This is a genomic window from Streptomyces sp. MUSC 14, from assembly GCF_001866675.1.
Taxonomy (GTDB): Bacteria; Actinomycetota; Actinomycetes; order Streptomycetales; family Streptomycetaceae; genus Streptomyces.
In genome coordinates, this window is record NZ_MLYN01000028.1 from 112,763 (window position 1) to 228,105 (window position 115,343).

96 protein-coding genes and 4 pseudogenes (2 of these 100 running past the window's edge) are annotated in these 115,343 nt (G+C 72.5%); 56 read left to right on the forward strand and 44 right to left on the reverse strand.

What is annotated here, in order from left to right; genetic code table 11:
- The 6 genes from BIV25_RS19160 to BIV25_RS19185 form a co-directional block, all read right to left on the reverse strand.
- Positions 1-394, reverse strand: the 5' end (the start) of a protein-coding gene (locus BIV25_RS19160; protein WP_071373562.1) for a carbohydrate ABC transporter permease. Its footprint begins 482 nt before the window's first position; only the first 394 of its 876 coding nucleotides appear in the window; its start codon is at positions 392-394; the stop codon falls past the left edge of the window.
- Positions 391-1,359, reverse strand: coding sequence for a carbohydrate ABC transporter permease (locus BIV25_RS19165; protein ID WP_071373563.1), 969 nt, complete (start codon positions 1,357-1,359; stop codon positions 391-393). The genes BIV25_RS19160 and BIV25_RS19165 overlap by 4 nt, the downstream gene beginning before the upstream one ends.
- Before the next feature lie 20 nt (positions 1,360-1,379).
- Positions 1,380-2,642: an ABC transporter substrate-binding protein gene (locus tag BIV25_RS19170; RefSeq protein WP_071373564.1), complete on the reverse strand. Its 1,263-nt coding sequence runs from the start codon at positions 2,640-2,642 to the stop codon at positions 1,380-1,382.
- Positions 2,643-2,858: 216 nt separating this feature from the next.
- Positions 2,859-4,712 (reverse strand): glycoside hydrolase, encoded by a 1,854-nt coding sequence (locus tag BIV25_RS19175; RefSeq protein WP_071373565.1) that lies wholly within the window; start codon positions 4,710-4,712, stop codon positions 2,859-2,861.
- Between the two features lie 11 nt (positions 4,713-4,723).
- Positions 4,724-5,998, reverse strand: coding sequence for an ROK family transcriptional regulator (locus BIV25_RS19180; protein WP_071373566.1), 1,275 nt, complete (start codon positions 5,996-5,998; stop codon positions 4,724-4,726).
- Positions 5,999-6,139: 141 nt separating this feature from the next.
- The gene (locus tag BIV25_RS19185; RefSeq protein WP_071373567.1) at positions 6,140-7,402 is read right to left on the reverse strand and encodes a D-arabinono-1,4-lactone oxidase; all 1,263 of its coding nucleotides are present in this window, start codon (positions 7,400-7,402) and stop codon (positions 6,140-6,142) included.
- A 158-nt stretch (positions 7,403-7,560) separates the two neighbouring features.
- Here BIV25_RS19185 and BIV25_RS19190 point away from each other — a divergent pair, with 158 nt between their 5' ends.
- From BIV25_RS19190 to BIV25_RS49315, 7 genes and pseudogenes are all read left to right on the forward strand, one after another.
- Entirely contained in the window at positions 7,561-8,235 is a 675-nt protein-coding gene (locus tag BIV25_RS19190) for a pyridoxamine 5'-phosphate oxidase family protein (protein WP_071373667.1), read from the forward strand.
- 58 nt (positions 8,236-8,293) lie between these two features.
- Positions 8,294-9,628: a radical SAM protein gene (locus BIV25_RS19195; protein WP_071373568.1), complete on the forward strand. Its 1,335-nt coding sequence runs from the start codon at positions 8,294-8,296 to the stop codon at positions 9,626-9,628.
- Between the two features lie 227 nt (positions 9,629-9,855).
- Positions 9,856-11,355 carry a cellulose-binding domain-containing protein gene (locus BIV25_RS19200; protein ID WP_071373569.1) on the forward strand — a complete coding sequence of 500 codons (1,500 nt, stop codon included), beginning with the start codon at positions 9,856-9,858 and terminating at the stop codon, positions 11,353-11,355.
- A 202-nt stretch (positions 11,356-11,557) separates the two neighbouring features.
- Entirely contained in the window at positions 11,558-11,722 is a 165-nt protein-coding gene (locus tag BIV25_RS51095) for a hypothetical protein (protein WP_177235331.1), read from the forward strand.
- Positions 11,723-11,927: 205 nt separating this feature from the next.
- A complete protein-coding gene (locus BIV25_RS19205; RefSeq protein ID WP_256255921.1) occupies positions 11,928-13,556 on the forward strand; it encodes a DUF262 domain-containing protein in 1,629 nt (542 codons plus the stop codon).
- A 186-nt stretch (positions 13,557-13,742) separates the two neighbouring features.
- Positions 13,743-13,994, forward strand: a complete 252-nt coding sequence (locus BIV25_RS51100) for a hypothetical protein (protein WP_177235332.1) — start codon at positions 13,743-13,745, stop codon at positions 13,992-13,994.
- A 141-nt stretch (positions 13,995-14,135) separates the two neighbouring features.
- Positions 14,136-14,345 (forward strand): annotated as a pseudogene (locus BIV25_RS49315) (SWIM zinc finger domain-containing protein); the annotation flags it as partial.
- Between the two features lie 146 nt (positions 14,346-14,491).
- Here the strand turns inward: BIV25_RS49315 and BIV25_RS19215 are convergent.
- Complete coding sequence (locus BIV25_RS19215) at positions 14,492-16,630, reverse strand: SpoIIE family protein phosphatase (protein ID WP_177235333.1); 2,139 nt, start codon at positions 16,628-16,630, stop codon at positions 14,492-14,494.
- Positions 16,631-17,126: 496 nt separating this feature from the next.
- Here BIV25_RS19215 and rsgA point away from each other — a divergent pair, with 496 nt between their 5' ends.
- The 4 genes and pseudogenes from rsgA to BIV25_RS19230 all read left to right on the forward strand — a co-directional run bounded on the left by rsgA (position 17,127) and on the right by BIV25_RS19230 (position 21,450).
- Entirely contained in the window at positions 17,127-18,290 is a 1,164-nt protein-coding gene (gene rsgA, locus BIV25_RS19220) for a ribosome small subunit-dependent GTPase A (protein ID WP_371273039.1), read from the forward strand.
- Positions 18,291-18,360: 70 nt separating this feature from the next.
- A complete protein-coding gene (locus BIV25_RS19225) occupies positions 18,361-19,746 on the forward strand; it encodes a bifunctional transcriptional activator/DNA repair enzyme AdaA (RefSeq protein ID WP_177235335.1) in 1,386 nt (461 codons plus the stop codon).
- 191 nt (positions 19,747-19,937) lie between these two features.
- Positions 19,938-20,045 (forward strand): annotated as a pseudogene (locus BIV25_RS54400) (cysteine methyltransferase); the annotation flags it as partial.
- 214 nt (positions 20,046-20,259) lie between these two features.
- Positions 20,260-21,450 carry a GDSL-type esterase/lipase family protein gene (locus BIV25_RS19230; RefSeq protein ID WP_071373574.1) on the forward strand — a complete coding sequence of 397 codons (1,191 nt, stop codon included), beginning with the start codon at positions 20,260-20,262 and terminating at the stop codon, positions 21,448-21,450.
- 19 nt (positions 21,451-21,469) lie between these two features.
- Here BIV25_RS19230 and BIV25_RS19235 read toward each other — a convergent pair whose 3' ends face one another.
- Together BIV25_RS19235 and BIV25_RS19240 are read right to left on the reverse strand one after the other, a co-directional pair.
- Positions 21,470-21,952, reverse strand: a complete 483-nt coding sequence (locus tag BIV25_RS19235; protein ID WP_071373575.1) for a DUF456 domain-containing protein — start codon at positions 21,950-21,952, stop codon at positions 21,470-21,472.
- 57 nt (positions 21,953-22,009) lie between these two features.
- On the reverse strand, positions 22,010-22,990 hold the full coding sequence (locus tag BIV25_RS19240) for a LuxR family transcriptional regulator (RefSeq protein ID WP_071373576.1): 981 nt from the start codon (positions 22,988-22,990) through the stop codon (positions 22,010-22,012).
- Between the two features lie 479 nt (positions 22,991-23,469).
- Here BIV25_RS19240 and BIV25_RS19245 point away from each other — a divergent pair, with 479 nt between their 5' ends.
- The 3 genes from BIV25_RS19245 to BIV25_RS19255 all read left to right on the forward strand — a co-directional run bounded on the left by BIV25_RS19245 (position 23,470) and on the right by BIV25_RS19255 (position 27,509).
- Positions 23,470-24,945, forward strand: coding sequence for a protein phosphatase 2C domain-containing protein (locus tag BIV25_RS19245; RefSeq protein ID WP_071373577.1), 1,476 nt, complete (start codon positions 23,470-23,472; stop codon positions 24,943-24,945).
- 27 nt (positions 24,946-24,972) lie between these two features.
- A complete protein-coding gene (locus BIV25_RS19250) occupies positions 24,973-26,715 on the forward strand; it encodes a pyruvate dehydrogenase (protein WP_071373578.1) in 1,743 nt (580 codons plus the stop codon).
- 350 nt (positions 26,716-27,065) lie between these two features.
- Complete coding sequence (locus tag BIV25_RS19255) at positions 27,066-27,509, forward strand: ATP-binding protein (protein ID WP_071373579.1); 444 nt, start codon at positions 27,066-27,068, stop codon at positions 27,507-27,509.
- Between the two features lie 78 nt (positions 27,510-27,587).
- Here BIV25_RS19255 and BIV25_RS19260 read toward each other — a convergent pair whose 3' ends face one another.
- The gene (locus BIV25_RS19260; RefSeq protein ID WP_071373580.1) at positions 27,588-28,628 is read right to left on the reverse strand and encodes a DUF2637 domain-containing protein; all 1,041 of its coding nucleotides are present in this window, start codon (positions 28,626-28,628) and stop codon (positions 27,588-27,590) included.
- Between the two features lie 435 nt (positions 28,629-29,063).
- Here BIV25_RS19260 and BIV25_RS19265 point away from each other — a divergent pair, with 435 nt between their 5' ends.
- Positions 29,064-29,834, forward strand: a complete 771-nt coding sequence (locus BIV25_RS19265; protein ID WP_071373668.1) for a GntR family transcriptional regulator — start codon at positions 29,064-29,066, stop codon at positions 29,832-29,834.
- 149 nt (positions 29,835-29,983) lie between these two features.
- Here the strand turns inward: BIV25_RS19265 and BIV25_RS19270 are convergent, their stop codons facing one another.
- Entirely contained in the window at positions 29,984-30,766 is a 783-nt protein-coding gene (locus tag BIV25_RS19270; protein WP_071373669.1) for a hypothetical protein, read from the reverse strand.
- A gap of 160 nt (positions 30,767-30,926) precedes the next feature.
- Positions 30,927-32,600 carry a PucR family transcriptional regulator ligand-binding domain-containing protein gene (locus BIV25_RS19275; RefSeq protein ID WP_071373581.1) on the reverse strand — a complete coding sequence of 558 codons (1,674 nt, stop codon included), beginning with the start codon at positions 32,598-32,600 and terminating at the stop codon, positions 30,927-30,929.
- A gap of 344 nt (positions 32,601-32,944) precedes the next feature.
- Between BIV25_RS19275 and BIV25_RS19280 the strand changes: the two genes are divergently transcribed.
- The 6 genes from BIV25_RS19280 (at position 32,945) to BIV25_RS19305 (ending at position 40,302) form a co-directional block, all read left to right on the forward strand.
- Positions 32,945-33,838 carry a xanthine dehydrogenase family protein subunit M gene (locus BIV25_RS19280; RefSeq protein ID WP_071373582.1) on the forward strand — a complete coding sequence of 298 codons (894 nt, stop codon included), beginning with the start codon at positions 32,945-32,947 and terminating at the stop codon, positions 33,836-33,838.
- Positions 33,838-34,410 (forward strand): (2Fe-2S)-binding protein, encoded by a 573-nt coding sequence (locus tag BIV25_RS19285; RefSeq protein WP_071373583.1) that lies wholly within the window; start codon positions 33,838-33,840, stop codon positions 34,408-34,410. The genes BIV25_RS19280 and BIV25_RS19285 overlap by 1 nt, the downstream gene beginning before the upstream one ends.
- Before the next feature lies 1 nt (position 34,411).
- Entirely contained in the window at positions 34,412-36,793 is a 2,382-nt protein-coding gene (locus tag BIV25_RS19290; protein ID WP_071373584.1) for a xanthine dehydrogenase family protein molybdopterin-binding subunit, read from the forward strand.
- 153 nt (positions 36,794-36,946) lie between these two features.
- Positions 36,947-38,404, forward strand: a complete 1,458-nt coding sequence (locus BIV25_RS19295; protein WP_071373585.1) for an NCS2 family permease — start codon at positions 36,947-36,949, stop codon at positions 38,402-38,404.
- A 45-nt stretch (positions 38,405-38,449) separates the two neighbouring features.
- The gene (locus BIV25_RS19300; protein ID WP_071373586.1) at positions 38,450-39,601 is read left to right on the forward strand and encodes an XdhC family protein; all 1,152 of its coding nucleotides are present in this window, start codon (positions 38,450-38,452) and stop codon (positions 39,599-39,601) included.
- Positions 39,602-39,657: 56 nt separating this feature from the next.
- Positions 39,658-40,302 carry a LysE family translocator gene (locus tag BIV25_RS19305; protein WP_071373587.1) on the forward strand — a complete coding sequence of 215 codons (645 nt, stop codon included), beginning with the start codon at positions 39,658-39,660 and terminating at the stop codon, positions 40,300-40,302.
- A gap of 29 nt (positions 40,303-40,331) precedes the next feature.
- Here BIV25_RS19305 and BIV25_RS19310 read toward each other — a convergent pair whose 3' ends face one another.
- Together BIV25_RS19310 and BIV25_RS19315 are read right to left on the reverse strand one after the other, a co-directional pair.
- Positions 40,332-40,772 (reverse strand): SRPBCC family protein, encoded by a 441-nt coding sequence (locus BIV25_RS19310; RefSeq protein WP_071373588.1) that lies wholly within the window; start codon positions 40,770-40,772, stop codon positions 40,332-40,334.
- 30 nt (positions 40,773-40,802) lie between these two features.
- Entirely contained in the window at positions 40,803-41,570 is a 768-nt protein-coding gene (locus BIV25_RS19315; RefSeq protein ID WP_071373589.1) for a polysaccharide deacetylase family protein, read from the reverse strand.
- A 155-nt stretch (positions 41,571-41,725) separates the two neighbouring features.
- On the opposite strand from BIV25_RS19315, the gene BIV25_RS19320 reads away from it, so the two are divergent.
- From BIV25_RS19320 to BIV25_RS19345, 6 genes are all read left to right on the forward strand, one after another.
- A complete protein-coding gene (locus BIV25_RS19320; protein ID WP_071373590.1) occupies positions 41,726-42,367 on the forward strand; it encodes a phosphoribosyltransferase in 642 nt (213 codons plus the stop codon).
- Positions 42,368-42,459: 92 nt separating this feature from the next.
- Positions 42,460-44,490, forward strand: a complete 2,031-nt coding sequence (locus BIV25_RS19325; RefSeq protein ID WP_107486183.1) for a serine protease — start codon at positions 42,460-42,462, stop codon at positions 44,488-44,490.
- Positions 44,487-46,817 (forward strand): serine/threonine-protein kinase, encoded by a 2,331-nt coding sequence (locus BIV25_RS19330; protein WP_107486184.1) that lies wholly within the window; start codon positions 44,487-44,489, stop codon positions 46,815-46,817. Before BIV25_RS19325 ends, BIV25_RS19330 begins: the two co-directional genes overlap by 4 nt.
- A 20-nt stretch (positions 46,818-46,837) precedes the next feature.
- A complete protein-coding gene (locus tag BIV25_RS19335) occupies positions 46,838-48,361 on the forward strand; it encodes a VWA domain-containing protein (protein WP_071373591.1) in 1,524 nt (507 codons plus the stop codon).
- A complete protein-coding gene (locus tag BIV25_RS19340; RefSeq protein ID WP_071373592.1) occupies positions 48,358-49,323 on the forward strand; it encodes a hypothetical protein in 966 nt (321 codons plus the stop codon). The genes BIV25_RS19335 and BIV25_RS19340 overlap by 4 nt, the downstream gene beginning before the upstream one ends.
- Positions 49,320-50,675, forward strand: coding sequence for an extracellular solute-binding protein (locus tag BIV25_RS19345; protein WP_079176728.1), 1,356 nt, complete (start codon positions 49,320-49,322; stop codon positions 50,673-50,675). The genes BIV25_RS19340 and BIV25_RS19345 overlap by 4 nt, the downstream gene beginning before the upstream one ends.
- A 192-nt stretch (positions 50,676-50,867) precedes the next feature.
- On the opposite strand, the gene BIV25_RS19350 is transcribed toward BIV25_RS19345, so the two are convergent.
- The 3 genes from BIV25_RS19350 to BIV25_RS19360 all read right to left on the reverse strand — a co-directional run bounded on the left by BIV25_RS19350 (position 50,868) and on the right by BIV25_RS19360 (position 55,802).
- On the reverse strand, positions 50,868-51,659 hold the full coding sequence (locus BIV25_RS19350) for a trypsin-like serine protease (RefSeq protein ID WP_071373593.1): 792 nt from the start codon (positions 51,657-51,659) through the stop codon (positions 50,868-50,870).
- A gap of 201 nt (positions 51,660-51,860) precedes the next feature.
- On the reverse strand, positions 51,861-54,803 hold the full coding sequence (locus BIV25_RS19355) for a helix-turn-helix transcriptional regulator (RefSeq protein ID WP_071373594.1): 2,943 nt from the start codon (positions 54,801-54,803) through the stop codon (positions 51,861-51,863).
- Positions 54,804-54,971: 168 nt separating this feature from the next.
- The gene (locus BIV25_RS19360; RefSeq protein WP_071373595.1) at positions 54,972-55,802 is read right to left on the reverse strand and encodes a helix-turn-helix transcriptional regulator; all 831 of its coding nucleotides are present in this window, start codon (positions 55,800-55,802) and stop codon (positions 54,972-54,974) included.
- Positions 55,803-55,919: 117 nt separating this feature from the next.
- Here BIV25_RS19360 and BIV25_RS19365 point away from each other — a divergent pair, with 117 nt between their 5' ends.
- A complete protein-coding gene (locus BIV25_RS19365; protein WP_071373596.1) occupies positions 55,920-57,605 on the forward strand; it encodes an AMP-binding protein in 1,686 nt (561 codons plus the stop codon).
- Entirely contained in the window at positions 57,602-59,221 is a 1,620-nt protein-coding gene (locus BIV25_RS19370; protein WP_071373597.1) for an AMP-binding protein, read from the forward strand. Before BIV25_RS19365 ends, BIV25_RS19370 begins: the two co-directional genes overlap by 4 nt.
- A 25-nt stretch (positions 59,222-59,246) precedes the next feature.
- On the opposite strand, the gene BIV25_RS54405 is transcribed toward BIV25_RS19370, so the two are convergent.
- Complete coding sequence (locus BIV25_RS54405) at positions 59,247-59,897, reverse strand: hypothetical protein (RefSeq protein ID WP_371273041.1); 651 nt, start codon at positions 59,895-59,897, stop codon at positions 59,247-59,249.
- A 1,541-nt stretch (positions 59,898-61,438) separates the two neighbouring features.
- On the opposite strand from BIV25_RS54405, the gene gcl reads away from it, so the two are divergent.
- Positions 61,439-63,226, forward strand: a complete 1,788-nt coding sequence (gene gcl, locus BIV25_RS19385; protein ID WP_079176729.1) for a glyoxylate carboligase — start codon at positions 61,439-61,441, stop codon at positions 63,224-63,226.
- Positions 63,227-63,342: 116 nt separating this feature from the next.
- Here the strand turns inward: gcl and BIV25_RS19390 are convergent, their stop codons facing one another.
- On the reverse strand, positions 63,343-63,576 hold the full coding sequence (locus BIV25_RS19390; protein WP_071373600.1) for a hypothetical protein: 234 nt from the start codon (positions 63,574-63,576) through the stop codon (positions 63,343-63,345).
- Positions 63,577-63,646: 70 nt separating this feature from the next.
- On the opposite strand from BIV25_RS19390, the gene BIV25_RS19395 reads away from it, so the two are divergent.
- Complete coding sequence (locus BIV25_RS19395; RefSeq protein ID WP_143076660.1) at positions 63,647-64,144, forward strand: DUF3592 domain-containing protein; 498 nt, start codon at positions 63,647-63,649, stop codon at positions 64,142-64,144.
- 393 nt (positions 64,145-64,537) lie between these two features.
- Here BIV25_RS19395 and BIV25_RS19400 read toward each other — a convergent pair whose 3' ends face one another.
- The 6 genes from BIV25_RS19400 to BIV25_RS19425 form a co-directional block, all read right to left on the reverse strand.
- The gene (locus BIV25_RS19400; protein WP_071373602.1) at positions 64,538-66,016 is read right to left on the reverse strand and encodes a catalase; all 1,479 of its coding nucleotides are present in this window, start codon (positions 66,014-66,016) and stop codon (positions 64,538-64,540) included.
- 184 nt (positions 66,017-66,200) lie between these two features.
- Positions 66,201-67,115 carry a 2-hydroxy-3-oxopropionate reductase gene (locus tag BIV25_RS19405; protein WP_071373603.1) on the reverse strand — a complete coding sequence of 305 codons (915 nt, stop codon included), beginning with the start codon at positions 67,113-67,115 and terminating at the stop codon, positions 66,201-66,203.
- A 43-nt stretch (positions 67,116-67,158) separates the two neighbouring features.
- Positions 67,159-67,998, reverse strand: a complete 840-nt coding sequence (locus tag BIV25_RS19410) for a TIM barrel protein (RefSeq protein ID WP_071373604.1) — start codon at positions 67,996-67,998, stop codon at positions 67,159-67,161.
- Positions 67,999-68,512: 514 nt separating this feature from the next.
- Entirely contained in the window at positions 68,513-69,898 is a 1,386-nt protein-coding gene (locus BIV25_RS19415; RefSeq protein ID WP_071373605.1) for a DHA2 family efflux MFS transporter permease subunit, read from the reverse strand.
- Between the two features lie 12 nt (positions 69,899-69,910).
- Positions 69,911-70,729, reverse strand: a complete 819-nt coding sequence (locus BIV25_RS19420; RefSeq protein WP_071373606.1) for an alpha/beta fold hydrolase — start codon at positions 70,727-70,729, stop codon at positions 69,911-69,913.
- Between the two features lie 50 nt (positions 70,730-70,779).
- Positions 70,780-71,238, reverse strand: coding sequence for a cupin domain-containing protein (locus tag BIV25_RS19425; protein ID WP_071373607.1), 459 nt, complete (start codon positions 71,236-71,238; stop codon positions 70,780-70,782).
- 157 nt (positions 71,239-71,395) lie between these two features.
- Between BIV25_RS19425 and BIV25_RS19430 the strand changes: the two genes are divergently transcribed.
- From BIV25_RS19430 to BIV25_RS19470, 9 genes are all read left to right on the forward strand, one after another.
- Positions 71,396-72,007, forward strand: a complete 612-nt coding sequence (locus tag BIV25_RS19430; protein ID WP_071373608.1) for a TetR/AcrR family transcriptional regulator — start codon at positions 71,396-71,398, stop codon at positions 72,005-72,007.
- Between the two features lie 229 nt (positions 72,008-72,236).
- Entirely contained in the window at positions 72,237-72,500 is a 264-nt protein-coding gene (locus tag BIV25_RS19435; RefSeq protein WP_071373609.1) for a hypothetical protein, read from the forward strand.
- Positions 72,497-72,859, forward strand: a complete 363-nt coding sequence (locus BIV25_RS19440; RefSeq protein WP_071373610.1) for a helix-turn-helix domain-containing protein — start codon at positions 72,497-72,499, stop codon at positions 72,857-72,859. The genes BIV25_RS19435 and BIV25_RS19440 overlap by 4 nt, the downstream gene beginning before the upstream one ends.
- A gap of 123 nt (positions 72,860-72,982) precedes the next feature.
- Positions 72,983-73,495, forward strand: coding sequence for a 2-oxo-4-hydroxy-4-carboxy-5-ureidoimidazoline decarboxylase (gene uraD, locus BIV25_RS19445; protein ID WP_071373611.1), 513 nt, complete (start codon positions 72,983-72,985; stop codon positions 73,493-73,495).
- Between the two features lie 4 nt (positions 73,496-73,499).
- On the forward strand, positions 73,500-73,907 hold the full coding sequence (uraH, locus tag BIV25_RS19450; RefSeq protein WP_071373612.1) for a hydroxyisourate hydrolase: 408 nt from the start codon (positions 73,500-73,502) through the stop codon (positions 73,905-73,907).
- Positions 73,908-73,910: 3 nt separating this feature from the next.
- The gene (pucL, locus tag BIV25_RS19455) at positions 73,911-74,843 is read left to right on the forward strand and encodes a factor-independent urate hydroxylase (protein ID WP_071373613.1); all 933 of its coding nucleotides are present in this window, start codon (positions 73,911-73,913) and stop codon (positions 74,841-74,843) included.
- Positions 74,844-74,909: 66 nt separating this feature from the next.
- Positions 74,910-76,322, forward strand: a complete 1,413-nt coding sequence (locus tag BIV25_RS19460; protein ID WP_071373614.1) for a nucleobase:cation symporter-2 family protein — start codon at positions 74,910-74,912, stop codon at positions 76,320-76,322.
- A gap of 82 nt (positions 76,323-76,404) precedes the next feature.
- A complete protein-coding gene (locus BIV25_RS19465; RefSeq protein ID WP_071373615.1) occupies positions 76,405-77,790 on the forward strand; it encodes an 8-oxoguanine deaminase in 1,386 nt (461 codons plus the stop codon).
- Between the two features lie 219 nt (positions 77,791-78,009).
- Positions 78,010-79,389 carry a nucleobase:cation symporter-2 family protein gene (locus BIV25_RS19470; RefSeq protein ID WP_071373616.1) on the forward strand — a complete coding sequence of 460 codons (1,380 nt, stop codon included), beginning with the start codon at positions 78,010-78,012 and terminating at the stop codon, positions 79,387-79,389.
- Positions 79,390-79,681: 292 nt separating this feature from the next.
- On the opposite strand, the gene BIV25_RS19475 is transcribed toward BIV25_RS19470, so the two are convergent.
- The 5 genes from BIV25_RS19475 to BIV25_RS19495 form a co-directional block, all read right to left on the reverse strand.
- Entirely contained in the window at positions 79,682-80,104 is a 423-nt protein-coding gene (locus tag BIV25_RS19475; RefSeq protein ID WP_071373617.1) for a thioesterase family protein, read from the reverse strand.
- 52 nt (positions 80,105-80,156) lie between these two features.
- On the reverse strand, positions 80,157-80,792 hold the full coding sequence (locus BIV25_RS19480) for a hypothetical protein (protein WP_071373618.1): 636 nt from the start codon (positions 80,790-80,792) through the stop codon (positions 80,157-80,159).
- A gap of 69 nt (positions 80,793-80,861) precedes the next feature.
- Positions 80,862-81,461 (reverse strand): histidine phosphatase family protein, encoded by a 600-nt coding sequence (locus tag BIV25_RS19485; RefSeq protein WP_071373619.1) that lies wholly within the window; start codon positions 81,459-81,461, stop codon positions 80,862-80,864.
- An 89-nt stretch (positions 81,462-81,550) separates the two neighbouring features.
- On the reverse strand, positions 81,551-83,365 hold the full coding sequence (locus BIV25_RS19490) for a VCBS repeat-containing protein (RefSeq protein ID WP_256255922.1): 1,815 nt from the start codon (positions 83,363-83,365) through the stop codon (positions 81,551-81,553).
- A 159-nt stretch (positions 83,366-83,524) separates the two neighbouring features.
- Positions 83,525-84,733: a pyridoxal phosphate-dependent aminotransferase gene (locus BIV25_RS19495; RefSeq protein WP_071373620.1), complete on the reverse strand. Its 1,209-nt coding sequence runs from the start codon at positions 84,731-84,733 to the stop codon at positions 83,525-83,527.
- Between the two features lie 81 nt (positions 84,734-84,814).
- Between BIV25_RS19495 and BIV25_RS19500 the strand changes: the two genes are divergently transcribed.
- Positions 84,815-85,453 (forward strand): winged helix-turn-helix transcriptional regulator, encoded by a 639-nt coding sequence (locus BIV25_RS19500; RefSeq protein WP_071373621.1) that lies wholly within the window; start codon positions 84,815-84,817, stop codon positions 85,451-85,453.
- A 60-nt stretch (positions 85,454-85,513) separates the two neighbouring features.
- Here the strand turns inward: BIV25_RS19500 and BIV25_RS19505 are convergent, their stop codons facing one another.
- Genes BIV25_RS19505 through BIV25_RS19515 form a run of 3 tightly spaced genes read right to left on the reverse strand, consistent with a single transcriptional unit; the run spans position 85,514 to position 89,109 of the window.
- A complete protein-coding gene (locus BIV25_RS19505; protein ID WP_071373673.1) occupies positions 85,514-86,320 on the reverse strand; it encodes a hypothetical protein in 807 nt (268 codons plus the stop codon).
- Positions 86,320-87,582: a VWA domain-containing protein gene (locus BIV25_RS19510; protein ID WP_071373622.1), complete on the reverse strand. Its 1,263-nt coding sequence runs from the start codon at positions 87,580-87,582 to the stop codon at positions 86,320-86,322. The genes BIV25_RS19505 and BIV25_RS19510 overlap by 1 nt, the downstream gene beginning before the upstream one ends.
- Positions 87,583-87,591: 9 nt before the next feature.
- The gene (locus BIV25_RS19515) at positions 87,592-89,109 is read right to left on the reverse strand and encodes an IucA/IucC family protein (protein ID WP_071373623.1); all 1,518 of its coding nucleotides are present in this window, start codon (positions 89,107-89,109) and stop codon (positions 87,592-87,594) included.
- A gap of 274 nt (positions 89,110-89,383) precedes the next feature.
- Here BIV25_RS19515 and BIV25_RS19520 point away from each other — a divergent pair, with 274 nt between their 5' ends.
- The 3 genes from BIV25_RS19520 (at position 89,384) to BIV25_RS19530 (ending at position 93,224) form a co-directional block, all read left to right on the forward strand.
- The gene (locus BIV25_RS19520) at positions 89,384-90,889 is read left to right on the forward strand and encodes an IucA/IucC family siderophore biosynthesis protein (protein ID WP_071373624.1); all 1,506 of its coding nucleotides are present in this window, start codon (positions 89,384-89,386) and stop codon (positions 90,887-90,889) included.
- Positions 90,890-91,129: 240 nt separating this feature from the next.
- Complete coding sequence (gene trpS / locus BIV25_RS19525; protein ID WP_071373625.1) at positions 91,130-92,239, forward strand: tryptophan--tRNA ligase; 1,110 nt, start codon at positions 91,130-91,132, stop codon at positions 92,237-92,239.
- A gap of 70 nt (positions 92,240-92,309) precedes the next feature.
- A complete protein-coding gene (locus BIV25_RS19530; RefSeq protein WP_071373626.1) occupies positions 92,310-93,224 on the forward strand; it encodes a HipA family kinase in 915 nt (304 codons plus the stop codon).
- A gap of 55 nt (positions 93,225-93,279) precedes the next feature.
- On the opposite strand, the gene aceB is transcribed toward BIV25_RS19530, so the two are convergent.
- Both aceB and BIV25_RS19540 read right to left on the reverse strand, forming a co-directional pair.
- Complete coding sequence (gene aceB, locus BIV25_RS19535) at positions 93,280-94,905, reverse strand: malate synthase A (protein WP_071373627.1); 1,626 nt, start codon at positions 94,903-94,905, stop codon at positions 93,280-93,282.
- Positions 94,906-95,089: 184 nt separating this feature from the next.
- Positions 95,090-95,701 carry an NTP transferase domain-containing protein gene (locus BIV25_RS19540; protein ID WP_071373628.1) on the reverse strand — a complete coding sequence of 204 codons (612 nt, stop codon included), beginning with the start codon at positions 95,699-95,701 and terminating at the stop codon, positions 95,090-95,092.
- A gap of 129 nt (positions 95,702-95,830) precedes the next feature.
- On the opposite strand from BIV25_RS19540, the gene BIV25_RS19545 reads away from it, so the two are divergent.
- On the forward strand, positions 95,831-96,148 hold the full coding sequence (locus tag BIV25_RS19545) for a DUF5955 family protein (protein WP_071373629.1): 318 nt from the start codon (positions 95,831-95,833) through the stop codon (positions 96,146-96,148).
- Positions 96,149-96,173: 25 nt separating this feature from the next.
- Here BIV25_RS19545 and BIV25_RS19550 read toward each other — a convergent pair whose 3' ends face one another.
- On the reverse strand, positions 96,174-96,968 hold the full coding sequence (locus BIV25_RS19550) for an IclR family transcriptional regulator (RefSeq protein WP_071373630.1): 795 nt from the start codon (positions 96,966-96,968) through the stop codon (positions 96,174-96,176).
- A gap of 274 nt (positions 96,969-97,242) precedes the next feature.
- Between BIV25_RS19550 and allB the strand changes: the two genes are divergently transcribed.
- The 6 genes from allB to BIV25_RS19580 all read left to right on the forward strand — a co-directional run bounded on the left by allB (position 97,243) and on the right by BIV25_RS19580 (position 102,910).
- A complete protein-coding gene (gene allB / locus BIV25_RS19555; protein ID WP_071373631.1) occupies positions 97,243-98,580 on the forward strand; it encodes an allantoinase AllB in 1,338 nt (445 codons plus the stop codon).
- Between the two features lie 45 nt (positions 98,581-98,625).
- Positions 98,626-99,741, forward strand: a complete 1,116-nt coding sequence (gene alc, locus BIV25_RS19560) for an allantoicase (protein ID WP_071373632.1) — start codon at positions 98,626-98,628, stop codon at positions 99,739-99,741.
- A 121-nt stretch (positions 99,742-99,862) separates the two neighbouring features.
- A complete protein-coding gene (locus tag BIV25_RS19565) occupies positions 99,863-100,690 on the forward strand; it encodes an AIM24 family protein (protein WP_079176730.1) in 828 nt (275 codons plus the stop codon).
- 74 nt (positions 100,691-100,764) lie between these two features.
- Complete coding sequence (locus BIV25_RS19570; RefSeq protein ID WP_071373633.1) at positions 100,765-101,391, forward strand: dihydrofolate reductase family protein; 627 nt, start codon at positions 100,765-100,767, stop codon at positions 101,389-101,391.
- Positions 101,392-101,517: 126 nt separating this feature from the next.
- Positions 101,518-102,429, forward strand: coding sequence for a DMT family transporter (locus tag BIV25_RS19575; protein WP_071373634.1), 912 nt, complete (start codon positions 101,518-101,520; stop codon positions 102,427-102,429).
- Positions 102,430-102,514: 85 nt separating this feature from the next.
- Positions 102,515-102,910: a ribonuclease gene (locus BIV25_RS19580; RefSeq protein WP_071373635.1), complete on the forward strand. Its 396-nt coding sequence runs from the start codon at positions 102,515-102,517 to the stop codon at positions 102,908-102,910.
- A 350-nt stretch (positions 102,911-103,260) separates the two neighbouring features.
- Here BIV25_RS19580 and ligD read toward each other — a convergent pair whose 3' ends face one another.
- The 5 genes from ligD to BIV25_RS19605 form a co-directional block, all read right to left on the reverse strand.
- Positions 103,261-104,370 carry a non-homologous end-joining DNA ligase gene (ligD, locus tag BIV25_RS19585; protein WP_079176738.1) on the reverse strand — a complete coding sequence of 370 codons (1,110 nt, stop codon included), beginning with the start codon at positions 104,368-104,370 and terminating at the stop codon, positions 103,261-103,263.
- A gap of 83 nt (positions 104,371-104,453) precedes the next feature.
- Positions 104,454-105,065, reverse strand: coding sequence for a DNA polymerase ligase N-terminal domain-containing protein (locus tag BIV25_RS19590; RefSeq protein ID WP_071373637.1), 612 nt, complete (start codon positions 105,063-105,065; stop codon positions 104,454-104,456).
- 493 nt (positions 105,066-105,558) lie between these two features.
- Positions 105,559-106,581 (reverse strand): zinc-dependent alcohol dehydrogenase family protein, encoded by a 1,023-nt coding sequence (locus tag BIV25_RS19595; RefSeq protein WP_071373638.1) that lies wholly within the window; start codon positions 106,579-106,581, stop codon positions 105,559-105,561.
- 45 nt (positions 106,582-106,626) lie between these two features.
- The gene (locus BIV25_RS19600; RefSeq protein WP_071373639.1) at positions 106,627-107,034 is read right to left on the reverse strand and encodes a cupin domain-containing protein; all 408 of its coding nucleotides are present in this window, start codon (positions 107,032-107,034) and stop codon (positions 106,627-106,629) included.
- Positions 107,035-107,109: 75 nt separating this feature from the next.
- Positions 107,110-107,442, reverse strand: a complete 333-nt coding sequence (locus tag BIV25_RS19605; RefSeq protein WP_071373675.1) for a carboxymuconolactone decarboxylase family protein — start codon at positions 107,440-107,442, stop codon at positions 107,110-107,112.
- Between the two features lie 223 nt (positions 107,443-107,665).
- Here BIV25_RS19605 and BIV25_RS19610 point away from each other — a divergent pair, with 223 nt between their 5' ends.
- Together BIV25_RS19610 and BIV25_RS47135 are read left to right on the forward strand one after the other, a co-directional pair.
- A complete protein-coding gene (locus tag BIV25_RS19610; RefSeq protein WP_071373640.1) occupies positions 107,666-108,577 on the forward strand; it encodes a helix-turn-helix transcriptional regulator in 912 nt (303 codons plus the stop codon).
- A gap of 82 nt (positions 108,578-108,659) precedes the next feature.
- Positions 108,660-112,111, forward strand: a pseudogene (locus BIV25_RS47135) (cation-translocating P-type ATPase); the annotation flags it as partial.
- A 15-nt stretch (positions 112,112-112,126) separates the two neighbouring features.
- Here the strand turns inward: BIV25_RS47135 and BIV25_RS19625 are convergent.
- A pseudogene (locus tag BIV25_RS19625) lies at positions 112,127-112,430 on the reverse strand (MarR family transcriptional regulator).
- A gap of 176 nt (positions 112,431-112,606) precedes the next feature.
- Between BIV25_RS19625 and BIV25_RS19630 the strand changes: the two are divergent.
- Complete coding sequence (locus BIV25_RS19630; protein ID WP_071373643.1) at positions 112,607-113,350, forward strand: ANTAR domain-containing protein; 744 nt, start codon at positions 112,607-112,609, stop codon at positions 113,348-113,350.
- Between the two features lie 82 nt (positions 113,351-113,432).
- Here the strand turns inward: BIV25_RS19630 and BIV25_RS19635 are convergent, their stop codons facing one another.
- Both BIV25_RS19635 and BIV25_RS19640 read right to left on the reverse strand, forming a co-directional pair.
- A complete protein-coding gene (locus BIV25_RS19635; protein ID WP_079176739.1) occupies positions 113,433-114,206 on the reverse strand; it encodes a GAF and ANTAR domain-containing protein in 774 nt (257 codons plus the stop codon).
- A 72-nt stretch (positions 114,207-114,278) separates the two neighbouring features.
- Complete coding sequence (locus BIV25_RS19640) at positions 114,279-114,608, reverse strand: plasmid stabilization protein (protein ID WP_071373644.1); 330 nt, start codon at positions 114,606-114,608, stop codon at positions 114,279-114,281.
- A gap of 230 nt (positions 114,609-114,838) precedes the next feature.
- Between BIV25_RS19640 and BIV25_RS19645 the strand changes: the two genes are divergently transcribed.
- Together BIV25_RS19645 and BIV25_RS19650 are read left to right on the forward strand one after the other, a co-directional pair.
- Positions 114,839-115,237 carry an ANTAR domain-containing protein gene (locus BIV25_RS19645; RefSeq protein ID WP_079176731.1) on the forward strand — a complete coding sequence of 133 codons (399 nt, stop codon included), beginning with the start codon at positions 114,839-114,841 and terminating at the stop codon, positions 115,235-115,237.
- A 31-nt stretch (positions 115,238-115,268) separates the two neighbouring features.
- Positions 115,269-115,343, forward strand: the start of a protein-coding gene (locus BIV25_RS19650; RefSeq protein ID WP_071373645.1) for a Ku protein. The gene runs 915 nt beyond the window's last position; the window shows 75 of its 990 coding nt (coding positions 1-75); the start codon lies at positions 115,269-115,271; its stop codon lies beyond the right edge, outside the window.

A 115,343-nucleotide genomic window follows, 5' to 3' on the forward strand; every position in this document is an offset into this window, starting at 1 on the left:
TCAGGGTGGCGAGGACGGCGTAGAAGACCTTGTCGGCGTGCTTGTAGGGGATGCGGGCCAGGCCGTAGCCGGCGAGCGAGCAGATCAGCAGGATGCCGGCGGTCATGAGGACGGCGACGGCCATCGAGTTCCACAGGGACCGGGCGAAGTCGACCGTCGTGTCGTCGAACAGCTCGGAGATGTTGCCCCACCGCAGACGGGTGGGGAAGAACTTCCAGTTCTCGCCCGTGATCTCCGCGTCCGTCGACAGGGCGTTGCGGACGATCAGATAGAAGGGGACGAGGAAGAACGCCGCGGCGACGCTCACGGCGAGGTAGAGGCCGGTGTTGCCGAGGACGCCGGCGCGCCGCGCACGGCGGCTCTTCGCGCCGGCCTCGGGGACGGACGTGGTCACTTGGCTTCCTCCCCCCGTCCGAAGCCCATGATCCTGCCCTGGAACAGGGTGACGGCACAGATCAGCAGGGTCAGGATGACGGCGCCGGCGCTGCCGGAGCCGTAGTCCTGGCTGGCGCCGAGGGCGGTCTTGTAGAGGACCATCAGGGGCGTCTGACCCCAGGTCGCGCGGGTGGTGATGAGGTTGTAGAACTCGTCGAAGGCCTGGTACGCGGCGATGAGCAGCAGCAGGATCACCGCGGTGGAGGTGGCGCGCAGCTGGGGCAGCGTGATGTACCGGAAGGTCTGCCAGCCGCGCCTGGCGCCGTCGATGGCCGCGGCCTCGTACAGCTCGCCGGGGATGTTCTGCAGGGCCGCGAGGAAGAGAATCATGTAGAAACCGGATTGCAGCCACAGGCGTACGGTCACGACGACCAGCCAGTACCAGGGCGGGCTCGGGTTGGACACCCAGGCGATGTTGTCGACGCCGAACCAGCCGACGACCGTGTTCGCCAGGCCGAAGCGGACGCCGTTGAACAGCGACATCTTCCAGATCAGCGCGGCGGCGACGTAGCTGCACGCGGTCGGCAGGAAGAACACCGAGCGGAAGAAGGCGCGCAGGCGGTGCAGCCGGTGCACCAGCAGGGCGAGGCCGAGGGAGAGCGCCCAGGTGGTCGGCACGATGAACGCGGCGAACACGGTGAACGTCACCAGGGACCCGGTGAAGTCGCTGTTCGACAGCATGTGCCGGTAGTTGTCGAGGCCGGCGAAGTGGCTCGGGGTGACGGTGAAGCGGGCGTCGTAGAAGCTGAGCCAGACGCTCCAGGCGATGGGGACGAAGACGAAGATCACCAGGCCGATGAGGAACGGGCCGGTGAAGAGCCAGAAGTTGAGGGTCCGGTTCGCGCCGAGACCCTGGCGCGGCCGGGCCTTGGAGGTCCTGGCCGGGGTGGGGCGGGCGATCCCGCGCGTGGTGGTGGTCGACATGGCGCAGTCCGTCCGCCGGTCTATCCGAAGAGCTTCTTCAGCTCGCGGTCGACCGTCCGGTCGGCCTTGTCGAGGGCGGCCTCCGGGTCACCGCCCTTGCGTACGCAGTCGGCGATGACCGAGTCCCAGGCGCTCCACATGGCCTGCGTCCAGCCGATGTTGTCGAAGTGGCCGTAGGTGTGGAACAGCTTCACGCCCTCTGCGGCCAGGCCCGACCTGAGTTTGCCGGCCCGGGCGGCGATCGACGTGCGCGGCGGGATGTGGAAGCCGTAGGAGGTGGCGAAGTCCTCCTGGTACTGGTTCTGGTCGATCCACAGCCACTTCACGTACTCCTTGGCCGCGTCCACGTCGCCGCCCTTGGCGTTGACGAACATCGACCAGCCGCCGTTGTAGACCGACGGCCTGCCCTTGCCGCCGACCTTCGGGAAGGGCAGGACGCCGAGGTCGTCGCCGAGCGCCTGCTGCATCACGGGCATCGCCCACATGCCGCAGAACTGGATCGCGCACAACCCCTGGCTGATCGCGGACGGGTCCCAGAAGTCGGCCGGGGCGTCCAGCAGCAGGCTGCCGCTGGTGAACAGCTTGCGCAGCTGGCGCAGGCCCTGGACGACCCCGTCGGTGTGGTAGCCGATCTCGTTCTTCGCGGTGAGGGTCTCGGCGCCGGCCGACCAGATCAGGGGTGCCTCGACGGCGTGCAGGTCGTTGCCGAGGAAGAGGCCCTTGACCTTGGCGGTGGTGAGCTTGGCGGCGGCCTCGGTCAGCTCCTCCAGGGTGGTCGGCACCGCGACGTTCGCCTTCTGCAGCATCGACTTGCGGTAGAAGAGGAACTGCGGGTCGTCGATCATGCGGACGCCGTAGATCTTGCCGTCGTAGCTGTGCGAGGCGATGTCGGCCGGGTTGAAGTCGTCCTTGACCGGCTCGATGATGTCCGTCAGGTCCGCCACCTGGCCGCTCTTGACCAGCTGGATCTGCGGGTGGAACTCGAAGACGTCGGGCGCCTGCCCGGTGAGCAGGGCGGCGAAGAGCTTGGTCTCGTAGTCGGCGCCGGTGATCCACTGGGTGGACACGTCCGCCTTCGAGTAGGCCTTCGCGTACCGCCTGACGGCCTGCTCCACGCCGGCCTCGCCGTAGGCGTGGAAGTACTGCTGCAGCTGCTTGCCCGAACCGCCGCCCCCACGCCCGTTGTTGCTGCCGCACGCGGCGAGCGGGGCGGCGACGGCCAGGCCGGCGGCGGCCCGGAGTAGCGAACGGCGGTCCCAGCGGCTGTTGCTCTGTGCCGACATGCTGACGTCCTTGTCCTTCGAGTACGGCGGGCGGCTCGGTGCGGGACGCTAATCTTCGGCTAATGCTTCGGCAAGGGGTTGGACGAAGTCCGTTCGAAGAGTTGCATTCAGTTCGGAATCACGAACGGGGCGCCGGCGCAAGGGAGATGAGGGCCGCCGGGTCAGGGGTGTGGCCGGCGGCCCTCGGTCAGGTCAAGGGCGGACCGGAGGAGGGGATCACCGCCGGGACCAGGCCTCGTCGGCGCCGCCGTCGCAGCTGTGGAGGATGACTCCGCTGCCGTCCGCGGTGGCCTGCCCGCTGACATCGAGACACCGGCCCGACGCCTCGTTCACGATCTGCCCGTCGCTGTTCAACAGCCAGCGCTGAGTGCCGTCACGCGTGGCCGTGGCACTCGCCGCCAGACCCGAACCGCCGGCCGTCAGACAGCCGTTGGCGCCCTTCAGCGTGCCCTCGGCGTCGTACGACCAGGTCTGGTCCGCGGTGCCCGTGCACGTGGTGATCGCGGCCCCCGAGGCGTCGGCGGTCAGGCACTTGCCGGACTGCCGGCCGGCCAGGGCGCCGGTGACGGCCGAACTGCCGTGGCCGCCCCCTGCCTTCCGGTCGAGGACGTACGTGGTGATCGAACGGGCCGCCGGCGTCGTGGACATGGTCCCGCCGCGCACCGAGGGCTTCGTGACCCTCGCCCAGTCCTCGCTCGCGGAGGTCCGCACCGCCTGCGTCGCACGTACCGGGAACGCGCTGTTGAAGTGCAGGTTCAGCGCGGTGCCGGTCGTGTTGTGGTTGTTCACCACGACCACCCACTGCCCGCCCCGGTCGTACGACGACACCTCCACGCCGTCCGGCGCCCCGGTCACGTCGTGCGTGACCGCGCCCGGCCGGACAAACCTGCTGTACTGGCCGAGCGCGTAGTACCGCTTGGTGAAGTACAGCTGCTGGTTGCCGTTCGTCGCGTAGTCGGGGTCGTAGTAGACCAGGCCGTCGTTCCAGCCCTCGTCGTTCTTCGCGGTCGGGCTGGTGCCGTACCCGCTCGCCAGCGCCACCCACCACTGGAACGCCGAGTCGTGGGAGGTCGCGAAGTCCTTGTAGATGATCCGCGACATCAGCAGGGCGTTGTCGATCGTCGGGTCGTACTCCTGGGTCCAGCCCGTCGTGCCCTTGCCGAAGCAGCAGATCTCGGTGGCCCAGGAGGTCTTGCCGACCGACCTCGACGTCTCGTAGACATTGCCGAGCCGGCCGTCGTCCGGGTCGTCGTACGTGTGATGGGCCAGCCTGGCGACGTACGGGGCGGTGCCCGGCCGGGTGATCCACTGCGGCACTTCGCTCGTGAACTGCGTCGTCCTGCTGGACTCGTCCGCGATGACCGACGTCTTCTGGTGCCGGGCCCGCTGCTCGGCGCCGAGCGCGCGCACGATGTCGTCGCGCTGGTCCACCGGGACCGGCATGCCCTCCTGGCCGCAGTCCGCGAAGCTGTTGTCCGGCTCGTTGAACGGGCTGATGTAGTCCAGTCGTACGCCCTGGCGCGCGAAGTGACCGGTCACGTCGGCGACGTACTTCGCGAAGTCGGTCTCGTTCCCGGCCTTCAACTGCCCGCCGCAGCTTCTGCCGTTGGTCGTCCACCGTGCGGGCGCGCTGTTGACGAAGCCGATCAGGTCCCTGACCCCGTACGCCGCGGCGTACGCCAAAAACGTCCGGCCGCCCTTGTCCCTGCTCCAGTCGTAGGAGCCGTCGGCCTTGAGGAAGTCCTCGGCGGCGCGGGCCGGGGTGGTGACCGCGGTGCCGCCGCCACCGATGTTGTAGCGGTACGCGCTGAGGTCCAACCCCTGTGGGGAGAAGAGGAGTCGGGCGACCCTGGCCTGCACCTTCGGGTCGAAGTGCGTGAGCTCGTCGACCCACCAGGCGCCCGAGGCGCCGATGTCGTCGATGGTCTGGGCGGCGTGCGGGGAGACCTCGGCGGCGGCCGGGGCGGTGGTGGCGCTCGCGGGCGGGGAGGTGAGGAGGGCGGCGCCCAAGGCCAGCGCGGCCGGGACCGCGAGCAGCGGGGATCTCTTGCGGGGGTGAGACACGTGCATCCCTTCCGTCGTCACGAAGGCGGTGCGGTACGGCTCCTTGCGAGGGTGGTGCGCGGGACGGTGCTCCTGGCGGTGTTCTTGGCGGTGCCCTGCCGCTGCCCGGCCGACTGCAGGGCCCCCTCCAGCGCGAACGTGGCCGCGCCGAGGGAGACCGGGTCGGTGGGGATCGGGGACAGGACGATCTCGGTGGCGGCCAGCGGCCGGCGCAGCGCGTGCCGGGCCACGGCCCGGCGGACCTCGTCGAGCAGCGGCGCGCCCAGCCGGGCGGCGACCCAGCTGCTGAGCACGACCACCTCGGGGTTGAGCAGATTGATCAGATCGGAGATGCCGGCCCCGAGGTATCGGGCCGTGTCCCGGACCACCTCGAGCGCCACCGGATCGCCCGCCGCGACCGCGAGGGCCAGCGCGTCGATCGTGGCCGTCTGGTCCTCGGGGTGCAACAACGTGGAGCGCGGGCTCAGTTCGCGCAGATTCTGCATGATGCCGGGCGCACCGACGTAGGTCTCGACACAGCCGTGGTTGCCGCAGTGGCACAGCCGGCCGTCCAGCACGAGCGTGGTGTGACCCCACTCGCCGGCGCTGTTGCTCACCCCCCGGTGCAGCCCGCCGCCGAGGGCCAGACCGGCGCCGACGCCCGTGCCCAGATTGACCACCACCGTGTCGCCGCGCCCGCGCGCGGCCCCGAACCACAGCTCCGCCACCGCACAGGCGCGCAGCGGGTTGTCCAAGTACAGCGGGTACGCGATGTGTTCGGCGAGCAGATCGAGCAAGGGCACGTCGTGCCAGTCCCAGTTGGGCGCGTACTCGGCGACACCGCTGTCCCGGTCCACCTGGCCCGGCACGCTCACCCCGACCCCGAGCACCCGGGCCGCCTCGACCCCGGCCTGCGCCATCACCGCGCCGACGGCGGCGGCGACATGGCCCACCACCTGCTCCGGACGGCTGTCGCCGGGCCGCATGTCCTCGTCGGCGCGGGCCAGTACGCCGAGCGCCAGGTCGAACAGCTCGACATGGACGTACGTCTCCGCGACGTCCACCCCGATCAGCGCGCCGCCCGAGGCGTTGACGGCCACCAGCCCGCGGGGCCGGCCGCCCGCCGAGTCCTCGAAACCCACCTCGGTGATCATGCGCAGGTCCAGCAACTCGCCGACCAGTGTGGCGACGGTGGCCAGGCTCAGCCCGGTGGCGGCCGCCAACTCCTGTCGGGACGTGGGAGACTCGGCGATGATCTGGCGCAGCACCTCGTAGCGGTTCGCGGTGCGGATGTCACGCGATGTGCGCTTCACGCGGCGGCCCCTCCCGTCCCGTCCAGACCTCGGCCCAGGCCGGGGCGGCAGCGGCACCGGCACGGGCGTCAGGCTATGGGCTGTGGATGCCGTTCGACAAGGGGTTAGGAAAGGGGGTGGAGGAAGTGTTCGTGCGGCAGGTCATTCGTCGAGCAGCTCCCGGACGAACGCGTTGGTGAACGTGCCGGCCGGATCCAGGGAGCGGGCCAGGGCGCGGAAGTCGGGGAGTCGTGCATACAGTCGGCGAACGACCGTCGACGGCATCTCGTACACCTTCCCCCAGTGCGGCCGCGGACCGAACGGCTCCAACGCCTCCTCCAGTCGGCGCACGACGGGCAGGACGGCCGCCTCGTCCCGCACCCACGTGAAGTGCAGCGCGACCGAATCCCGCCCGTGGGCCGGGCTCAGCCACTGGGTGTCGGCGGCGACCGTCCGCACCTCGCAGGTCTGCAATACACCGGATACGGTCGACCGGATATCGTCTATTGCATACAGCGCGTCCATCGCCGCCGACCGCGGCAGCAGGTACTCCGACTGGATCTCCTCCCCGCTGCTCGGCGTGAACTCCGCCCGGAAGTGCGGCAGCCGCTCGTGCCACGGCCCCGGCACCCCCAGCTGCTCGGTGCAGTTCCGCGCGGGCATGCCCGGCACCGGGTGCAGCGGCACCCGTGCGGGCGCCGCCCACGGGAAGTCCACCGCCGGCCGGTCCGTGCGCCGCTTGACCCACACCTGCCTGAAGCCCGGCTCCCGCCAGTCCGTGAACAGGCTCACGCTGTACCCCGAGGCCGCCACGGCATCGAAGTCCAGTCCCTCCAGCGGGAGTTCCGTGTAGACCCGCTGCTCCACCTCGTACGCCGGCTCCAGGTCGAGTGTCAGCGCGGTGACGACGCCCAGCGCGCCGAGGGAGGTCACGGCGCCGTCGAACCGCCCGTTGTCCCGGCCCATGGTCCTGGTGTCGCCGCTCGCGACGATCACCTCCAGCTCCCGGACCGCCGCCGCCAGTGGTGCGTTGCCCACACCCGAACCGTGCGTACCGGTCGCCACCGAGCCGGCCACCGAGATGTGCGGCAGGGAGGCCATGTTGGGCAGGGCGAGGCCGTGCGCGTGGACCGTGCGGGCCAGTTCGGCGTAGCGGGCCCAGCCCGGCACCCGGACCGTGCGCGCCGCCGTGTCGACGTCGATCTCCCGCGGCAGACCGGAGGTGGACAGCAGCACGCCGTCCGGACCCGGGTCGGCGATCCGGTTGAAGGAGTGCCCGCTGCCGAGCACCCGCACCCGCGCACTCCTGCCCACCAGCGCCGCGAGCGCGTCGACGGTGCGCGGACGGTGGAGCTGCCGCGGGGTGTAGCTGATGGTCCGCGCCCAGTTGGTGACCGTCCTGGCGCTCTTGCCCGTCCCTGCCACTGTTGCGTCCCTCTCGGAGAGTGCCGGTGTGCCGAGCCTCTCATCCGGTGCGGCCCGACGGGGAGGCTGGTTGCGGATTTCGTTGCCAAGCCGGGCATGAATTGATGTATATGAAATACTGCTGGCTCCTCTACCACGATATCGGTATGTTCTCCTGCATGAGTCAGGAACCGCTTCCCGCCCGCCTGCCCGTCACCGACCGCACCCGCCAGCGCCGCCTGCGCGAGCAGGGCAGCCTGGAGCGGTCGGAGCTGGAGGCGGTTCTCGACGCCGGGTTCGTCTGTCACCTCGGCGTGGTGGTGGACGGACGGCCGGTCGTCGTGCCGACCGTGTACGGGCGCGACGCGCGGTGGCTGTATCTCCACGGGTCCGTGGCCAGTCGCAGTCTCGCCGGCGACACCCCGGTCTGCGTCACCGTCACGCACGTCGACGGGCTCGTGCTCGCGCGGTCCGTCTTCGAGCACGGCGTCAACTACCGCAGCGCCATGATCCACGGCATCGCACGCAAGATCACCGACCCCGACCGGAAGCTGGAGGGGCTGCGCCTGCTCACCGAGCACTCCGCGCCGGGGCAGTGGTCGTACGCCCGGCTCCCCAGCCGCAAGGAACTCGCGGCCACCACCCTCCTCGCGCTCTCCCTCGAAGAGGCCTCCGTCAAGATCCGCACCGGCGCCCCGGAGGACGGCGACGGACCCGACGCGGCCCTCGGTCTGTGGGCCGGCGTCCTGCCGCTGACCCCGCGCTGGGGCACCCCGCAGCCCGACCCGGCACTGCCGCCCGGCATCGCCGTACCGGACCACATCGCACGCCGTGCGGGGACCCGGCACGGCTGAGCCCGGAGCGGGGGCATACGGTGTGAGACATACGCCTGAACCGGGAGGAGACAGACGGATGGGCAGTCGTACCGCGCTGGTCGAGGATCTGATGGAGCGGTTCCCGCAGGTGCCGCGGGAAGCCGTTTTCAAAGAGGACCTGCTCCGCGGCGGCGTCGCCTTCGACCCGTCCGCCCTCAGTGACAACGAGAGCGGCGAGGTCAAGCCGAAGTCGTACTTCATCTTCTCCTTCGACCACGGCACCCTGCCCGAGCTGGGCGAGGCCGCGCTGCGCCGGCCCCCGGAGGAGATCATCCTCACCGGCGGCCCGTACGACCTGCGCCGCACCGTCGTCTCCGTACGGGTGAACCCCGCCTCGCCCTACCGGGTCGCCGCCGACGAGGACGGGCTGCTCGGGCTCTACCTCGACGGCAGGCGGATCGCGGACGTCGGCGTGCCGCCCATGCCGGAGTACTACCGGCACACCCTCTCCAACGGGAAGTCCGTGATGGAGGTCGCCCCGACCATCCAGTGGGGCTACCTGATCTACCTCACGGTCTTCCGGGTCTGCCAGTACTTCGGTGCCAAGGAGGAGTGCCAGTACTGCGACATCAACCACAACTGGCGCCAGCACAAGGCGGCCGGGCGGCCGTACACCGGCGTCAAGGACGTGGAGGAGGTCCTGGAGGCGCTGGAGATCATCGACCGGTACGACACCCAGAAGGCGTCCACCGCGTACACGCTCACCGGCGGTGCGATCACCAAGACGGTCGCCGGGCGCGACGAGGCCGACTTCTACGGCCACTACGCCAAGGCCATCGAGGAGCGCTTCCCGGGCCGCTGGATCGGCAAGGTCGTCGCGCAGGCGCTGCCGCGTGACGACGTGCAGCGGTTCAAGGACTACGGAGTGCAGATCTACCACCCCAACTTCGAGGTGTGGGACCGCCGGCTGTTCGAGCTGTACTGCCCCGGCAAGGAGCGCTACGTCGGCCGCGACGAGTGGCACCGGCGGATCCTCGACTCCGCGGAGGTCTTCGGCGCGCGCAACGTGATCCCCAACTTCGTGGCGGGCGTGGAGATGGCCGAGCCGTTCGGCTTCACGACGGTGGACGAGGCGATCGCGTCGACCACCGAGGGGCTGCGCTTCTTCATGTCGCACGGCATCACGCCCCGCTTCACCACCTGGTGCCCGGAGCCGACCACCCCGCTCGGCAAGGCGAACCCGCACGGCGCGCCGCTGGAGTACCACATCCGGCTGCTCCAGGCCTACCGGCAGACGATGGACGACTTCGGCCTGTCCTCGCCTCCCGGCTACGGCCCGCCCGGACCCGGCCGCGCGGTCTTCTCGGTCAGCTCCTTCATGGACAGCCTGCCCGCCGCCGACGAGCCCGCGAGCGAGCCGACGGGACGGTGAGGGGCCCGGCGGGACGGTGAGTGATACGGCCTCCGCGTCCGTACCAGAGGCGGGAGTCGGGGTTCGTCGCGACGCGCATCCGTCCCGCCACCATGCGTCACCGGATGTGAACAGGCCGCTTGTCAGTTGTGTCGGGGTCGTGAAAGGCTCGGTGCTCTGCCGCGAGGTTCCCTGCAACTCCCTTTCGCCTATGGAGAGTTGACCTCGCTCGTGGATGCAGGAGTCCCATGCCCGACCTGCCGACCCCCCAGGACGCCACCGAGGCCGCGCTGTTCTCGGAGGGCTGGGACGCGGTGCTCAGTTACGCGGACCTGTGCACCTCTGGGTCCGTGACGGCCCATCAACTGGCCACCGAGGCCTTCGCGCTCGGCGTGCGTGAGGTCCGCGCGGCCGAGCGCACCCATGTGCGCGGCGCCGGCCGCCGCGGCGCCCGGCTGCCGACGATCCCGGCCCTGCTCACCGCCGTACGCGACACCGCCGCCGGCTGGGAGGCCGACGGCGACGGACACAAGCTCGACCCCGAACTGCGGCTGTGGCTCAACTCCGGGCAGGCAGCCCGCTGTTCGGGACCGCCGTTGGAGCGGCCGATCGCCCTGCGGGGCCTGCGGGACATGCAGGAAGCCGATGCCTCGCTGCTCTGGCTGGCCGAGGTGGAGGCGCTGCCCCTGCCCGTCGTCGCCCGCAGGCTGGGCCTCGACCCGGCCACCGTCGGCGACGAACTCGACCAGGTCCGCACCCTGTTCCGCGACCGCTGCCACCGCGCCCACCTGGACACCCCGCTGGACGCGCAGTGCCGCTCGTACGCGCGGCTGCTCGACGCGGTCACCCGCTCGCAGGCCGCCGACACCCCCGGCGACCTCTCCCGGCACCTCGCCACCTGCGTGCGCTGTGCCGAGGCCGCCGCCTGTCTGCGACTGCACGGCGGCGGACTGCCCGCCGCGCTGGCCGGCGGGGTCGTCGGCTGGGGCGGCCTCGCCTACCTGGAGCGCCGCCGGCGCGCCGCCGAGGTCCGCCTCGGCGCCGGCCGCCCCGGTGCCGAGGCGGACCCCGGTGACACCGAGGAGGGCGGCGGCCGCAACCGGGCGCTGCGCGGCGGGCTGCTCGCCGCCGCCGTCCTGCTGTCGGCGCTCGCGCTCGGTGTGTCGATGATGCCGTTCGGCGGCTCCGGCGACGACACGGCCGCCGGTGGCCGCGACGACCGTCAGCCGGTCGCCGACCCCAGCGTCTCCCGCTCCGCGGGCCGCTCCGCCGGCCGCCCCGCCACGCCGTCGTCGTCCACCGCGGGCAGGTCGTCCGCGACACCCTCCCCGAGCGGTACGGCGACGCACCCCGGCCGTACGCAGCCGGATCCCGAACCGCAGGGCAGCACCTCCACGGCCGAGCAGCAGTCGGGCACCGCCGGACCGGCCGGCGCGTCCTGCCGGGTCGCCTACGACGTCGTCAGCCAGTGGACCGCCGGTTTCCAGGCCGCCGTCACCGTCACCACCGACCGGCCGCTCGCCGACTGGCAGGTCTCCTGGAGCTACCACGACGGCCAACAGGTCGGCCAGATGTGGGACGCCACCGTCCACCAGGACGGCGCGCACGTCACTGCCGCCGCCGCCGACTACAACAGGACCGTCGCCGCGCACGGCACCCTGTCCTTCGGCTTCCTCGCCACCTGGCAGGGCGCGAACCGGGCACCGCACGGCTTCACGCTCAACGGGGCGTCCTGCGCGGTCGGCTGAACACACGCGCCGACACCGGGTCGTCGCCGTCGGCGGTCAGGAAGGTGTCGTCGGCGTGGCTTGAGACGGGCGTCGGCATGTGTGGAGTCACCGACCGCATCAGCCGTTCGACACCCGGTGCCCACGGACTGGATGGCTCCTACCTGCACTATGTGGCGTTCGTCAACTCGGGCGCGGCGGGAACCTTGTCTGGTGGGCGCTCGTGCAGGAGGTGTACGCCGCCGAGACCGGAGCCCCGAGCGGTGTCCCGCTCGACAACGAGGAGCTCTGCGACCGTATGTTCAGCCTGCTGACCGAGTACGCGGCCGACGACGCCACCTGGGCGCCGGCCGCTCGTTCCGGGGCGGCATACCGGCACGGCCTGTGACCCCGCCGGAAAACCGGTGGTGCCGGAGTGCGGCTGCCTCTACGGTGGGATCCGCTGCACGCAGTGGCTGCCGGCCGCTGTCGTCGGCCGGGTGAGAAACGGGAGGTGTGACCGATGGCTGTCTCTGTGACGGGCGTTGCCCGCGACCAGAAGTTCGTCCATTCCACCTCCGTGGTCTCCGGCTGACCTCTCTCACCGCACACGCGTGCGCGGAGCCGGGGCCGCCCCGGCCGGTGAGCCCGAGCCCGACACGCTCGTACTCGACGGGCAGCAGCGGCTGACGTCGCTGTTCCAGTCCCTGAAGCTGAACGGTCCAGTGGTCACCCAGGACCTGCGCAAGCATCAGGTGTCGGGCTGGTTCTACGTCGACATGGTTCAGGCTCTCGACGAGAACAGCGACCGGGAGGACGCCATCCGGTTTCTGCCGGAAACGCGCAAGGTCCTCAACTTCCGGGGGCAGGTCGTCGAGGACTACTCGACTCCCGAGCGCGAGTACGAGGCACATCTCTTCCCGCTTCACGCCGTCTTCGACGGCGGCGACTGGGGTTACGAGTTCACCGACTACTGGGACGGTGACAAGGACAAGCGCAGACTGTGGCGCGACTTCAACGAGGCGTTCGTCCGCTCCTTCGTCCGCTACCACGTGCCAGTCATCGAACTCGGACAGGCGACCCCACGCCAAGCCGTGTGCCAGGTGTTCGAGAAGGTCAACACCGGCGGCGTCACCCTGACCGTCTTCGAGCTGCTGACCGCCACCTACGCGGCAGACGAGTTCGATCTACGCAACCACTGGGAGCGGGAGTGTCGGGCTGCTTGGAACGCGCCCGAGTACCGCATCCTTCGCGAGGTCTCCAACACGGACTTCCTCCAGGCGGTCACCCTGCCGGCCACGGCCGAACGGCGCAGGCGCGAGGCCGAACGCGGGACGGAAGAGGAGCGACTGCCGCGCATCGGGTGCAAGCCCAAGGACATGCTCGCCCTCGCCTTGGAGGACTACGTACGCTTCTCGCCGTCCGTCATCGACGGGTTCAAGGCGGCGGCCAAGTTCCTGCACCAGCAGTTTCTCTTCGACACGAAGTTCCTGCCTTACGGGACACAGCTGATACCGCTTGCCGCGATCCTGGCCCTGGCCGGAGATGCCGCGCAGAGCGCCGGCGCCCAGCACAAGCTCGCCCGCTGGTACTGGTGCGGTGTGTTCGGGGAGCTGTACGGCGGCTCGACCGAGACGCGCTTCAGCCAGGACTTGCCGGATGTCGTCGACTGGATCCGCGAGGATGCGGCAGAGCCCCGGACCGTCACCGCTGCGCAGTTCGCTCCCGGACGCCTGCTGACTCTCCGTACGCGCAACAGCGCCGCGTACAAGGGGATTTACGCACTCCTGCTCAAGGCGGGGGCCCTGGACTGGCGCACCGGAGAGAAGGTCGAGGTCACCGGGTATTTCGACGAGGCCATTGACATCCACCACATCTTCCCCAAGACGTGGTGCGAAAAAGCCGGATACGCTCCCGCCGACTACAACTCGATCATCAACAAGACACCGCTGACCGCCCGCACCAACCGAGTCATCGGAGGGGCAGCTCCCTCCGACTACCTGGGCCGTCTGGTCAGGACCGCGCAGACCCCTCACGAAAGCGTCGCCGAACGCATTCGCTCTCACCTGGCCCAACCGGAACTCATGGCCACCGATGACTTTGACGGATTCTTCGCCGCCCGTAGAGCAGCGCTGCTCCGCAGTGTCTCGGACGTGATGGGCAAGCCGATCCTGGACGACGAGTCGAGCGCCGAGGAACTGGGGATCAGCCTCGACACGGCGGATGACACCGACGACCTGTGATCAACGAGGTCGCCGTATGTACAGTGATCAACCCGGGGATCTATATGTCGTGACTCAGGCATGTAGGAGAGCGAATCAGCCGAATGCGGCCGCAAGTAGAGTGTTGAGCTCCTCCGTGCGGTGAGGTGGGTTCGAGATGCGCCACCTTCGACCGGACAAGGGAGGACGAATGGGCAGGCAGGTCAAGTGCGGGTCGACCAAAACCAAGACTGGCAAACGATGCCAGAACCCGGCGATGATCGGCTACTCCCGCTGCCGGTTGCACCGAGGCGACTGGACCCCGCCGCAAAAGAAGAAGACCAAGAAGCGCTGACCTGCGAGCCGCCGAGCGGCGGGGAAGGCATAGTCGGCCTTGTCGGGCAGCTTCCGGTATTCGGGCAGGTGCGCGCGGCCGGCAGCCGGCGGCTCGCCGCAGAGCAGTTGCAGGACTGGTCGTGAATGGCCAGGCTGGACCTCGTCGCGGTCGTGAGCCGCGGCTGTCGGGCGGGTGTGGGTGTGCGCGCCCACCAACACAGCGATGCGGGTTCTGCAGAGGCCGGCGCCCCGCTCCTCCGGTTGAATGCGTCTGTGGCACAGGACTTGGACTTCGACGAGGACGACCTGCAGGCGCCGGCCGGGCCACGCACTTTCGACCGGAGGCGAGGGCGCGACGGCTGGACCACGGCCACCGTCCACGGGACGGACGCCTACCAGGCGGAGCTGATCCTGGACGGGCCCAACGGCCTTGCAGGGGAGTGCGACTGCCCGTACGGCATGGAGGGCAACTTCTGCAAGCACCTGGTCGCCTTGGACCGATACGGCTCCTTGACCAGCACGGCCTGAGACGGGCGCTGCCCGTATCCGGAAGTTCATCCACTCCACCTGCGGTCTCCGGCTGAACTTTCTGCCTGCTGCGCGCTGTGAGCGCAGCAAGGGCTGCTGCGCCATCGTGACCATCAGGTGGCGGTGACAACCAGCGCGGCCCGGTCGTCGAGGGCGGCATTGCCTGCGAACGTGGTGACTGCGGCGGTGATGGACTCGATGAGGGTGGCGGCGGTGGGCGCCGTGGCCCGGTCGGCGACGAGCGCGTCGGCCAAGCGGTCCTCGCCGAAGAGTTCGCCGTCGGCAGAGCGGGCCTCGGTGATGCCGTCGGTGACCAGGACCAGGCTGTCGCCGGGGCGCAGGTCGATGTCGAACGGGCAGAAGGCGGGGTCGGGACGGATGCCCAACAGCAGGCCTGGTTGCGTGAGTTCTTCGACCGTGCCGTCGGCTCTGCGCACGAGGGGCGGTACGTGGCCTGCTCGAATCAGGCTGAGCGCGAGGTGAGACGGGGAGTGCCGCAGCTCGCCGTAGACGAGTGAGACGAACTGGTCCTCATCGGCGGTGCCTGCCGTCAACGCGTCGTTGATGGCGGCGACCACCGCGGTCGGGTCGTTCAGGAGGCGGGCGGCGGCGCGTGCGGTGTGGCGGACCATTCCGGTGGTGGTGGCCGCCAGTGCGCCGCGCCCCGACACATCGCCGATCATGAGCGCCCAGCGGTCGCCGGACAGCGGGAAGACGTCGAAGAAGTCGCCGCCGACGTCGAGTCCTTCACCGGCCGGATGGTACGAGGCGGCCAAGGTTACGCCGGGAATCCTGGGCAACTCGGGAGGCAGCAGGCCTGCCTGCAGATCGTGGGCCAGCCGGACGCGGTCGGTGAACTGGTGGGCGTTGTCGGCACTCGAAGCGGCCCGTCGGGCGAGTTCCTGGGCCAGGGCGATCGTGTGGCCGTCCAGGGGCAGGGCGGTGGCCAGGAGAGTCAGCGTGCCGAAGGTGCGGCCCCGGGTGGCCAGCGGCACGCACACGTAACCCGTGACGCCGAGCTGCGCGCAGGGGTTGCCCGTGTGGGTCGTCTCGAGGGCGCCGGAGGCCAGCACACGGGCGACGGCGGCGTCCACGTCGTCGCACAGCGCGGGGGAGGAGAGGAGCTGTTCCCCCTCCCGGGTCGAGGCGGCGACGGCGACGCGGCGGGTCCGTCCGCGCTCGACCACGTGGACGGCACACAGCGGCGCCAGGGCCGGAACAGTCAGCCTGGCCATGCACTGGAGGCTCTCCGAATAGTGTGTCTCGCCCGTGATGGCGGTGCTCGCTTCCAGCAGGAAGGCCAGATCCTCACGGACTGCCTTCTCGCGCTCCTGGGCGGCGCGCCGCGCCTCCACCGCACAGTGGCGCTCGATGGCCAGCGCGGCTATGCGTGCGAACGCGACGCTGAGCTTCACATCCCTGTCCGCAGGAGCCTTGGGGGTGCTGTGGTACATCGCGAACGTGCCCAGCAGCCGGCCGTCCGCGTCCTGGATCGGCGTGGACCAGCACGCCGCGACCCCGGCCCGCAGCGCCAGGTCGCGGTAGTCCTTCCACAGGGGGTCGGTGGCGATGTCCGTGACGATCACGGGTTCGCGCCGGAAGGCGGCCGTGCCGCACGAGCCGGCACCATCGGCGATGGGTGTCCCGTCGATCGCCTCGTTGTAGAAGGCGGGCAGGTGCGGGGCGGTGCCGTGCCGCAGGTGCTGTCCGTCGGGATCGACGAGCAGTACCGAGACGATCATGTCCGGGGAGAACTCTTCGATTGCCGTGACCATGCCGTCGAGGATCTCGGCGAGAGGGGCGTCGCGTGCGATCTGCTCCAGCAACACGCGCTGCTCCGAGGCCAGGAGATGCGCGTCGTGGTACGCGGTGGTCTCGACCGCGATCACCACGACCCCGTCGATCCGGCCGGCCCCGTCCCAACGGGGCTCGTAGGTGAAGTCGAAGAACCCCTCCCGCTGCCGGCCCGGCTCTCCCAGCATCAGCCGCCCGTCCCGGGCCCGGTACGCGACACCGGTGCGGTAGACCTCGTCGAGCCGGTCGAGGACGCCCTGCGGAACCAATTCCGGAATCACCTCTCCGACCGACTCGCCGACACGCCCGCGGTCGCACCCCATGGCCTCGAAGAATGCCGAGTTCGCCACTTCCAGCAGGTGTCTCGGGCCACTGAGCGCAGCGAAGATCACCGGGGCCTGCCCAAAGAGGTCCGCGTACTCCTCGCTCCGCCGGTCGATGGGGACAGAGCGGGCCATGGCCGAATTGTGGGGATCGAAATATATGGACATGACAGGACGCCCCCTCCTGTCTCCTCCGTCCGCGGACGTCGTCGTCTCGCCTCTCCACTCTGACACATGTCTCCGCTGTTGCCGGGCCGCAGCCGGGCCGGTCACGGCGGCGCTTCACGACCGGGGGGCTGACGGCGCGACTCCAGGAGGCCGGCGGCGCATGGGGTGCCGAGCCCGTCGTCCACCGGAGGCGGCCTGGCCGTCCCCTCGAGGAACGACGGGCGAAATTCTGTGGTGCCGCAGAGCGAGCCCCCCTAGAGTGGAGCCTGCTCCTCGCGGTGGCCGTTGGCTGCCGCGGTCAGTCGTGCGGAGAACGGGAGGTGTGACCGATGGCTGTCGTTGAGACGGGCGTTGCCCGCATTCGGAAGTTCATTCAGTCCACCTCCGTGGTCCCCGGCTGACCTCACTCTTCTCCCGCGCCCGTGAGCGCGGCGCCGAGGCCACCCTTGTGAAGGGTCCTCCCTTGTCTTTCTCTTCTCTCGTGGGTTCGTCCTCGTCTTCCTTGCATCCTCTCGCCCTGTACGGCTGGGACGAGGGCTGGGAAGCCGAGTTCGCTCCCTATGCCGGGCAGGGCTTTCTGCCCGGCCGTGTCGTGCGGGTCGACCGGGGCCAGTGCGACGTCGTCACCCCTGGCGGTACCGTCCGTGCCGACACCGAGTTCGTCGTCCCCCGCGACCCGATGAAGGTGGTGTGCACGGGGGACTGGGTCGCGGTCGACCCTGAGGGCAGCGATCCGCGGTACGTGCGGACGCTGCTGCCTCGCCGAACCGCCTTCGTGCGCTCGACCTCGTCCAAGCGTTCCGACGGCCAGGTGCTGGCCACTAACATCGATCACGTCGTCATCTGTGTGTCGCTCGCGGGCGAACTGGACCTCGGGCGGATCGAGCGGTTCCTGGCCTTGGCCATGTCCTGCTCGAGTGGTGAGGCGCTGCTGCATAAGTCGGCGCTCTCCTGCGAGTCGGGCGCCCAGCCCGTCGTCGTCCTCGGCAAGGCCGACCTCGTGCCGGACCCGGTCACCCTCGCCCACCTCGTGCACGACGTCGGGACCAGCGCGCCCGGCGTACCCGTGCTCGGCGTCAGCGCCCTGCACGGCGACGGGCTCGACGCCCTCGTCGCGCTCGTCGGCTCCGGTACGTCCGTGCTGCTCGGCCAGTCCGGCGCCGGCAAGTCCACGCTGGCCAACGCCCTCGTCGGTGCGGACGTCATGGACGTACGGGCCGCGCGGGACGTCGACGGCAAGGGGCGGCACACCACCACCACCCGCAATCTGCTCGTCCTGCCCTCGGGCGGGGTGCTGATCGACACCCCCGGGCTGCGCGGGGTCGGCCTGTTCGACGCCGCGAGCGGGGTCGGGCAGGTGTTCTCCGAGATCGAGGAGCTGGCCGCGCGGTGCCGCTTCCCCGACTGCGCGCACGAGGCGGAGCCGGACTGCGCGGTCCGCTCCGCCGTGGACGGCGGGGAACTGCCCGCGCGGCGACTGGAGAGCTACCGCAAGCTGACGCGCGAGAACCAGTGGATCGTCGCCAAGACCGACGCACGCGTGCGTGCGGAGCGCGGGCGGCACTGGCGGCGGAAGGAGGCCGAGGGCAAGGCGGCGAGGGAGCTCAAGCGGGCGCGGTATCGGTAGGCGCGTCCCCGGCGTCGCGTCCGATTTCCGCCAGCCTCGTCCCTCTCCCCGGCCCACACTGGAAGGCGTGATGGACGAGGACAGCAGGTACGAGGCGGTGCGCAGCCGGGACGGGCGGTTCGACGGGGCGTTCTTCTTCGCCGTCGAGACCACCGGGATCTACTGCCGGCCCAGCTGCCCGGCGGTGACGCCCAAGCGGCACAACGTGCGCTTCTTCGCCACGGCCGCCGCCGCGCAGGGATCCGGGTTCCGGGCCTGCCGGCGGTGCCGGCCGGACGCGGTGCCGGGGTCGGCGGAGTGGAACGTACGGGCGGACGTGGTCGGCCGGGCCGTGCGGCTGATCTCCGACGGCGTCGTGGACCGCGAGGGCGTCTCCGGGCTCGCCTCCCGGCTCGGCTACAGCGCCCGGCAGGTGCAGCGCCAGCTCACCGCCGAACTCGGCGCCGGACCGGTGGCGCTCGCCCGGGCCCAGCGGGCGCACACCGCGCGGGTGCTGCTCCAGACCACGGGGCTGCCCGTCACCGAGATCGCGTTCGCCGCCGGGTTCGCCAGCGTGCGGCAGTTCAACGACACCGTCCGGGAGGTGTACGCCTCGACACCGACCGAGGTGCGCGCCGCCGCCCCGCGCGCCCGCGACGGCCGCCGCCCGGCCCCCGGCGCCGGCATACCGCTGCGGCTCGCCCACCGGGGCCCGTACCAGACCGCCGCGGTCTTCGACCAGCTGGCGGCCGAGGCGGTCGCCGGGATCGAGGAGGTCTGCGGTCCGCCGGGCGGCCGTACCTACCGGCGCACGCTGCGGCTGCCGTACGGCACCGGGATCGTCGCCGTCGAGGAGCGGACCCGGGCGCCGCGCACCGGCACCCGGCCGGGCGGCTGGCTCGACGCGCGGCTGCACCTCACCGACCCGAGGGACCTGACGACCGCGGTGCAGCGGCTGCGGCGGCTGTTCGACCTCGACGCCGACCCGTACGCCGTGGACGAGCGGCTCGGCGCCGACCCGCGGCTCGCCCCGCTGGTCGCCGCCCGGCCCGGACTGCGCTCGCCCGGCGCCGTCGACCCGCTGGAGCCCGCCGTGCGCGCACTGGTGGGCAGCGCGGGCGCCGAGCCGCTGGTGCGCCGCTGCGGCAAGGCGCTCGACGCGCCCAGCGGCAGCCTGACCCATCTCTTCCCGGAGCCCGCCGTGCTCGCCGAGGCCGAGCCCGGCGGCCCGCTGGGCGCGCTCGCCGCGGCCCTCGCCGACGGCACCCTGCGGCTGGACGCGGGCGCCGACCGGGACGACGCCGCGGCCGCCCTGCGCGCGCTGCCCGGCATGGACCCGGCCGTCGCCGCCGCCGTCCGCGTCCGCGCCCTCGGCGATCCGGACGTCGCCCCGCCCGGCACCGAGGCCCCCGAAAGCTGGCGCCCCTGGCGGTCGTACGCCGTCCAACACCTTCGCGTGGCAGGGGAGTTGGGCTGAGGCCGACAGGTACCGGACACGGCTGGACTTCCCGGCCGGCCCGCTGCTGCTCACGAGGCGGGGGCGGCAGCGCTACCCGGGGCCGTTGCGCGCCGCCGCGGACCAGCCCGGCGCCTGCTTCACCGGTGAACTCGCCGCGTTCCGGCCTCCGTCGGCCGCTCGGGGCACCGCGTTCAGGTGGGGGTCCCCCCGTGCTGCCGTACGGCAGCACGGTCACCTACGGCGAGATCCCCGCGCGGCTCGGCGCCAACCCCCCGCTGATCGTGCGCCCTTGCCACCGGGTGACCGGCGCGGACGGCTCGCAGACCGGGTACGCGGGCGGCCTCGACCGCAAGGTGCCGCCGCTGGGCCTGGAGGGCGCGCTGGAAGGCCAGGGGGTGTCCTTCGGGTCATCCCGCCTTCGTGGGGCCGGTGTTACGCCGAGCGGGTGGACCACCGTGCACGCTGCGGGGGTACGGGCCGGGCGTGTGGGACGGTCGCCTCCGACGAGCCACGGCGAAGGCGGGCGGAGACATGGCCAAGGTCGGACGGATCCTCGCGGTGCTGCTGCTGGCGGTGCTGCCCGGCCTGGCGGCGCCGGCCCTCGCCCACCCGCAGCCGGCGGCGCTGCCCCTGTGGACCGGCAGCTGGGAGACCGCCCCCTCCGGGACCGCCGCCGCCCGGCCCGGCGCCGCCATCCGCAACGTCGTCCACCTCAGCGTCGGCGGCGACGCGGTGCGCGTACGGCTCAGCAACCGGTTCGGCACCGCGCCCCTGAACCTCGGCGCGGTCACCGTCGCGCTGCGCGCGGCGGCCGGCCCGGACGCCCTGCCCGGCACGCTGCGCACCGCCACCTTCCAGGGTGCCCCCGCCGTCACGGTCGCGCCGGGCCAGGACACGGTCACCGACCCGGTGCCGCTGCGCGTCCCGGCCGCCGCCGACCTCCTCGTCACCGTGTACACACCCGGCGACAGCGGCCCCGCGACCACCCACCAGACCGCCCTGCAGACCAGCTACGTGGCCGCCGGCGGCGCGGGCCGCGCCGCCGACACGGACGGCGCCGACTACACGGCCACCGTCACCCGCTGGTACTACGTCACCGGCGTCGACGTCCTCGGCGACTCCGCCGGCAGCGTCGTCGCGTTCGGCGACTCCCTCACCGACGGAAACGGTTCCACCCCCGACACCAACCACCGCTGGCCCGACCGGCTCGCCGCCACGCTGCGCGCCGGCCGGTACGGCGTCCTCAACGCCGGTATCTCAGGGAACCGGCTGCTGCACGACGGCGTCGGGCCGAGCGCCCTCACCCGGCTCGACCCCGACGCCCTGGACCGCGCGGGCGTACGGGCCCTGGTGGTCCTGGAGGGCATCAACGACATCAAGGGCAGCCCCGCGGCCGACGACGTCACCGCCTATGCCGACGCCTACCGCACGCTCGTCGCCCGCGCCCACGCCCGGGGCATCCGGGTCATCGGCGTCACCCTCACCCCGTTCCGCGGCTTCGCCGCCTACACCGACGCCCGCGAGGCGGTACGGCAGCAGGTGAACGGCTTCATCCGCACCGGCGGTGCCTTCGACGCGGTCGCCGACGCCGACGCCGCCGTCCGCGACCCGGACGACCGGGCCCGCATCCTGCCCGCCTACGACCCCGGCGACCACCTGCACTTCAACGACACCGGCATGGCCGCCGTCGCCGACACCGTGCTCAAGGCCCTGACCGCCTGAGCCACGCCGTCGCACGTGGTCAGCCCCACAGCACCGCCCCCAGCCACGCCCCCGCGATCAGGAGACAGGCGAACAGTTCGGTCAGCACGCTGGAGCCGCCCGAGCGCATCGCCGTACGCAGCGCGGCCATCGCCTCGCCGTGCCGGCCCAGGCGCAGCCGCTCGTGCAGGTAGATCCCGGCCATGAAGCCCGGCATCGCGCCCACCACCGGAAGCAGGACGAAGCCGAGGAACGCCCCGCCGCCCGCGTACACCGCCATCCGCGGTGTGGCACCGCTCTGCCGCAGTCGGCGCGGCGGCAGTGCCCAGCGCACGGCCAGGGACAGCAGCAGTACGGCGGTCGCGCCCACCAGGACGGACCAGGCCAGCGGCTGCGGATCCGTCAGCGCCCACCACAGCACCGCGGCCCACACCAGCCACGACCCCGGCACCCCGGGCACCAGCACTCCGCACAGGCCCAGCATGATCACCACGCCGACCAGCAGGAGTTGCGACACTCCCATCTGCCCAGAGTGCCGGAGAAGTCACGGAACGGCAGGACCGCGCAGCGGGGGTGCTGCTCAGGAGCGGGTGACCCAGCCCCGTTCGCAGGCGTGCCAGCCCAGTTGCAGTCGCGTCGTCACACCGGCGAGCTCCATCAGCCGCCGCACCCGGCGCTGCACCGTGCGCAGACCCAGATCGAGCTGTTTCGCCACGCTCGCGTCGGTCAGCCCGGCCAGCAGCAGCGACAGCACCTCCAGATCGGTGCCGTCCGGGCCGTCCGGCTCCGCCTCGGCCACCCCGGACGCGCCGAGGCACAGCGGCAGCGCCTCCCGCCACACCGACTCGAACAGCCCGGCGAGCAGCTCCAGCAGCCCGCTGGCGTGCACCACCAGCGCGGCCGGTTCCGCCGTCGTCGAGGTGAGCGGCACCATCGCCAGCGAGCGGTCGGCCACGACCAGCTTCGTCGGCACCCGGTCCACCACCCGCACCCGCTCGTCGCGGCCGAGCGCGGCCGTCAGCTCCGTCACCGCGTGCGGCAGGTCCAGCGCCGCACGCTCCACGACCACCCGGTAGCGCACCCCGCGCACGGCCGCCTGCTCCTCCGCCTCGTTCTCCAGGCCCGACACGACCAGGGGCCGGGCGGTGACCAGCGCGCACACCTCCTGCGCCGCACCCAGCTGGAGCTGGAGGAAGCGCTGGGCGACCGCCGACGCGCCGGTCACCACCTCCACCAGGTCGTGCACCTCCGGCTCGGCCGCCGCCGCCCGGTACTCCTGCGCGAGCATGGCCGCCGCCAGCTCCGCCTTCTCCAGCTCGTGCCGCTGCTGGGTGAGCAGGGCGCCGAGCGCCACCCCCGGCGGCGCCGCCACCCAGCGGCCCGGCCGGGCCGGGGACTGCGCGGCGAGCCCCTGCCGCTCCAGCCGGCGCAGCGCCCGCTCGGTGTCCGGCTCGGCCAGCGTCAGACGGCGCGCCAGATCGCCCACCTCGGCCGCGCCGACGGAGACCAGCGCCCGGTACGCCGCCTCGTGCGTGTCGTCCAGCCCTATCGCTGCCAGCATCGGCCTTCACCCCTCCCACGAGCCACAACAAGCCACGGACACATCGCCGCGGCGGGTCCTGCCTGGCGGAAACCGGCCACGGCGCAAACCCGCCGCGGAACATCATCGCCGCTGTGCGGGTGACTCTGCCAAGGTGGCAGCACGTGGGGCGGGGGGGTCGCGATCGCGATGCACAGCTGCGTCTCAGGAAACCAAGCCACAATCCGGCCATCCGATCGGCGCCGTGCACCCGGCCCGGTCGCGCGGAACGTGGTCCGGGCCCGTACGTGTGCGCGGCACGCGAAGGGGATACGGGGCCGGGCCACCGCGGACGTCGCCGGGCGGTCCTCCCGTGGGGGGTGGGGCCGCCCGGCGGCCATCAGCCTTTTCTCGTACGGCAGTTCAACCCTTCACCCGACCCGCCGTCAGGTGTGGCCGGGAGCGGCGGATTTTCCCGATGCCCCGTTTCCATCCGGCCCCCGCGGTGGACAATTACCGGCATGAGCCAGCAGGGGGGAAGGCCCGCCCGTCCCGAGGACGACTGGTGGGGGCAGCTGTACGACGACTCCACCGCGGACACGGGCCCCACGGCGGCGCCCGATTCCCTGGACGACCGCTTCGCCTCCGCGAAGAACACGGTGACGGAACCGTCGCCCGGCACCGCGGACGGCGCAGCGAGCACGCGAAGTGCAGGGCGTACAGGGGGCACGGGGGTCACAGGGGGCACAGGGAGCGCGAACGGCACGGCACCCCGGGAGCCCGCGCTGCCGGCACAGCGCACGACCGAGCCCCCGGCCATCGAACCGCCCGCCGGCCCCGCGGGGGCGCCTGCGGCTCCGGGCGACAGCGATGCGGCGCAGGCCGCCCCCGCACCCGGCGACGCCCTTCCCCCGTGGCCGCCTTCGGACGCGGCCCCGCCCGATGCCGGAGCCGCCCCGCCGGCCGGGCGGCGTTCCCCCTGGGACCCGGAACCGGCGCCTGCCCCCGTGCCGGACTCCCCCTCACCGGCGGTCTGGCCCCCGCCGCCCTCCGCGCTCGACTACGTGGGCTCCGGGCCGCCCACCTATGATCCCGAGCCGACCGCGCTGCCCGTCGCCGAGCCCGACGCGTTGGGCGAACTGGTCGCGGACACCGTGCTGGACGGGGCCCGGTACGGGGCGTGCACGGTGCGGGCCGTGTCGCTGCGGGGGGACTCGGCGCGGTTCCGGGGCGAGCCGCGGCGGGACGCGTTGCTCACCGCGCGGTTCGGGACGGGGGAGCGGGCGCTGGTGCTCGTCGCGGTGGCGACCGGGGCGCGGGCCACACCGGGGGCGCACCTGGCCGCGGCCGAGGCGTGCCGGTGGATCGGGCGGGCCGTGGGGCGCAGCCATGCCGGGCTGGTGGAGGACATCCGGGCGGCCCGGCGCGGCGAGCTGAAGTCGGGGCTGCACCGGCTGGCCGACCGCTCTCTGGGCAGGCTCCGGGCGAGCGCGGCCGAGCAGGGCGTCGACCCCGGGGAGTACACGGCGAGCCTGCGCTGTCTGCTGCTGCCGGGCGATCCGGACTGCCGTACGCGCGTGTTCTTCGGCGTCGGCGACGGAGGGCTGTTCCGGCTGCGGGACGGCGCCTGGCAGGACATCGAGCCGCGGCTCGCGCCGGAGGACGACACCGCCGCCGCGCCCCTGACGTCCGAGGGCGACCGGTTCACCCTGGACCTCGGCATCCCCACCCCGCCGAGCCCGTACGAGCCGGCCCCGGAGCCGCCGCGCGAGCCGTTCCGCTTCCGCGCCGCTCTCGCCCGGCCGGGTGACGCCCTGGTGATGTGCAGCGCCGGCCTGGCCGAACCGCTGCGCGGCGAGCCCGCGCTCGGCGCCTACCTGGCCCGCCGCTGGTCCGGTCGCACCCCGCCGGGACTCGCCGCGTTCCTCGCGGACACCCAGGTGCGGGTGAAGGGTTACGCCGACGACCGTACGGCGGCGGCCGTGTGGGAGGCGTGAGCGCCGGCCGTGTGACTGGATGGACGCATGGCCAAACAGAACGTCGCCGAGCAGTTCGTCGACATCCTCGTCCGCGCCGGCGTACGCCGTCTGTACGGGGTGGTCGGCGACAGCCTCAACCCCGTCGTGGACGCCGTGCGCCGCAACTCCGCCATCGACTGGATCCATGTCCGCCACGAGGAGACCGCCGCGTTCGCGGCGGGGGCCGAGGCGCAGATCACCGGCAGGCTGGCCGCCTGCGCCGGCTCCTGCGGCCCGGGCAACCTGCACCTGATCAACGGCCTGTACGACGCCCACCGCTCGATGGCCCCGGTGCTCGCCCTCGCCTCGCAGATCCCCTCCGGCGAGATCGGCCTCGGCTACTTCCAGGAGACCCACCCCGACCGGCTCTTCCAGGAGTGCAGCCATTACAGCGAGCTGATCTCCAACGCCCGGCAGATGCCCCGGCTGCTGCAGAGCGCCATCCAGCACGCGGTCGGCCGCAGCGGCGTGAGCGTCGTCTCGCTGCCCGGTGACATCGCCGCCGAGCCGGCCCCGGAGAAGGCAGCGCAGAGCGCCCTCGTCACGTCCCGGCCCACCGTCCGCCCCGGCGACGCCGAGGTCGACGCGCTCGCGGAGATGATCGACAGGGCCGGCCGGGTCACCCTGTTCTGCGGCAGCGGCACCGCCGGCGCGCATGCCGAGGTCATGGAGTTCGCCGGGCGGATCAAGGCGCCGGTGGGGCACGCCCTGCGCGGCAAGGAGTGGATCCAGTACGACAACCCGTACGACGTCGGCATGAGCGGTCTGCTCGGCTACGGCGCCGCCTACGAGGCCACCCACGAGTGCGACCTGCTGATCCTGCTCGGCACCGACTTCCCGTACAACGCCTTCCTGCCCGACGACGTCCAGATCGCGCAGATCGACGTACGGCCCGAGGTGCTCGGCCGCCGCTCCCGGCTCGACCTCGCCGTGTGGGGCGACGTACGCGAGACGCTGCGCTGCCTGATCCCGCGGGTGCGGGAGAAGACCGACCGGCGTTTCCTCGACCGGATGCTGAAGAAGCACACCGACGCGCTGGAGGGGGTGGTCAAGGCGTACACCCGCAAGGTCGACAAGCACGTCCCGATCCATCCCGAGTACGTGGCCGCCGTCCTCGACGAAGTCGCCGACGACGACGCCGTGTTCACCGTCGACACCGGCATGTGCAACGTGTGGGCGGCGCGGTACGTCTCGCCCAACGGGCGCCGCCGGATCATCGGTTCGTTCTCGCACGGCTCGATGGCGAACGCGCTGCCCATGGCGATCGGCGCCCAGTTCACCGACCGGGGCCGGCAGGTGGTGTCGATGTCGGGCGACGGCGGCTTCTCGATGCTGATGGGCGACTTCCTGACCCTCGTCCAGCACGACCTTCCGGTCAAGGTGGTGCTGTTCGACAACTCCTCGCTCGGCATGGTCGAGCTGGAGATGCTGGTCGCCGGACTGCCCTCGTACGGCACCACCAACGTCAACCCCGACTTCGCGGCCGTCGCGCGGGCCTGCGGTGCGTACGGGGTGCGGGTGGAGAAGCCCAAGCAGCTCGCCGGGGCGCTCAAGGACGCCTTCAGGCACAAGGGACCGGCGCTGGTGGACGTCGTCACCGACCCCAACGCGCTGTCCATTCCGCCGAAGATCAGCGCGGAGATGGTCACCGGGTTCGCGCTCTCCGCGTCCAGGATCGTGCTGGACGGCGGCGTCGGCCGGATGCTCCAGATGGCCCGCTCCAATCTGCGCAACGTGCCACGTCCTTGACGTGCCAGGTCCGTGACGCCTGCGCAGCGACCGGAGGGGCGGATTTCGGCCAGTTTCACGGGGTGTGACGGCGTGCCGACGGCCGGTGCCGGGCGCATCTGCCCGGCCGTCCCGGGGCGTCCGTGGCGGCCTGCGCCCTGCCGGGAGGCGGGTACGCGGGTGCGGGAGGGCCCGCCGGGCGGCCCGCACGCCCGGCGCCCGTGGCCGACAAGCGGTCCTCGGGCGGGGGCCAGGACTGCCCCGGTTTCTGCTGGGCAAGCATCCCCCGTGAACGTGTTCGACCAGGAGGGGCAGGGGAAGACAGCGTGCGGGCGGGGGTCATGAAGAGGCAGGCACGAGGGGGCGGGCCCATGGTCGTGGGGGCCGCCACGGACACGACGGGGGAAGCGGCCGGCACCACCACGGATCACGCGCACCGGTTCCGGCGCAGGCTGGGGCGGGCGGATCTGCGGGCGGTGCCCGAGGCCCGGCGGGAACTGCGCGAACTGCTGCGGCACTGGGGCAAGCCCGGCCGCTCGGAGATCGCCGAACTGCTCACCAGCGAACTGGTCACCAACGCGCTCGTCCACACCGACGACGACGCGGTCCTCACGGCTGTCGTGGCGCCGGGCGGACTGCGCGTGGAGGTACGGGACTTCGTGGCCGGCAGACCCGAGCCGCGGGGGCCGGAGACGGACGACGACACCCACGGCCGGGGCCTGGTGCTGGTGCAGTCCCTCGCGGACGCCTGGGGCGTACGGCCGCACGGCGTGGGCAAGTCGGTGTGGTTCGAACTGGGCGCCGAGGCGGCCTGAGCGCGCGGACGGTGCGGGGCGGGCCGGGGGTGTGACCCGTGCGGTCACACCCCCGGCCCGGAGCAGGCGTGCGTCGTCCTAGCCGAACTGCTGCTCCAGGTCCTTCAGCTTGCGCTCCAGGGAGTCCAGGCGCGGCAGTGCCATGGTGTCGTCCTCCGCGGTGAGGTCGACGGTCAGCGACTCAGATCCGCTGCGGACCGGCTGCAGGGAGGGACGGGCGCGTACGGGCAGTTGCTCCGCGCCGGATATGGCAGGCTCCGCGGCGACTTCGGCGGGGGCGCGCTCGACGGCGCCCACCTCGACCTCGACCTGGCGGCCGGCGCGTCCGACGAAGCCGCGGTGGCCGCGGCTGATGGCCTTCAGCTGGGCGCGCTCGATGCGCTGCTGGTCGCGCCGGCGCTGCCGCGTCTCGTCCTTCTGCCGCTTGTCGTCGCGGACCTCCTCGACCGCCTCGTCGAGGCTGCGCACGCCCTCCAGGAGCATCAGCGACCAGGCCTTGTAGGTCTCGCGGGGGGCGCGCAGCCAGCGCACGATGCGGATCTGCGGCAGCGGACGCGGCACCAGGCCCTGCTCGCGCAGCGCGGCCCGGCGGGTCTGCTTCAGCGCGCGGTCGAACAGGACGGCCGCCGACAGCGACATGCCGGAGAAGAACTGGGGGGCTCCGGCGTGGCCGGCGCCCCGGGGCGCGTGCACCCAGTTGAACCAGGCCGCCGCGGCGGCGAACATCCAGACGAGGATCCGGGAGCCGAGCGCGGCGTCACCGTGGCTGGCCTCGCGCACGGCGAGCACCGAGCAGAACATCGCCGCGCCGTCCAGGCCGAACGGCACCAGGTACTGCCAGCCGTCGGTCAGCCCCAGGTTCTGCTCGCCGAAGCCGACGAGGCCGTGGAAGGACAGGGCGGCCGCGACCGCCGCACAGCAGAACAGCAGCACGTAGGAGGCGGTGCCGTATATGGCCTCCTTGCGCCGCCGGCGCTCCTCGCTGCGCTCCCACGAGTCGTCCGCGCTCGCGTTCTCCCCGGCGGAGCGCTTGCCGCGCGCGAGCACCGCCACCGCCGCCAGCATGCCCAGGAGCAGTACGGCGCCCGGAAGCAGCCAGTTCAGCGATATCAGCTTCATCAGGGGTCCCTTGCATTGGGATAGGGCGTAACGCCCGCCATAGTGGCCCACTCCCGACGGCCCTCAGAGGGTTTCGGGGCAAGAGGCCGCCAAGAAGGTGCAAGGGGATGCCCAGGACGGCGTTCTGCTCGAACTGCCGCATGAGGGGCGGGAGTTGAGTTCGAATAAGAATACCCGGACGGGTGGTGCCGCGGAAAGTTCCCGTGACACGTGAGGAGGTTGTGAAGTGCGGGTGAGCCACCGTGGACGATCTTAGTGGACGGGCGGCGCCGTCTTGATCACACTTAGGCAAGCCTGACTTTATCGATTCAGCGGCGGCGGCGCCGGTGAGTTTGAACCTCCGGGTTCTGCGCCTAAGGTGCTTGACGGACAGGTGACAACCCGCCGTTAATGGCCCAAGTGCCGACAAGCCGCCAGGAGGATCCCGTGGACCCCGTGAAGCAGGGCACCCAGGGCTGCGCCCGGGTGCCCGCGCAGGCACGCGTGGCGCAGGCCTCCTGCCCCTCCGGCGGCCCCTGGGAGCGGGAGGCCGCGCAGCCCGGCGCCCGCGGCGAGCACCCGCACGCCGAGCCGCCGATACCCGGGCCCCGGGCCGCGGTGCAGCGCTCCTCGGTGCGCGGCCAGATCCTGGACGCGCTGCGCACCGCCCTGGTCACCGGCGAGCTGGAGCCGGGCGAGGTGTACTCGGCGCCGGTGCTCGGCGAGCGCTTCGGGGTCTCGGCGACGCCCGTGCGGGAGGCCATGCAGCAGCTCGCCCAGGAGGGCGCCGTCGAGGTCGTGCCCAACCGGGGCTTCCGGGTCGTCCGGCGCGGTGCGCGCGAGCTGTCCGAGCTGGCGGAGGTGCGCGGGCTCATCGAGGTGCCGGTGATGCTGCGGCTCGCCCGTACGGTGCCGGCCGAGCGGTGGGCCGAGCTGCGGCCGCTGGCGGAGGACACGGTCCGCGCGGCGGCCGCCGGCTGTCCCGCCACGTACGCCGAGTCCGACCGGGCCTTCCACGCCGCGCTCCTCGCCCTGTCCGGCAACGAACAGCTGGTCCGCATCGCCTCCGACCTGCACCGCCGCTCCCAGTGGCCGCCGGTGCGCCAGGGCCGCGGGTATCTGGTCGCCGACGCGGCGGAGCACATGGCGCTGCTGGAGGCGCTGGTCGCGGGGGACGTGGACGTGGTGCGGGGACTGGTCTCCGAGCATTTCGCCGGCGCGGGCTGAGCGGGGCGGGGGAGCGCCGGGGAAGGGGGTCCGCTGTCTCCCGGGTGCGGTTCGGCGGGGGCCGTTCGCGCCCACGCGGCGGAGCCGCGTATCGACACAGCCCCGCGCCCCTGGGGAGGTGCCCTCACCCGGCAACGTGACAGTACCCCCTACGCCGTCGCCACCCCCGGTGCCGGTGGTGCCAACTGCCGTGCCAGCCAGGTCGGTACGCCGCCCAGCAGGCGGAACAGGCGGCGGGCCTCCTCCCGCAGCCGGGACGCCTCCGGCTCGGTCTCCGCGTCGGCCAGGGAGGCGAGGGCCGGGGCCGTGCCGACCAGGTAGCCCAACTCCTCCCTGATCCGCAGGGATTCGGCGAAGCCGTGCCGCGCCTCGGCCAACTCGCCGTCGCGCAGGGCGAGTCCGGCCAGGTGGCGCCAGGTGAAGGACAGCAGGAGCGGGTCGGCGTGGGCCGTGGCGCCCGCGTGGGCGCGGCGGTAGGCCGCGCGGGCCGCCTGCGGGGAGCCGGTGAGGTTCTCGGCCAGCAGGCCCCGCCGGAAGTCCAGCAGCGCCCGGCCCGCCGCGCCCGGCGGGATCAGCGCCGCCGCCCGGCCCAGTGCCGCCCGCGCCTCGTCCGCGCGGTCCCGCACCGTGTGCAGCGTTGCCGCGTAGGCCAGTTGACCGCGCTCGCAGGCCGCGGCGCCGCGCTCCTCGTCGGTGTGCGCGAGCGCCTCCGCCGTACGCAGCGCGTCCTCCGCCTCCGCCCAGCCCCGCTCGGTGTACAGACACCGTTCGACCAGCAGCGCGGCCCGCTGGAGGGCCGGCGCGGGGACGTCGGGCGGCAGCAGGGCCGCCGCGTCCGCCCAGCAGGCCCGCGAGCGCAGCCGCCACACCGCGGTCTGGAGCGGATCGTCACCGGTGGTCGTTCCGTCGCCAGACATGGCGGAGTGCGCCACGTTGCCCTCCCCGAGCACGCCATCGAGCTGTTGAGTGGTGGCGGCATTCCAGCACCATTCGCCGGGCCGGGCCAAGGGGGTGGGTGAAAGTTTTCACAAAGTAGAGGGGTGCGGGCGTGACCGCGTTTGCGCGTGTTGCCCCTGCGCGCCCCCGCTGACCTCAGCTCATCCGCAGGGCCAGGAAGAAGTCCAGCTTGTCCTCCAGGCGCGAGAGGTCCCGTCCCGTCAACTGCTCGATCCGGCCGACCCGGTAGCGCAGCGTGTTGACATGCAGGTGGAGCCGGGTGGCGCAGCGGGTCCAGGAGCCGTCGCAGTCGAGGAACGCCTCCAGGGTCGGGATCAGCTCGGCGCGGTGGCGGCGGTCGTAGTCCGTCAGCGGGTCCAGCAGCCGGGCCGTGAAGGCGCGGCGGACGTCGTCCGGGACGAAGGGCAGCAGCAGGACGTGCGAGGCCAGCTCCTGGTGGCCGGCCGCGCAGACCCGGCCGGGGCGGGCGGCGGCCACCCGGCGGGCGTGCCGGGCCTCCTCCAGGGCGCCGCGCAGGCCCTCCGCCGAGTGCACGGCCGCGCTGACGCCGAGGGTGAGCCGCCCGTCGCCGTCCAGGCCCGCCGACAGCGGCTCGCGTACGGCCTTCAGCAGGGCGTCGGCCAGCAGCCCGGTCTCGGAGCCGTCGTGCTCGGTGGAGACCGCCGGGAGGGGGACCAGGGCGATCGCCTCGTCGCCGGTGTGCGCGACCGCGATCCGGTCCGACGGCTCCGGGCCCGTGGCCTGCGGGTCGACCAGCACCTCCTCCAGCAGCGACTGGGCGACCGGGCCGCCCTCGACCTGCTCGCCGTCCCACTCCACGCGGGCCACCACGACCTGCCAGTGCGGGGCCGTGCCGAGCCCCGGCAGCAGCACCGGGGCGGCCACCCTGAGGCGGGCCGCGATCTCGGCGGGCGCGGCACCCGTCTGGACCAGCTCCAGGACCTCCTGGGCCAGCCGGCGCCGTACCGTGCGCGCCGCGTCCCGGCGGTCCCGCTCGACGGCGATCAGCTGGGTCACGCCCTGGAGCAGGTCCATCCGCTCCTCGGGCCAGTCGCCCGCGTCCGCCTCGACGGCCAGCAGCCAGTCCGACAGGACGGTCTCGCGCACGTCGCGGGCGGCCTGCGGGGTGCGGCCCGAGGAGCGGATCGGGAAGAGGGAGTACGTGGCGCCGCCCAGCAGGATCCGGTGCGGGCCGCGCCGGCCGGTGCGGGTGGCGGACAGGTGCTCGGCGGCCAGCTTCGCGCAGGTCTCGGCGGGCAGGTCGGGGCCCGCCTCCTTGGAGCCGGCGATCAGCCGGCCGGTGGGGGAGAGCACCCAGGCGCGCAGGTCCAGGTCGGTGCCGAGCAGGTCCAGGACGACGTCCGGGCCGCCGCCCGCCGGGCCCGAGGTCATCATCCGCCGGTGCCGGTCCACCACGGCCGCCAGGTCCCCGGCGCGCTCGCTGGAGACCTGTCGTACGACGTGCTCGGTGATCGTCGCGAAGGCCACCGACTCGTGCACCGCGAACAGCGGCAGCCGGTGCCGGGCGCAGGCCAGCACCAGGTCCTCGGGCACGTCGCCCAGCTCCGCCTCGCCGGCCGCGAGGGCCGCCACCCCGGCCTGCACCAGGATGCGGACGAACGGTTCGGAGTCGTCGGCGTCCCGGCGCCAGGCGAGGCCCGTCAGCACCAGCTCGCCGCCGGAGAGGTACCGGCTCGGGTCGCGCAGGTCGGTCGTCATGACCCCGCGCACCGAGCGGTCCAGCTCGTCCTCGCCGCCGAGCAGCCGCAGCCCCAGCACATCGGTGTCCAGAAGTGCGCGCAGCCGCATCTCGTCGCCGCCGTTCTTGTGTCTCGAAACCTACGATGGATCTTGGAGGGTGACGCGGGAAGGGCCCGGCACGGGGCCGTACAGGGCGCAGTCCGGAGTCTCCGCAGTGTTTCCCGCGTTTCCCCGGGGAATCGGAGAGGTTACCGATGACCTCCGTTCATACGAATCTACAAGATGCCCGTGGTGGCCAGCCAACTCCTTCATGGTTTCGGTGACTGACCCCGCCGGAGTACGGGGCGGTGTACTGAGTCCACTCCGCGTTAACAGGACATGAACGAGCCGCGCCCGCCGCACACGGATTGGCTCAATCTGCACGACTCACGAGACGAAGAAGAGAGCCGGTCATGGACTTCCTTCGCCCCGCCAGCTGGGAGGAGGCGCTCGCCGCGAAGGCCGAGCACCCCACCGCTGTGCCGATTGCGGGTGGCACCGATGTGATGGTCGAGATCAACTTCGACCACCGCCGGCCCGAGTACCTGCTGGACCTCAACCGCATCGGTGAGCTCACCGAGTGGGAGATCGGCGAGGAGAGCGTACGGCTGGGTGCCTCCGTCCCGTACACGAAGATCATGGAGAACCTCCGTGCCGAGCTGCCGGGCCTCGCGCTCGCCTCGCACACGGTCGCCTCCCCGCAGATCCGCAACCGCGGCGGCGTCGGCGGCAACCTCGGCACGGCCTCGCCCGCCGGTGACGCGCACCCCGCCCTCCTCGCCGCCGGCGCCGAGGTCGAGGCGGAGTCCGCGGCCCGCGGCACCCGCCTCATCCCGATCGACGAGTTCTACACCGGCGTCAAGCGCAACGCGCTCCAGCCCGACGAGCTGATCCGCGCCGTACACGTCAAGAAGGCGGACGGCCCGCAGCAGTACTCGAAGGTCGGCACCCGCAACGCCATGGTCATCGCCGTGTGCGCCTTCGGCCTCGCGCTGCACCCCGAGACCCGCACCGTGCGCACCGGCATCGGCTCGGCCGCGCCCACCCCCGTGCGGGCCAAGGCCGCCGAGGAGTTCCTGAACGCCGCGCTGGAGGAGGGCGGCTTCTGGGACAACGGCAAGATCATCACCCCGTCGGTCGCCAAGCAGTTCGCGGAGCTGTGCTCCGGTTCCTGCAACCCGATCGACGACGTCCGCGGCACCGCGAGCTACCGCCGCCACGCGGTCGGTGTCATGGCCCGCCGGACGCTGACCTGGACCTGGGAGTCGTACCGCGGCGCCCGCCGCGCATCCGAGGGAGCTGCGTAATGCGCGTCAACTTCACCGTCAACGGACGCCCGCAGGAAGCCGACGACGTCTGGGAGGGCGAGTCCCTGCTGTACGTCCTGCGCGAGCGCATGGGCCTGCCCGGCTCCAAGAACGCCTGTGAGCAGGGCGAGTGCGGTTCCTGCACCGTCCGCCTGGACGGCGTGCCGGTCTGTTCCTGCCTGGTCGCGGCCGGCCAGGTCGAGGGCCGTGACGTCGTGACCGTCGAGGGCCTCGCGGACTTCGCCAAGGAGCGGTCCTGCGGTACGGGTGCCTGCGGTACGACGCTGCAGGACGCCCAGCAGTGGAAGGCCAAGGGCACCGACTCGCAGACCGGCGAGGGCACCGAACTCAGCCCGATCCAGCAGGCGTTCATCGACGCCGGCGCCGTCCAGTGCGGTTTCTGCACCCCGGGTCTGCTCGTCGCCTCCGACGAACTCCTGGAGCGCAACCCGAACCCGACCGACGCGGACATCCGCGAGGCGCTGTCGGGCAACCTGTGCCGCTGCACGGGCTACGAGAAGATCATGGACGCGGTCCGCCTCGCGGCCGCCCGCCAGTCCGAGGGAGTCTGACATGCCGACCACCGGCGCTCCTACGAAGATCACCCAGGGCTCCCAGACCAAGGGCGGCGTCGGTGAGTCCACGCTCCGCCCGGACGGCACGCTCAAGGTCACCGGCGAGTTCGCGTACTCGTCCGACATGTGGCACGAGGACATGCTGTGGGGCCAGATCCTGCGCTCCACCGTCGCCCACGCCGAGATCGTCTCGATCGACACCTCCGAGGCGCTCGCCATGCCGGGCGTGTACGCGATCATGACGTACGACGACCTGCCCACCGAGGTGAAGAACTACGGCCTGGAGATCCAGGACACCCCGGTCCTCGCGCACGGCAAGGTACGCCATCACGGCGAGCCGGTCGCGATCGTCGCCGCAGACCACCCGGAGACGGCCCGCCGCGCCGCCGCCAAGATCAAGGTCGACTACAAGGAACTCCCGGTCATCACCGACGAGGCCTCCGCGACCGCGCCGGACGCGATCCTCGTCCACGAGGGCCGCGACGACCACCACAGCGGACACGTCCCGCACCCCAACATCGTCCACCGCCAGCCGATCGTGCGCGGAAACGCCGACGAGGCCGCGAGGCGCGCGGACGTCATCGTCACGGGCGAGTACACCTTCGGCATGCAGGACCAGGCCTTCCTCGGCCCCGAGTCCGGCCTCGCCGTGCCCGAGGAGGACGGCGGCGTCCACCTCTACATCGCCACCCAGTGGCTCCACTCCGACCTGCGCCAGATCGCGCCCGTCCTCGGCCTGCCCGAGGAGAAGGTGCGGATGACGCTGGCCGGCGTCGGCGGCGCGTTCGGCGGCCGCGAGGACCTGTCGATGCAGATCCACGCCTGTCTGCTCGCCCTGCGCACCGGCAAGCCGGTGAAGATCGTCTACAACCGGTTCGAGTCCTTCTTCGGACACGTCCACCGCCACCCGGCCAAGCTGTACTACGAGCACGGGGCCACGCGCGACGGCAAGCTGACGCACATGAAGTGCAAGATCGTTCTGGACGGCGGCGCCTACGCCTCCGCCTCCCCGGCGGTCGTCGGCAACGCCTCCTCCCTCTCCGTCGGCCCGTACGTCATCGACGACGTCGACATCGAGGCCATCGCGCTCTACACCAACAACCCGCCCTGCGGCGCCATGCGCGGCTTCGGCGCGGTCCAGGCGTGCTTCGCCTACGAGGCGCAGATGGACAAGCTGGCGAAGCGGCTCGGCATGGACCCGGTGGAGTTCCGGCAGCTCAACGCCATGGAGCAGGGCACCATCATGCCGACGGGCCAGCCCGTCGACTCGCCCGCTCCGGTCGCCGAACTCCTGCGCCGCATCAAGGCGATGCCGCTGCCGCCCGAGCGCCAGTGGGAGTCCAGCGAGGGCGCCGACGTACGGCAGCTGCCCGGCGGTCTGTCCAACACCACGCACGGCGAGGGCGTCGTACGCGGCATCGGCTACGCGGTCGGCATCAAGAACGTCGGCTTCTCCGAGGGATTCGACGACTACTCCACCGCCAAGGTCCGCATGGAGGTCATCGGCGGCGAGCCGGTCGCCACCGTGCACACCGCGATGGCGGAGGTCGGCCAGGGCGGTGTCACCGTTCACGCGCAGATCGCCCGCACCGAGCTCGGCGTCACCCAGGTGACCATCCACCCGGCCGACACCCAGGTGGGCAGCGCCGGTTCGACCTCGGCCTCCCGGCAGACGTACGTCACCGGCGGCGCCGTGAAGCACACCTGCGAACTCGTCCGCGAGAAGGTCCTGGAGCTCGGCCGGCGCAAGTTCGGCTCCTACCACCCGGCCTGGGCGACCGCCGAACTCCTGCTGGAGGGCGGCAAGGTCGTCACCGACGGCGGCGAGGTCCTCGGCGACGTGGCCGACGTCCTCGAAGGCGAGACCGTGGAGATCGAGGCGGAGTGGCGGCACCGGCCGACCGAGGCCTTCGACCTGCACACCGGGCAGGGCAACGGCCATGTCCAGTACTCCTTCGCCGCGCACCGCGCCGTCGTCGAGGTCGACACCGAGCTCGGCCTGGTCAAGGTCATCGAACTGGCCTGCGCCCAGGACGTCGGCAAGGCGCTCAACCCGCTCTCCGTCGTCGGCCAGATCCAGGGCGGTACGACGCAGGGCCTGGGCGTCGCGGTGATGGAGGAGATCATCGTCGACCCGAAGACTGCGAAGGTCAGGAACCCCTCCTTCACCGACTACCTGATCCCGACCATCCTCGACACGCCGACCATCCCGGTCGACGTCCTCGAACTCGCCGACGACCACGCCCCGTACGGGCTGCGCGGCATCGGCGAGGCCCCCACCCTGTCGTCCACCCCGGCCGTCCTCGCGGCGATCCGCAACGCGACCGGGCTGGAGCTCAACCGCACTCCGGTACGGCCCGAGCACCTCACGGGGAGCTGACCCTCCGGGGATTCAACCCCTGTTCTCCCGGGGGGACTTCGTCCCCCCGGACCCCCACTGTTCGTCTCGGGCCGTCCCCCGGGTCGTCCAATCCCAAATCTCGTGCCGACAAGGAATGGCACGGGTGCCCCTGTGAACCTTGGGAGTTGGCCCATGACCCAGCAGTCAGTGGAGCCCAGGACCGCAGCCGACGACGCCGGCGACGGCAGTCGCGTCCCGGCCGGACGGTCCTGGCTCGACCGGTACTTCCACATATCCGGAAGAGGATCCTCGGTCGCGCGTGAGGTGCGCGGCGGCATCACCACCTTCATGGCGATGGCCTACATCCTCCTGCTCAACCCGCTCATCCTGTCCGGCAAGGACGTCCACGGCGACACGCTCGGCCAGAAGGCGCTGATCACCGCGACCGCGCTGGCCGCCGCGTTCACGACGCTGCTGATGGGCTTCGCCGGCAAGGTGCCGCTCGCGCTCGCCGCCGGCCTGTCCGTCTCGGGCGTGCTGTCCTCGCAGGTCGCCCCCAACATGACCTGGCCGCAGGCCATGGGCATGTGCGTGATGTACGGCGCGGTCATCATGCTGCTGGTCGTCACCGGCCTGCGCGAGATGATCATGAACGCGATCCCGCTCGCGCTCAAGCACGGCATCACCATGGGCATCGGCCTGTTCATCGCGCTCATCGGTCTCTACAAGTCCGGCTTCGTGCACCAGGGCAAGGAGACCCCGCTCAGCCTCGGTCCGGCGGGCCAGCTCACCGGCTGGCCGGTGCTGCTGTTCGCCGGCACCCTGCTGCTGATCTTCATGCTCCAGGCCCGCAACGTCCCCGGCGCCATCCTCATCGGCATCGTCTCCGGCACGATCGTCGCCTCGGTCCTCAACGGCCTCGGCGTCATCGACCCCAAGCAGTGGGCCAACGGCGCCCCCGAACTGCACGGCAGCGCCGTGTCGATGCCCGACTTCTCGCTCCTCGGGCACGTCGAGTTCGGCGGCTGGGGCAAGGTCGGCGCGATGACGATCGCCATGATCGTCTTCACCCTCGTGCTGGCCGGCTTCTTCGACGCGATGGCCACCATCATCGGCGTCGGCACCGAGGCGAACCTTGCCGACGAGAAGGGCCGGATGCCCGGCCTGTCCAAGGCGCTGTTCATCGACGGCATGGGCGGCGCGATCGGCGGCGTGGCGGGCGGCTCCGGCCAGACGGTCTTCATCGAGTCCGCGACCGGCGTCGGCGAGGGCGCCCGTACCGGCCTCGCCTCCGTCGTCACCGGTCTGTTCTTCGCGGCCTGCCTCTTCTTCACCCCGGTCACCGCGATCGTCCCGCAGGAGGTCGCCTCCGCGGCCCTGGTGGTCATCGGCGCCATGATGCTGATGAACGCCCGGCACGTGGACTGGGCCGACCGCGCCACCGCGATCCCGGTCTTCCTGACCGTCGTCCTGATGCCGTTCACGTACACCATCACCACCGGTGTCGCCGCGGGCGTCATCTCCTACACCGCCATCAAGGCCGCCCAGGGCAAGGCCCGCGAGATCGGTGCCTTCATGTGGGGTCTGACGGTCGTCTTCCTGGTCTACTTCGCCCTTCATCCCATCGAGGCCTGGCTCGGCGTGCACTAGCCGGGCCGACGCCCTGGGAAAACAACCCCGTTAGGAGATCGAGAGATGCTGGACATCGCCGAGGAGCTGAACCGGTGGGTCGAGCAGGGCCGTGACTTCGCCGTGGCCACCGTCGTGGCCGTCGGCGGCAGCGCCCCGCGCCAGGTGGGCGCCGCCCTCGCGGTGGACGCCGACGGCACCGCGATCGGCTCGGTTTCCGGCGGGTGCGTGGAGGGCGCCGTGTACGAGCTGTGCCGGCAGGCGTTGGAGGACGGCGAGACCGTGCTCGAACGCTTCGGCTACAGCGACGAGGACGCCTTCGCCGTCGGCCTGACCTGCGGCGGAATCATCGACATCCTCGTCACACCGGTCCGGGCGGACGGTCCCGCCCGGCCGGTGCTCGCAGCCGCGCTGGCCGCCGCCGCCCGTGGGGAGGCGGCGGCGGTCGCGCGGATCGTGGACGGCCCGGCCGAGCTGCGGGGCCGGGCCCTCCTCGTCCGCCCCGACGGCTCGTACGACGGTGGCTACGGCGCCCACCCCGAGCTGGACCGCACCGTCGCCGCCGAGGCCGGCGCCTTCCTGGACGCGGGCCGCACCGGCACCCTGGAGATCGGCGAACAGGGCTCGCGCTGCGGCGCCCCGCTCACGGTCCTGGTGGAGTCCTCCGTCCCCGCCCCCCGCATGATCGTCTTCGGTGCCATCGACTTCGCCTCCGCGCTGGTCCGCGTCGGCAAGTTCCTCGGCTACCACGTCACCGTGTGCGACGCCCGCCCGGTGTTCGCGACCCGCACCCGCTTCCCGGACGCCGACGAGATCGTCGTCGAGTGGCCGCACCGCTACCTGGAGCGCACCGACACCGACGCCCGCACCGTGCTGTGCGTCCTCACCCACGACGCCAAGTTCGACGTGCCGCTGCTGCGGCTCGCCCTGCGCCTCCCGGTCGCCTACGTCGGCGCGATGGGCTCGCGCCGCACCCACCTCGACCGCAACCAGCGGCTGCGCGACGTCGGCGTCACCGAACTCGAACTGGCCCGCCTGCGCTCGCCCATCGGCCTCGACCTCGGCGCCCGTACGCCCGAGGAGACGGCCCTGTCCATCGGCGCGGAGATCGTCGCCGGCCGGCGCGGCGGCAGCGGGGTCGCGCTGACCGGCGCACACACCCCGATCCACCACGACCCGGCGTCCCGGCCGGCGGTGCGGATCGGGTCGGTGGCCTGAGCGGCCCGGAACAAAAGGGTTTGCGGGCAGGCACCGGGCCCGGCTTGCATGGGGGCATGGTGTCCACCGACCGGCTGGCCGCCTTCGCGGCGCTGTCCCTCCTGCTCATCGTGGTTCCAGGCCCCAGCGTGCTGTTCGTGGTCGGCCGCGCCCTCGCGCACGGCCGCCGGGCCGCGCTGACCACCGTCGCCGGCAACACCCTCGGCGCGTACGTGCTCGTCGTGGCCGTCGCGCTCGGCATCGGCTCGGTCGTGGAGCGCTCGGTGCTCGTCTTCACCGCCCTGAAGCTCGCGGGCGCCGCGTATCTCGTGTACCTCGGCGTCAGGGCCTGGCGCGGACGGGGCTCGCTGCGGGCCGCGTTCGCGCAGCCGGACGGTGGCCCCCGGCGCGGGTCCCTGCGGACCTTGGGGGAAGGCTTCGCGGTCGGCGTGGCCAACCCCAAGACGACGGTGTTCTTCGCCGCGGTGCTGCCGCAGTTCGTGGATCCCGGGCAGGGGCACGCCACCGGCCAGATGCTGCTGCTCGGGCTGGTCTTCAACGGCATCGCGCTCGCCTCGGACAGCGTGTGGGGGCTGGTCGCCTCCGGCGCGCGGCAGTGGTTCGCGCGCTCGCCCCGGCGGCTGTCCGCCGTCGGCGGGATCGGCGGGCTGACCATGATCGGACTCGGTGTGACGGTGGCGGTGACGGGGCGGACGGACTGAACGCCCCGAAGGCGCGCGGTGCGGTGCCGTCACGCCCGTCGGAGCAACTGGTTGACGGCTCGTCCGAACACCACGGTCGCCGTACGTTCCAGTACGACGTCCAGGAGCCGAGGAGCGCACCGCACCCGCAGCTCCTCCCGCCACACCACCCTGCTCCGGCCCCCCGGCCCCGGCGCGACCTCGATCTCCGCCCAGCCCAGCACCACCCGCCCCCGCTTCTCCAGACGGCACAGGCCGGGGCGGCCGTCGGCGGGCGGGCGCCAGACCGTGATCTCCATGACGTCGTCGAAGGCGAGCGGGCCGACGCCGGAGCGGGCGGCGAAACGCGTGCCCACCCCGGTCGGCGGCGGTGTGAGCACGCTGATCCGGGTCAGCGGGACCGCGTCGGCGTGGCGGGGCCAGTCGGTGAGCCGGCGCCACGCCTCGTCGAGGGGGAGCGGGGCCGTGCGGGTGAAGGAGAAGGTCGGCACGGCAAGATCGTAGAGGTCCCGTGACGGGCGTCAGGGGCGGTACACCTTGCCGGGCTCCACCGTGCCGGGCGCCAGCAGCTGAGGCACCGTCACGAAGACGTAGCCGCGCTCCTTCAGGGCGTCGATGACGCCGGGCACGGCGGGCACGGTGCCGGGGTAGATGTCGTGCAGCAGGATGATCCCGTCCCGCGACGCCTGTTCGAGCACGCGCTTCCTGATCAGCGCCGAGTCGTTGGTCGTGTAGTCCTTGGCGGTCACGCTCCACAGCACCTCCGCCATGCCCATCTCCTTCGCGATCTCGTGCACGTCGGAGTCGGTACGGCCCTGCGGCGGGCGCATCAGCGTGGGCCGGTGCCCGACGAGCCGCTCGATCGCGTCGTTCGGGCGCTTCAGTTCGTCGCGTATCTGCGCGTCCGGCATCTCGGTGAGGATCTTGTGGTCCCAGGTGTGGCTCGCCACCTCGTGGCCCTCGGCGGCCATCCGCTTGACCAGCTGCGGGTACTTCTCGATGTGGTTCTTGCCGAGCAGGAAGAAGGTGGCCGGGACCTTCTTCTCCTTGAGGATGTCGAGCAGCCGCGCCGAGTTCTCGCTGGGGCCCGCGTCGAAGGTGAGCGCGATGCACTTGGCCTCACGGCAGTCGACGGTCCCGAGCTTCGCCGGTGCCCCCTTCGCCGCGGCGGCCCGCGCGGTGCTGGGCGAGGTCGTGTCGACCTGGGCGCAGCCGGAGAGCGCGAGGGTCAGTGCGGCGGCCGCCGAGGCGAGCACGACGGGACGCAACCTTCGGGCGGTCTCGCGCATCTTCCCGGGGGCATGCTCGGTCGTCGGGGTCTTGTCGGTCCAAAGAGCCATACGAGGACTGTACACGCAGTGTATAACCAAATCTTTACCGAGGCGCCTCGGCCCGCACCGTCGTAGCACCATGGAGACAGGGGCCGCGCGGAGGAGGACCAGCCATGCGCTTCAGGGACCGTGCCGAGGCCGGGCGGGAACTGGCCGGACTGCTGGTGGACCTGTGCGCGCGAGAAGCCCTCGCCGACCCCCTCGTGCTCGCGCTGCCCCGGGGCGGCATCGCCGTCGCCGAGCCGGTCGCCCGCGCCCTCGGCGCCCCGCTCGACGTGCTCGTCGTCCGCAAGATCGGCGCGCCGCACCACCAGGAGTTCGCCGTCGGCGCGCTCGCCGCGGACGACCCGCCGCTCTTCGACGCCGGCACCCTCGACATGCTCGGTCTGACCGAGGAGTACATGGCCCCGGCCGTCGAACGCGAGCGGCGGGAACTGCGCCGCCGCGAGGAGCGCTACCGCGCGGGCCGCCCGCCCCCCGACCCGGCCGGGCGCACGGTGATCGTGGTCGACGACGGGCTGGCCACCGGCGCCACCGCCCGCGCGGCCCTGCGCCACGTCCGCCGCCGGGGCCCCGCCCACCTCGTCCTCGCCGTACCGGTCGGCGCGCCCGACTCGGTCGAGTCGCTCACCGGCGAGGCCGACACGGTCCTCTGCCCGCACCGGCCGGCCGGCTTCGCCGCGGTGGGGCAGTGGTACGAGGACTTCGAGCAGCTCACCGACGCGCAGGTGCTGGCCGCGCTGCACGCGCACTGAACAGCCCCTCGCCCGCCGCGGCCCCCGCCTCTCGGCAACGCCCCCGTGCACACCAGTAGTTGTGGATCGGTACGCGGAGTAACTTGGAGGCCATGACGCGCACGGGGGAGCGAGCCGTCACGACGCGGTTACGGATGCCGTCCTGGATCGCCCGGATCGAGGCGCCGGACGGGCAGGTGCTCGGTGCGGGGGTGCTGCTCGCCCCGGACCGCGTGCTCACCGCCGCGCACGTCGTCGTGCCCGGCCGGCGCTACGCCGTCCGCCTGGTCGCCGTGCCCGGCCTGGACGCCGTACCCGCCGGCGTCCGCGAGGACGAACACGTGCCGCAGCGCGAGGACGGTCTCGGCGACCGCAGCGGGGACCTCGCCCTGCTGCGCCTGGACCGGTGCCTGCCCGACGGCCACGCCACCCGGCTCCACCGGCTCGCCGTGCCGTACGGAGCGGTCAGCATGTACGGCTTCCCGGACGGCGACGACGGCGGCCGCTGGCACGGCGCCACGCTGGAGGCGGCCCGGGGCCGCGACAGCCAGGTGCAGCTGCGCCCGCGGACCCCCGGCGAGCTGGCCGCGCCCGGCTTCAGCGGCGGCCCGGTGGTCGACCACGCGACCGGCCGGGTCATCGGCATCGTCCTCAGCGTGGACGAGGGAACCCCCTCCGCCTTCAGCTACATGAGCCCCACCGAGACCATCCTCAGCCATCTGCCGCAGGTCGCCGCCTGGACCGACGGCGCCGAGGCCGTCGACCCCCGGCTGCGCACCGGCGCCCAGGACACGTCCGGTGCGCTCGACGTGCCGTTCGCCACCGAACTCGCCGCCTGGTTCCGGGGCGAGGGCTGGCCGGTGCGCGTCACCGTCGTCCCCGAGCGCGGCGACCGCGACTGGACGCTGGGCCGGGCCGTCACGCTCGCCGACCGGGAGCTGCGCACCGACCGGAACACCAGCGTCGTCAGCCACGACCCGCCCGAGACGGTGCCCCCGGCCGGCGCCCACGATCTCGCCCTGGACGCGGGCGGGCTCACGGCCGCCGAGGTCATGGACCGGGTCGCCGCCCGGCTCGGCATCCGCGACGACCCCCGGCCCGAACGGCTCGGCGCACTGCCCGTCCCGCTCGCCGCGGTCCTGGTCGGCGTCGACCGGGCCGCCGAACCCGCCGCCCTGCTCGGCCTGCTGGACAGGCTCGCCCGCCAGGGCGCCCGGCTGCTGCTGGTCTTCCGCCGCGAAGGGGAACGCGCCGAACACGCCACCGAGCTGCTCGTGAACCGCCCGCTGCGCGAACGCTGGGCCCGGCTGCACGGCGAACTCGACCGGATCGTGGAGGAGTTGGGGCCGGCCCTCGACCGGCTCCGGGACCGGGTGCTGCCCGGCCCCGGCGACCGCCGGCTGGTCGAGCAGGCCGAGGGCGGCCTGCGGCGCACCCGGATGCTGCGCGCCTGGGTCGCCCACACCCCGGACCACGAGCACGAACCCGCCCGCGCCGGGCTGCTGTTCGCGTTCGAGGACGCCGCCGAGCGCCGCCGCCGGCGCCTGGAACAGGCCATCGGCCACCTCGACACCCGCCTCCACCGCCGCGAGGAACTCCTCGGCCGGGTCAGCGCCGAGTGGCCCCTGTGCCGCCGCCGCGCCGCCGAGGCGGCACAGGGCGTCCCGCTGGGGCGGGCCGCCTCCGGCACGGCGGGCACGTCGGGTGCGCCGGGAACGCGCGGCGACCCGGCGGTGTCCGGCGACCCCGTCATGGAGGCGTACCTGCTCTACGAGCACGCGCTCTCCGTGCTGCGGCACACGCCGTGCGACGTCGAGCGCGCCGAGGCGGCCGTCGAGCGCTTCATCGCCTTCTGCTCGGCGCCCACGTCCGGGAGCCCCGCCGGGACAGGGGACACCCCGCTCCCGCCGCCGGACGGCTCCCGCCCCGCGGACCCGGTCCCCGCAAGCCCGGCGGCGGCCCGGGGCGGCCCGGCCGCGGCGCAGGGCGATTCCGGTGCGGGCACTCCGGTGCGGGCGCCCGGTGACCCCGTTCCGGGAAAGCCGGCGGTGGCACCGGCCGAAGCGGTCACCGCGCAGGGTGATTCCGGGCCCGGGGCTCCGGCGCACCGGGTTCCCCGCTCCGGAGAGGGGAGAGCGTCGTGATCCCGTGCGTCCGGCCCGGCTGCGCGGGGCACATCATGGGGACCGGCTACTGCGACACCTGCGGGCACCGGCACATCGAGGCGCACAGCGAGCCGCCCGCGCGGGCCGCGCGACCGGTCCCGTCCGCCGCCGAGGAGAGCGCCGGGCCGCCCGTCGTGCACGCGGTCGCCGGGGTCGGGGAGCTCGACCCGCACGGCCTGGTCGTCCTGCCGGAGGTCCCCGTACCGGACGACGTCCTCGTGGCCGACCCCCGCCCGCCCACCGGCGGCCGCCGCTGCGGAGCGGACGGCTGCACCATGACCGTCGGCCTCGGCTACGGCGGCCAGAGCGCCCGCGCCACCGGCCGCTGCCCGCGCTGCGGCACGCCGTACTCCTTCCTGCCCCAGCTGGACAAGAGCGACGTGGTCGCCGGCCACTACCGGGTCCTCGGCTGTCTCGCCCGCGGCGGCCTCGGCTGGATCCATCTCGCCGAGGACACCCGCGCCGACGGCCACCGGGTCGTCCTCAAGGGCCGGATCGACGTCCACGACACCCGCGCCCGCCTCGGCGCCGTCGAGGAGCGCCGCTCCCTGACCGCCCTGCACCACCCCGACATCGTCCGCATCATCACCTACGCCGACCACCGCGCCCCCGGCCGCCCGCCCACCGGCTACCTGGTCATGGACTACATCGGCGGCCGCTCCCTCCAGCAGCTCTTCGACGCCGACGACGCCGAGCGGATCTTCCACGGCCGGCCCCGCCTCGACCACGTCCTCACCTACGGCTGCAAGATCCTCGGCGCCCTGCAGTACATGCACGAACGCGGGCTGCTGTACTGCGACATGAAGCCGGCCAACGTCATCCACTTCGGCCGGGCGGTCAAGGTCATCGACCTCGGCGCGGTCCGCGCGATCGGCGACCGCACCTCCGCGTACGTCTACACGGCCGGCTTCGCCCCGCCCAAGGAGGAGATCGACCGGCGCGGCTGGCACGTCGACAGCGACCTCTACACCGTCGGCATGACCCTCCAGGCCCTGCACCGCGCAGCCGAACCGGCCCGCGGGCTCGCCCCCGCCTCCTTCCGCCGGATCGTCGACCGCGCCACCCATGCCGAACCCGCCGCCCGGTTCCGTTCGGCCGCCGAGATGTCCCGCCAACTCTGGGAAGTGTTACGGGAGTTCCGCTCGCTCCAGTTCGGCGAGCAGCTGCCGGAGAGCTCCACCCGGTTCCGCGCCGCCGGCGCCGGCCTCGACGCCGGGCTCGGCGCGATCCCGGCCCTGGACCACTGGACCGCACGCCCCGGCGCACGGCCCGTACCGCTGGACGTCGCCCCGCCCGCCGCCGCCGAGGTCGCGGGCGCCCTCCCGGAGCCGGTGCCCGACCCCGCCGACGGCGCCGCCCTGCTGCTGGACACGTTCTCGCCCGACGCCGCCGACGAGGTCGCCCTGGACTGGTCCCGCGAAGCCCGGCTCGGCACCCCCGAGACCGCGCTGTGGCTGTGCCGCGCCTACCTCAGACGCGGTGAGCGGCGCCAGGCCGAGAGCTGGCTCGCCGAGGCCGAGACCCAGCTCGGCGAGCGCGCCGCCGCCCACGACTGGCGCCTCGCCTGGCACCGCGGCGTCCTGTGCCTCAGCCGGGGCGAGGTCGCCGAGGCCGGGGACCACTTCGGCGCCGTGTACGGCGCACTGCCCGGCGAGTACGTCCCCAAACTGGCCCTCGGCTACTGCGCGGAGCACACGGCCGGGCAGGCCGAGGCCGAAGCAGGCGCACACGGGGAAGGGGAAGCCGGAGCCGAGTCCGAGGCCGCGCGGGTCCGCCGGCAGTGCATCGCCCGCGCCGCACTGTGCTACGAGGCCGTGTGGAAACGGGACTTCGCGCACACCGCCGCCGCGTTCGGGCTGGCCCGCTGCCATCTGGCCGACGGCGGCCGGGACGCGGCCGTCCATGTCCTCGACGACGTCCCGGCCACCTCCCGCCACCACGACGCCGCCCGGATCGCGGCGGTACGCGTCCGCGCCGGCCTCCTGCGCATCGGCCCGCCCTCGCCGGCCGATCTGGCCGACGCCGCCCGGCGGCTGCCCGAACTGCGCCTGGACGGCGGCGCCGCCGACGGCGAGTCCCGGGCCCGGCTGGCCGCCGAGGTCCGCGAGCACGCCCTGTACGGCCGGCCGGAGCCGGGCTGGGGCGAGGCGTGCGCCGGGGACCTCCTCGGGCCCGGCGACGAGGACGGCCTGCGCACCCTGCTGGAGCACTCCTTCCGGCAGCTGGCCGCGCAGGCCCGCACCGCCGCGGAACACGGCCGGCTCCTCGACCTGGCCCACGCGGTCCGCCCGACGACCACCTTCTGACCACCACGTGGGGGACGACGATGACCGTGCCCGGACCGATCGAGGTGACGCTCGCGGTCGGCCAGCAGAAGGAACTGCCCGCCGCCGCGCCCACGACCGGGGGCTGTGCCGGCCGGGAGATGCACGCCATCCTGGAGATCGGCGTCAGCAGCCACGGCGGAGCGGGGCTCGCCGCCGGCCCCGGGGCGCGGCCCGCGCTCGCCGAGGTGCTGATCGTCGACACCTCCCGCTCCATGCTCCACCCGGCCGCCAAGCTGCACGCCGCGAAGGACGCCACCGTCGCCGCGGTCCGGCTGCTGCCCGACGGCACGCCCTTCGCCGTGCTCTCCGGGCGGTTCCGGGCCGGTGTGGTCCATCCCGGCCCCGGCGGCCCGCCGATGGCGGTCGCCGGGCCCGCCGAACGCGACGCCGCCGAGCGGGCCGTACGGATCCTGGACGCGGACGGCGGCACCGCCATCGGCACCTGGCTCGACCTCGCCCGCCGGCTGCTGACGCGGCAGAGCGCCCCGGTCAAGCACGTCCTGCTGCTGACCGACGGGCGCAACGAGCACGACCACCGGGCCGCCATGACCCTCCGGACCGCGCTGGACGCGTGCGAGGGCCGGTTCGTCTGCGACGCCTGGGGCATCGGCGACGACTGGGACGCCGAGCTGCTGCTGCGCATCACCCGGCGGCTGCACGGCCGGGCCGGAGCGGTCCGCGACGAGTCCGAACTGACCGCGGCCTACGAGGAGTTGATGCGGGACCTGCTCGGCACGGCGGTACCCGAGCTGCGCATCAGACTGACCCCCACCCCCGGCACGGTGATCCGCCGGATCACCCAGGTGGTGCCGCACGAGCAGGAGCTGACCGCCGTCCCGGCCGCCGGCTCCGGCGGCCGCGCCACCGAGTACGTCACCCGGGCCTGGGGCGACGAGGTACGGCACTTCCAGGCCGTCCTGAGTGCCGACCCGACCGGCCGCGAGACCGGCGAGGACCTCCAGCTCGCCGCCGTGGAGGTGGTCGTACCCGAGGCCGGACGCCCGGTGCGGCTGCCCCCGCCGAGACCCGTCCTGGTGCGCTGGACCGACAACCCCCGCGACGCCTCACGACAGCATCCCGGGGTGCGCCGGCGCGAGCTGTACCAGCAGGTGGAGGGCGCCGTGGCCGAGGCCTACCGGGCGTGGCTGCGCGGCGCCGAGGGCCGGGCGGCGGCGGACCGCGCGCTGGCGCGGGTGCTGGCCGTGGCCGGTGAGCTGGGCGACGCCCAGCTCGTGGGCGCGCTGCGGCGCATCGAGGAGAAGGGAGAGGACGGGACCGGGCCGGGCACGGGCCGGGTCCGCAGCGGCCTGAAGGACGTGGACTGGCAGCACCTGATCCTCTCCAGCGCGCTGACGACCCCGCCCGAGCCCTCCGCCCCCGGCCCGCCACCCGGCGCCGGCCGCGCGCCGGAGGGCGGCCCCGGGGACCTGGTCGAGTGCCCGGAGTGCAAGTGGCTCGGCCCGGCCGACTCCGCCTACTGCGGAGGCGACTGCGGCCGCCCCCTGAGGGGGTCTCCCGCATGACCCCGGCGTCCGTGCCCGTCAGGTCCCCGCACGACACCGGCCGCCCCGGCGCGGGCGTCAGCGGTACGGCGCACGGCCTCGCCGTACGCCACCGGCTGCTCCTGCTCCTGTCGGGGCTGCTGACACTCTGCCTGTTCCTGTCGTACGAGGGGGTGCACGGGGACGCCGGTCCGTTGCGCAGCGCCAGTGCTCCGGCCGTGCTGTCCCTCGACACCGCCCTGTACGCGCTCGACGAGGCCCAGCGGGACGCCGGCGCGGCGGCGCCGACCAGCGACTTCCAGAAGCAGATCTCGGTCGCCGCGCAGAGTCTCGCGGCCGCCGCCGGGGACGACATCGGCGGGGCGGCGGGCCGGCAGGCCCTCCAGACGGCCGCCGGCCTCATCACCGTGTACGCCGTCAAGGTCCAGCAGGCCCAACTCCAGCCCGCCGGCAGCGTGTTGCGCCAGGCCTACCTGAGCTACGCCACCAGCGTCCTGACGGACCAGGGCTCCGGCATCCGGGCCCGGCTGACGGCGCTGCGCACCCAGCTGCGTGCCACGGTGCACCGCCAGACCGCCTTCGGGCCGCTGCTGTGGTGCGGCTGGACCGCCACCCTGTTGCTGACCCTCGTCCTCGCCGCGGCCCTGCTGGAGACCCAGCTGTTCCTGCGCCGCCGCTTCCGCCGCCGGTTCAACCGCGGGCTCCTCGCGGCGGGCGCCCTGCTCGTGTCCTGGGTGGCCACCGCGCTGCTGTTCACCTCCCGGACGCACCGGGGCATGGCGCACACCCGCGCCCTGCTCGACCGCCCGCTGTCCGGACCGCTCATCACCGACGCGGGGCGGCACACCGCCTCGTACCTCGCCCACACCGGCTTCCGTGCGTCGGCGGCGGTGTGGATCCTGATCGGAGGCATCCTGCTCATGGCCCTCGCCGAGACGGGACTGCGGCGGCACATCGACGACTACCGGTTCAGGCCCCGGTGAGCGCCCCGCACACCGGCCCCACGCCGGCCACCGCCCCCGCGTCCGCCCGTGCCCCCGTCGCCGCCCCGCGCCGCCGCCGTGCCCGCACCCTCACCGTGCTGGCGGGCTGCCTCGTCCTGCTCGCTGCGGCCCTCGTCGCCGGCGTACGCGCCCTCGGGCAGGAGCCGACCGTCACCCTGCTGGCGAACTGGACCGGCACGGACGAGCGCAACTTCCGCGCGACGGTCCTCGACCCGTTCGCGCGCACGCACCACATCCACGTCGACTACCAGGGCAGCTCCGCCGAGAGCCAGGTGCTCGGCGCCGACGTCGAGGCCGGCACCCCGCCCGACGTGGTGGTGCTGACCGGGCCCGGCGAACTCGCCGGCTACGCCCGGCAGGGACAGCTGAAGCCGCTCGACGGCCTGCTGCCCCGGACCGGCTTCGGCGCGTCCTGGACCACGCCGCTGGACGGGCACGTGTACTGGTTCCCCCTCAAGGCCGACCTGAAGAGCATCGTCTGGTACCCGGCCGGCATGAGCGCACAGCAGCGCGCCGCGGCCGCGCGGCAGCCCGGGCAGTGGTGCCTCGGCATGGGCTCCGGGGCGACCAGCGGCTGGCCCGGCACCGACTGGATCGAGGACATCCTGCTCCAGCAGTACGGCCCGGACGCCTACCAGCGCTGGGCGCGCGGTGCACTGCCCTGGCGGTCCGCGCAGGTGAAGGGGGCCTGGACGACCTGGGGCCGCCTCGTCGGCGCGGGCGGGGACCCGGCCCTGGTGCGCCGGGCGCTGAAGACGCCGTACCAGGACGCGGCCGAGCCGGTCACCCGCACCCCGCGCGGCTGCACACTGGAGCACCAGGCGTCCTTCATCCGCAGCCAGGACCCCTGGAAACGCGCCGACGGACGGTACGAGCCCTCCGCCCGGCTCATCCCCGGGGCGAAGGCCGGCGACGCCTGGGAGGTCTCCGGCGACCTGGTCGCCCTGCTGCACGACACCTCACCGGCCCGCACCCTGATCCGCTACCTCGCCTCGGCCGGCGCCCAACGCGCCTGGAACGCCAGGGAGTCGGGCTTCTCCGTCAGCCCCGACGCCCAGCCCGCCCCTTCCGCCCGGGGCGCCGACTGGCACCGGTCCCTCGCCGCGACCCTCCTCGACGACCGCGCGGTGCACTGCTTCGACGCCTCCGACGCGATGCCGCCCTCGGTGCGCGACGCCTTCGCCGAGGCGACGATCGAGTACCTCGCCCACCCCGACCACCTCGGCACCCTGCTGACGAACCTGGACTCCCTGCGCCTGGCCCACGCCCTGACCTGGCTCCAGTCGGTGTGCGACCACGCCGGCCCACCGGGAGGCCGGGAGACGCCCTGAAGAAACGCCGGGATCACCCGATCGAAGGATGTGCGCGAGATCCCGTTTGCGGCCGTCGTACGGCGTTGAGCGGCCCCCCGACGGCTCAACGCCGTACAGCAATGGAGAGGGGGACGTTGCGGGCCGCTCGTGGTGGCCCGCAACGTCCCCCTGGTATCGACCTGAGGGATGCTCAGGTGTGCTGTTTCCCGGTCACGCGCGGATCTGCGCGGTCACGAGGTCCGAGAAGGTGGCCAGCCGGGTGTAGACACCCGGGTAGCCGGCCTCCGCGCACCCCTCTCCCCAGGAAGTGATCCCTGCCAGGACGCCCCCGATGAGCAGGGGACCGCCGCTGTCGCCCTGGCAGGTGTCTGTGCCGCCGGACGCGTATCCGGCGCAAACCATGTCGGACTGGACGAAGTCCGAACCGTAGGAGGTCTTGCAGCTGGAGTCGGCCACGAGCGGGACGGTCGCGGTCCGCAGCTGGTTGGAGGACCCGCCGTTCTCCGAGGTGGTGCCCCAGCCGAGGATGCGGGCCGTGGCGCCGGTCGTGTACACCCCGGTGTCCGAGGCGGACACGTACTTCGCCGCGGTGTACGGCATCGACGTCGACAGGGTCAGCACGGACACGTCGTTGCCCTGCGTGGCGTCGGTGTAGTTCGGGTTGATCCAGATCTTGCTGACCTTGCTGACCGTGCCGTCGGTGCCGTTCAGGAAGGTCCGGCCGCCGACCACCCGGACGCTGCTCGTCGACTCGCCGACCATGCAGTGCGCGGCCGTGACGACCTTGTCGGCGGCCACCAGGGTGCCGCCGCAGAACTGGTTTCCGGAGGCGTCCGTGATCTGCATGACGAACGGGTACGCCGCCGTCGTGGTGGTCGTACCGCCGACGATGGGCTGCGGGGCCGCGCTCGCCGTGGGGGAGGCGAGCAGCGTGGTCGCCGCGGCGGCGGCACCGGCCACCGTGATCGCGGCGGTCTTTCTGGCACGTCTGAGCCCGAACATGAGTCTCCTCAGTGGGGGTTGCACCGGTGGGGGGTCGCACGGGCGGGGTGTACGGGGTTCGCGGGACCGGACCCCGTGTGCCCGGGCGAGCGGCACGTCCTTTACGCTAGGACCCGGAACCGTCGGCTCCCAATGAGGGAACCCCCTAGCGGGTGGCGTGAGGGAAAACCCTCGGTCCGGTTCAGTTAACCGGCGGCGCCGTCACTTCGCGCGGTGAGCCGCCGCCAATCGGACGATGTCGACCCGCGACCGGATCCCCAGCTTGCGGTAGACCCGGGTCAGGGTCGCCTCCACCGTCTTGACGCTGATGAACAGCCGGGCGGCGATCTCCCGGTTGGTGGCACCCTCCATGACCAGCGCGGCGACCTGACGCTCCATCGCGGCCAGCACGCCGAGCGCGTCCAGGGCGTCCGCCGCGGCCGGCGCCGGGTCCGGCTCGGGGACGGTCAGGGCCTCGTCCACCTGGCGCAGCCAGGGCAGCGCCCGGCAGCGCCGGAACATCCGGGTGGCCTCGTCGAACCCCGCCGCCGGGCGCCGCGCCCCGGCCCCCTCCCCGCCACCGGCGCCCCCTGTGCCGCTCGCGCTCCTCGTCCCGGCCGCGCCGTCCGCACCCGCCCCGCCGGCCGCGCGTGCCGTGGCTCCTGTGCCGCCCGCGGGGCGCCGTGGCCGCAGCCGGGCCAGCGCGAACGCGGCCCGCGCCTCCTCCAGCCCGTAGCCGAGCTTGCCGAGCCGGTCCTGAGCGGACGTCAGCTGGGCCGTCGCCGCCTCCAGGTCGCCCCGGGCGGCCCGCACCAGCGCCTCGGAGCGGTCCAGGACGGCGAGGACGCTCTCCCGGCCCAGCCTGAGGGCGTGCTCGCGGCTCACGTCGATGACGTCCTGGGCCTCCGCCGGTTCACCGGTTCGGACCAGTGCCTCGGCGAGGTCGCCCTGCCAGCGGCCGCGCGCCGGGTCGGTGATGCCGAGCCCCAGCTCCAGCCGGCGCACCCGGCGCAGCGAGCGCACCGTGCCCGCCGGGTCCCCGGCCACCAGCTGGGCGTACCCGAGCGCGCCCAGCGCCCGGGAGAGATACATCTGGTCGCCGTCCTGCTCCGCGTGCTGCACCGCCTCCCGGGCGAGCGCGAGCGCCCGGTCCACGTCGCCGCCGGAGGCCTCCGCGAGCGAGGTCAGCATCGCCGAGGCGGTCTCGCCGATCCCGGAGTCCCGGGCCAGGCGCAGGCTGTCGCGGGCTAGCTCCAGGGCGCGCCCGCAGTGCCCGGCGCGCAGCTCGGTCTCGGCGAGGCCGCGCAGGAAGTGCACCTCGCTCTCCACCGAACCGCGCCGGCGCACCTCGCGCAGCAGCGCGGTGACCGTCGTTCGCGCCTCCGCCAGCTGGTCGCCCATGACCAGCCAGCGGAACCGGGCGCTGAGCGCCCCGTTGTGGTGCCAGGTCACCCGGGGGTCCTGCGGCTCCTTCAGGGCCCGCTGGATGGTGCGGGGCGCCTCCGGATGGCCCATCAGGGTCTCGGTCTGCGCCTGGAAGGCGAGCGCGAGCAGCTCGGTGCGCCGTTCCCGGCCGCGCGCGGCCAGCTCGGCAGCGTGCGCGGCGGCCTCGCGGGCCTCGGTGAAGTCGCCCGCCACGATCAGCGCCCGCCAGGCCAGCTGGTAGTGGACCAGGGCCAGCAGCCGGGGGTCGTCGCCGGCGTCGGCGAGGGCCTGCGGGAAGACGGCGTCCACCTCGGCCATGGTGTGCCCGGCGCTGTCGATGACGATCATCCAGGCCCGCACCCGGTCGGCGGGCACGGCCGCCCGGGCGAGCACCTCGCGGGCGATGTCCCGGGCCAGGTCCAGTTCGCCCGCGGTGATGGCGTCCTCGGCGGCCTGGAGCCGGCGCTCCTGCTGCCGCGGTGCGCCGTCCGCCGGGGTGTGCCGGGCGGCGAGCAGTCCCAGCTGGGCGGCGACCGAGGGGGCGCCCCGGTCCCGGGCGAGGGCGGCGGCCTCGGCGAGCCGGGCGGCCACCTCCGGGTCGGCGCCCACGGTGGCCAGCGCCAGGTGCCGGGCCCGCTCGATCGGGTCGGAGGCGGCCGTGGACAGCGCCGCGTGCGCCGCCCGCCGCTCCGGCGCGGGCGCCTCGGCGTACAGCGCGGCGGAGATCAGCGGGTGTGCGAAGCGTACGGCAGGGGCGTCGGGCTCGGTGGCCAGCAGCCCGAGTTCGGCGGCCTGGGCGCACTCGGCCTCGGCGTGCGGCCGGCCCGCCGCGTGCAGCAGGGCCGGGGTGGGTCTCGCGCCGGCGCTGGCCACCAGCAGGGTGCGCCGGGCCTCGACGGACAGCATGTCCAGGCGGCTGAGCACCAGGGCGCGCAGGCTGGTCGGCACCGGCAGCGGCTCGCCCGGCCGGGGCGGGGTGGGGCGCTCGGCGAGGGCGCGGCCGAGCTCCAGGGCGAACAGCGGGTTGCCGCCGGAGGTGCGGTGGATCTCGCGGACCGTGGAGCGGGGCAGGTGCCCGTGGCCCCGGTGGTCGAGCAGCTGGGCCACCTGAGTGCGGGTCAGCGCGCCCAGCCGGACCGCGAGGGTGTCCGGCGGGCAGGCCCGCAGATGCCGGTCGTACTCCTGGCTCTCGGTGCCCTCCGTGCGTACCGCGCACAGGAGTTGGACCGGGGTGCCCTCCAGGCGCCGGGCGGCGAAGCCGAGCAGTTCGGCACTGGCCGGATCCAGCCACTGCAGGTCGTCGGCGACGACGAGGACCCCGCCGCGCGCGGCCAGCGCGCGCAGCGCGGAGAGCACGGCGAGGCGCAGGGCGAGGCCGTCGCGCTGGAGGCTGGACTCGCCGCGGCCGGTGAGGGCCGACTCCAGGGCGGTGCGCTGGGCGGCGGGCAGCCGCGGCGCGACGTCGTCGAGGACCAGCCCGAGGAGGTCGGCCAGGGCCAGGAAGGGAAGGTGGGATTCGGACTCGGTGGCCGAGCAGCGCAGGACCGTGTGCGCGGTGGCGCCGTATTCCTCGACCAATGCCCGCAGGACGGTCGATTTCCCTATTCCGGCGGGACCGTGGAGCAGCACGCTGCCGCCCGAGGCGAGCTGCTCCCGGGCGCCGGTGAACAGCTCCTCGCGGCCGATGACCAGGTCGGGACGGCACTTGGCAGGCTCCTGGAAGTCCCGTCGCACGGTCACCGCTCCCCTCGTGTGGCGTGTCCGGGCCAAATTCTAGGCAACGATCGCTGAAATTCGGCCGGAAGCGGTCGTGAGGGAAATAACAGAAGGGCAAGCTCGGGGAAAATCACGGCCGTTCCCATTGAATAGGAAGGTTTGTTTACTGCTGTCGCGGCCGTCCGTGCCGGGCTACGGCAGCAGCCCCGCCCTGCGGGCCGCGGTCACCGCCTCCCCTCGTGTGTGGGCGCCGAGCCTCCGCATCGCCGAACGCAGATAGCCCTTCACCGTCTCCGGGCGCAACCCCAGCCGTTCGGCCACGGCCGCGTTGGTGGCCCCCGCCGCCACCCAGGACAGCACGTCGAGTTCGCGCGGCGCCAGAGCCGCGCCGCCGGCCGGGCGCGATGCGGTCAACAGCCCGCAGGCGGCCAGCAGTTCGGCCCGCAGACCGGGGTCCGGGATCCGGGGTGCGAGCGCGCGCAGCGCCGCGTGCGCCTCGCGCACCTGCTCCCAGGCCGCGCCCCGGTCGGCCCCGGCCGGCTCCGCCCGCGCCGTCGCCAGCAGCTCCCGCGCCTCGTCCTGCACCACCAGCGCCTGCTCCACGTCCCGGGCGGCGGCCACGGCCGCGCCCAGCGTGCGGTCACCGAGCGGCTGGACCGAGCGCAGCGCGCCGTACAGCACCCCGCGCACCCGGCGCCGCACCACCACCGGCACGGCGACGATCGAGTGGATGCCCTCGGTGGCCACCTGGACGTCGTACTCGTGGCTGATCTGCCGGGAGCTGGAGTAGTCCGTCACCGCGCACGGCCGGGCCAGCGCCACCGCCTTGCCGCCGAGCCCGTTGCCGGACGTCACCGCGAGCGCGCGCAGCGCCGCCGTGTGCGTTCCGCTCAGCTCGCTGATCCGGATCTGCGGCCGCCCCGACTCCAGCAGCCCGCCGAAGGCCACCGGGAGCCCCGTCGCCCGCCGCAGCCGGGCCAGCGCGCCACCGATCTCCACTGCCCCCGCCGCGTCCGCCGTCACCTGGTCCGTCCTTCCGGTCGTCCACACCCCCGTTCGGGGGTAGTGAGACCTGCATCACGGATTAGACGATGCCAGAGAGCCGCCCGGCAATGGTCCGGAACAGCAAGGAGTTATGTGATGAGCACGGTGACCGAGGTGTTCCGCAACGCCCGGGACTTCCTGCTGGCGCACCGCGAGGACTACGCCACCGCCTACGAGGGCTTCGCCTGGCCGCGGCCCGCGCACTTCAACTGGGCGCTGGACTGGTTCGACGTGATCGCCGCCGGCAACGACCGGACCGCGCTGCACATCGTCGAGGAGGACGGCGGCGAGACGAAGCTGTCCTTCGCCGAGATGGCCGAGCGCTCGAACCGGGTCGCGAACCATCTGCGCGCGCGGGGCGTCGCCGCCGAGGACCGGATCCTGGTGATGCTCGGCAACCAGGCCGAGCTGTGGGAGACCGCGCTGGCCGCGATGAAGCTGCGCGCGGTCGTCATCCCGGCCACCCCGCTGCTCGGCCCGGCAGACCTGCGCGACCGCGTGGACCGGGGCCGGGTCAGACACGTGATCGCGCGGGCCGAGGACGCCGCCAAGTTCGCCGGGGTGCCCGGCGGTTACACGCGGATCGCGGTCGGGGGAGCGGCCGGGGCGGACCAGGCGGCGGACTGGGCGGTGTACGAGGACGCGTACGACGCGCCCGCCGCGTTCGTGCCCGACGGCCCCACCCTGGCCGACGACCCGCTGATGCTGTACTTCACCTCCGGTACGACCGCCCGCCCCAAGCTGGTCGAGCACACCCACACCTCGTACCCGATCGGGCATCTGGCGACCATGTACTGGATCGGCCTGAAACCCGGCGACGTGCATCTGAACATCTCCTCGCCCGGCTGGGCCAAGCACGCCTGGTCCAACCTGTTCGCGCCGTGGAACGCCGAGGCGACCGTCTTCATCCACAACTACACGCGCTTCGACGCGGCCCGGCTGATGGCCGAGATGGACCGGCACGGGGTGACCTCCTTCTGTGCCCCGCCCACGGTGTGGCGGATGCTGGTCCAGGCCGACCTCGGCCGGCTGCGCACCCCGCCCCGCGAGGTGGTCGCCGCCGGGGAGCCGCTGAACCCCGAGGTGATCGAGCAGGTCCGGCGGGCCTGGGGCGTCACCGTCCGGGACGGCTTCGGGCAGACCGAGACCGCCGTGCAGGTCTCCAACAGCCCCGGTCAGGTCCTCAAGACCGGCTCCATGGGCCGCCCGAGCCCCGGGTACCGCGTCGAACTCCTCGACCCGGTCTCGGGCGCGCCCGGCGCCGTCGAGGGCGAGATCGCCCTCGACCTCGCCGAGCGCCCGGTCGGCCTGATGACCGGCTACCACGGCGACCCGGACCGTACGGCCGAGGCGATGGCGGGCGGCTACTACCGCACCGGCGACATCGCCGCCCGCGACGCGGACGGCTACCTCACCTACGTCGGCCGCGCGGACGACGTCTTCAAGGCCTCCGACTACAAGATCAGCCCGTTCGAGCTGGAGAGCGCGCTGCTGGAGCACGAGGCGGTGGCCGAGGCGGCCGTCGTGCCCGCACCGGACGAGCTGCGGCTCGCGGTGCCGAAGGCGTACGTCGTCCTCGCCGAGGGCTACGAGCCGGGCCCGGACACCGCGAAGGTCGTCTTCGAGCACTCCCGCCAGGTGCTCGCCCCCTACAAGCGCATCCGCAGACTGGAGTTCGGCGCCCTGCCCAAGACCGTCTCCGGCAAGATCCGCCGCATCGAGCTGCGCGAGGCCACGGCCGAGGGGTCCGCGAACGAGTACCGCGAGGAGGACTTCCGGTGACCGCCCAGCCGTCTCATCCGTCTCATCCGTCTCAGCCGTCGTACACGCACGGCACGGGCACCACCGCCCTGCTCGGCGACACCATCGGCGCCAACCTCGACCAAGCCGTGGCCGCCTGGCCCGACCGCGAGGCGCTCGTCGACCTGCCCTCGGGGCGGCGCTGGACGTACGCCGAATTCGGCGCCGCCGTCGAGGAGCTGGCGCAGGGCCTGGTGGCCGCCGGGGTCGCCAAGGGCGACCGGGTCGGCATCTGGGCGGTCAACTGCCCGGAGTGGGTGCTGGTGCAGTACGCCACCGCCCGCATCGGCGCGATCATGGTGAACATCAACCCGGCCTACCGCACCCACGAGGTCGAGTACGTCCTGCGCCAGGCCGGGATCTCCCTGCTCTTCGCCTCCCTCGGCCACAGGACCAGCGACTACCGGGCGATGGTGCGGGAGGTCCGGGGGCGCTGCCCGGAGCTGCGCGAGACCGTCCACATCGGCGACCCGAGCTGGGAGGAGCTGCTCGCGCGGGGCACCGGCGACGCCCCGTACCCGGAGCTGTCCTGCGACGACCCCATCAACATCCAGTACACCTCGGGCACGACCGGCTTCCCCAAGGGCGCCACCCTCTCCCACCACAACATCCTCAACAACGGCTATTTCGTGGGGGAGTCGATCTCCTACACCGAGCAGGACCGGATCTGCATCCCGGTGCCCTTCTACCACTGCTTCGGCATGGTGATGGGCAACCTCGCGGCCACCTCGCACGGCGCCTGCATGGTCATCCCGGCACCGTCCTTCGAACCGCGGGCCACGCTGGAGGCGGTCCAGCGGGAGCGCTGCACGTCCCTGTACGGCGTGCCGACGATGTTCATCGCGGAACTGAACCTCCCCGACTTCGCGTCGTACGACCTGTCCACGCTCCGTACGGGCATCATGGCGGGCTCGCCGTGCCCGGTGGAGGTGATGAAGCGGGTCGTCGCCGAGATGCACATGGCCGAGGTCTCCATCTGCTACGGCATGACCGAGACCTCTCCCGTCTCGCTCCAGACCCGTGTCGAGGACGACCTCGAACACCGCACGGCCACCGTCGGACGCGTGCTGCCCCACCTGGAGGTGAAGATCGTCGACCCGGCCACGGGTATGACCCGACCCCGCGGCACGGCGGGTGAGTTGTGCACCCGCGGCTACAGCGTGATGCTCGGCTACTGGAACGAGCCCGAGAAGACCGCCGAGGCCGTCGACGCGGGCCGCTGGATGCACACCGGTGACCTGGCGACGATGCGGGACGACGGCTACGTGGAGATCGTCGGCCGCATCAAGGACATGATCATCCGGGGCGGCGAGAACATCTACCCGCGCGAGATCGAGGAGTTCCTCCACGCCCACCCGCGGATCAAGGACGTCCAGGTCGTCGGGGTGCCGCACGAGAAGTACGGCGAGGAGGTGCTCGCCTGCGTCATCCCGCAGGACCCCGCCGACCCGCTCACCCTGGAGGACCTGCGCGCCTTCTGCGCGGGCCGGCTCGCCCACTACAAGGTCCCGAGCAGGCTCCGGCTCCTCGACGCCTTCCCGATGACGGTGTCCGGGAAGGTCCGCAAGATCGAACTGCGGGAGACCTACGGCGGCTGAGCCGGCGTCCGGCTCGTTCCCGGCCTCAGGTCCGCCCGTCCCGCGCCCTCGTCCCCCGCTCCGGCGCGCCCTCGGTGTGCAGGGCGTCCGCCGCGTCGTTCATCGGCTGGGGGACGCCCGCGAGATCCAGCACGAACAGGGGGACGGCCAGGGCGGCCGCGCTCAGGCGGGCGTCGTCCGTGTAGCCGGCCAGTGAGAAGTACACACAGTCCGCGGACTCCGTCATCGCCGTCAGCCACAGGCACTCCACGTCCCGCGGCGCCGCCGGGCGGACGGTCGGGTCCACCTGGGCGAGGAGCCCGTGGGCGGCGAGCCCGATGCCGTTCGGCGGCCGCTGGTCGGCCCGCCGGATGTCCCGGTAGCCGAGCCAGCGCAGATACAGCGCGGCGGTGGTGACGGCGTCCCGGGCGGTACGGATGACACGCGGCTGAAACGCCGGCCGGGCAACGACCCCCCAGCCCGCCCCCACCTCTGACACCTCTCGGGTTCCGGCCGCGGGCGACTCGGGTGCGGGTGGTGTCGCGTGTTCTGCCGGGGTGCTGGGTGGGGGTGGTGTCCCGTCTTCGGTCGGGGTGCCGTCTTCGGTCGGGGTGGCGTGTGCGGGTGGTGTCCCGTGTTTGGTCGGGGTGCCGAGTCCGACCGGTGTCCCGTCTCCGGCCGGGGTCCCGGCTCCCATCGGCACCTCGTCTCCGGCCGGCGCCCTGCCTTCCGTCGGTACCTCGGCTCTGGCCACGGCCTCGCCTTCCGGGGGGACGCTGCCTTCCATCGGCGGCTCGCCTCCGGCCGTCACACCGCTTTTCGGCAGCACCTCGCCTCCTGCGGGCACTCCGCCTCCCACCGGCGTCCCCCGTCCGGCCGGTGCCTCGCCCGCCTTCGGTACCGGGCCTGCCTGCGGCACCGAGTCCCGCTGCGGCGCCGGGCCTGTCTCCGGCGCCGAGTCCGTCTCTTGTGCCGATCCTGCCCCTGGCGCCGAGTCCGTCTCCTGCGCTGATCCTGCCCCCGGCGCCGGACCCATCTCCTGCGCCGATCCCGTCTCCTGTGTTGGGCCTGCTTCCGCCGCCGTATCCGGCTCCTGCACCGAGCCTGCCCCCGGCGCCGGGCCCATCTCCTGCGTCGATCCCGTCTCCTCTGCTGGGTTTGCTTCCGCCGCCGTATCCGGCCCCTGTGCCGAGCCTGCCCCCGGCGCCGGACCCATTTCCTGCGCCGATCCCGTCTCCTGTGTTGGGCCTGCTTCCGCCGCCGTATCCGGCTCCTGCACCGAGCCTGCCCCCGGCGCCGGACCCATCTCCTGCGCCGATCCCGTCTCCTGTGCCGAGCCTGTCCCCTGTGCCGAGCCTGTCCCCGGCGCCGGACCCATTTCCTGCGCCGATGCCGTCTCCTGTGTTGGGCCTGCTTCCGCCGCCGTATCCGGCTCCTGTGCCGAGCCTGCCCCCTGCACCGTGCCCGGCTCCTGTGCCGGCTCCGAAGTTGATGTCGTCGCTGAGTCCGTCGTGGGCGCCGATCTCAGGTCCGGCTGTGTGCCTGTCCCTGTCCCCGGTACTGCTTCCGGCCCCGCTGCCCCCGGTCTCGACGCGGGATTCGGTGTCGGTCCGGTGCCTGCTCCGGGCGGCGGAGCCGCGCCCGGCCGTGTCCCGGCGTGTGTCCCGGATTCCCGGTCCGGCGGTTCCGCCCCCGTAAGGGGTCCGGGCCCGGAGGGGGCGGTGACCGGGATGCGCAGGACCGTGCCGCAGGGGCAGCCCAGTTCCGGGTGGGGCCAGTGGCTCCGGCGGCCGCAGGCGGCGCACGGCACCGCGATCCACTCGTCGTCCCAGGCGCGGTGCACCGTCACGACCGGCTCGGCGGCCGGATCCAGGCGCGGTGCGGTGGGGGTGCCGCACGCGCACGGGTAGACCGGCGCGGTGTAGACGTACTCGCGCCGACAGGCCGGACAGCGCACCGGCACGCTCTCGGGCATGGCCCACTCCCAGGCGTCGCGTCGGGACAGCGCTGCCCATGGTCCTCCTGTCCTGCCCCGCTTGTCCGGCGCTTGCCGGGTCTTCGCCGATTCGCGGCCCTCTCCGGTGTCTCTTGACGGCTTTCGTCCGCCCCCCTACATTGCTTCCAGATAGTAGAAATTAAATTCCGTAATGCGGAAACTAATGAACATCACGGACGCAGCTGTGCTCACCGCGGGGCGCGACGGGAGTACGCATCCGACAGCCGAAGCAGGAGTACTCGATGGCTCGTATGACCGCTGCCCGCGCGGCAGTTGAGATCCTCAAGCGTGAGGGCGTCACCGACGCCTTCGGCGTGCCGGGAGCGGCGATCAACCCCTTCTACAAGGCGCTCAAGGAGGGTGGCGGCATCCAGCACACCCTCGCCCGCCACGTCGAGGGCGCCTCGCACATGGCCGAGGGCTACACCCGCACCAGGCCGGGCAACATCGGCGTCTGCATCGGCACCTCCGGCCCCGCCGGCACCGACATGATCACCGGCCTGTACTCCGCCATCGGTGACTCGGTCCCGATCCTGTGCATCACGGGCCAGGCGCCCACCAGCGTGATCCACAAGGAGGACTTCCAGGCCGTCGACATCGCCTCGATCGCCAAGCCGGTGACCAAGATGGCGGTCACCGTCCTGGAGGCCGCGCAGGTCCCGGGCGTCTTCCAGCAGGCCTTCCACCTGATGCGCTCCGGCCGCCCCGGCCCGGTCCTGATCGACCTGCCGATCGACGTCCAGCAGACCGAGATCGAGTTCGACCCGGACACGTACGAGCCGCTGCCGGTCTACAAGCCCGCCGCGACCCGCGCCCAGATCGAGAAGGCGCTCTCCTTCCTGCTCGCCGCCGAGCGCCCGGTCATCGTCGCCGGCGGCGGTGTCCTCGGTGCCGATGCCGCCGACCTGCTGGTCGAGTTCGCCGAGCTGACCCAGACCCCGGTCGTGCCGACCCTGATGGGCTGGGGCGCGCTGCCCGACGACCACGAGCTGAACGCCGGCATGGTCGGCGTCCAGACCTCGCACCGATACGGCAACGCCAACTTCCTGGAGTCCGACGCCGTCCTCGGCATCGGCAACCGCTGGGCCAACCGCCACACCGGCTACAAGCTGGACGTCTACCGCGGCGAGCGGACGTTCGTCCACGTCGACATCGAGCCCACCCAGATCGGCAAGATCTTCCCGCCGGACTACGGTGTCGTCTCCGACGCCAAGGTCGCGCTGGAGCTGTTCATCGAGGTCGCGAAGGAACTGAAGGCGGAGGGCAGGCTGCCCGACCGCTCCGCGTGGGTCGCCTCCACCCAGGAGCGCAAGGCGACCCTCCTGCGCCGTACGCACTTCGACAACGTGCCGATGAAACCGCAGCGCGTGTACGAGGAGATGAACAAGGCCTTCGGCCCGGACACCCGTTACGTCACCACCATCGGCCTCTCCCAGATCGCCGGCGCGCAGATGCTGCACGTCTACAAGCCGCGGCACTGGATCAACTGCGGCCAGGCCGGCCCGCTCGGCTGGACCATCCCGGCCGCGATCGGCGTCGCCAAGGCCGACCCGGACTCCCCGGTCGTCGCCCTGTCCGGCGACTACGACTTCCAGTTCCTGATCGAGGAGCTGGCCGTCGCCGCCCAGCACCGGATCCCGTACGTCCACGTCCTGGTGAACAACGCCTACCTCGGCCTGATCCGCCAGGCCCAGATCGGTCTGGACATCAACTTCCAGGTCAACCTGGAGTTTGAGAACATCAACGCCCCCGAGCTCGGCGTCTACGGCGTCGACCACGTCAAGGTCGCCGAGGGCCTCGGCTGCAAGGCGATCCGGGTCACCGAGCCGGACCAGCTGGGCGCGGCCTTCGAGCAGGCCAAGAAGCTGGCCGCCGAGTACAGGGTGCCGGTCGTCGTCGAGGCGATCCTGGAGCGGATCACCAACATCTCGATGAGCCGCACCATGGACATCAGCGACATCTCCGAGTTCGAGGACCTGGCCACCGAGCCGGGCCACGCGCCGACCTCGATCAAGCCGCTGAAGGTCTGACGGCCGTAGCGCCGGCAAGCCGACAAGCCGACAAGCCGAGGGCGGCCCGTCCGGGAGGACGGGCCGCCCTCGGCCGTTCCCGCACCCCCGCACGGGACCGGCCCTTCTCCACCCCTTCACACCTCGTGTTCCGACAGCCCCGGCCAGTCGTCGGGGCCGCCGCCCTGCCACTCGATCAGGTCGCTCTCCTCCACCTCGATCCGGTCCAGGTCCGCCAGCCGCAGGATCTCCACGACATCGTCCAGATGGGAGGCGATCCCCAGCGTCACCTCGCCCTCGGTGACCCGCCGGGAGCCGTCCAGGGCGGGGGAGTGGACCACGATGTGCGGGTACTGCGTCGGATTGCCCATGCCCCCAGCGTGCTGCGCAGGCGCCCGAGGCGCACGCCGGGGCCGTGACGCGCCCCGATAGCGTGTGCGGGTGCAGAGAGACAGTCGTATATGGGCAGTGGGCCGCACGGTGGCCATGGCGGTGATGACGCTGGTCGGACTGGGCATCCTCGTGGCCGATGTCCGGGATATCGCGCAGGCCGACAGCCACATCTCCGACCTTCGCGCGCACGGGCGGCGGGTGCCCGGCAGCGCCGCCCTCGGCTACTCGTGTTCGTCGGGCCGTGGCGGCGGGTGCTCGGTGAGCAGTGTGCAGCTCATTTTCCGGGCCGCCGACGGGGACGACGTATACGTACCGGAGGACGAGCTGGCGGAGTCGCTCTATGTGCCCAGCGGCCGCCCTTCCGGGGCCGAGGACCTGGTGCCCACCACCGTCGTCTACGACCCCGCCGACCCGGAGGACGCCCAGGCGGCCGGCGCCCTGCACTGGGGCGTCGTGGACCTCATCGCGCACCACTGGCTCTCCTTCGCCCTCGGTGTGGTGCTGACCGGGGTCGGCGCGGCCGCACTCGTCATCGACCGGGTCTGAGGACCAGAGCGGTCAGGATGTACGGCAGCGCCCCCGGACCGACCGGTCCGGGGGCGCTGCTTCGGTGTGCTGATAGCCGTCCGACGGCGCGAGGCTGGGCGCGACAGGTCGTTCGCGCCGCCGGACGGGGCTGGTGGGGACCCCGTGAGCGGGGTCCGGGTGGGACCGCGGCGGATGCGACGGAACCGGGTCCCCCTTTCCCTCTGGTCGAGAAGGGGGACACGAGTCCTTCACCACCGCACTGGCTCGCATGCCGCCGCGGTCCTCGCCCTGCCCGCGCCGGCCGCTCGCCGGCCACCCCTCATCCGGGCCGCCGGGCGTCCTGCGCGGGCCGCGTGCGGAGTGGCTGACCTCCCGTCAGACTCCGTACGCCGCTTAGGTGTTGCTGTGTTCTCAGTCCTCGCGCAGGGCGCGGACCGCCTCCTCGACGCGCTTGCCGTACTCCGGGTCGGCGGCGTGGAAGTGGGCCAGGTTCTTCTCGATCACGTCGTCGCGGGAGACCTGCGACAGGCCGCCGGCGATGTTCGCGACCAGGCGGGACTTCTCGTCCTCGGACATCAGGCGGTACAGCTCGCCCGCCTGGAAGAAGTCGTCGTCCTTGGTGTGCAGGGGCGCCTCGTGGGTGCCCGTGTGGCCGGAGACGGCCAGCGGGGCCGACAGCGGGCGGCCGGTCTCGGCCGGGCCGTCGTAGGAGTTCGGCTCGTAGTTCTTGGCGCCGCGGCCCTGGCCGTTGACCGCCATCAGGCCGTCGCGGCCGTAGTTGAGGGCGCCGCCCTCGACCGCCTTCGGGGCGTTCACGGCGAGCTGGGTGTGGTTGACGCCCAGGCGGTAGCGGTGCGCGTCCGCGTAGGCGAACAGGCGGCCCTGCAGCATCTTGTCGGGGGAGGGGCCGATGCCCGGAACGAAGTTGTTCGGGGAGAACGCGGCCTGCTCGACCTCGGCGAAGACGTTGTCCGGGTTGCGGTCGAGGACCAGGCGGCCCACGCGCTGCAGCGGATAGTCCTTGTGCGGCCAGATCTTGGTCAGGTCGAACGGGTTGAAGCGGTAGTCCGCCGCCTCGGCCGCCGGCATGAGCTGGACGTACAGGGTCCAGGACGGGTGCACCCCGCGCTCGATGGCCTGGAGCAGGTCCGTCTGGTGCGAGTTGGCGTCCTTGCCCGCCAGCTCCGCGGCCTGCTCGCTGCTGAGCGAGCGGATGCCCTGGTTGGTCTTGAAGTGGTACTTGACGAAGAAGGCCTCGCCCTGGGCGTTCGTCCACTGGTAGGTGTGCGAGCCGTAGCCGTTCATGTGGCGGTACGACGCCGGGATGCCGCGGTCGCCCATCAGCCAGGTCACCTGGTGCGTGGCCTCCGGGGCGTGCGCCCAGAAGTCCCAGACGTTGTCCGGCTCCTGCCGGCCCGTGAACGGGTCGCGCTTCTGGGAGTGGATGAAGTCGGGGAACTTGATCGGGTCCTTGATGAAGAACACCGGGGTGTTGTTGCCGACGAGGTCGTAGTTGCCCTCTTCGGTGTAGAACTTCAGCGCGAAACCGCGCGGGTCGCGGACGGCGTCGGCGCCGCCGAGCGAGTCGGCGACCGTGGAGAAGCGCGCGAACACCTCGGTGCGCTTGCCGATCTCGCTCAGGAAGTCGGCGTGGGTGAAGCCGGTGACGTCGTCGGTCACCTCGAAGTGGCCGTACGCGCCGGAGCCGCGGGCGTGCACCACGCGCTCCGGGATGCGCTCGCGGTTGAAGCGCGCGAGCTTCTCCAGGAGGTGCTGGTCCTGGAGGAGGAGCGGGCCGCCGACGCCGGCGGAGGTGGAATTCTGGTTGTCTGCGACCGGGGCGCCGGACTCCGTGGTGAGAGTTCGCGCCGTGAGCACGCGCTTCGACATCGGGGACCTTCCGTACGAGTGGCAGCGGAAAACTGTTTCCGCTTTGTGGAGCCTAAGTTCGGGCTCTCTGGGCGTCAACAGTTTGTTGAAGCTCGGGGCGGCGGAATGTGTTCCGGGCCGCGGCGGCGCCTGGGCGCGACAGGACAGGTGTCAGCGCCGCCGCGGCCCGGAAGTCTCGGGAGCGTCAGACCTGGGCGCCGGAGAGGCGCTCCACGGCCCGCAGCAGGGCCGAGTGGTCCAGGCCGCCGTCGCCCTGGGCGCGCAGCGAGGCGACCAGCTGGGCGACCACGGCACCGACCGGCAGGGCCGCGCCGACGTTGCGGGCGGCGTCCGTGACGATGCCCATGTCCTTGTGGTGCAGGTCGATACGGAAGCCCGGCTTGAAGTCGCGGTTCAGGAAGTTGTCCTTCTTGCGCGTCAGCACGGTCGAGCCGGCCAGGCCGCCGTTGAGGACGTCCAGGGCGGCCGCGAGGTCCACGCCCGACTTCTCCAGGAAGACCACGGCCTCGGCGCACGCCTGGATGTTCACGGCGACGATCAGCTGGTTGGCCGCCTTCACGGTCTGGCCGGATCCGTGCGGGCCGCACAGCACGATGGTCCTGCCGAGCGCCTCGAAGATCGGCTTGGCCTCGTCGAAGTCGGCCTGCGTGCCGCCGACCATGATCGACAGTACGGCCTCGATCGCGCCGGCCTCGCCGCCGGACACCGGGGCGTCGAGCACCCGGATGCCCTTGTCCCCGGCGGCCTTCGCCAGGTCCACGGAGGTCTGCGGGGTGATCGAGGACATGTCGATCAGCAGGGCGCCCTGCCGCGCGTTCTCCAGGATGCCGTCGGGGCCGTAGGAGATGGCCTCGACCTGCGGGGACGCGGGCACCATCGTGACGATCACGTCGGCGTCGCGCACGGCCGCGGCGATCGAGGGGGCCGCGGTGCCGCCGGCGGCGGCCAGACGGTCCAGCTTGTCCTGCTCCAGGGTGAAGCCGGTGACGTCGTAACCCGCCTTGATCAGGTTCTCGGACATGGGGGAGCCCATGATGCCGAGGCCGATCCAGGCGATCGCAGGGCGGGCCGGGCGGGAAACGTCTGCGAGGTTGCTCATGATGGGGGTGCCTCTCTCAACTACCGTGGAAAGTCAGGGGGGTTCAGCGGGCGGCGCGGGCCTCGCGCGGGAGCCAGTCGAAGGCCTCGGCGCTCGGACGGTCGCCCGGCTTGTACTCCAGGCCGACCCAGCCGTCGTAACCGGCCTTGCCCAGCTGGTCGAGCAGCTCCTCCAGCGGGAGCGAACCCGTCCCCGGGGCGCCGCGGCCGGGGTTGTCGGCGATCTGCACATGGCCGGTCTTCGCCGCGTACCGCTCGATCACCGAGGGCAGGTCCTCGCCGTTCATGGACAGGTGGTAAAGGTCCATCAGGAACGTCGCGTTCCCGAGGCCCGTCGCCTCGTTGACCTTGTCCACGATCTCGATCGCCCGGGGCGCGCTCACGATCGGGCACTTCGGCGACTCGGGCTGGTTGAGGGCCTCGATCAGGATCGTCCCGCCGACCCGGCCGACGGCCCGGGCCGCGAGGACCAGGTTCTCCAGGGCGAGCGCGTCCTGCTCGGCCGGGTCCACGCCGTCGACGCGGTTGCCGTACAGGGCGTTGAACGTCGTGCAGCCCAGGGACTGGCCGAAGGCGACGGCCACGTCGATGTTGGCGCGGAACCGGTCCGACTCCGCACCCGGGACCGACAGGGCGCCGCGGTCCGGGCCCGGCAGCTGTCCGGCGTAGAAGTTCAGGCCCGTGAGCTGGACGCCCGCGTCCTCGATCGCCTTCTTCAGGGCATCGAGCTCGGCCTGCTCGGGGGTGGGGGAGTCGACCCAGGGCCACCACAGCTCGACCGCCGTGAAGCCCGCCGCGGCAGCCGCCGCGGGGCGCTCCAGGAGCGGGAGTTCCGTGAAGAGGATCGACAGGTTGACGTTGAAGCGCTGGTCTGCGAATCCCATTGGGGGCCGCGCTCCCTTCCGTGATCGACGTCGCCGAGCTTCCGTATTCCGTATTATGGAAGTTCATTTCTGCGTAATGGAAGATTGCCGTCGGGTGTCGATGCTTGTCAAGGGGGGCCGGCCACCGGGCGCCCGAAAAGCCCTGTGCCGAGCGGTGCGGGCGGAGGTGCGGCGTCAGCCGACGTGCGGATCGAAGTCGCTCACGTACCAGGCGCCGCCGATCCTGGTGGACTCCGTCTTCACGTCCGGTTGCCCCGGCTTGCGGGGCTTCCTGACGGTCTCCGGCGACTTCCGTACCCTCGGCGATCGCGGTGACCCATGCGGCGGCCGCGCCCTCGTCCGTCGACTCGCGGGCGGCCGGAGGGCGTCGAGGCCGCCGTCGGCCCGCCGGCCGTCGCCTTCTCGTGCGCGCCGGAGTCCGTGCCCGTCGAGCAGCCCGTGATCCCCGTGACGGCCGCCGGCAGCGCGGCCCCGGCGATCCGGCGAACGGCTTTGATCCGGCAGCCCTGCGACATCACGTGTGCACCCGTTCCGTGGTCACTGCGGTGGCGGCGGCCCGGCGCCCGGTGGTGGCGGCGCCGAGGACGAGGACGGCCGCTCCACAGCCGGCGATGATCCACCAGGCGGCCGTGCCCGACCCGGCGGCGACCGCGGCGCCGATCACCGCGATGCCGAGCGAGGAGCCGATCTGACGGCTGGTCGCGGCGATGGCGGCGGCGACCCCGGCCTGGGCGCGTGGCATGCCGGACACCGCCGTGTAGGTGATCGGCGCGTTGACGAAGCCGAACCCGAGGCCGAACAGCAGGTACGTGAGGGAGAGGAGGGTGCCCGAGGGGTGGGCGGAGCGGGTGGCGGCGACGGCCAGCAGACCGCTGGCGGTGATGCCGGCCCCCGCGACGAGCAGGGGAGTGCGCGGGCCGCGGCTGCCCACGATCCGCCCGGACAGCGGCGGGCACACCAGGGACAGGGCGGCCATCGGCAGCAGGTGCAGCCCGGCGTCCAGCGCGCTCATTCCCAACTCCCTTTGCAGATAAAGGGTGTTGGTGAACAGAAAGCCGCCGAGCGCGGCGAAGGCGAGGACCGCTGTCGCGGTGGCCCCGCTGAAGGACGCGCTGCGAAAGAGCCGCGGCTCGATCAGCGGCTCGGTGCGCCGGTTCTCGTACGGGACGAAGGCGGCGAGCGCGCATGCCGCGACGATCAGGCAGGCCACGATCGGTGGCGCGGTCCAGCCCTCGCCGGGTGCCTCGATGACGGCGTACGTCAGTGCGCCGAGCAGGACGATCAGCAGGAACTGCCCCACCGGGTCCGCCCGCCGGGCGCGTGGTGCGCGGGACTCCGGCACGAACAGCGCGGCGAGGGCGAGCGCGGCCAGCCCGATCGGCACGTTCAGCCAGAACACCGACCGCCACCCGGCCGATGCGACCAGTACGCCGCCGAGCACCGGTCCGGCCGCCATGCTGAGGCCGACGATGCCGCCCCAGACGCCGATGGCCCGTGCGCGCTCGCGGGGCTCGGTGAACGTGTTGGTGAGGATGGCCATGGCGACGGGCGTGAGCATGCTGCCGCCCGCCGCCTGCACCATCCGGAAGACCACCAGCCAGCCGGTCGAGGGTGCCAGGCTGCACAGCGCCGACCCGGCGGTGAACAGCACGAGACCGAGCTGGAAGATCCGACGGCGTCCCACCCGGTCGGCGGTGGCACCGGCCGGGGTCAGCAGCGAGGCGAGGACGAGGGTGTAGGCGTCGAGTGTCCATTGCAGGCCGGAGACCGAGGAGTGCAGGTCCCGCTGCATCGAGGGCAGCGCGACGTTGAGGATGCTGACGTCGAGACCGGCCAGCAGCACGCTCAGGCAGCAGACGGCCAGGACGGGCACGCGCCGCCCGCGTCGGGGGACGGGCATGGGGTCCCCCGCTCAGTCGCCCGGCCGGTCGGTGGCGTAGGCCTCGGCGAAGTCCCAGACGACGGGGAGGAGTTGCCCGGGGGACTCGACCTGGGGCATGTGACCGGTGCGGTGCAGGAGCTGGAACCGGGCCTTCGGGACGGCTGCCGCGAACGCCCGTCCGTAGTCGGCGTCGGCGACCCGGTCGCTCTCGCCCCACGCGACGAGGACCGGGTGCGTGACCTTGGCCAGACGCTCGCGCAGGGTGGGGTCGGCCATCGTGTGCGGGCCCGAATAGACCTGCAGCGTGGCCCGGTTGGCGGCCGCGACCGCACGCTGCGCCTCAGAGAACGTGCTCGGGTCCACGGCGAACTTCGCGGGCTCGTGGAAGGCCAGGGCGGACAGTTCGGCGGGCGTCAGGGTGGCGGGGTCGGCGACCGGGTGGCCGGGCACGTGGATGCCCACGGCGTTGACGAGGACGACGCTGCCGACCCGCTCGCTGCGGAGCAGGGCGATCTCGGCGGCGATCCAGCCGCCTATGGAGTTGCCGACGACGGTGACGTCGCTCAGGCCGAGTTCGTCCAGCAGTCGTACGTAGAGCTCGGCGAGGGCAGGGACGTCGGCCAGCCCCTCGGGCCGGGCGGTGCCGCCGAAACCGGGGTGGACCGGGGTGACGACCCGGGCCGGCCGCTGCTCGGCGAGGAGCCCGGCGAAGGCGGCGACGGTCTGCGGACCGCCTCCGCCGTGCAGCAGCAGGAAGGGGTGACCCTCGCCCCGCTCGTCGACGGTGAGGTCGACGCCGAGGCCGCCGGAGCCGTGGGCGAGGGTGACGGTGCGTGTGGTGCTGGTCATGGAGGACTCCACATCGGTTGCTGGCGTGGGTGGTTGGTGAGACCGGGCCGTCACGCGTACTCGGTGGCGGGCACGGTGGCGTAGCGGCTCATCACCTGGACGGTCGCCTCGGGGGTCGGCTCCCGGCCGCCGGCGATCATGTCCCGCAGGTCGCGGAAGTACTGCACGTACAGGTCGGGCGTGAAGGTGTTGAGCATCACCGCCGGCTCGTCGCCGTGGTTGGCGAAGGTGTGCGGGGCGCCGGGCGGGATCATCGCGAGCGTGCCGGCCGGTGCGACGTGCGTCGTCTCGCCGACGGTGAAGTGCACGGTGCCGGAGACGACGTAGAAGCCCTCGTCGTGCTGGGCGTGCCGGTGCTGCGGCGGTCCTTCGGCGTGCGGGGCGAGGGTGATCTCGCCGATCCCGATCCGGTGGCCGGTGGTGCTGCCGTCCTCCAGGATGCGGATCTGTGCCGGTCCCAGGCGGATCGTCTCGCCGCCGTCCGGGCCGACCACGGAAGCCTGTGTCATTGCGGTCCCCTTCGTGAGAGCCAACTCTCAGGAAGGAGAGTAGAGGGTTGACTCTCTTCGTGCAAGTGCACTCTCATGACGAGTGTCCACAGTGATAAAGTGGTCGTGCACGGAGACGGGCAGGGAACACGGGACGAGCGGGAGAGGGGGCGCACCGATGGCGACGCCGATCGACACCGGCCGCAGCAATCAGAAGAGGCGCACGCGGGCTGCGATCGTCGAAGCCGCGAGTGGCCTCATCGCCGCGGGCGGCGAGGTGAGCATGCCCGCGGTCGCGCGCGCGGCCATGGTCTCCGAGCCCACCGCCTACCGGTACTTCCCCGACCTCCCCTCGCTGATCAGCGAGGCCCTGGCCGGCGCCTGGCCGCCCCCCGCCGAGGCGCTCGCCCCGGTCGCGGACTGCGCCGACCCCGTCGAACGGGTCGCCTTCGCCTGCGAGTTCCTGCTGCGCGGCATACTCCGGCGCCAGGGGGCGGTGCGCGCCATGATCGCGGCCACCGTCGCCCGTCCCGCGGCGGCGGCCGAGCGGCCCGGGATCCGCTTCGGGCTGATCGACCACGCGCTCGCCCCCCTGGAGGAGACGCTGGCGGCGACGGACCCCGAGGCCTTCGCCCAGCTGAAGCGGGACCTCGCCGTGGTCGTCGGCGCCGAAGCCCTCTTCACCCTCACCGACCTGTGCGGCCTCGCCCCCGACGACGCCGTCGCGAGCGCGGTACGGACCGCGACGACGCTGACCGCAGCCGCGGTGCGCACGGCCGGGCAGGGGTGAGCCGGGCCGGTGCTCCGCGGAATGTGCATCCGCACGCACCGCGTACCGCCGCCCTGTCGGCTAGGGTCGCCTCGTGACGGACGGACCGGCGCCGTCACGTGAATCGGATCGGCCTGCGGCAGCCCGCGACCGTGGCGCAGTCGGTCGCTGTGTCCTCGGTGTGCCCCGATGTGCCCGCGCGCTGGGTGATCCGGGTAAAAGCGCAGGTCAGAAGCTCTTTAGGGGTACTGTGCGATTGAGAGTGGAGTTCACGACCGAACCCTTCGACCTGGACGAGGCGCCCGCGCACGCCCTGGCGGCGCGGGAGGTCATCGAGACGGCCGAGCTGGACGCCGTCGACGTCGGCCCGTTCGGCAACACGGCCGAGGGCGGTGCGGACCGCGTCCTGACGGCCGTGGACGCGCTGCTGCGCAGGAGCCTGAAGGCCGGCGCCACCCGGGTCTCGCTCCAGGTCAACGTGATCGACGACGGGCTCGGGGAGGGCGGTAGATGAGCGGCGACGAGCCCTTCATCGCGGCCGTGAAGCCGCTGGTGGACGCGATGGGCGGGGAGATCCTGCCGCCGGACGAGGCGAGGGACGAGGACGTCGTCCTCGCCTGGGAGGGCGTCGACGTCGTCGCCGTACGCCTGCCCCAGCTCGCCGACTCCCTCGACCACATCCTGGCGGCCATGGAGCGCCGGCGGGGGCGGCCGCTGGCCGAGCTGGACCGCAAGGCCAAACAGGAGGTCGTACGGACCCTGGAGGCGCGCGGCGCGTTCGCCGTCCGGCACGGGGTGGAGACGGTGGCCGGCGCGCTCGGCGTCAGCCGGTTCACCGTCTACAACTACCTCAACCGGGACAAGGGTGCGTAGTGCACTGAAGCGGCGCGCCTGTTACGCGGAATTTTCAACAAAGTGTTGACGTGACGTTTCCGAGGGCGTTCACTATCGGCAGCCCGTTCAGCACGAAGGCCGTTTCCGGCCACGGAGGCTCCCGTGACGACGACTTCCACGCCCCCGGGTCTGGCCCGGTTCAACGACCTGGAGGAACGCGAGGCCCTCGCCGCCCTCCACGAGGCGTGCGCCTCCGCCGAGTGGGGCCGGCGCATCAGCGCCGCCCGCCCGTACGCCACCACCGACGACCTGTACGCCGCCAGCGACGCCGCCATGGCCGAGCTGAGCGGCGAGGACCTCGCGGAGGCGATGGCGGGACACCCGCCGATCGGGCGCCCCAAGCCGGGCGACCCGACCTCCGCCCGCGAGCAGCGCGGCATGGCCGGCGCCTCGGACGGCCTCAAGGCCGAGATGCTCGACCTCAACCTGGCCTACCAGGAGAAGTTCGGCCACGTCTTCCTGATCTGCGCCACCGGCCGGACCGGTGAGCAGATGCGCGACGCGGTCAAGGAGCGCATCGGGAACGCGCCGGAGCAGGAACGGGAGATCGTCCGCACCGAGCTGGGCAAGATCAACCGTATCCGCCTGGCCCGACTCGTCGAAGAGGACGCCTGACACCATGAGCACCAGCACCACCGCCTCCGTGTCCACGCACATCCTGGACACCTCGGCCGGCCGCCCCGCCGAGGGCGTCGCCGTCCAGCTCTTCGCCCGCAGCGGCAGGAGCGCGGACTGGCAGGCGCTCGGCGGCTCCGCGACCGACGCGGACGGGCGGTGCAAGGACCTGCCGGCCCTGCCGGAGGGAACCACCCACGTACGGCTCGACTTCGCCGTCGAGCCGTACTTCGAAGAGAAGACCGCGAACCAGCAAGCCGATGCGTTGCAGGACGCCCCCGCGAATCGGGACAGCGGACGCGGCGTGTTCTTCCCGGAGGTGGCGATCACGTTCGCCGTCGTGCCGGGCGAGCATTACCACGTGCCGCTGCTGCTCAACCCGTTCGGCTACTCCGTTTACCGAGGGAGCTAGCTCATGCCGACCATCCTGGGACAGAACCAGTACGGCAAGGCCGAGAACCGAGTCGTCAAGATCACGCGGGACGGCGCCACCCATCACATCAAGGACCTCAACGTCTCCGTCGCGCTGAGCGGCGACATGGAGGAGGTCCACTACTCCGGCTCCAACGCCAACGTCCTGCCGACCGACACCACCAAGAACACGGTGTTCGCGTTCGCCAAGGAGCACGGGATCGAGTCCGCCGAGCAGTTCGGCATCCACCTCGCCCGCCACTTCGTCACCTCGCAGGAGCCGATCCAGCGCGCCCGGATCCGGATCGAGGAGTACGCCTGGGAGCGGATCGCGACCTCCGACGCCAACTCGAAGTTCATCGGCGCCGACGACGTCAAGCACTCCTTCGTGCGCAAGGGCCAGGAGACCCGCGTCTCCCAGATCACCTACGACGGTGAGAAGTGGGAGGTCATCTCCGGCCTGAAGGACCTGACCGTGATGAACTCGACCAACTCCGAGTTCTGGGGCTACGTCAAGGACAAGTACACCACCCTCCAGGAGGCGTACGACCGCATCCTCGCGACGTCGGTCTCCGGCCGCTGGCGGTTCAACTGGACCGACGACGAGCAGAAGATGCCCCACTGGGAGAAGTCCTACGAGCAGGTGAAGAAGCACATGCTGCACGCCTTCGCCGAGACCTACTCGCTCTCCCTGCAGCAGACGATGTACCAGATGGGCTCGCGCATCATCAACAACCGCAGCGAGATCGACGAGGTCCGCTTCTCCCTGCCCAACAAGCACCACTTCCTGGTGGACCTGGAGCCGTTCGGCCTGAAGAACGATACCGCCGACGGGGCCGTCTACTTCGCCGCCGACCGCCCCTACGGCCTCATCGAGGCCACCATCCTGCGGGACGGCTGTGAGGCCCGTATCCCGGTCGACATGACCAACCTCTGACGCGGGACGCGTGCTCCCGGCCCGGCCACCTGACGGCCGGGGGCACGCCACACCGGAGGGAACGAAATGGCTCAGCCTGCGAAGGGGCCCGACACAGCCCCGTGTTCCACCCCGCCGGCGCACACCGAGGACGCCGTCACGTCCGTGCACCCGGTGGACGAAAAGCTCCACCCCACGCGGCTCGTCCCCGCCGCACTCCAGCACATCGCCGCCATGTACGCGGGCGTGGTCACTCCTCCGCTCATCATCGGCCAGGCCTGCGGACTCGACATCGCGGCCCGCACCCGGCTGATCGCCGCCAGCCTGCTCATCGCGGGTGTCGCGACCCTCCTGCAGACCCTCGGTGTCAAGGGTTTCGTCGGCAACCGGCTGCCCTTCGTCAACGCGGCCTCCTCGGCCGGCATCGCCCCGATCCTCGCGATCGCCGAGACCAACGCCAAGGGGCACCAACTCCCCGCCGTCTACGGCGCGGTGATCGTCGCCGGTGCCTTCTGCCTCGCCGTCGGCCCGTTCTTCGGACGGCTGCTGCGCTTCTTCCCGCCGCTCGTCACCGGCGTCGTCATCACCCTGATCGGCGTCACCCTGATGCCCGTCCCGGTGAGCTGGGCGCAGGGCGGCGACAAGACCGCCCCGGACTTCGGCGCCATGAGCCACCTCGCGCTCGCCGGGTTCACCCTCGGTGTCATCCTGCTGATCCAGCGCTTCGGCCGCGGCTTCGTCAAGCAGGTCGCGCTGCTCTTCGGGCTGCTCATCGGCACCCTGGCCGCGATCCCGTTCGGCATGGCCGACTTCAGTGCCCTGAAGTCCGCGCCGGTCGCCGCGCTGCCGGCACCGTTCGCCTTCGGCGCCCCCGAGTTCCAGCCCGCCGCCGTCCTGTCGCTGTGCATCGTGATGCTGGTCCTGATGACCGAGTCCAGCGCCGGCATGCTCGCCCTCGGCGAGATCTGCGACCGCCGCACCGACGCGCGGACCCTCACCCGCGGCCTGCGCACCGACGGCATCGCCACCCTGCTCGGCCCGGTCTTCGGCGGCTTCCCCACCTCCGCCTTCGCACAGAACGTCGGCGTGGTCTCGCTGACCCGGGTGCGCAGCCGCTACGTCGTCGCCGTGGCCGGCGGCGCCCTGCTGGTCCTCGGCGCCTTCCCGGTGCTCGGCGCCGTCGTCTCCCTGGTGCCGATGCCGGTCCTCGGCGGCGCGGGCATCGTCCTGTTCGGCTCGATCGCGGTCAGCGGCATCCGTACGCTGTCGGAGGCGGGCCTCGACGACAGCTCCAACATCATCCTGGTCGCCGTCGCGCTCGGCGCGGGCATCATCCCGCTGGCCGCGCCGACCTTCTACGCCGGCTTCCCGGCCTGGGCGCAGACCGTGCTCGGCTCCGGCATCAGCGCGGGCGCCCTCGTCGCCGTCCTGCTCAACCTGTTCTTCCACCATCTCGGCACCCGGAGCGGCGGACCCGCCCCGGCACTCAAATCCTCCTAGGGTCCTGCCGTGCCCTCCCCGTGGACACCCCACCGTTCACGGGCAGCCACTGAAATCCGCCACTGAAAGACAGGGAAGCACCATGGCACCATCGGCAGCCCAGCGCATCGTCATCGAGAACTGCGCGATCGCGACCGTGGACGCGGGCGACACCGAGTACGCCTCCGGGTACCTCGTCCTCGCCGGCAACCGGATCGAGTCGGTCGGCGCGGGCCGGGCCCCCCAGGGACTGGAGAACGTGGTACGCCGGATCGACGCGAGCGGCCACCTGGCCACGCCCGGTCTGGTCAACACCCACCACCACTTCTACCAGTGGATCACCCGGGGCCTGGCCACCGATCACAACCTGTTCAACTGGCTCGTCGCGCTCTACCCCACCTGGGCGCGCATCGACGAGCGGATGACGTACGCGGCCGCGCAGGGCTCCCTCGCCACGCTGGCCCGCGGCGGTGTCACCACCGCCATGGACCACCACTACGTCTTCCCGCACGGCTCCGGCGACCTGTCCGGCTCCATCGTCCGGGCCGCCGCCGAGACGGGCGTCCGCTTCACGCTGGCCCGCGGCTCGATGGACCGCAGCGAGAAGGACGGCGGGCTGCCGCCGGACTTCGCCGTCGAGACGCTGGAGGGGGCGCTCGCCGCCACCGAGGAGACCGTCAAGCAGCACCACGACGCCTCCTTCGACGCCATGACCCAGGTGGCCGTCGCCCCCTGCTCGCCGTTCTCCGTCTCTACCGAACTCATGCGTGACGGCGCCGAGTTGGCCCGCCGCCTCGGCGTACGGCTGCACACCCACGGCTCGGAGACCGTGGAGGAGGAGAAGTTCTGCCACGAGCTGTTCGGCATGGGCCCGACCGACTACTTCGAGTCCACCGGCTGGCTCGGCGAGGACGTGTGGATGGCGCACTGCGTCCACATGAACGACTCCGACATCGCCGCCTTCGCCCGCACGAAGACCGGTGTCGCCCACTGCCCCTCCTCCAACGCCCGCCTCGCCGCCGGGATCGCCCGGGTCCCGGACATGCTCGCGGCCGGTGTCCCGGTCGGCCTCGGCGTCGACGGCACCGCGTCCAACGAGTCCGGCGAACTCCACACCGAACTGCGCAACGCCCTGCTGATCAACCGCCTCGGCGCGCACCGCGAGGCCGCCCTCAACGCCCGCCAGGCGCTGCGGCTCGGCACCCACGGCGGTGCCCAGGTGCTCGGCCGCGCCGACCAGATCGGCTCGCTGGAACCCGGCAAGCTGGCCGACGTGGTGCTGTGGAAGATGGACACCCTCGCCCACGCCTCCATCGCCGACCCGGTCACCGCGCTGGTCTTCGGCGCGGCGGCCCCGGTCACCGCGTCCTTCGTCAACGGCGAGCAGATCGTGGCGGACGGCCGCCTGGTCACCGTCGACGAGGACAGCATTGCCCGCTCCACCCGCGAGGAGGCCCAGCGCCTCGCCCGGATCGCCGCCCAGGGCTGATCCCCTTCGGACTCCGGCCAGGAGGGACGGCTCCCGGCCGGGCCCGTGAACCCGAGCGGGGTTCACGGAAGCCGTTCCGGGACGGGTGCGCCCGCACCCGCCCCGGAACGGTCACCCACTCCCCACTGTTCACCCCCGTCACGGTCCCGCACGACCACACGCACCACCTCCCTGAAACCCACGTCGACGACGACGTGTTAACCGCCCGGAGGAGCCGCCGTGGCCGCCCAACCTGCCGCCCATCCCGTCGACGAGAAACTCCCCGCCCTGAAACTGGCGACCAGTGGCCTTCAGCACGTGGCCGCCATGTACGCGGGGGTCGTCGCACCTCCCCTGATCGTCGGTGCGGCCGTAGGCCTGTCCGGCACCGACCTCACCTTCCTCACCGGCGCCTGCCTGTTCACGGCGGGGCTCGCCACCTTCCTCCAGACCCTCGGCTTCTGGAAGATCGGCGCCCGGCTGCCCTTCGTCAACGGCGTCACCTTCGCCGGAGTCGCCCCGATGACCGCCATCGTCGCCTCCGCCAAGGACAAGTCCGACGCCCTGCCGATGATCTTCGGCGCGGTCATCGTCGCCGGTCTGCTCGGCTTCCTCGCCGCCCCTTTCTTCAGCAAGGCCGTCCGCTTCTTCCCGCCCGTCGTCACCGGCTCGGTCATCACCCTGATCGGCGTCTCCCTGCTGCCCGTCGCCTTCGGCTGGGCCCAGGGCCCGAACCCCGCCGCGCACGACTACGGCTCGACGACCTACCTCACCCTCGCCGGCCTCACCCTGCTGCTCGTCCTGCTCCTGCGCCGCTTCACCCGGGGCTTCGTCAAACAGATCGCGGTGCTGCTCGGCCTGATCCTCGGCACGCTCATCGCGATACCGTTCGGCGTCACCGACTTCACCCCCGTCACCAAGGCGGCCGTCGTCGGCTTCCCGACCCCGTTCCACTTCGGCGCCCCCACCTTCCACCTCGCGGCCATCCTGTCGATGTGCGTGGTGATGGTCGTCTCCATGACCGAGTCCACCGCCGACATGCTCGCCCTCGGCGAGATCGTCGAGCGCCCCTCGGACGAGAAGGTCATCGCGGCCGGCCTGCGCGCCGACACCCTCGGCTCCGCGCTCAGCCCGTTCTTCAACGGTTTCATGTGCAGCGCGTTCGCGCAGAACATCGGCCTCGTCGCCATGACGCGGATCCGCAGCCGCTTCGTGGTCGCCGTGGGCGGCGGCTTCCTGGTCCTGATGGGCCTGTGCCCGATGGCCGCCTCGCTGATCGCCGTCGTACCCCGCCCCGTCCTCGGCGGCGCCGGCGTCGTCCTGTTCGGCTCGGTCGCCGCGAGCGGCATCCAGACCCTGGTCCGGGCCGGCCTGGAGAAGGACAACAACGTCCTGATCGTCGCCGTGTCCCTCGCCGTCGGCATCATCCCGATCACCGCGCCCGGCTTCTACCACGCCTTCCCCGAGACCGCGAAGATCGTCCTGGACTCGGGCATCTCCACCGGCTGTGTGACGGCGGTGATCCTCAACCTCCTCTTCAACCATCTCGGCAAGGGCCGGGAGGCCGAGGACGTCACCCACCCGATGGAGGCGGGAGCGGAACTCAGCCCCGCGCACTGACCGGCGCCGCGCTCGTCCTCACCCACGCGCCCGGCAGGCTGTCAGGGACGGCAGCCTGCCGGTGAAGTACGAGCGCGGCGGCACCCCCGTCAGGGCGCGGCAGCCGGACGTCATGTGCGACCGGCCGAAGCAGCCGGTGGCGGCGGCCAGCTGTGACCACGGCGCGTCGCCGGCCCGGGTCACGACCGTGCGGACGCGGTCGACGCGGGTGCAGTGCTGGGGAAGACCCCGGCCCCCTCGGTGAACAGCTCGCGCAACTGCCGTTCGCTGACCGCGAGTTCCCGGACCACCTCTACAGGCCGAACAGGGCGAGGTCCGTCGTCAGTTCCTCGAACACCGTGCGCGGGTCGGCGACCAGCTTGCGCTCCTTGAGGTCCAGCAGCCCGCCCACCGCGCTGACCTCGGCCGCCAGGGTGCCGTCGGTCTTGCGGACCTCCTGCACGATCCGGAAGGTCTTGCCGCCGCTCCACTCGAACGCGCAGGTCACGTCGACCTCGTCGCCGGCGAGCAGCTCGCGCCGGAAGCGGATGGTCGTCTCCAGCGCGACCGGGCCCACCCCCCGGCCCACGAGCCGGGCCTGGCTGATCCCGGCCGCCTGGAGCAGCGACCAGCGGGCGTGCTCGGCGTAGTTGAGGTACACGGACTGGTTGAGGTGCCCCTGCGTGTCGGTCTCGTAGCCTCGGACGGTCACACGGACGGAAAACGGTTCGGCCACTGCCTGCCCTTCCTCGCGGTCGAGTTGCGGTCCGTCGATCCTGGCACGCCGCTCACACCCGGCGCGGCGAGGCCAGCAGATACCGGGTCCCGGTCCGCGGCTCGGTGTACTCGCCCGGCTGCCAGCCCGCGCGCTCCAGCGTGGCCGCGCAGGCCGCCAGGGCCTGGGCGTCCGGCGCGTACACGGCGACGGCCTCCGGCTGCGGGGTCGCCCGCACCCGGTAGCCGTCCGTCTGTCCGCCCGCCGGACGGTGCCCGGCCGCCTCCAGCGCGAGCGCCGCGGCCCGCACGAGATGCGCCCGCTCCCAGCCGCACGGCCGGTCCACCGCGCCGTCGGCGTTGGTCATCCGGCGCAGCTCCAGCAGCCCCTGCCACGCGCTGTGCACCTCCCGCGCCCGCTCCGGCCCCGCCCCGGCCGCCTCGTCCGCGCCGCCGGCCCGCGCCGCGAACACCCCCGCGCCGGCCGCCGGTCGCCCGGCCGGTTCAGCAGCCGGAGTCTCGTTTGCCGCCTCGCGTATCCGATGCCCCGCCGGGGTCAGGAAGTGCTCGTGCGGCGGCCTCGGATGGCGGAACACCAGCCCGCGCCGCACCAGCGCCGCGAGCTGGTGTTCCGTCCCCCGCACCCGCCCCGTGACCGGGTCGGCCCCGTCGATCACCCGCCGCTGCGCGGCACTCGGCGCTCGGGTCACAGCCGTACTCCTTCCCTGCCTGTGCAGAGTACGGCGCGGCTCTGACAACGGGCCCCGGCCCGCCGCCCGCTACTCCCGCGGCCGGATGTTCCACCCCGCCACCACCGGCCGGCCGTGCTCCGTGCCCAGCCGGCACAGTGCGCCCGTCGCCAGCTGGAAGAGGGCGCCCTGCTGGGGCGGCAGGCCCAGGCGGCGGGCGGTGAGGACGCGCAGGAAGTGACCGTGGGCGATGAGGACGACGACCCCCTCGGTGTTGCAGAGCGCCGCGTCGGCCCTGGCCAGCATCCGGTCGGCGCGCTCGCCCACCTGCTCCGGGGTCTCGCCCGGGTGCTCCGGCGGCCCCGGCGCGACCCCGTCGGTGAACAGGAACCAGCCGGGCCGGGTCCGCTGGATCTCCACGGTGGTCACGCCCTCGTAGCCGCCGTAGTCCCATTCGCGCAGGTCGGTGTCGACCCGGGCGTCGGGTACGCCGATGAGTTCGGCGGTCTCCCGGGCCCGCTGGAGCGGGCTGACGAAGGCCGCGCCGATCCGGTGCGAGCGGACCAGCGGAACCAGCCGGCGTGCCTCCTCCCGGCCGTGCTCGGTGAGGGGTACGTCGGTCCAGCCGGTGTGCCGTCCGGAGCGCGACCACTCGGTCTCGCCGTGCCGGACGAGAAAGAGGTCACTCACGCGCGCGCCCTTCCCGCTCTCCTGCCAGCACGATGGCACAGGGGGGCCGCCGCGCGCAGGGCGGACTGCGCCGGACGGCCCCTCCCGCGTCAGCCGCCGGAGCGGACCAGGGTCTTCTCCTTGCCGAGGGCCTTGGCGGTGGTGTCGGCGTACAGCGTGGTCTCGCCGTCGGACCAGCGCACGATCAGGTCGTCGGCCTTGTGGTCGGCCGTCATGTCCCCGGTGGCCATGACCTGTGCGTGGGTCCAGGTGCCGTTCGGACCGCGCACCCGGGAGCGGGTGCCGAGCCCGGCGGCCGAGGTGCCCGAGTAGGCGTCCAGCGAGCCGTCCGGCCAGCGCACCAGGAAGCCCGCGGCGGCGCCGAAGCTCCCGCCGGTCAGCAGGGCGGCCCTGGTCCAGGTGCCGTTCGCCTTGAGCAGCTGCCGGGCGGGGCCGAAGGTACCGCTGCCGACACCCGTGTGGAGGGTCAGCCGGCCGTCGGACCAGCGCACCAGCAGGTCGCTCGCGCCCTTGCCGCCGTCGAACTGCCCGGACGTGATCTGCACGGCGTTCTTCCAGGCGGAGCGGGCCGGCGCCATCCGTACCTCCCGGCCCAGGCCGGCGGCGCCCACGGCCGGGTACAGCGTGGCCTCGCCGTCGGACCAGCGCACCAGGAGGTCGGCGCGGCCGTCGCCGGTGAAGTCGCCGCCGGTGACGGTGCGGGCGTGGGTCCAGGTGGAGTTGGCCTTCAGCAGCCGCTTCTCGGATCCGAACCCGCCCTTGCCGTCCCCGGCATACAGGGTGATCCCGCCGTCGGACCAGACGGTCAGCAGATCGCCCCGGCGGTCGCCGGTGTAGTCACCGGAGGCCAGCAGCGTGGCCCCCCGCCAGCGTGCGCCGCCGCCCGGCAGCGGGTCCCGGAGCCCCTGGTACGGCGGCAGGTCGGCGCGCAGATCCTGGTTCGCGACCGCGGCGTCGAGCAGGTGCGCGGCGTCGTCGCCGAACGCCGGGGCGTAGCTGACGTAGTCGACGTTCGCGTCGTTGCCGCCGCCGTTGTAGCCGCCGAGGTCACCGATGACGTGCCCGGTGCGCGCGCCGTCGGCGTAGTCGGTGATCCACGGGCTGCCGGACACCCCACCGTAGTAGCCGCCGCAGGTCATCGACATCTGCCGGAAGCCGGCCAACTGGGTCGTCGGCACCGTGCACTTGACGGCCTTTCCGGCGCTGTTGTGCCCGTAGGAGGGGTAGCCGACCACGGTCACGTTCCGGTTCGCGTACCCGGGCGCCCGGCTGAAGGTCAGTCCGCCGCCGATCGCGTCCTGAAGGCTCTGCCCGCGCTGGTTGGCGGAGACCCGGGCGAACGCGGTGTCCAGGTCGGAGGCGGGCTTCTTGGTGGTCGTCGACCCCTTGTCGGGCACGTACCGCGGGTCGGTGAACACGTGCTGGATGTGGAAGATGCCGTACGGCTGCTGGTCGGGCCCGGCGCCCTTCACGAACTGCGGGACGAAGAGGTAGTCGCCGCGCATGCTCAGCGCGCAGTGGGCCGCGGTGAGGACGATGCCGCGCGTCGCGGTGTCCATCACGCTGCCGGTGCAGTGCCAGGTGGTGCCCCCGGGCCCGTCGGACCCGAAGAACGTCCCCACCAGCGGCGATCCCGGGTACAGCGTGCCCTGCGGCCGGCCCGCCGCCGCGAGTGCCGCCCCCGGCCCGGCCGGGGCCGTGCGGACGTCGTCCAGCGGCGGGGCGTCGGCCATGCGCTGCGCGGTCCAGAACCGGGCGGCGTCCCGGGCCTCGCGTCCGGACGAGGGTCCGGGCGCGGGCGGCGGTGGCGTCACGCTGTCGGCCTGCGCCGCGGGGGCCGGGCCCCCGACGGCCGCGAGGCATACGACGGCGACGGCCGCCCGGCGTGCGCGGTACGAGAACAACGGTGCTCCCCCTGGCCCTGTGGCCTGTTCGGTCCGGATCGGGGAGAGCGGCGGTGCGGCGCTGGTCGGGCGCGCGGGAGCTCCCCCGGGTCATGCCGGGTGATCTTCCCATGAATCCCCCTGGCTTCGCACGGACGTACGGCGGGGGTCGCGCCGGGGCTACTGCCGGTACCCGGCGAGGAACCGTCCGATGCGTCCGATCGCCGCCTCCAGGTCCTCCGCGTACGGCAGGGTGAGGATGCGGAAGTGGTCGGGGGAGGGCCAGTTGAAGCCTGTGCCCTGCACCACCTGGATCTTCTCGCGCAGCAGCAGGTCCAGGACGAACTTCTCGTCGTCGTGGATCGGGTGCACCGTGGGGTCGAGACGGGCGAAGGCGTACAGCGCGCCCCTGGGCTTCACACAGGACACACCCGGGATCTCGTTGAGCTTCTCCCAGGCCACGTTCCGCTGCTCGTACAGCCGTCCGCCGGGCCGGGTCAGTTCGTGGATGGACTGGCGGCCGCCGAGCGCGGCCTGGATGGCGTACTGCGCGGGCGCGTTGGCGCACAGCCGCATGGAGGCCAGCATGGTCAGGCCCTCCAGGTAGTCCTTCGCGTGCTGCCGGGGGCCGGTGACGACCAGCCAGCCCGAGCGGAAGCCCGCCACCCGGTACGTCTTGGACAGGCCGCAGAAGGTGAGGACGACCAGGTCGGGGGCGAGGGCCGCGGCCGAGTGGTGGACGGCGTCGTCGTACAGGATCTGGTCGTAGATCTCGTCGGCGAACACCATCAGGCCGTGCCGGCGGGCGAGGTCGAGGATGCCCTCGACGACCTCCTTGGGGTAGACCGCGCCGGTCGGGTTGTTCGGGTTGATGATCACGACGGCCTTGGTGCGGTCCGTGATCTTGGCGGCCATGTCGGCCAGGTCCGGGTTCCAGTCGGCCTGTTCGTCGCACAGGTAGTGGACCGCCTTGCCGCCGGCCAGGGTCGTGGCGGCCGTCCACAGCGGGAAGTCCGGGGCGGGGACCAGGATCTCGTCGCCGTCCTCGACCAGCGCGGTCACGGCCATGGAGACCAGCTCCGAGACGCCGTTGCCGAGGAAGACGTCGTCGACGCCCACGTCGAGGCCCAGGTTCTGGTAGCGCTGGGCGACCGACCGGCGGGCGGAGAGGATGCCGCGCGAGTCGGTGTAGCCGTGCGCCTGCGGCAGCATCCGGATCATGTCCTGGACGATCTCCTCGGGCGCCTCGAAGCCGAAGGCCGCGGGGTTGCCGGTGTTCAGGCGCAGCACGCTGTGGCCCGCCTCCTCCAGCGCGTCGGCGTGCTCGATCACCGGGCCGCGGATCTCGTAGCAGACCTCGCTGAGCTTGTTCGACTGCCGGAACTCCATGCGCCCCTCCGGAAACTCGTGTTGCTTGGTTTTACCAAGCAGGAGCTTGGAAAGTCCAACATCTTGTCTAGACTGCGTCGCATGTCACCTCGCCGAAGCTACGACCAGTACTGTTCCGCAGCCCGTGCGCTCGACCTCGTCGGCGACCGCTGGACCCTGCTGGTCGTCCGGGAGCTGCTGGCCGGCCCCCGCCGCTACACGGACCTGCACGCGGACCTGCCCGGCGTCAGCACGGACGTACTCGCCTCCCGGCTGAAGGACATGGAGCAGAGCGGCCTCGCCACCCGCCGCCGGCTGCCCCCGCCCGGCGCGGCCTCGGTGTACGAACTCAGCGAACGCGGACGGGAGTTGCTGCCCGTGCTCCAGGCGCTCAGCACCTGGGGCGCGGCCGAGCTGGGGGAGCGGCGCCCGACGGACGCGGTGCGCGCGCACTGGTTCGCCCTGCCGCTGCTGCGCTCCCTGCGGGAGGCGGGCGCCGGTGAGGGGATCGTCGAAGTCGGCCTGGAGGAGGGCGAGTTCCATCTGCGGGTGGGCGCGCAGGAGGGGCCCGTGTACGGCGACGGTCCCGCACCCGCCGGGGCCGACGCGCGCCTGGTGATGGACGCGGCGGCCTGCGAGGCCGTGGCGCGCGGGGAGTCGAGCCTGCCGGAGGCGGTGCGGGCGGGGCGGGTGACGGTGACCGGCGAGGGCACGCTCGCGAAGGCGCTGCGGGAGGCGTGAGACGCGTGGCGGGCCTGCCGAAACCGGCAGGCCCGCCACAGGCGTTCGGGTCGGTACGGCTCAGCCGCCCGGCGGCACCCGGGACGGCCGTCCCGAACCCCGGGTCAGCGCGTAGCCGCCGATGCCGGCCAGAGCCGCGAGCACGGCCCCGATCCCGGTCCACACCCACCGGTCGGACCACCAGCCGGAGGACCAGCCGTCGTTCTTCCCGAAGCTGGAGAGCACCGCGGTCCTCGCACCGTCCGTCTTCTCCCCGGACGTGACGGCGATCCCCGGCACCAGCGGCTTGCCCAGCGAGCCGTCCACGGCTGCGGCGCCGCCGATGTCCTTGGAGTCGACGCGGACCTCGGCGCTCACCGGCTGGCCGAGGTCGGTGGCGCCCAGGTCCACCACGGTGAGCCGGACGTAGTACGTGCCCGGCAGCGGGTCGCCGGCCGACGGCTCGGCCCAGCCGCGCACCGTGCGCAGCACACAGGCCAGTTCGACCTGGGAGGCGTCCTGCGCGGCGGTGCGGGGGTCGGCGCCGTACTGGCACGCCTGCCGGCGCCGCAGCCCGTCGTACACGTCGAGCTGCCAGGTCTGCGCACCGTGCGCCTGCGGCAGCTTCACGGTCGCCTTCACGGTGGGCCGCTGGCCGACGTCCGCCGGGAACGACCAGTACAGATAGTCACCGGTCGAACCGGACGCGGTGGCCGGCTGACCCTGCTTCAGCTCCGTCGCCGTACGGAACGACGTGCCCGCCTGCGAGGGGGCCGAGCCGTCGGACGACGCGCTCGGCGAGGGGCTCGGCGAGGAGTCGGCGGCGGCCGGTCCGGCGGCCAGTCCCAGCGCCAGCAGCGCGGCGCTCAACACACGTGTGGCACGCATCAGTTCGTCCTCCAGACCGCGACCCGCCAGCGCGACAGCCAGCCCCACAGCAGACCGGCCACGAAGCCGGTCACCACGAGCGTGCCGAGCAGCCACCAGCCGCGCCCGAGGCCGAAGGCGGCCACGTCGTGATGGCCGGACGGCCCGTCGACGACGTCGACGGTCAGCTCGAGCGGCAGACCGGGGGTCGTCTTCACGCCCGCGGCGGCCGAGAAGGAGTGGCTGACCTGGAGACACACGGTCTCCGCGGGCGCGTTGTCGTCGCTGCTCGCCGGCTTCGGGTAGCGCAGCCCGGTCGAGACGACGTCCGTACGGCCGGTGCCGGCTGCCTCGCCGCGCACGATCTCCCGGCCGCTCTGCGTCACCGCCCGCAGCAGCACCCCGTAACCGGGGTTCACGGCGCGGTCGTCGGCCACGCTCACCGAGGCGCGCAGCTCCTGGCCGGGCTCGACGGCGACCTTGTACCAGCGCTGCTGCCCGAACGCGGCGCGGTCCGTGAACAGCCCGGACTTCAGCAGCGGCGCGTCCGTGCACTGGCCGGTGCCCTCGGCGGCCACCGGCGTCACCACCGGATCGGCGGCCCGGTGCACCAACTGACCGACCCGGCTGCTCAGTTCCTCCTTGTGCCGTACGTCGGTGTAGGTGCCGCCGGTCGCGTCCGCGATGCAGCTGAGCTGGTCGCGGGTCTTGGCGTCCGGCACCAGGCCGAGGGTGTCGATGGTCATGCCGACACCCTTGGCCGCTATCTCGCGGGCCACCTCGCACGGGTCGAGGGGCTGGCAGGTGTCCTCGCCGTCGGTGATCAGGACGATGCGGCGGGTTCCGCTGCCGCCGTTCAGGTCGTCCGCCGCCTTCAGCAGCGCGGGCCCGATCGGCGTCCAGCCGGTCGGCTGGAGCGTGGCCACCGCGGTCTTCGCGTCGGTCCGGTTCAGCGCGCCGACCGGGTAGAGCTGCGCGGTGTCCTTGCAGCCCTCCTGGCGGTCGTTGCCGCGGTAGTTGGCGCCCAGGGTGCGGATGCCGAGCCGGACCTCCTGCGGGGTCGCGTCCAGCACCTCGTCGAACGCCTGCTTCGCGGCGGCCATCCGGGAGCCGCCGTCGATGTCCCGGGTCCGCATCGAACCGCTGACGTCCAGCACGAGTTCGACCTTCGGCGCACTCGCCTGCGTCTCGTCGGCGACAGCCCCGCCAGGGAACGCGATCCCGGCCGCCAGGGCGGCGAGGAGAGCACAGACTCCCGCCGCCAGCCGTTGTCTTCTGATCATCGCAGGATCCTATGGAGCAGGCGTGCCGGTCTCCAAAACGAACGGGTGGGGCAGCGCCGTCCACTGGTCGCCCGGGGTCCGCGGGGACAGCCGCATCAGCGTCAACGCCTTGGCGGGTACGGGGCCTTCGCGCAGGGCGGACAGGTCGTCACCGGCGGGGAGAGCGGGGAACGCGGCGGTCAGGGCCGCCGCCAGCGGCGCGGCCGAGCCCGCCGTGGCGGCCAGGGCACCCGCCACCAGGGAGCCGAACAGCTTGCGGCGCAGGGCGGTTTCGTCGTCCGTGACGAGGCGTCCGGTGAGCGGGGGCGGGGTGAGCCCATGGGCGGTGAGGCGGGCGGGGCTGATCCGGATGTCGGCCAGGTCGCGGTAGACCAGCCGCCGGGGGGCACCGTCGGGCCCGAGGACCACCAGCAGGTTCTGGCCGTGCGCCTCCAGGGCCACGCCGAGACCGAGGACGCGCAGGCCCACCGTGAGCGCCAGCCGGGCGAACGCGGCCAGCCAGCCGGGGGAGTCCGGCAGGCCGGTCGCGGGCAGGGCGGCCACCGGGACGACCCGCTCACCGGGGCCCGCGTACGCCTCGGGCGACTCCCGCAGCAGTGCCGCGAGGCCGGGGGAGCCGGCCGTGACCGCGCCCAGCGTGCGGGTGATGTGCAGCAGGCCCCCGGTGTGCGCGGTCAGTTGCCCGGCGAGGTCGCCCAGCGGCGCGGCGGAGCGGACCGAGTACGCCGAGATGTCCCGCACCGAGGAGGTGAGCCGGGCACTGAGCGCGGTCTTCACGTGCGGACCGCCGCCGGGCAGGGCGAGGGTGCGCAGCGAGAGCAGGGGACGGGCGGGCCGCCAGGACGCGCTCGCACGGCCGAGGACGTGCTCCGACTGCCAGGGATGTACGGGAACCAGCAGCCGTTCCCCCTCCCGGAGCTCCTGCGGCCACGCGCCGCTCAGCTCGCACGCGTCCGCCGGCACCGCCACCGTGCCCAGCTCCACCACCGGGCGGTGCTCCGGGCCGTACGCCAGCTGCTCCGCGACCGAGAACCCGGGCCGGGAACGGCAGTTGGGGTGGTACGGATGCCCGTCGGTCACCCGCTGCTCCCACTCCCAGTCGTGTTCCAGCCACTCCTTCGGGTGATCCGCGTCGGCCCGGGACAGTGCCAACGAGGCGACGCTGTGCGCCAGTTCGGCGGCGAAGGTGTCGGCGTGCGACACCCCGAGCGCGGTCATCAGGCCCGCCGGATCGACGTACCGGTCCCGGTCGAGGCGGACCCCGGTGACGTAGGCGCTCGTGGCGTACGGGTCCGCGTGCGGCCCGTGCAGCGTCCGGCCGTCGGCGAGCCGCAGGGCCAGGCTGTACGCCCCGAGCGTCCGGCCCGTGAGCCACGGCAGCGGCTCATGGGCCAGCGCCCGCCACAGCCGGGTCAGCACCGCGGCGCGGGCACCCGGCAGCTCCGCCCGGTACCGGGGCAGCAGGGCGGGCCGTACGACGGCCAGTTCCTCGGCGATCCCGGCCTCGGCGGCGGGGGGTCGGTGCACGGTCGGCTCCTCGGGGAGGCGGGACGCGAGTCGCGGGCTCGGGCTCGGGGCACGATTGTGCGGGACGACGGACATACTGAGCGCGACCGGCCCCCGTACACACCCCGCACCCTGGTACGCGTGCACCCCTTGCGGGACCGGCGACGGGACGGGCATCGCCTGCCGGTCACGCCGTCCCGCCGCCCCGCCGGACAATGGACGGACGGTCGCGGTGTCCGGTCCCGGCCTTCCGGCCCCCGGACAGGGAACGACCGGCCCCTCGGACATGGAACGAATGGATCGCGTGGACCTCACACCCCCCTCCGGTGCCGTCGGCTCCCTCGCCGACGCGTACGCGGCCGCGCCTCTGCTCAACTGCCTGCTGCGCGAGGTCGCCGAACCGCTCGCGCCCCCGGATCCCGGTGCGCGGCGGGTGTACCGGCTGGCGAGCGGGCGGCTGCTGCGCGTGCGCGCCGGGCGTCGGCCCGCCGGGCCCGAGGTGCGGGCCGACGGCGCCTGGTGTCCCGTCGGGCACACCGAGTTGGTCAAGCTGGTCGCCGAGGAACTGCGCCGGCACACCGGGCTGACCGGCGGTGACCTGCCCGCCGAGATGGTCGACAGCCGGGACGCGGTCGCCGCGATCCTCGCCGCCCGCGCCGTCGCGACGCCGCCCGCCGACCCCTATCTGCGCTCCGAACAGTCCCTGATCACCGGTCACCCCCACCACCCGGCCCCCAAGGCGCGCGGCGGCGGCCCGGTCGCGTCCTGGCTGCCGTACGCACCCGAGGCGCACGCCCGCTTCCCGCTCGTGCTGCTCGGCGTCCGCGAGGACCAGGTGGCCGAGGAGGGCGACACCCGAGCCCTGGACGCCCTCGGCACCGCCCCGCCCGGCTACCGGCTGCTGCCCGCCCACCCCTGGCAGCTCGACCTCGTCGCCCGCGACCTCGCCCCGGCCTTCGCCGACGGCCGCCTGCTGCGGCTCGGCACCACCGCCTTCGACACCTGGCCGACGGCGGCGGTCCGCACGGTCTACGAGCCCGACCGCGACCTCTTCCTGAAGTTCAGCCTGGACGTCCGCATCACCAACGACATCCGCCGGCTGTGGCGCCACGACCTGCGCCGGATGTGCCGCACGGACACGGCCGCCCGGCAGGCCTTCGCGGCCGTGGGCCGGCCCGCGGCCTGGCTGAGCGACCGCGGCTACCGCACCGCCGCCTTCGCCTTCGAGGAACTGGCGGTCCTCGTCCGCGACGGGCTGCGCGACCACCTGCCGCCCGGCGCCACCCCGCTGCTCGCGGCCGGGCTCGCCGAGGGCTTCGACGGCAGCCCGCCGGCCGCCGCGGCCGACCCGGCCGCCTGGTGGCAGGCGTATCTGCGCCAGGTCGTGCCGCCCGTGCTCACCGCCTTCGACGCGCACGGCGTCGTCGTCGAGGCCCACCTCCAGAACACCCTCGTCGCCGTGGACGCGGCCGGGCTTCCCGTGGCCGCGCTGTTCCGGGACGCCGAGGGCGTCAAGCTGCTGCCGGAGGTGACCCGGGCCGCGGGCTGGGAACGGCTGGTGTACTGCCTGGTGGTGAACCACCTCACCGAGATCGCCGCGGCCCTCGCCGAGCACCACCCCGGCCTCGACCCCTGGCCCGCCGCCCGCCGCGAACTCGCCCGTCACGACCTGCCGGAGATCCCCGCCCTGCTCTCCTCACCCACCCTGCCCGGCAAGACCAACCTGCTCCTGCGCTGGACCGGTGCGAACGGCGCCGCCGCCCGCTACCTGCCGCTGCCGAATCCGCTGGCCGGGGGGTGAGTGTTGGGGCCTGAGCGGTGGGTCCCGTCGCTCGCTCCCCGTCGAAGCGTCCCCGGATTCCCGGCGGCGAGGCTATGCTGTGCGCATGCATCTTTCGGCATGTCTGAGCTGGTGGCGCTCCGCGTAGGAGCGGCCGACTCGCATGCGTACCGGGCCGTTCGGATTGGACGGCCCTTTCTCGTCCCCTGGACCAGGGCTCGTGCCACACCGACGGCCGAGACCGACTCACCAGGAGACGTTGTGAACACCACGCCCCAGGCCGCCGGCTCCGACGCCGCCGCAGACTCCTCCGCCGACTCGCTCGGGACGTCCGCCGCGCAGGCCCGCAGCGCGGTGCTGGAGGAGCTCCTCCGCAAGGACCCCGGACAGTTCCGCATGCTGACCGGCGACCGCCCCACCGGCCGGCTGCACCTGGGGCACTACTTCGGCACGCTGCACAACCGCGTACGCCTCCAGGACCTCGGCGTCGAGACGTACGTGATCATCGCGGACTACCAGGTCCTGACCGACCGCGACGTCGCCGACAACCTGACCGGGCACGTCGAGGACCTCGTCCTGGACTACCTGGCCATCGGCGTGGACCCGCAGCGCAGCACGGTCTTCACGCACAGTGCCGTCCCCGCCCTCAACCAGCTGATGCTGCCCTTCCTCAGCCTCGTGTCCGTCGCCGAGCTGAACCGCAACCCCACGGTCAAGGACGAGATCGCCCACTCGCGCCAGTCCGCCGTCAGCGGCCTGATGTTCACCTACCCCGTCCACCAGGCCGCCGACATCCTCTTCTGCAAGGGCAACCTGGTGCCGGTCGGCCAGGACCAGCTCCCGCACCTGGAGGTCACCCGCACCATCGCCCGCCGCTTCAACGACCGCTACGGCAACGGCACTGCGGTCTTCCCGCAGCCCGACGCGCTGCTCTCCGACGCCCCGCTGCTCCTCGGCACCGACGGCACCAAGATGAGCAAGAGCCGCCGTAACGCCATCACGCTGGCGGCCGACGCCGACGAGACCGCGCGTCTGCTCAAGGGGGCCAGGACGGACTCCGAGCGGCACATCACCTACGACCCGGCGCACCGCCCCGAGGTGTCCTCCCTCCTGCTGCTGGCCGCCCTGTGCCAGAACCGCACGCCCGAGGAGGTGGCCGAGGAGATCGGCGCCGCGGGGGCCGCCGCGCTGAAGAGGACCGTGACCGAGGCGGTCAACGAGTACCTGGCGCCGATCCGGGCCCGCCGCAGCGCGTACGCGCAGGACCGTGCCTTCCTCCGGCGGACCCTGCGCGAGGGCAACGAGCGTGCCCGCGCGGTGGCCGACGCCACGCTCGCCGAGGTCCGCGCCGCGATGAACAGCCACTACTGACGGCTCCGTGGTCGACGGTCGGCCCGCGACCGGAGAACCGCCGCACCGGCGGAGCGCTTACGCTGGCGGTGTGCTGCGTGACGTGACTGCTGTTCGATACGTGACCCCCCTCCGGTCCGGCGGCTCCGTGCCCGCAGTCGTCGAGGCCGACGACCTCGGCACGTACGTCGTCAAGTTCACCGGCTCCGCGCAGGGACACAAGGCGCTGGTCGCCGAGGTGATCGTCGGTGAACTCGCCCGCGCGCTGGGCCTGCGCTTCCCGGAGCTGGTCCTCGTCCACTTCGATCCGGCGATCGCCGCGGACGAGCCCCACCAGGAGGTCCGGGAGCTGCACGGCGCGAGCGCGGGGGTGAACCTCGGCATGGACCATCTGCCGGGCGCCGTCGACCTCACCCCCGAGATCGCGCGGGTCTTCCCGGTGGACCCGCTGGAGGCGGGCCGGATCGTCTGGCTGGACGCGCTCACGGTCAACGTGGACCGTACGGTGCACAGCTCCAACCTGATGGTCTGGCCCACGTTCGGCACCGTGGCGCCGCACCTGTGGCTGATCGACCATGGTGCCGCCCTCGTCTTCCACCACCGCTGGGACACCACCGACCCGGGAAAGAAGTACGACTTCCGCCATCACGCCCTCGGCCACTACGGCCCCGACGTCCGGGCCGCCGACGCCGAGCTGGCCCCCCGGGTGACCGAGGAGCTGCTGCGGGCCGTCGTGGCCGAGGTCCCGGACGCCTGGCTGGCCGAGGACGCGGGCTTCGCGACGCCCGACGACGTCCGCGCCGCCTACGTCGACCACCTTCTCGCCCGGGTGCGGCTGTCGGCGCGGTGGCTGCCCACCGACTTCCCGAGCCGCGACCAGCTCGCCGCCGAGGAGGCGCTGCGCGCGGCGAAGAGCCGGGCGGGCCGTCCGGCCTGGCTCAAGCAGGTCCCCGACCTGCACGGCAAGCCGGCCGCGGCACAGGACTGGTCGGTCCACCTGGGGTGAACACGCGCGAGCGGTCCCGGGAAGACTCCCGGGACCGCTCGGCCGTCCGGCATGCTCAGCCCCGGAGCTGCTCGTACGCCGGCAGGGTGAGGAAGTCGGCGTAGTTCTCGTCCAGGGAGACCCTGAGCAGCAGGTCGTGCGCCTCCTGCCAGTGCCCGGCGGCGAAGGCCTCCTCGCCGATCTCCTGGCGGATGTCGGACAGTTCCTCCGCGGCGACCTTGCGGGCCAGTTCCGGCGTGGCCGCGTCGCCGTTCTCGAACTCGACGCCCGCGTTGATCCACTGCCAGATCTGCGAGCGGGAGATCTCGGCGGTGGCCGCGTCCTCCATCAGGTTGAAGATGGCGACCGCGCCGAGGCCGCGCAGCCAGGCCTCGATGTAACGGATGCCCACCTGAACGGCGTTGACCAGACCGGCGTACGTCGGCTTCGCGTCCAGCGAGTCGATCGCGATCAGGTCGGCGGCCTCGACGTGGACGTCCTCGCGCAGCCGGTCCTTCTGGTTCGGCCGGTCGCCGAGGACCTTGTCGAAGGACTCCATGGCGATCGGCACGAGGTCGGGGTGGGCGACCCAGGAGCCGTCGAAACCGTCGTTCGCCTCGCGGTCCTTGTCGGCGCGGACCTTCTCGAAGGCCACCTTGTTGACCTCGGCGTCGCGCCGGGACGGGATGAACGCCGCCATGCCGCCGATCGCGTGCGCGCCGCGCTTGTGGCAGGTGCGCACCAGGAGTTCGGTGTACGCCCGCATGAAGGGGGCCGTCATCGTCACGGCGTTGCGGTCCGGCAGGACGAACTTCGCGCCGCCGTCACGGAAGTTCTTGACGATGGAGAACAGGTAGTCCCAGCGGCCGGCGTTCAACCCCGAGGCATGGTCGCGCAGTTCGTAGAGGATCTCCTCCATCTCGTACGCGGCCGTGATGGTCTCGATCAGGACGGTCGCGCGGATCGTGCCCTGCGGGACGCCGACGTAGTCCTGGGCGAAGACGAACACGTCGTTCCAGAGGCGGGCCTCCAGGTGCGACTCGGTCTTCGGCAGGTAGAAGTACGGGCCCTTGCCGAGGTCCAGCAGGCGCTGGGCGTTGTGGAAGAAGTACAGGCCGAAGTCGACGAGGGCGCCCGGCACCGGCGTGCCGTCGGCGTCGGTCAGGTGGCGCTCGGTCAGGTGCCAGCCGCGCGGGCGCATGACGACGGTCGCCAGCTCCGCGTCGGGGCGCAGGGCGTACGACTTGCCCGACGCCGGGTCGGTGAAGTCGATGGTGCGGGTGTAGGCGTCGGCCAGGTTGACCTGACCGAGGACGACGTTCTCCCAGGTGGGCGCGGAGGCGTCCTCGAAGTCGGCGAGCCAGACCTTCGCGCCCGAGTTGAGGGCGTTGATGGTCATCTTGCGGTCGGTCGGGCCGGTGATCTCGACGCGCCGGTCGTTCAGCGCGGCCGGGGCCGGGGCGACCTTCCAGGAGTCGTCCGCGCGGACGGCGGCCGTCTCCGGGAGGAAGTCGAGGGTGCAGGTGCGGGCGATCTCGGCGCGGCGCTCCGCCCGGCGGGCGAGGAGTTCGTCACGGCGCGGGGTGAACCGCCGGTGCAGCTCCGCCACGAAGGCGAGCGCGGCGTCCGTGAGGACCTCTTCCTGCCGGGGCAGGGGCTCGGCGTCGACGATGGCCAGCGGGGACGGCGCTGGTGCGGACATGAGCTGTCACTTCCTTCAGCGGTGGCACCGGGTGCCTAGTGGCACGAATAGGGCGAACAGCGCCCGCTGTGCGGTCAGGCGCTTCTGAACAGTGGATACTAGTTTCCTCATCGTGGAACTTCAATGGTTTGTTGACGTCGAGATTCTCCGGGTCGAGGGAAGGTGGCTCTCGGTGCCACCGCGCTCACTCAAGGTGGCGCAGATCGGCCTCGGTGTCGATGTCGTAGGGTTCGGCCACGTCCCCGCACTCCACCAGCCGGATCTCGCTCTCGTGTTCCTTCAGGTAGGCGCGGGCCCCGCGGTCCCCGGTGGCCGTCCGCGCGATGCCCGCCCAGTGGGCCGATCCGAACAGCACGGGATGCCCGCGCACCCCCGCGTAGGCGGCCGAGACCAGCGATTTCTCGTCCTCGTGGGCGTCGAGCACCCGGGCCGCCGCGGCCGCCCCGATGCCCGGCTGGTCGACGAGGCTCACCAGGGCCGCGCGCGCCCCCGTGCCGCCGAGCGAGTCCAGTCCGGCCCGCAGCGAGGAGCCCATGCCCTCGGCCCAGTCGGGGTTGTCCACGAGGACGCAGCCGCTCAGCTCGGCCCGTGCCCGGACCTCGTCCGCCCGGGCGCCCAGGACCACGTGGATCCGCCGGCATCCGGCGGCGCGCAGCACCCCCACCGCGTGCTCGACCAGCGGCCGCCCCCGGTGCTCCAGCAGCGCCTTCGGCCGCCCGCCGAGCCGTCGCCCGCCGCCCGCGGCGAGCACCAGCCCGGCGACCTCCGCGCGCTCCTCGTCATGCGTGTCCGTCATGCGTCCTGCATACCTGACGCGGGCGGCGACGGCGCGTTTCCTTGGGCTGAATTTCGGTCGGCGCTGTGGCGCTCCCGGGCGGGGTGGCGTTTACTGACCCGCGCACGACGGCGTGCGAGGGGGAGGGCTGTGTTGCGGAGCTTGAGGCAGAGGCCAGTGATCGGCAGCGACGAGGACCCGAGGGTGACGGAACTGCGGACCGCGGTGTCCCGGTTGCGTCGCGAACTCGCCCTACTGCCCTCCGAGTTCCCCGACCGGGCCATAGCGGAGGACGAACTGGCGGCCCTGGCGGCGATGGCCTCCGGCGGCACACCGGAGATCCCGCGCCTGCGCAGCTCCCTGTTGCTGATCGCGGGCGCGATCGGCTCGGTGAGCGCCCTGGCGAGGGGCCTCAACGGCGTGCGGGAGGCCGTTGATCTCTTCGGGGGGCCGACGCAGCGGGGCTAGTCGCGGTTGCCGGGCCCCCTGTCCGCTAGGCGCCCGAACTCGCCAGCGCCTGGGACAGCTCCAGTGCGATCCCCTGCAGCACCGGCACGATCTTCTCGGTGGCGCCCTCGGTCACCCGGCCGGCCGGTCCCGAGATGGAGATCGCCGCGGCCGTCGGGGAGTCCGGTACGGACACCGCGAGGCACCGCACCCCGATCTCCTGCTCGTTGTCGTCGACGGCGTACCCCAGCTGCCGTACCTCGTCCAGCGCCGCCAGGAACCCGTCGGGCGTGGTGATCGTCTTCTCGGTCGCGGCCGGCATCCCGGTCCGGGCGAGCAGCGCCCGCACCTCGTCGTCCGGTACTCCGGCGAGCAGCGCCTTGCCGACACCGGTGGAGTGGGGGAGCACCCGCCGGCCCACCTCGGTGAACATCCGCATCGAGTGCTTCGACGGCACCTGTGCCACGTACACGATCTCGTCGCCGTCCAGCAGCGCCATGTTCGCCGTCTCGCCGGTCTCCTCGACCAGCCGCGCCAGGTACGGCCGCGCCCACGTGCCGAGCAGCCGGGACGCCGACTCGCCGAGCCGGATCAGGCGGGGGCCGAGGGCGTAGCGCCGGTTCGGCTGCTGGCGGACGTAGCCGCAGGCGACGAGGGTGCGCATGAGCCGGTGGATGGTCGGCAACGGCAGCCCGCTGGTCGCGGACAGCTCGCTGAGGCCCACCTCGCCGCCCGCGTCCGCCATCCGCTCCAGCAGATCGAAGGCGCGCTCGAGGGACTGGACACCGCCGCCGGCGGAGGACTTGGCGGAGTCGGTGGTGCTGGCGCTGGACGTCGGCACGGCGCGTTCCTTTCGGGACTGGCGGGAGGGCAGAAGCCTACCCGGCGGTCGGTTGACTCCCCGCCTGTACGTAGCTACGTTCTGCTTGCTGGAATTCTAATTCCGCTTTGTGGAATCGTCCAGAGGGGGTGCCGATGGCGTGCCGCCCGGAAGTGTCCCCCTTGACGGCGCGGAAGCGGGAGTGAAGACTCCTTCAACAGAACGTTGAATTCCGTTACGTGGGTGTAAATCCCGTTTCCTGGGCGTAAAAACGGCGGTACAGAGAGGGGTTCGGGTGTCCGACGCTGAACTGGTCCTGCGCTCGACGCGCGTCATCACTCCGGAGGGGACACGGGCCGCCACGGTCACCGTGTCCGCCGGGACGATCACGGCCGTCCTGCCGTACGACGCCGAGATTCCGGCCGGGGCCCGGCTGGAGGACGTCGGCGACCACGTCCTGCTGCCCGGCCTGGTCGACACCCACGTGCACGTCAACGATCCCGGCCGCACCGAGTGGGAGGGCTTCTGGACCGCCACGCGCGCGGCGGCGGCCGGCGGCATCACCACGCTGATCGACATGCCGCTGAACTCCCTCCCGCCGACCACGACCGTGGACCACCTGAGGGTGAAGCAGGACGTGGCCCGCGACAAGGCGCACATCGACGTCGGTTTCTGGGGCGGAGCCCTGCCCGACAACGTCAAGGACCTGCGCCCGCTGCACGAGGCCGGGGTCTTCGGCTTCAAGGCGTTCCTGTCCCCGTCCGGCGTGGACGAGTTCCCGCACCTCGACCAGGACCGGCTCGCCCGGTCCCTGGCGGAGATCGCCGGCTTCGACGGGCTGCTGATCGTGCACGCCGAGGACCCCCACCACCTCGCCGCCGCCCCGCAGCACGGCGGCCCGAAGTACACCGACTTCCTGGCCTCCCGCCCGCGCGACGCCGAGGACACCGCCATCGCGACCCTCGTCGCACAGGCCAAGCGGCTCCACGCGCGCGTGCACGTCCTGCACCTGTCCTCCAGCGACGCGCTGCCCCTGATCCGCGCCGCCCGCGCCGAGGGCGTCCGCATCACCGTGGAGACCTGCCCCCACTACCTCACCCTGACCGCCGAGGAAGTCCCCGACGGCGCCAGTGAGTTCAAGTGCTGCCCGCCCATCCGCGAGGCCGCCAACCAGGACCTGCTGTGGGAGGCGCTGGCCGACGGCACCATCGACTGCGTCGTCACCGACCACTCGCCGTCCACCGCCGACCTGAAGACCGCCGACTTCGCCACCGCCTGGGGCGGCATCTCCGGCCTTCAGCTCAGTCTGTCCGCCGTATGGACGGCGGCACGCGCGCGTGGACACGGCCTGGAGGACGTCGTGCGCTGGATGTCCACGCGGACCGCCGCACTGGCGGGCCTCGGCCGGAAGGGCGCCATCGAGGCCGGCCGCGACGCCGACTTCGCCGTCCTCGCCCCGGACGAGACCTTCACCGTGGACCCGGCCGCCCTCCAGCACCGCAACCGCGTCACCGCCTACGCCGGCAAGACCCTGTACGGCGTCGTGAAGTCCACCTGGCTGCGTGGCGAACGCATCGCCCACGACGGCGAGTTCACCGAACCGAAGGGCACCCTGCTCGCCCGCCCCCACTGATCCACCCCGCCCCCGCCCACCCCCGGAAAGGAACCCCTGATCACCGTGACGGCGACCTCCAGCTTCACCGGCGACGCGAACCCCTACGCGGGCGGTGACCCGTACGCGGACTACCGCACCGCCGACTTCCCCTTCACCCAGTACGCCAACCTCGCCGACCGGCAGCTCGGCGCGGGCGTGGTCGCCGCCAACGACGAGTTCTTCGCCCAGCGCGAGAACCTGCTGGTGCCCGAGCGGGCCGAGTTCGACCCCGAGCACTTCGGTCACAAGGGCAAGATCATGGACGGCTGGGAGACCCGTCGCCGGCGCGGTGTCTCCGCCGCGCACCCGTGGCCGACCGCAGACGACCACGACTGGGCACTGGTCCGCCTCGGCGCGCCCGGCGTGATCCGCGGGATCGTCGTCGACACCGCCCACTTCCGCGGCAACTACCCGCAGGCCGTCTCCGTCGAGGCCGCGTCCGTCCCCGGCTCGCCCTCTCCCGAGGAACTGCTCGGCGACGACGTGAAGTGGACGACGATCGTCCCGCGTACCGCGGTCGGCGGCCACGCGGCGAACGGCTTCGCCGTCTCCGTCGAGCAGCGCTTCACGCACCTGCGCGTCAACCAGCACCCCGACGGCGGCATCGCGCGCCTGCGCGTGCACGGCGAGGTCGTCCCGGACCCCGCGTGGCTGTCGGTGCTGGGCACCTTCGACGTGGTCGCGCTGGAGAACGGCGGCCAGGTCGAGGACGCCTCCAACCTCTTCTACTCCCCGGCCACCAACACGATCCAGCCGGGCCGCTCCCGCAAGATGGACGACGGCTGGGAGACCCGCCGCCGCCGTGACCAGGGCAACGACTGGATCCGCTACCAGCTGGCCGGCCAGTCCCAGATCCGCGCGATCGAGATCGACACCGCCTATCTGAAGGGCAACAGCGCCGGCTGGGCGTCGGTCTCCGTGCGCGACGGCGAGGACGGCGAGTGGACGGAGATCCTTCCCCGCACCCGCCTGCAGCCCGACACCGACCACCGCTTCGTGCTGCCCGCCCCGGCCGTCGGCACGCACGCACGCGTGGACATCTTCCCCGACGGCGGCATCTCCCGCCTGCGGCTGTTCGGCTCCCTGACGGAGGACGGCGCGGCCCGGCTCGCCGCCCGCCACCAGGAACTGGGCGGCTGACCCACCCCGCGCGCGTGGGGCGCCCCGGCCTGGACAGCACCGGGCGCCCCGCGTGTCACCCGTACGGGCCCGATCCCGGCCGCCCGGAACTTACGGGCCCGCCTCCGGCGTTCTTCCCGACGTGACCCTTCAGCAAGAGATCGTCGGCAACGCCATGCAGATGGCGGTCGTCAACCTGCAACCCGGCCAGACCGTGTACTGCGAGGCCGGGAAGTTCCTGTTCAAGACGGCGAACGTGACCATGGAGACGCGCCTGTCCGGCCCGTCCGCGAACGGCAGCGGCGGCCAGCAGGGGCAGGGCGGCGCGGGCGGCGGCGGGATGGGCGGCCTGCTGCGCCAGGCCATGGGAACCGCCATGCAGGTGGGCCAGCGCGCGCTCGCGGGCGAGTCGCTGGCGTTCCAGTACTTCACCTCCCAGGGCGGCCAGGGCACGGTCGGCTTCGCGGGCGTCCTCCCGGGCGAGATGCGCGCGCTGGAACTCGACGGCACGCGCGCGTGGTTCGCCGAGAAGGACGCCTTCGTGGCCGCCGAGTCCACCGTCGAGTTCGGCATCGCCTTCGCCGGCGGCCGCACCGGCATGAGCGGCGGCGAGGGCTTCATCCTGGAGAAGTTCACCGGGTACGGCACGGTGATCATCGCCGGCGCGGGCAACTTCATCGACCTCAACCCGGCCGACTTCGGCGGCCGCATCGAGGTCGACACCGGCTGCGTGGTCGCCTTCGAGGAAGGCATCCAGTACGGCGTCCAGCGCATCGGCGGCCTCAACCGCCAGGGACTCATGAACGCCGTCTTCGGCGGCGAGGGCCTGTCCCTGGCCACCCTGGAGGGCAACGGCCGGGTGATCCTGCAGTCCCTCACCATCGAGAGCCTCGCCAACGCCCTGAAGAAGGCCCAGGGCGGCGACAAGCAGGGCCCGACCGGCGGACTGTTCTCCACGCACGCGGGCTGAACCGATGAGTTCCGGGGGCCGGCGGGGTCCGTAGTGGTGACAGCGGACCCCGCACCCGGAAGAAGGCACCCCTCATGGGCAAGCTCGTCTCCACTCTCTTCGTCACTTTCGACGGCGTCTACCAGGGCCCGGGCGGCCCCGGCGAGGACACCCGGGACGGCTTCACGCAGGGCGGCTGGAGCTTTCCGCTCGGCGACGACGACTCCGGCCGCTTCGTCAGCGGGGTCTTCGAGCGCGCCGACGCCTTTCTGCTCGGCCGTCGTACGTACGACATCTTCGCCGCCTACTGGCCGCGGGTGACCGATCCGGCCAACCCCTTCGCCTCCCGTCTCAACACCCTGCCCAAGTACGTCGTCTCCGCCACCCTCCGGGATCCCGGGTGGTCCGGCACCACGGTGCTCGCCGGCGACCTCGCCAAGGAGGTCCAGGCCCTCAAGGAGCGCACCGAGGGCGAACTCCAGGTGCACGGCAGCGGCGCCCTCGTACGCTCCCTCATCGACCTGCGCCTCCTCGACACCCTGCACCTGCTGACCTTCCCGGTCGTCCTCGGCTCCGGCCGCCGGCTGTTCCCGGACGGCACGGCCCCCACCCGCTTCCGGCACACCGGCGGCCGTGTCACCGGCTCGGGTGTCTCCCTCCAGACCTACGACCTGGCGGGCGACCCGGAGTACGGCTCCTACGACCTCCCCGAGGACGCCTGAGGCCGGCCCCGGCCCCGCCGGCCGGCAAACCCCTGGCCGAAGATCGTCGCCGCCGGTACGGTGAGCCCGCCCCGTGCGAGCCGCCGACGTCTCCGCACCCCACCGGAGACCGGGAGAGCCGCCCGCATGTCCTCGATCGCCGTACCGGGCGCCGCCGCCACGCCCCGCCGTGCCTGGCACACCGACCTGCCCGTCCTGCTCGTCGCGGTCTGCTGGGGCGCCAGCTATCTCGCCGCGAAGGACATCGTCACCGCCCGTACGGTGCTCGCGGTCCTCGTGCTGCGCTTCGCGCTCGCCGTTCCCGTCCTGGCCGTCACCGGCCGCCGTGCCCTGCGCGCGCTCACTGGCGCCCAGTGGCGCGGCGCGGCCCTGCTCGGGCTGATCCTCAGCGGGATCTTCCTGCTGGAGACCTACGGCGTCGTCCACACCTCGGCGACCAACGCCGGCCTGGTCATCAGCCTCACCATGATCTTCACCCCGCTCGCCGAGGCCGCCGTCACCCGCACCCGGCCCACCCCGGCCTTCCTCGGCGCGGCGCTGCTGTCGGTCCTCGGCGTCGTCCTGCTCACCCAGGGCGGCGGCTTCACCCGGCCCTCCTCCGGCGACCTGCTGATGCTGCTCGCCGCGCTCGCCCGCACCGTGCACGTGCTCGCGATGTCCCGTATCAGGGCCGTCCAGGGAGCGGACGCGCTGCCGCTCACCACGGTCCAACTCGGCGCGTCCGTCGCCGTCTTCGCTCTGCTGTCGGCCCTCTCCGGCACCCCGGCGCCGTGGACGGTCGCGGCGGACCTCGGCGCCCGGGACTGGGCCGGGCTGCTGTTCCTGGCCGTGCTGTGCACGGTGTTCGCCTTCTTCGTGCAGATGTGGGCGGTGCGCCGTACGTCCCCCTCGCGGGTCGGGCTGCTGCTCGGCACCGAACCGTTGTGGGCGGCCGCGACCGGCATTGCGCTCGGCGGCGAACGGCTCGGCGCGCTCGGCCTGGCAGGGGGCGCGCTGGTGCTGGTGGGGACCGCGTGGGGACGCAGGACGGCAGGTTAACTTTCTGAAAACTCAATGGACTTGAAGGGAAAATCTTCAACGTTGTCGTTGACATGCCAACGTCTACGCGCGTCATCATGGGGGCATGAGATTCCCCCCACGCACCACGCGCATCGGCGCCGCAGCCGCGCTCCTGTCCGCCCTCGTCGTCGGCGGCACCGTCACCGCCACCTCGGCGAACGCCGCGGCCGACTCGGTCGGCAGCATCTGCTACAGCGCCCTGCCGTCGCAGGCCCACGACACCCTGGACCTGATCGCCCAGGGCGGCCCGTTCCCGTACTCGCAGGACGGCGTCGTCTTCACCAACCGTGAAGGCGTCCTGCCCAGCCAGTCGTCCGGGTACTACCACGAGTACACCGTGATCACGCCCGGTGCGCCCACGCGCGGCGCCCGGCGCATCGTCACCGGCGAGCAGTCCCAGGAGGACTACTACACCTCCGACCACTACGCGACGTTCAACCTGGTCGACTTCGGCTGCTGAGCCGACGTACCGGACCCGGAAGAACAGTGCGACACAGCTGACCCGTAAGTATCGCCCCGCGGCTGCCTCCCACCATGGGCCGCGGGGCGAGCTGCGTCCAGTCCCGCTCCGACCTCGACGCCCGAGACTCCCCTCATGTCTGTGTGTCGTGCTCCAGCGTCATCCCGAGGCACCTCCGGCAGACCTGAGGTACACAGTGGTGGTCTTCGTCCAGCGCCTGCCCGAGTGCTCCGTCGACAGCGTCATGGCCTGCCCTCGCTGCCGCCTTCGTGGTCCTGTCGGCGCCGGTATGGGCACCCCCGTCGCAAGCCCGAGAGACACGACCTCGAACTGGGCACCGCCCTCGCTGCCTACCACGCCGATCCCGACCACCGGCCGGCTGACCAATCTCGATTGAATCGCGCATCGCAGTGGCAAAGCCCAATGCGAGGTGCGGGGATCGATTCGTCCTGACGGCTTTCGGTACAGCGAAGTGGGAGTGCGCCACCCGTTCGGTGCGCAGATCCATGACCTGCGCATGTCGTCGCCAACAACGATCCTCCGGTCGGCTGCTCCCGGACCACCTCGTCGGCGGTTTTGTCATCGCGCAGGCCGAGGAAGCGCGGGTGGCGCGGCCGACCGGCCCGGGTCCACTCGGTGAAGTCGATCTGGGCCACCAGCTCCGGGCGCACCCAGTGCGCCGCCCGTTCCCGTACTTCGTCGTCGAACGGTGAGCGGGGTCCCCGGAGCTCGTCGATGCGGCGGCGCAGCTCGCGCAGGGTGGTGGTGTCGTATCCGGTGCCTACCTTGCCCGCGTAGCGCAGCCGGTCGTTCCGGTGGTAGCCCACCAGCAGGGCTCCGAAGCCGATACGGCTGCCCTCAGGTTCGGTGAAGCCACCGGTGACGAACTCCTGGGCCGCGCTGCACCTGAGCTTCAGCCAGCTGTTGGAGCGCTTGTGGACGTAGGCCGCATCGGCGCGTTTGGCGATCAGCCCCTCCCAGCCGCGGGCGCATGCCTGATCAAGCAGTTCCTGGCCGCCGTGCCGGCGGTGCGGGGTGAACCGCATCGGGACCCGGAACTCCAGGGCATCGCGCAGCAGGCTCTTGCGGGTCCGCAAGCCAAGCCGGGTGATGTCACGGCCGTCGAGGCACAGGAGGTCGAACAGGTAGTACTGGACCGAAACACCGCTGGCGCGCACGGCTGCGGGCCTGGTGAGTCCCATGCGCTGCTGCAGCAGGGAGAAGTCGGTGCGGCCACGCCGCATCGCGACGATCTCGCCGTCCACCGTGAAGTCCTGGCAACGCTGCTCGGTCAGGGCGTCCACGAGTTCCGGGCAGGTGGCGTTCAGAGCCCTGCCGCTGCGGGAGAGCAGCCGCACCCCGCCCGCATGGCGCACAGCGAGGGCGCGAACGCCGTCCGGCTTCCGTTCGAGGAGCCGGCCGTCCTGGAAGGTACGTCGGCCGCTCAGCACGGCCAGCATCGGAGGAACCGCCGATCGCGTGCTGGGCGCGCTGCGCAGCAGACCCCGCTGTGGCTCCGGCAGCCGGTCGAGGAGGTCGCTCGTCACGGGCCGTCCCCCTGGGCCTGGGCGGCGAGCTGCCTGAGCGTGCGCCCGCTGCGGGCCGACCGCGCCCTGCGGGGATCGGGTGTGCCCTGTGCGGAGGCACGCCGGTCGTCGTGCTTCACCAGCAGCCAGGCTTCGCGATGGCCGCCGCCCAGGCGCGTGCGGGTGAGTGCGAAGCCGCCGTGGAGTTTGGAGCCGTCGAGCCAGAAGGAGGCGTGGCCTTCGTCCAGGGCGTCGGCGAAGACGACCTCGTGGCCGCGACGGTCGGTGGTGAGGTTCCGGTAGGTGCCCTCGTCCCAGATGATGACCGTGCCTGCGCCGTACTCGCGCTCGGCTATCACACCTTCGAAGTCCCGGTACTCCAGCGGATGATCCTCGGTCGGCATCGCGAGACGCTTGTCATGTGGATCGAGAGACGGCCCCTTGGGAACGGCCCACGACTTCAATGCGCCCCCCACTTCCAGCCGGAAGTCGAAGTGCAGCGTGCTGGCATCGTGAATCTGCACGACGAAGCCAGAGTTGCCCCGGCCGCCCCGGCCGCCCTTGGGCTCCGCAGTCTTCGTGAAGTCACGCCTGCGGCGATACTCCGCCAGAGCATTCGTTGCCACCATGGCCTTCTCCCCAGGAGCGACGGCCCCTCCCAGCCCCATGGTGCGCCGCACCCAGGCACCGCGCCATCAGGCCATGCGGTGCGCTGAGTGCGTCGCCAGTGCGGCTCTGGCTTCGGCCCGTTGGGTGGCTCTGCGGTCGGCTGCTCTCGCAGTCAGAGCCTCGGTATGCGGCTCCGGAGGAGGAGACCGGCGGCGTGCGCGGCGACGACTTCGGCGATGGCCACGTTCTGTTTGTCGGTGAACCAGACGGGTTTGTACATGTCGGGCAGCGGTCCGAGCGTGCCGACGAGGAGTGCGGCGAGGCCGCCGACCGCCGAACGAGCACCAGCAGCGCAGCGGGCAGTCCGGCGAGGTGCGGTCGGCGATACGACCAGCGGGACAGCACGGTGACGCCTCACAGCAGTGACCAGTGGCCTCCCGCGCTCGCCGGGCCGGGTCTGAAATGCGCGTCGTGGCCACGTCACAAGTGTGCGTCGTGAACTCGTCCAGCGGGTCAGGGGAGCAGCAGGGCCTTGATGGCGCGGCGCTCGTCCATGGCCTTGTAGGCCTCGGCGGCCTGGTCGAGAGGGAGGATGAAATCGAAGACCTTGCCGGGGTCGATGGTCCGGTTCCAGATGAGGTCGATCAGCTGGGGCAGGAAGCGGCGGACCGGGGCGGGGCCGCCGTGCAGGTGGACGTGGGAGTAGAACAGTTCCTCGCCGGGCAGCTGCACGCCGTGGGCGACGCCGACGTAGCCGACGTGCCCGCCGGGGCGGGTGGAGCGGATGGCCTGCATCATCGACTCCTGGGTGCCGACCGCCTCGACGACCGAGTGCGCGCCCAGCCCGGCGGTGAGTTCCTTGACCTGGGCCACTCCCGCGTCGCCGCGCTCGGTGACGATGTCGGTCGCGCCGAACTCCAGGGCGAGTCTCTGCCGGTCCTCGTGGCGGCTCATCGCGATGATCCGCTCCGCGCCCAGCTGCTTGGCGGCGAGCACGGCGAGCAGGCCCACCGCGCCGTCGCCGACGACCGCGACGGCCTTGCCGGGGCCGGCCTCGGCGGCGACCGCGCCGAACCAGCCGGTGCCGAGTACGTCGGAGGCGGCGAGCAGGCTCGGGATCAGGTCCTCGGCAGGGTCCTCGGGGGTGGCCACCAGAGTGCCGTCCGCGAGCGGGACACGCAGCCGTTCGGCCTGGGCGCCGCCGGCGCCCACGTATTCGCGGTGTACGCACGAGGACTGGTAGCCGGCCCGGCAGATCTCGCAGGTGTTGTCGGAGGCGAAGAACGAGCCGATGACGAACTGGCCGGGCTTGATCGTGGTGACCTGCTCGCCGACCCGTTCGACGACGCCGACGTACTCGTGCCCCATCGGGGTCGGGGCGGTGACCGGGTTGATGCCGCGGTAGTCCCACAGGTCCGAGCCGCACACGCAGGCGGCCACGGTGCGGATGACCGCGTCGGTCGGATGGATGATCTTCGGGGTGTCGCGCTCCTCGACGCGGACGTCCCCGGGAGCGTGGATGACGGCTCCGAGCATGACGGTGTCCTTCGGGTGCGAGGGTGGGGAGTGGGGGAGGGTGGTTCAGGCGAGGTCGCGTGCCAGGACCCGTGGGCCGGCGTACTCGGCGTCGGTGACGTGGTCGAGCCAGGCGACGTCGTCGGTCTCCCACAGGGCGATGTGGGCCATGAACTGGTCCGGGGCGGCGCCGTGCCAGTGCTCCTCACCGGCCGGGGTCCAGATGACCTCGCCCGGGTGGGCCTGGACGATCTCGCCGTCGCGGGACTGGACCAGGGCGATGCCCTCGACGACGTACAGGGCCTGGCCCAGACCGTGGCTGTGCCAGGCAGTGCGGGCGCCGGGTGCGAAGCGGACCATGTTCGCCCTGGCCCGGGACTCCCCCTCGCCCCGGTAGATCACATCCGCCCAGGCGTCGCCGGTGAACCACTGCTCGGGCAGCTTCACGGTCGCGGGCCGCTTGACGATCTCCATCTCACATCTCCTTCGGTAGGGTCCTGCCGCGCTGGGCCGGGCCGGCAGGGTGTAGGGGGTGGCTGTGGCTGCCGGTCAGGTGGTGGGTCGGACGCCGCGCTGGTCGGCGATCTTCTTCAGCTGGTTGACCGCGGTCATGGCGTTGGGCCAGCCGGCGTAGAAGGCCAGGTGCGTGATCGCCTCGGACAGCTCCTCCATGCTCAGCCCGTTGTCCAGGGCGACGCCGAGGTGGTATCCCAGCTGCTCGGTCCGGTACAGCGCCGCCAGCGTCGTGACGGTCACCAGGCTGCGGTCACGCGGCGACAGCCCCGGACGCTCCCACACGTCACCGAAGAGGACCTCGTCGGTGACCTCGACCAGCTTCGGGGCGATCCCGGCCATCTCCCGGGGTGCGGACTGCTTCGGCATGAGGGGTGACTCCTTGATCGAACGGGTGGACCGGGCCGGTTCCACGGTGTGCCGGGCCGTTTTCCACGGCAGCCGCCGTAGCCCGCGTGCCGGTCAGTTCCCGGCGGCGCCAACGGCTTCTGGTATCGAGGAAACGGCAGGTCAATCAGGTGGAGAAGGGCCTGGGGTTACAGGTACTGACAGGACCCCCCGCGTCTGCGCCGTCCGGCTTAGCGTGGAAGACATGAGCACCGAGAGCGACATCCGCGAATTCCTGGCCTCCCGCCGCGCCAAGATCACCCCGCAGCAGGCCGGGTTGCCCGCCTACGGCGGCAACCGGCGCGTGCCCGGCCTGCGCCGCGAGGAGGTCGCCCTGCTCGCCGGCGTCAGCATCGACTACTACGTCCGGCTCGAACGCGGCCGCCTCGCCGGGGCCTCCGAAGAGGTCCTCGACGCGGTCGCGAACGCCCTCCACCTTGACGACGCCGAACGTGCCCACCTGTTCGACCTGGCCCGCGCTGCCGCCAAACGCCCCGCCCGCCGCACCCGGCGCCCCGCCGGAGTCCTGCCGGACAGCATCCTGCGCGTCCTGGCGTCCATGACCGACTCCCCGGCCTTCATCCGCAACGGCCGACTCGACATTCTCGCCACCAACCCCCTCGGCCGAGCCCTCTACGCCCCTCTGTTCCCCGACCTCACCGCCCGGACCACCAACATCGCCCGCGCCCAGTTCCTCACCCCCGCCGGCCGCGACTTCTTCCCCAGCTGGGAGGTGGGTGTCAACACCACCGTCGCCCTGCTGCGCACGGAAGTCGGCCGAGCCCCGCACGACACCGAACTGACCGGCCTGATCGGCGAACTCGTCACCCGGAGCGAAGAGTTCCGCACGGCCTGGGCCAAGCACAACGTGCGCCTGCACCACACCGGCCGCAAAGCCTTTCACCACCCCGCCGTCGGCGACATCACCCTCGACTTCGACGCCATGGAACTACCGGCTCAGCCCGGCCTGACCCTCACCGCCTACAGCGCCGCCCCCGGCACATCCGACCACGACGCCCTGCAACTCCTCGCCACCTGGGCCGCCAGCGAGCTCCAGCCAGTCGCAGGTGGGATTCCCACGCCATCGGCAACTGACATCACCTCTCACAGAAATTGATCAGGCCAACCCGGCTGGGGCCGCCGCACTTCGAGATCGTCCTCTCCGATCCGTACTGCCTGACCTGCGGAGGAACTCTCGCTCGCTTACCGTCAGGGGCGTCCTGATCTGCAACCTCGACAGGCTGAGGCAACTGGAACTCGTCGACACTGTGGTGCTCCATCCGGAGGCGTTGCGCAGCACCCGGCGTACGGTCCTGGACGTCAACCCGAATGTGGCCGACTGGGACCACGACCGGCTGTGGCAGGCCGCGACAGCAGCCCTGGACTCGGACGCGGAACTTGAGCTGCGCCCCGTGCCGGGCCAGGACGAACCGGGAACCGGGCTGATGATCGCCTCGGAGGCCGGAAAGGGACATCGGCACCGTCCTCGTCGGATGGGAGATCGCCCCGCTGGCCGAAGCCGCCCTGGACGCCGCCCGCCGGGCGGGTCTGCACGTCGTCGTGCTGGACGACGGCTCGCTCGGCGACTTCGGCGCGTTGGCGGACGAACTCGTCAGCGCCGAGCGCCCGTTGGCCGAGGTGGTCAAAGAGCTCCAGCGCGACGGCCGGGTCGTGCTGACGCTGGCTCACGTGATGAGCGGGGACGCTTCGGTGGAGCAGCAGCTGAGCGACGAGAACCACGAGGTGCTCACCGGTCTGCTGCGCAGCGACATCGCGGTCTCGCTCACCGACGACCGTAGCGCGGTGGTATGGGGCGCGGACGCGCTGCTGCTGCACGGGTTGACGGGGGCGTGGCGGCTGCTGGATGCGATCCCGGCCGCAAGGGCCGTCGGCAAGCACTCCAAGATCTTCGCCGAGGCGGGCGCGGCCCTCGCCGGACTGCTGGTGGTCACGCGGGGGACACGCTCGAAACGCATCACCTTCCCGCTCGGATTCCGGCTCAGTCCGGTCAACGCGGCCGCCGCGGCCTCACTCGTCTCCGGCTGGCGCGCGGCCCTGCGCGTGAGCACGGACAGCGCGCCACACCCGCTGCCCCGGGTGCCCTGGCACGCCCTACAGCCGAAGGAGGCGCTGGCCCGGCTCAGAGCCCGCGCCCGGGCGGCACACCCGAGTGCGCTGCGGCCTCTCAAGGAGACCCTCGGTCGCGTGACGCGCCTCCCGGTTTTCACCCCCGTCCGTCTGACGGTCCGTCTGGTCGCTGCGGTGCGCGGTGAACTGCACGACCCGCTCACTCCGCTGCTTCTGGTCGGGGTGATGGCCTCCGCCATGCTCGGGTCCACCGTCGACGCGGCGATGGTGCTCGGGGCGATGGGCGTGAACGCGCTGGTGGGGGGCGTGCAGCGGCTGCGGGCCGAGCGAGCGCTCTCCGGGCTCCGTGTGGAGCAGCGTCAACAGGCCCGTCGAATAGTGGACTTGGACGCAGCCAAGTCCAAGACCAAGACGGTGGAAGCCAGGCGGCTGACAGCTGGTGAGGTGATCGAGCTCTACACGGGCGATGTGGTGCCGGCCGATGCCCGGCTCCTGGCCGCGGACGACCTGGAGGTCGACGAGTCCTCTCTGACCGGTGAGTCGGTGCCGACCACCAAACAGGTCGACGCCACGCCCCAGGCCGCGGTGGCCGATCGCCACTGCATGGTCTTCGAAGGCACGACAGTGGTCGCAGGCCACGGCCGCGCCGTAGTGGTAGGCACTGATGAGGAGACCGAGGCCGGCCGGGCGGCACATCTGGCCTCGCGCGCCCAGCCCGCCCCCGGAGTACAGGCCCGGTTGCACGAACTGACCAGCCAGATGCTGCCGTTCACGCTGCTCGGCGGTGCCGCCGTGACCGGGCTGTCGCTGATGCGCGGCCGACCTGTACGGCAGGCGGTTCGCGGCGGGCTGGCGGTCACGGTGGCCGCCGTCCCCGAGGGCCTGCCGCTGGTCGCCACCGTCGCACAACTGGCCGCGACCCGCCGGCTCAGCCGGATCGGCATTCTGGTCCGCACCCCGCGCGCGCTGGAGGCGCTCGGCCGAATGGACACCATCTGCTTCGACAAGACCGGCACACTGACCGAAAACCGGCTCCGTGTGGTGCGGACCGCAACCGCCGACGGCACCGAACACCCGGCCGACGCCACCGAGGCGGCACCACTGCTCCGCGCCGCCGCGCTGACCTGCCGAACCCCCGAACAGGAGGCGGGCATCCACGCCCACTCCACCGACGAGGCGATCCTCACCGCGGCTCCTCCGGAGTCACCGTGGACACCCGTGGAGGTGCAGCCCTTCGAGGCCAGCCGCGGATACGCCGCCGCTGTCGGCACCGACGAGGACGAAAGGCGCTCCAGAGGTCGTTCTGCCTGGCTGTAGGGACACCGACGGCAACACCACCGCGCAGAGGCTGGCCGCCCAGGGCCTGCGGGTGCTGGCCGTCGCCCGCGATCGGCTGAAGCCCCGCGAGGAGACCGACGAGGCACTGGGCCGACCACCGGCAGACATGGAACTGCTCGGCTTCATCGCCCTGGCCGACACCGCGCGCCCCAGCTCCGCGCCGCTGGTCGCCGATCTGCGCGAGGCCGGCGTACGACCGGTCATGCTCACCGGCGACCATCCGCAGACCGCCCGCGCGATCGCCGTCCAGCTCGGCTGGCCCGACGACGTAACAGTTGTCACGGGCGAGGAGCTGGCCGCCCAGGACCGGGCCGGAAGGGCACGCCTGCTGCGTGACTGCGGCGTGGTGGCCCGAGTCGCTCCAGAGCAGAAGCTGCACGTGGTGGAGGCACTCCAGGAGGCCGGTCGGGTCGTGGCCATGGTCGGGGACGGCGCCAACGACGCCGCCGCCATCCGCGCCGCCGACATCGGCGTCGGCATCGCGGTACGCGGTTCGGCCGCGGCGCGCAACGCGGCCGATCTGGTGATCACCAGCGATGACCTGTCCATGCTGGTCGCCGCCGTCGCCGAGGGCCGCGCGCTGTGGCGCAGCGTGGCGGACGCGATCAGCGTCCTGATCGGCGGCAACGCCGGCGAGATCGGCTTCTCGGTGCTCGGCACACTGCTGTCCGGCTCCTCGCCGCTGTCCACCCGCCAGATGCTGCTGGTCAACCTGCTCACCGACATGTTCCCGGCGATGGCGGTCTCGGTGACGCCCAGGGACGAGACCGCCGACGAGCGCCCGGACGGCGAGTCCGCCCTGACTGACAGCGCCCCCGTGGGCCTCACGGCGCTGGGCGATCCACTGACCCGGCAGATCAGGCACCGAGGCATCGTCACCACGCTCGGCGCGACCACCGCCTGGCTGATCGGCACGGTCACACCCGGTTCCGCTCGGCGAACCAGCACAATGGCGCTGTGCGGGGTGGTGGGCGCCCAGCTCACCCAAACCGTCATCGGGCGCCGGCACAGCCCACTGGTGCTGCTGACCGCCCTCGGCTCAGCCGCCGCACTGGCGGTCCTGATCGAAACGCCGGGGGTCAGCCAGTTCTTCGGCTGCACCCCCCTCGGCCCCATCGCCTGGGCCGGCGTCGCCACCGCAATGGCCGTCGCCGCACTCGCACCGCACGCGATACCGACGATCGAGCAGCATCTGTCGGAGCTCGGTGCGCGGCTGCGCGCGTAGGGCATTCGGGGCTGTTCACGACCCGTGCCGGATGTTGTCGCCGCTGCCTTGGCGGTCGGCCTCGTCCCTGAGCAGTATCGACAGCAGGGACGCCACCGTCAGGCCGGCCTCGGCCGGATGACGCAGGACCTTGCCCGGGTCGATGCTGTAGTGATTGGTCCGGCCGCTGCGGGTGTGGGAGAGGTACCCGGTCTGCTCCAGGTCCGCGATGATCTTCTGCACGGCACGCTCCGTGAGCCGGCAACGCGCTGCGATGTCGCGGACGCGCGCGTTGCGGTTGTCGGCGATGCTGACCAACCACGCGCGCGTGGTTGGTCAGAAACGTTCACCCGTTGTGCGGCTCGGGCACTCCGTGGACTTCCATCATGGCCACCATGCTACGACCGCTTGTTCGCGCGATCCAAAACACGAACATTGATTCGTGCAGGGCTTGACGTGTTACGGGGACCGGGTGAGCCTGAAGAGAGACATCCGGTGAAACCGGAGGAGGCGAGCATGACGCTACCGGCCTGGGACACGACAGCCGCCGACGATGGCACCGCCCGCACGCCGCCGCCCGTCAGAACCCTGCTGGCACACGCGGGGCCGAGCGGCATCCGCGTGGCCGTCACCGTCACCGGAGAGTTCTGTCTCGACAACAGCCAGAGTCTCCGCCGCGCCCTGGACGACGCCCTCGCACGTTCCGAAGAAGGCGTGGACCTGGACCTCGGCGAACTGGACCTCGCGGACTGCTCCGCACTCAACGTGCTCCTGACCGCCCGCCGCGACGCGCTCGCGGCGGGCAAGACGGTCACCGTCACCGCTGCCAGTCCCGCCGCTCAGCGCCTGCTGACCTACACCGACACCCACACCCTCTTCTCCCCCGCCCGGAAACCCGGGGCGCCGTGCGAGGACACCGACGAGAACCTCCTGCGAACCGAGGTCATCCAGCTCCGGCGCGCCCTGCACACCCGCCCCGAGATCGACCTGGCCCGCGGCATCCTCATGGCCTCCTTCGGCCTGGACCCCGACACGGCCTGGGACGTACTGGTCACGGCATCCCAGAACACCAACATCAAGCTGCACCGCCTGGCCAGGGAGGTCGTCACTACCGTGCAGGGCGTACCCCTGCCGGACCCGGTCCAACGGCAGCTCACGGCAGCCGTGGCACGGACACGCACCCCCGACAGCCCCTCGCAGCACCGCACCCGCAAGGGCCGGGCTCGACGCCCCCTGTCCCAAGGATCCGGACGTTCGTGAGCACCATGCGCGTCGGGCGCTCCACTCGGCGACCCGGCGCGGAAGTCTCCGGCCGACCCTCGCTCCGGTGACGTGCAGGCCTTCACTCGGGCCGGAAGCCGGACCTCCGGGCGACCACGTCGCGAGCCACCTCCGTGACCGTACGCCCCTGGACGAAGGCGCGCGCCCGCATCCGGTCGAGAGCTTCCGCGGGATCCGCACGGAGTTGCACCATCACGATGCCCATGGCCTGGTACACCTCGCTGTGCTCGGCCTGCGAAGCCCTCATCCATGACGCTCCCTCGTCTTCCGGCACCCGCTCGGAGCCGTGCTCGGGAAGCAGATTCATGAGGGCGAGCGTGATCGCGTCCCGCGCCCGCAGCGCGATGCCCAGTTGACTCGCCGACAGCCCTCCGGGCCGGTCACGGTACATGTCGAGGGTCCCGATCGCCGCCTCGTCCGTTCCCAGCGGCAGGGAGAACACCGCGCGGACCCCCAGCCCGACGGCCTCATGGGCGAAGACGGGCCACCGCCTGCTGTCCGGCTCTTCGGCGAGGTCCGCGGCCAGCACCGGGCCGGCCGTACCGAGCGCAGCCTGACAGGGCCCCTCCCCGAGGGTGTACTGCGCCTCCGCCAGCCGAGCCGCCACACGGCCGGTGGCACACCAGATGGCCCGTGCTATGGGGCCGCCGGAGATCGACACCGAGGCACCGGTGACCGGCAGCAGACGGACGCAGGCCCGGCACAGCGCCTCCGGGACCTGCTGGGTGTCGACGCCTTCGGAAGCACTGGCGAGCACCTCGATGCCGCGCAGCCATTCCTCCAGATCCGCAGGATCGCCGCCGCCCGAGGGGCTTGCGACGGAACCGGACCGCATGGTCGCCACCTCCCCGTCGAGGAGCCCGGTCAGCCGGACCCGGGCATCTCGCCGTTCTCCGTACACCAGTCATCAACGGCCGAGGGCGTTCTCCAACTCCCTCTTGGACATCGAGGAGCGCCCGTGGATGTCGCGCTTCCTGGCCTCCTCGTAGAGCAGCTGGTCCTTGGTGGGACCTTCCGTACCGCTGTGCAAGCGCTGCCCGCCGCGCTGCGACGCCGATTTCGGGTCACGGACCGAGACCTTGCTCGCGGTCTTCGACTCGCCCGACCTCGCCCGCTCCTTGTTGACCGTGCGCGCGGCGATCTCCTCGGCCCGCCGCGTCGACTCGGCACGGTCCTCGGCGCTCTTCTTGATGTGCTCGTACTGCCGTTCCCGCTTGGCACTCGATCCGGATGGCATGACGCCTCTCCTCCGCCTTGCGCGACGGCCTCCTCACTTCGTGCCGGAGTCCGCTCTGGACGACGGGTTCCCCGGAGCCGCCGTCCCATCCACGACGCTTCGGCCATTCCGGACTGAAGAGGAGTGCACACTTACGCGTTCGGCGGGTACTCGACGGGGGTGAGCGTCACCGTACGAAACTCCGACCGCGCCAGTCCGGAGCGGTCGGCCAGTTGTGGAACGTGATTGCGATGAGTTTCCCGCACAGCGGTCACACATTCCCCGGCAGAACGACCACGCTGCCCGCGTCGGATGATCTACGGATCGGGATCAGCGAGTTGCGGTGGGACATCTGTCGTCTGCAAGAGGCCGTCGTCTCGCATGCTGTCGTCGACCAGGCCGTCGGTGTGGTCATCACCGTCGGTGGACTCCGCCCCGACCAGGGCATCGACGTTCTCACCGTGGTCGCCCAGCGCACCGGCATCTCACTCCGCACGGTCGCCGAACGCCTCGTCGCCTGGGCGGCCTGCGAGCCGCTGTCCGACGACCTGCGTACCGCGCTGGAGACGGCACTGAGGGCCACACGTCCCGCTGGAACACAGCCCGCCACCTGCTTGGTGGCCCTGTCGCAGTCCAGTCGCCCTGCATGACACAAGCCACCATCGCGGAGGTGACCGCGGCATGGCACGCGCCCTGTGGAACGGTGTCCTCGCCTTCGGGCTGGTGTCCCTGCCGGTTCAGTTGTTCGCGGCTACC

What these genes read in the sequence shown, in the direction of transcription:
- BIV25_RS19165 (WP_071373563.1), bottom strand. Translation starts at nt 1,359, where the DNA reads ATGTCGACCACCACCACGCGCGGGATCGCCCGCCCCACCCCGGCCAGG.
- BIV25_RS19170 (WP_071373564.1), bottom strand. Translation starts at nt 2,642, where the DNA reads ATGTCGGCACAGAGCAACAGCCGCTGGGACCGCCGTTCGCTACTCCGG.
- BIV25_RS19175 (WP_071373565.1), bottom strand. Translation starts at nt 4,712, where the DNA reads ATGCACGTGTCTCACCCCCGCAAGAGATCCCCGCTGCTCGCGGTCCCG.
- BIV25_RS19190 (WP_071373667.1), top strand. Translation starts at nt 7,561, where the DNA reads ATGAGTCAGGAACCGCTTCCCGCCCGCCTGCCCGTCACCGACCGCACC.
- BIV25_RS19195 (WP_071373568.1), top strand. Translation starts at nt 8,294, where the DNA reads ATGGGCAGTCGTACCGCGCTGGTCGAGGATCTGATGGAGCGGTTCCCG.
- BIV25_RS19200 (WP_071373569.1), top strand. Translation starts at nt 9,856, where the DNA reads ATGCCCGACCTGCCGACCCCCCAGGACGCCACCGAGGCCGCGCTGTTC.
- BIV25_RS19215 (WP_177235333.1), bottom strand. Translation starts at nt 16,630, where the DNA reads ATGGCCCGCTCTGTCCCCATCGACCGGCGGAGCGAGGAGTACGCGGAC.
- BIV25_RS19225 (WP_177235335.1), top strand. Translation starts at nt 18,361, where the DNA reads ATGGACGAGGACAGCAGGTACGAGGCGGTGCGCAGCCGGGACGGGCGG.
- BIV25_RS19230 (WP_071373574.1), top strand. Translation starts at nt 20,260, where the DNA reads ATGGCCAAGGTCGGACGGATCCTCGCGGTGCTGCTGCTGGCGGTGCTG.
- BIV25_RS19235 (WP_071373575.1), bottom strand. Translation starts at nt 21,952, where the DNA reads ATGGGAGTGTCGCAACTCCTGCTGGTCGGCGTGGTGATCATGCTGGGC.
- BIV25_RS19240 (WP_071373576.1), bottom strand. Translation starts at nt 22,990, where the DNA reads ATGCTGGCAGCGATAGGGCTGGACGACACGCACGAGGCGGCGTACCGG.
- BIV25_RS19245 (WP_071373577.1), top strand. Translation starts at nt 23,470, where the DNA reads ATGAGCCAGCAGGGGGGAAGGCCCGCCCGTCCCGAGGACGACTGGTGG.
- BIV25_RS19250 (WP_071373578.1), top strand. Translation starts at nt 24,973, where the DNA reads ATGGCCAAACAGAACGTCGCCGAGCAGTTCGTCGACATCCTCGTCCGC.
- BIV25_RS19255 (WP_071373579.1), top strand. Translation starts at nt 27,066, where the DNA reads ATGGTCGTGGGGGCCGCCACGGACACGACGGGGGAAGCGGCCGGCACC.
- BIV25_RS19260 (WP_071373580.1), bottom strand. Translation starts at nt 28,628, where the DNA reads ATGAAGCTGATATCGCTGAACTGGCTGCTTCCGGGCGCCGTACTGCTC.
- BIV25_RS19275 (WP_071373581.1), bottom strand. Translation starts at nt 32,600, where the DNA reads ATGCGGCTGCGCGCACTTCTGGACACCGATGTGCTGGGGCTGCGGCTG.
- BIV25_RS19280 (WP_071373582.1), top strand. Translation starts at nt 32,945, where the DNA reads ATGGACTTCCTTCGCCCCGCCAGCTGGGAGGAGGCGCTCGCCGCGAAG.
- BIV25_RS19285 (WP_071373583.1), top strand. Translation starts at nt 33,838, where the DNA reads ATGCGCGTCAACTTCACCGTCAACGGACGCCCGCAGGAAGCCGACGAC.
- BIV25_RS19290 (WP_071373584.1), top strand. Translation starts at nt 34,412, where the DNA reads ATGCCGACCACCGGCGCTCCTACGAAGATCACCCAGGGCTCCCAGACC.
- BIV25_RS19295 (WP_071373585.1), top strand. Translation starts at nt 36,947, where the DNA reads ATGACCCAGCAGTCAGTGGAGCCCAGGACCGCAGCCGACGACGCCGGC.
- BIV25_RS19300 (WP_071373586.1), top strand. Translation starts at nt 38,450, where the DNA reads ATGCTGGACATCGCCGAGGAGCTGAACCGGTGGGTCGAGCAGGGCCGT.
- BIV25_RS19305 (WP_071373587.1), top strand. Translation starts at nt 39,658, where the DNA reads ATGGTGTCCACCGACCGGCTGGCCGCCTTCGCGGCGCTGTCCCTCCTG.
- BIV25_RS19315 (WP_071373589.1), bottom strand. Translation starts at nt 41,570, where the DNA reads ATGCGCGAGACCGCCCGAAGGTTGCGTCCCGTCGTGCTCGCCTCGGCG.
- BIV25_RS19320 (WP_071373590.1), top strand. Translation starts at nt 41,726, where the DNA reads ATGCGCTTCAGGGACCGTGCCGAGGCCGGGCGGGAACTGGCCGGACTG.
- BIV25_RS19325 (WP_107486183.1), top strand. Translation starts at nt 42,460, where the DNA reads ATGACGCGCACGGGGGAGCGAGCCGTCACGACGCGGTTACGGATGCCG.
- BIV25_RS19335 (WP_071373591.1), top strand. Translation starts at nt 46,838, where the DNA reads ATGACCGTGCCCGGACCGATCGAGGTGACGCTCGCGGTCGGCCAGCAG.
- BIV25_RS19340 (WP_071373592.1), top strand. Translation starts at nt 48,358, where the DNA reads ATGACCCCGGCGTCCGTGCCCGTCAGGTCCCCGCACGACACCGGCCGC.
- BIV25_RS19350 (WP_071373593.1), bottom strand. Translation starts at nt 51,659, where the DNA reads ATGTTCGGGCTCAGACGTGCCAGAAAGACCGCCGCGATCACGGTGGCC.
- BIV25_RS19365 (WP_071373596.1), top strand. Translation starts at nt 55,920, where the DNA reads ATGAGCACGGTGACCGAGGTGTTCCGCAACGCCCGGGACTTCCTGCTG.
- BIV25_RS54405 (WP_371273041.1), bottom strand. Translation starts at nt 59,897, where the DNA reads ATGGGAGCCGGGACCCCGGCCGGAGACGGGACACCGGTCGGACTCGGC.
- gcl (WP_079176729.1), top strand. Translation starts at nt 61,439, where the DNA reads ATGGCTCGTATGACCGCTGCCCGCGCGGCAGTTGAGATCCTCAAGCGT.
- BIV25_RS19390 (WP_071373600.1), bottom strand. Translation starts at nt 63,576, where the DNA reads ATGGGCAATCCGACGCAGTACCCGCACATCGTGGTCCACTCCCCCGCC.
- BIV25_RS19400 (WP_071373602.1), bottom strand. Translation starts at nt 66,016, where the DNA reads ATGTCGAAGCGCGTGCTCACGGCGCGAACTCTCACCACGGAGTCCGGC.
- BIV25_RS19405 (WP_071373603.1), bottom strand. Translation starts at nt 67,115, where the DNA reads ATGAGCAACCTCGCAGACGTTTCCCGCCCGGCCCGCCCTGCGATCGCC.
- BIV25_RS19410 (WP_071373604.1), bottom strand. Translation starts at nt 67,998, where the DNA reads ATGGGATTCGCAGACCAGCGCTTCAACGTCAACCTGTCGATCCTCTTC.
- BIV25_RS19415 (WP_071373605.1), bottom strand. Translation starts at nt 69,898, where the DNA reads ATGCCCGTCCCCCGACGCGGGCGGCGCGTGCCCGTCCTGGCCGTCTGC.
- BIV25_RS19420 (WP_071373606.1), bottom strand. Translation starts at nt 70,729, where the DNA reads ATGACCAGCACCACACGCACCGTCACCCTCGCCCACGGCTCCGGCGGC.
- BIV25_RS19425 (WP_071373607.1), bottom strand. Translation starts at nt 71,238, where the DNA reads ATGACACAGGCTTCCGTGGTCGGCCCGGACGGCGGCGAGACGATCCGC.
- BIV25_RS19430 (WP_071373608.1), top strand. Translation starts at nt 71,396, where the DNA reads ATGGCGACGCCGATCGACACCGGCCGCAGCAATCAGAAGAGGCGCACG.
- BIV25_RS19440 (WP_071373610.1), top strand. Translation starts at nt 72,497, where the DNA reads ATGAGCGGCGACGAGCCCTTCATCGCGGCCGTGAAGCCGCTGGTGGAC.
- uraH (WP_071373612.1), top strand. Translation starts at nt 73,500, where the DNA reads ATGAGCACCAGCACCACCGCCTCCGTGTCCACGCACATCCTGGACACC.
- pucL (WP_071373613.1), top strand. Translation starts at nt 73,911, where the DNA reads ATGCCGACCATCCTGGGACAGAACCAGTACGGCAAGGCCGAGAACCGA.
- BIV25_RS19460 (WP_071373614.1), top strand. Translation starts at nt 74,910, where the DNA reads ATGGCTCAGCCTGCGAAGGGGCCCGACACAGCCCCGTGTTCCACCCCG.
- BIV25_RS19465 (WP_071373615.1), top strand. Translation starts at nt 76,405, where the DNA reads ATGGCACCATCGGCAGCCCAGCGCATCGTCATCGAGAACTGCGCGATC.
- BIV25_RS19495 (WP_071373620.1), bottom strand. Translation starts at nt 84,733, where the DNA reads ATGGAGTTCCGGCAGTCGAACAAGCTCAGCGAGGTCTGCTACGAGATC.
- BIV25_RS19500 (WP_071373621.1), top strand. Translation starts at nt 84,815, where the DNA reads ATGTCACCTCGCCGAAGCTACGACCAGTACTGTTCCGCAGCCCGTGCG.
- BIV25_RS19505 (WP_071373673.1), bottom strand. Translation starts at nt 86,320, where the DNA reads ATGCGTGCCACACGTGTGTTGAGCGCCGCGCTGCTGGCGCTGGGACTG.
- BIV25_RS19510 (WP_071373622.1), bottom strand. Translation starts at nt 87,582, where the DNA reads ATGATCAGAAGACAACGGCTGGCGGCGGGAGTCTGTGCTCTCCTCGCC.
- BIV25_RS19520 (WP_071373624.1), top strand. Translation starts at nt 89,384, where the DNA reads ATGGATCGCGTGGACCTCACACCCCCCTCCGGTGCCGTCGGCTCCCTC.
- aceB (WP_071373627.1), bottom strand. Translation starts at nt 94,905, where the DNA reads ATGTCCGCACCAGCGCCGTCCCCGCTGGCCATCGTCGACGCCGAGCCC.
- BIV25_RS19540 (WP_071373628.1), bottom strand. Translation starts at nt 95,701, where the DNA reads ATGACGGACACGCATGACGAGGAGCGCGCGGAGGTCGCCGGGCTGGTG.
- BIV25_RS19570 (WP_071373633.1), top strand. Translation starts at nt 100,765, where the DNA reads ATGGGCAAGCTCGTCTCCACTCTCTTCGTCACTTTCGACGGCGTCTAC.
- BIV25_RS19575 (WP_071373634.1), top strand. Translation starts at nt 101,518, where the DNA reads ATGTCCTCGATCGCCGTACCGGGCGCCGCCGCCACGCCCCGCCGTGCC.
- BIV25_RS19580 (WP_071373635.1), top strand. Translation starts at nt 102,515, where the DNA reads ATGAGATTCCCCCCACGCACCACGCGCATCGGCGCCGCAGCCGCGCTC.
- ligD (WP_079176738.1), bottom strand. Translation starts at nt 104,370, where the DNA reads ATGCTGGCCGTGCTGAGCGGCCGACGTACCTTCCAGGACGGCCGGCTC.
- BIV25_RS19590 (WP_071373637.1), bottom strand. Translation starts at nt 105,065, where the DNA reads ATGGTGGCAACGAATGCTCTGGCGGAGTATCGCCGCAGGCGTGACTTC.
- BIV25_RS19595 (WP_071373638.1), bottom strand. Translation starts at nt 106,581, where the DNA reads ATGCTCGGAGCCGTCATCCACGCTCCCGGGGACGTCCGCGTCGAGGAG.
- BIV25_RS19600 (WP_071373639.1), bottom strand. Translation starts at nt 107,034, where the DNA reads ATGGAGATCGTCAAGCGGCCCGCGACCGTGAAGCTGCCCGAGCAGTGG.
- BIV25_RS19605 (WP_071373675.1), bottom strand. Translation starts at nt 107,442, where the DNA reads ATGCCGAAGCAGTCCGCACCCCGGGAGATGGCCGGGATCGCCCCGAAG.
- BIV25_RS19610 (WP_071373640.1), top strand. Translation starts at nt 107,666, where the DNA reads ATGAGCACCGAGAGCGACATCCGCGAATTCCTGGCCTCCCGCCGCGCC.
- BIV25_RS19630 (WP_071373643.1), top strand. Translation starts at nt 112,607, where the DNA reads ATGACGCTACCGGCCTGGGACACGACAGCCGCCGACGATGGCACCGCC.
- BIV25_RS19635 (WP_079176739.1), bottom strand. Translation starts at nt 114,206, where the DNA reads ATGCGGTCCGGTTCCGTCGCAAGCCCCTCGGGCGGCGGCGATCCTGCG.
- BIV25_RS19640 (WP_071373644.1), bottom strand. Translation starts at nt 114,608, where the DNA reads ATGCCATCCGGATCGAGTGCCAAGCGGGAACGGCAGTACGAGCACATC.
- BIV25_RS19645 (WP_079176731.1), top strand. Translation starts at nt 114,839, where the DNA reads ATGAGTTTCCCGCACAGCGGTCACACATTCCCCGGCAGAACGACCACG.